The sequence below is a fragment of the Flavobacterium sp. P3_A6 genome (assembly GCF_056403035.1).
This window is the reverse complement of the sequence record NZ_JBFUGG010000022.1, coordinates 1-93,554: the sequence shown is the minus strand read 5'-3', so window position 1 is coordinate 93,554 and position 93,554 is coordinate 1. Positions and strand designations below refer to the sequence as shown.

The following is a 93,554-nucleotide window of genomic DNA, read 5'->3' as shown; positions in this document are numbered from 1 at the left end:
AACTTTGGTGGCTTTTACTGCGTATATACACTAGGCAATAAAATTAAAATCAGTGAATGAAATGAAAAAAATAATATCTGTATTGCTTGTTGTTTTGTTTTTTAGTTCTTGTGGCGAATATCAGAATGCATTAAAAAAAGAAGATGTAGCGTTTAAGTTTGAGGTTGGAACGAAATTATATGATGCGGGTAAGTATTCAAAAGCAATTCGTCTTTTCGAACAGTTAGCACCATCCTATAGAGGAAAACCGCAGGGAGAAAAGCTGTTTTACATGTATGCGCAATCATTATATAAAACAAAACAATATTATTTAGCTGGATATCAGTTTGATAATTTTAATTCGGGTTATCCAAAAAGTGAGAAAGCTGAAGAATGTTCCTATTTAGGCGCTAAGAGTTATGCTATGCTGTCTCCAGTTTACAGTATAGATCAGACAGACACTTTTAAAGCTATTGAAAAGGTTCAGGCATTTATTGACCGTTATCCTAATTCGAAATATATAGCAGAGGCTAATGCAACATCAAAAAAACTGAATGAAAAGATTGAACGTAAAGTTTATGAAAATGCATTCGAATATTATAAAATTTCAAATTACAAATCAGCATTAATCGCATTTGATAATTTTATTGCAGATTATCCAGGGACTTCTTATAAAGAAAAAGCATTGTATTATAAATTAGATTCTGCTTATTTGTTAGCAATGAACAGTATTTTGATGAAAATGGAAGAAAGATTGGTTACTGCTAAAACCTGTTATAATAATTTGGTTAAATTTAAGCCAAACACAGAATTCAAAAGTGAAGCTGACGAAAAGTTAGCCAAAATTGATGTTGAATTACAAAAGTTTAATAAATAAATAAAGTCATGGATTTAAAAAAGACAAATGCTCCAGTAAATACAATAACTTACAACAAAACTGTTATTGAAGAACCTACTGGAAATGTGTATGAGGCGATAACAATTATGGCTAAAAGAGCAAATCAGATCAATTCTGAAATTAAAAAAGAATTGACTGAGAAATTAGAAGAATTTGCTACTTACAATGATAGTTTGGAAGAAGTTTTTGAAAATAAAGAACAAATCGAAGTTTCTAAATTTTACGAAAAACTTCCAAAACCGCACGCTTTAGCTGTTCAAGAATGGTTAGACGGCAAAATTTACCACAGAGATTCAAATAAATAATCTATACTAATGTCAGTTTTAAGCGGAAAAAAGATTTTGCTGGGTATTTCTGGCGGAATTGCTGCGTATAAAACGGCCTCATTAGTTAGACTCTTCATAAAAGCAGGTGCACATGTCCAAGTGATAATGACACCTGCTTCTAAGGATTTTATAACGCCGCTTACCTTATCTACTCTGTCTAAAAATCCTGTTTTTTCTGAATTTTATAATAAAGATGAAAAAAATGAGCAGTGGAATAGCCATGTAGAATTAGGTCTTTGGGCAGATATAATGCTCATTGCGCCAGCAACAGCCAATACCTTATCTAAAATGGCAAACGGATTATGTGATAATCTGCTGATTGCTTGTTACTTATCTGCAAAATGTCCAGTATATTTTGCTCCAGCGATGGATTTAGACATGTATATACATCCTTCTACTATTGAAAGCCTTGCAATATTGAAGGCTTTTGGTAATACAATGATACCAGCTGAAAATGGTGAATTGGCCAGCGGTTTATCTGGAGAAGGCCGAATGGCAGAGCCTGAAAACATCATTACTTTTTTAGAAGCAGATCTTGAAAGTAAATTGCCTTTAAAAGGAAAAAAAATACTGATTACTGCAGGTCCTACATACGAAGCAATCGATCCTGTGCGTTTTATTGGAAATCATTCTTCAGGAAAAATGGGATTTGATATTGCTCAGAGCGCGGCAAATTTAGGCGCTGCAGTAACACTGGTTTCTGGACCAACACATTGTAAAATAAATCATCCTTTGGTTCATGTCATTCCGGTAGTTTCTGCTCAGGAAATGTATGATGCCTGCCATCAATATTATCAGGATATGGATGTTGTAATCGCCGCTGCCGCCGTTGCAGATTACAAACCTAAAATTGTTGCAAATCAGAAAATAAAAAAGGCTGCTAATGATTTTACAATTGAGCTTGAAAAAACCAAGGATATTTTAGCATCTTTTGGAGAATTCAAGCAAAATCAATTTCTAATTGGTTTTGCTTTAGAAACTGAAAATGAAATTGAGAATGCTAAAGCAAAAATTCAGAAAAAAAACTTAGATTTGATAGTTTTAAATTCACTACAGGATGAAGGGGCAGGTTTTGGCAAACCTACTAATAAAGTTACCTTTATTGATAATGCTTTTCATATTGAACCTTTGGATTTAAAATCTAAAGAAGCTGTGGCTGATGATATTTTGAATAAAGTAATAGCACATTTTTATGATTAAATTTATCTTATTTTTATTTTTAGGGTGTGGCTTTATTCAAGCCCAGCAGTTGAATTGTACTGTAACTTTAAATACTCAAAAAATAAGTAATGCAAATCAGCAGGTTTTTAAAACATTAGAAACTGCCATAAATGAATTTGTAAATAAAACCGATTGGACAGGGCAAATACTTCCGCAAAAGGAAAGGATAAACTGTTCAATGTATATTACGATATCCAGTTACGGCTCAGATCAGTTTGTTGCAAATATTCAAGTGCAGTCTTCAAGAAACATTTATAATTCGACTTATTCCTCTCCTGTTTTGAATATAAATGACAAAGATTTTACTTTTAATTATACAGAATTTGAGAATTTGATATACATTCCAACTAGCTATAATTCTAATTTGGTGTCTGTTTTGTCGTTTTATTCTTATGTAATCTTAGGAATGGATGCCGATACTTTTGTTTCATTCGTTGGTGACCGTTATTTTAAAGAAGCGCTTAATATCGCAAATTTGGCGCAGCAGGGAGGATATAAAGGATGGAATCAATCTGACGGAACATTGAGCAGGTATTTTTTAATCAATGATTTATTGTCTCCCACTTATGCAGAGATAAGACAATCAAGCCAGCAGTATTATTCTGGTCTTGATATAATGAGCCAAGACCTCAAAAAGGCTAAAGAAACTATCAAAAGTTCGCTAATGAACTTGGCTAAATTGAATGAAACCAAGCCCAATTCCTATTTATTGCGTGTTTTTATGGATTCAAAATCAGATGAAATTGTATCTGTATTTACTGGAGGGCCAAGTATTGCAATCAATGATTTGGTAGACAGTTTGAATAGAACATATCCGTCAAATTCAAATAAATGGCAATCATTAAAATATTAGTCTTTTATAATTTCTGTTCACTTAACCCAATCTATACTTATAAATTTAATTAATGATAACTTCACTAGCTATAAAAAACTATGCGTTAATTGAGAAATTAACAATCGATTTTTCGAAGGGTTTTTCGATAATTACTGGGGAAACTGGTGCAGGTAAATCGATAATATTAGGAGCTTTAGGTTTGGCTTTGGGAAAAAGAGCTGATTTAACTTCGCTTAAAAATAAAGAGGAAAAATGTGTGATTGAGGCTCATTTTGAGATATCCAAATACAATCTGAGTTCTTTTTTTGAAGCAAATGATTTGGATTATGAAGATGATACTATTATCCGCAGAGAAATTTTGCCTTCTGGAAAATCAAGAGCTTTTATAAATGACAGTCCTGTAAATTTGCAGGAACTGCAGGAGTTAGGTTTGTATTTGATTGATATTCATTCGCAACAGCAAACTCAAGAGTTGTCTGATGAATCAGTGCAATTTAAAATTATTGACGCTATTGCCAATAATATTGACATTATCAATTCATATCAATCGGAATTAAAAAAGTTCAAGGCAGATAAAAGCAAATTAAATGCTTTAATTAAAAGAAAATCAGAAGTATTCAAAGAGCAGGAATACAATACTTTTCTTTTGGAAGAACTGGTCGGGGCTAAATTAAAATCTGGAGAACAGGAAATTCTTGAAGAAAATTATGAGCAATTAAATAATGTTGAGATTATCAAAGAATCGCTTGATAAGTCGTTGGCTATCGCCAATGAAGAGCAAATAGGAGTGTTTCATAATTTGAACGAAATAAAAAATGCCATTCAAAAAATTGCTCTTTTTTCATCTGATTATAATTTGTTATTTGAAAGGATAACAAGTTTAAAAATTGAGTTTGAAGACATCGCAATTGAGCTAAACCGCTGTTCTGAAAAATTAATCAATGATCCGGAACAATTAAATCTGATTAATCAGAAATTACAATTGATTTACAATTTGCAAAAAAAACATCAAGTGAGTACAGTTGATGAGTTGATTACAATCCAGAATACTTTAGAAAATTCAGTATTAGAATTAGGAAATATTGATGAAGAGATTATTAAATTAACTGCATTAGTTGATGCTAATGCAAAACAGCTGGATCAAATTTGTGTTGCTATACATGATAATAGGCTGCAGGCAATTCCTTTATTGTCACAAAAATTAATTGCAATATTAGAAACTTTGGGAATGCCTAACGTGCGATTTAAAATGGAATTAAATGCGTCTTCCGCTTATCTTGAAAATGGAAAAGATGAATTGCAGTTTTTAATCTCGGCTAATAAAGGAACAGATTTTGGTTTGTTAAAGAAAGTGGCTTCAGGAGGTGAAATGTCTCGAATTATGCTTGCTGTGAAAGCTATTTTGGCACAGTATTCAAAATTGCCAACATTGATTTTTGATGAAATTGATACAGGAGTTTCCGGAGAAATCGCCAATAAAATGGGGGAGATTATGAAAGAAATGAGCACCCAGATGCAAATATTCGCCATAACGCATTTACCTCAAATTGCTGCTAAGGGAACAGAGCATTTCAAAGTATTCAAATCTACTGTTGGTGAAGGCACTCAATCAGAATTGAAATTACTGACTAGCGAAGACAGAGTCGTAGAAATTGCCCAAATGCTGTCGGGAACTGTCATTTCAGATTCTGCCTTAAATCATGCAAAAGCCTTGTTGAACTAAATAATTGGGCTATATTTGCTCATTCAAAATTTAAGAACATTCAATTAATTTAAAAAATTACAATATAAATTAACGTACAAAGGATTATGATTATAGAACCAAGAATGAGAGGATTTATTTGTTTGACTGCCCAGCCAAAAGGGAGCGAGCAAAGTGTCAAAAATCAAATTGAATATGTAAAATCAAAAGGAACTATAGCGGGAGCTAAGAAAGTATTGGTTATTGGAGCTTCAACTGGTTTTGGTTTGGCTTCTAGAATAACCAGCGCTTTTGGTTCTGATGCGGCAACAATAGGCGTTTTTTTTGAAAAAGAACCTTCAGAAGGAAAAACGGCTTCTCCTGGGTGGTACAATTCAGCTGCTTTTGAAAATGAAGCTCATAAAGCTGGTTTGTATGCAAAAAGTATCAACGGAGATGCCTTTTCGAATGAAGTAAAAAGACAGACATTAGATCTTATTAAAGCTGATTTAGGCCAGGTTGATTTAATCATATACAGTCTTGCTTCACCAGTACGTTTAAATCCAAATACCGGAGTTTTGCACCGTTCGGTTTTGAAACCAATCGGAAGTACATTTACTAATAAAACTGTAGATTTCCATACAGGAAAAGTTTCAGACGTTTCTATTGAGCCTTGTAACGAAGATGATATTGCCAATACAGTTGCTGTAATGGGAGGTGAAGACTGGGCTATGTGGATTGATGCCTTGAAAGCTGAAAATCTATTGGCTCCTGGTGCTACAACTGTTGCTTATTCCTATATCGGCCCATCATTAACTGAGGCGGTTTATAGAAAAGGGACAATCGGTCAAGCTAAAGATCACTTAGAAGCTACAGCATTTACTATTTCAGACAGCTTAGCGGATATTAACGGAAAGGCGTATGTTTCTGTGAATAAAGCGTTGGTAACTCAGGCTAGCTCTGCAATTCCAGTAATTCCATTGTATATTTCCTTATTGTATAAAATAATGAAAGAAAAAGGAATTCACGAAGGTTGTATTGAGCAAATTCAGCGTTTATACCAACAAAGATTATATAGTGGAGAACCAATGATTACTGACGACAAAGGCAGAATCCGTATCGATGATTGGGAAATGCGCGAAGATGTTCAATCTCAAGTGGCAGCACTTTGGGAACAGGCTACAACTGATAATCTGGCTGAGATAGGAGATTTAGAAGGATACAGAAGTGATTTCTATAACTTATTTGGTTTTGGTTTTGACGGAGTAGATTACCAAGCCGATACAAACGAGCTGGTTAAAATCCCAAGTATATCTTAATTTGATAATCAAATTTTATAATTTTTAAAAACACCTTATGGCTTGATAGTTTAAAATCAAGGAAATAAGGTGTTTTTTTATAACTTTATTTTAAAAAATATGTATAATTTATTGAAAGGAAAAAGAGGAATTATTTTTGGCGCTTTAGATGAAAATTCCATAGCATGGAAGACAGCAGAGCGCATTCACGAAGAGGGTGGGACTTTTGTTCTGACTAATGCGCCAGCGGCAATGCGGTTGGGAACTATTGATGTGCTGGCTGAAAAAATTGGATGTCAAATTATTCCTGCCGACGCTACTTCTGTAACCGATTTGGAAATACTTGTTGACAAAGCGGTTGAAATTCTTGGAGGTAAAATCGATTTTGTGCTGCATTCTATCGGTATGTCAGTTAATGTCCGAAAAGGAAATCACTATACGAATCAAAATTATGAATACACAGAAAAAGGATGGAATGTTTCTGCTGTTTCTTTTCATAAACTGATGCAGGTTTTGTACAAAAAAGATGCTATGAATGAGTGGGGCAGTATCATTGCTTTGTCTTATATGGCGGCACAGCGTGTATTTCCTGATTATAATGATATGGCAGATAATAAAGCATTTCTGGAATCAATCGCACGAAGTTTTGGATATTTCTTTGGCAGAGATAAAAAAGTGAGAGTCAATACCATTTCACAATCCCCAACTGTAACCAGAGCAGGCCAAGGTGTCAAAGGATTTGGGGGTTTTATTGCCTTTGCCGATAAAATGTCTCCGTTAGGCAACGCTACTGCCGCCGAATGTGCTGATTATATTGTTGTCATGTTCTCCGATTTGACTCGAAAAGTAACACTCCAAAATTTATTGCATGATGGAGGATTCTCTAATATGGGAGTCAGTCAAGAAGTAATGGAGATGTTTGAGCAAGAATAAAAGCCACTTTGGAAGCAGAAATGTTAGGCATTTTTGGATATATGGTTCTTGCCCTTCGCTAAATTTTTGCTTTTTTAAAGGAAAAAAGCAAAGTATATTGCTTCAAATGAAATTCACGGAACTCCATGGAAATAAAAATTAAGTGAAGTAATTAAGGCTAAAGATAAACATATCGTTATTTTGTTATTATCTGCTATTAGAATCAAACTCAGGTTAAAAGGTTTTTTTGTTAAGAAAGAGTACCTTTGCAAAAAAATAAAAAGAATAAAAAAATTCAATATTATGTTGTTTTCATTGATCATTCCTGTTTATAATCGTCCTGATGAAGTTGATGAATTATTAGAAAGTTTAGCAAAATCAACTTATAAGGAAATATTTGAAATTGTTCTGATAGAGGATGGTTCCACAATCCGATGTCAAGATGTTGCTCAAAAGTATGGTGACAGACTGGATATTTCGTATTACTATAAAGACAATTCTGGTCCTGGAGATTCCAGGAATTATGGAATGAGTAAAGCCAGAGGAGACTATTTTATAATTTTTGACTCCGATTGTATTATTCCATCTAATTATTTGAGCGAAGTTGAAAAAGCCTTACAAGAAGATTATGTAGATTGTTTTGGCGGTCCAGATAAAGCGTTAGACAGTTTTTCGGATATTCAAAAAGCTATTAATTTTACGATGACTTCTTTTTTGACTACAGGAGGAATTAGAGGAGGTTCAGAGAAAATTGGAAAGTTCCAGCCAAGAAGTTTTAATATGGGCTTATCTAATAAAGCGTTTAAAGCTTCAGGCGGATTTGGAAATATTCATCCTGGTGAAGATCCTGATCTATCCATCCGGTTATGGGAAATGGGATATGAAACCCGACTTATTAGCAGTGCATTCGTATATCACAAAAGAAGAATTGATTGGGATAAATTTACTGTACAAGTAAGTAAATTTGGCAAAGCAAGGCCAATACTCAATAGTTGGTATCCACAATACAGCAAATTAACTTTTTTCTTCCCAACTGTTTTTATAATAGGATTTTTTGTATCTTTAATATTATTGATTTTTAATCAAGATATTCTTCTTAAATTTTATTTTTGCTATTTCTTGGCATTGTTTTTGTTATCTTCTATACAGAATAAGAGTATTAAAATTGGTTATTTGTCATTAATTGCCGTTTGGAAACAGTTTTATGGTTACGGCATCGGTTTTCTTAAATCATATATTAAAGTAATTGTATTAAAGCAAGATCCGAAAAAAGCTTTCCCCGAATTGTTTTTTAAAATATAGTATGACGAAGATAATTGGTTTAACGGGAGGAATTGGAAGCGGTAAAACTACTGTTGCCAATGAATTTGCCATCCATGGTATACCGGTTTACATAACAGATCAGGAAGCAAAAAAATTAATGCAGACTGATACTGTTTTAAATCAGATTCGAGCAGAATTTGGAGATGCTATTTTTGAGAAAGGTGTGCTGAATAGAGGAAGATTATCTGAAATTGTTTTTAATGACTCTAAGAGTTTGACCAAACTTAACAATATTGTCCACCCTGCTGTGAAGCAGCATTTCAAGCAATGGCTATTAGAGCATAAAAAAAATCCCTACATTATTTATGAAAGCGCAATTTTATTTGAAAGCGGCAGTTATAAAGAGTGTGATTTTATCATAAATGTAGTTGCTCCTCTCGAAATTAGGATTAAAAGAGTTGTTGAAAGAGATAAAACAACACGTAAAAAAGTTTTGGAAAGAATAAAAAATCAGTTGAATGATGAGGAAAAATCATCAAAAAGTGATTTTATTATTGAAAATACTACTAAGGAGGCTTTAAACTTAGGAATTGTTAAAATTCTTAAATTTTTAAGAATTAAACAAATGAACTCTTAAATGTTAATCTTTGGTTAATGCATTATTTATTATATTGTTAAAATATTAATTTTGCTTGAATGAATAAACTATTTTTTAGATTGCTTGTAATGTTAATGAGTCTATCCTTGATCGGGATAATTCTTGTGCAAGTGTATTGGTTTAATACTTCATTTAGAAATAATGATGAACAATTTAAGTTTCACGTTAAGCAGGTTTTAGGAAATGTCGCTCAAAAACTGGAACAGCATGAGCTTTATAGTTTTTATAATAAAATTAACAAAAAAATAGACAGTACAGGAATAGCTCCAAAAGAAGAGGATTTAATGGAATTTTATTACGTCCAAAAAAATCCAAAAACAAATAAGACTATTGTATATTCTAACAATGTTAAATCAAAAAATTATAATATCTCTTTACCTTCATTTGATAAAAAATTTGATAATAATAAATTTAAAAGCTTTAGTTCTAACCGGATAACAGAAATTTATAATAACAGTTCGATTGATAATTCTGCTGTTAATCAAAGTTTAGTACCGGATGTTAAGATTGAGAAAGTTGGAAATTTAGGGATTTTAGATAAGTTTATTTTTGAAATTTCGAATAAAGATATTTTGTCAGCAATGCCTCTTGAAGAAAGGGTTTCAAATGAGGCGCTGGATAAATTAATCAAGAAAGAATTAGAAGAGTATGGGGTAAAGACCAGATTTGAATTTGGAATTTTAAGTAATGGAATAGTAACAAAAATAAAATCGAATAATTTTGTATACGATAAAGCTATTACTTATTCTATACCAGTATTTACGGATAATGAAGGGAATGAGAAGTATAAACTGTTTGTCGCTTTCCCGCATAAAAAGAAGTTCTTATTATCACAATTGGTAAGCATTACAATATTATCTATTATTTTTACTTTAATCATTATAATTGCTTATACATCAGCTTTAAATCAGTTAATACGTCAAAGACAGATTTCTGAAATCAAAAATGATTTTATTAATAATATGACGCATGAATTTAAAACTCCAATTGCAACAATAAATTTAGCTTTGGATGCCATTCGAAATCCTAAGATTATCGAAGACAAAGAAAAAGTGTTTAAGTACCTGGAAATGATTAGGGACGAAAATAAGCGGATGCATGCTCAAGTTGAAAACGTATTAAGGATTTCAAAATTAGAGAAGAAAGAACTGAATATTATTAAGGAATCCAGCGACATAGAAGAAGTCATCAATGATGCTATCGAACATGTAAATTTGATTCTGGAAGATAGAGAAGGAACTATTACAACCCATTTTGGAGCTATTAGAAAAATAGTTTTATTAAATGATGTTCATTTTACGAATGTAATAGTTAATGTTTTGGAAAATGCAATAAAGTATACTCCTGAGATTCCTAAAATTGATATTTATACGGAGAACATTAAAGATATGGTTCTTATTAAAATAAAAGACAATGGTGTCGGTATGAGTAAAATTGCTCAAAAGAGAATTTTTGAAAAATTTTATAGAGAACATACTGGTGATATACATAATGTAAAGGGTCACGGTTTAGGTCTGGCTTATGTAAAAAGAATTGTAGACGACCATAATGGTCAAATATATGTAGAAAGTGAAAAGGGAAAGGGAAGTACCTTCATTATAAAATTACCTTTAATAAATTAGAGTATGGAAAGCGCAAATAAAAAAATATTATTAGTAGAAGATGACCTTAATTTTGGTGCAGTTCTAAAAGACTATTTAATGCTAAATGATTTTGAAGTTGTTTTGGCTAAAAATGGTATGGAAGGATTTGAAAAATTCAAAAAGGATGCCTATGATTTATGTATCCTTGATGTAATGATGCCATACAAAGACGGTTATACTTTGGCAAAAGAAATAAGAGAAAAAAATAATGATGTGCCTATTATTTTCCTTACAGCAAAATCTATGAAAGAAGATGTTTTAAAAGGATATAAAGCTGGGGCTGATGATTATTTGAATAAGCCTTTTGATTCTGAAGTCTTATTAATGAAAATTAAAGCCATCATTCAAAGAAAAGCATCTGATGTGAAAACAGAAGTTGTTCAATTTGAATTTAATGTTGGTAAATTTCACTTAAATTCAAAACTTCGTTTCTTGACATTCAACGATGAAGAACCTATTAAGTTATCTCCAAAAGAGAATGAATTGCTTAAAATGTTAATTCTGCATGAAAATGATTTGATGCCGAGAGAGTTAGCACTGACAAAAATATGGAGAGATGATAACTATTTTACTTCTAGAAGTATGGATGTTTATATTGCAAAACTAAGAAAATATCTGAAACAAGATGAGGATGTTGAGATTTTAAACATTCATGGAGAAGGATTCAGATTAGTTGTAAAAGCAAAATAATCAATGGATTTCTCACAAAATGCAAAAAGCTTCGGAAATTAACCGAAGCTTTTTTATTTCCAATTAACTTGTAATGCAAAACAGGTTTTGTCATCTTTGGTGATACTAAATACTACATCAGTTTCATTGACGCATTCGTGGATTATTACTTTATCTTTGAGAGAGAGTTCTTTTAAAAAGTTCATTTCAAAACTTTTTATTTGTTGAGACAGTATTTTATTTTCATCAACAAGATCTAAGCACCATTCTAAGTATTTTACATTATTAGCGTGGTTAACAATATCTAAATCGGATAGAGAAACGGTTCTTTCAAAAATTTCTTCTTTTTCTTGGGGCAGGTTTATTTTTGAAAATCCCATTTCGGTGGCTTTGTCTTCTGGATACAATTCGAAATGCTCATAAGGCAGTGCCAAAGGTTCTGGTCTGCGGGCTTTGGTGTTAAAGACAGCCCAAAAGGTTTCGGATCCTATTATTTTTTTACCGTTAACATACATTTCAAGTGCCCTTACTGAGCGGGAGTTCTCTAAGGAATTGATCCAAGTTTTTACTGTTACAACATCTCTCCATTTGGGTAACTCGATAATTTCTACGCGCATTCTGCTCAACACCCAAGCTTGGCTGAATTCCTGCATATCGGTGAAGCTGATTCCTCCCGCTTCGGAATGAGCTGCTGCCGTTAACTGCAGTAAATTACACAAATCAGTGTATTTTAAATAGCCGTTGGGCGTACATTGGGTAAAATTAATTTCCCAGTCTTTGCTAAGTATTGAGGTGAAATTTTTATTTATTGGCATTTTATAAAAGATTATAGTCTTTGGAATTGAAATCTGTGATGTACTCAATTATACTTTCTGGAGGTGTTAGGTAATCAAACCATTTGGTGTTTTCTTTGCGTTTGAACCAAGTGAGCTGGCGTTTAGAAAATCGGCGGGTGTTTTTTTTGATTTCTTCAATAGCAAAAGGCAACGTAAACTCACCGCCAAAATAACTGAATAGTTCTCGATAACCAACCGTTTGCAGAGCATTTAGCTCTTTGTTTGGATATAATGATTGGGCTTCCGCCAAAAGTCCTTGATTGAGCATAATATCCACTCGCTGGTTTATCCTGTCATAAATCACGCTTCTGTCGGCTTCCAGGCCAATGATGATTGGAGTAAAATTGCGGTTATTTTTCTTTTGATTTAAAAACGATGAATATGGTTTTCCGGTTCCAAGACAAACTTCTACAAACCGCATCATACGTTGCGGATTTTGTAGGGTTTGGGGGTTTTCGGCTGTAATTTTTTGAAAATATAAAGGGTCGAGCGTTTCTAATTGTTGTTGTAAATATCCGATTCCCTGATTTTCATAATTTAGATTTACGTTTTCCCGAATGGAGGGATTTATAGCTGGAAACTCATCAAAGCCTTTTAAAATGGCATCTACATACAATCCGGAACCGCCAATAAGTATTGCGTAATCATTGTTTTGAAATAATTCTTCTATTTTTATAAGGGCATCTTTTTCAAAATCACCTACCGTATAATTATCAAAAATAGATTTGTTTTGAATGAAATGGTGCGTAGCTGATGCTAATTCTTCTGGACTGGGTACAGCAGTTCCAATAGTCATTTCCTTGAAAAATTGTCGGCTGTCGCAGGAAACAATTTCGCAATTATAGTGATTGGCTAAATCTATACTTAAGGCTGTTTTTCCTATGGCTGTTGGTCCGACTATTGTAATTAAATACTTCATGTTCTTTTTTTAGCCCAGATGGTAACGAAAACCCCGGAATTATTGCAGTTTGTTTTTCTTGGTATAAAAGAGCGACTGGAAGAAGCTCCTTTTATGCCTTAGAAAAACTGCTGGAATAATGAGGAGTTGTAGTGTACAGCTGGATTAGCTTCTAATTTCTTTACTATTGAAATTTATTTTTATTTTAGAAATTAATAATTTTCTGCACCCTGTTTTTTCTTAAATAACCTTGAATGTAAGTTCTGGTGTTTCTATTGTTTGGAATGGGAATTAAGATATTTTTTAGGATTTCGGGGTTTATGATCTGATAATTTAAATCATAAAAGGCGTATCCTTTGCATATTCCTTTTTCGATCAATATAGCGCTGTGTTCTCCTGTTTTTCTTCCTTTGTCAATGATAATCATGTTTTTGTTATCGAAAAGGTTCTTGTCGATGAAAACTTGAACTCTTGAATTGTATTCTTCAGAAGATATTTGTCCTGTGCAGGCACCATCGCATTGATTGTTTTCATGCTGCGCGCAGGGAGTTTTTGAAATAGAAATACCAGTGAGCCTAGGACACAGCTGATAATTGGCTGTAATATGATTGAGAGCGTTTTTCCCTTCCTGTTGGTTAGCAAATGCTGTTATTTCTTTTTTGCGCCCATCTGCTTTTTGAAGGTTTAAGTTCAAATATCCGTTTTGGTCTTTTTCGGCATAAATAGCCCAAGGTAAAGTGTTTTTGCGAGCCATTCGGTTGTAAATGGGGCGGTTTTTCTTTACTTCTTCGGCTTCTTTTAATAACGCGATTAATTCACTGCCTGTTTCTTCGAAGGTTACTGTGAATACTTCGGCCTGAATTTTTTTGGCACTGCTGGTTATTCCTGTAAAATGCTGATTGACCCTTTTTTTGATGTTTTTGCTTTGTCCAATAAATATGATGGTTCCGTTTTCTCTATGAATGTAATAAATTCCTGTCTTGGAAGGCAGACTTTCGATTATGTCTAATAATTTTGGAGAAACGCCTTTGATGACTTCAAATTTGATAAGCTCTTTTGTGATGGTTTTTTCTAAATCTTTGTCCAAAAGCATCTTAAAGAGTTTGACTGTTGCCATGGCATCACCACTGGCACGATGTCTGTCAGCCATTGGGATTCCAAGTGCTCTTACCAGTTTTCCCAGACTGTGTGAAGGCTGTTCTGGCATTAACCGCTGAGATAATTCGACCGTACAAAGGGTTTTTATATTAAAATCATATCCCAAACGACGAAACTCGGTGCGGAGAATTCTATAATCAAATGAAGCATTGTGCGCTACAAGTACGCAGTCGTTTGTCATTTCGATGATGCGTTTGGCAACTTCAAAAAATTTTGGAGCACCACGAAGCATTTCGTTATTTATGCCAGTGAGTTTGACAACAAACGGCTGAATAGGAATTTCAGGATTGATTAAACTGATAAATTGATCTACAATTTCATGTCCATCATATTTATAGATAGCAATCTCTGTGATTCCTTCTTCGTTGAATTGTCCCCCTGTGGTTTCTATGTCGAGTATTGCGTACATGTTCAATATCAAAAATCAATTACAATGTCAAAAATCAATTTTAAATTTTTCAATTGATTTTATATTCTTTTATTATTCATCATTTTTGAAGAAATAGCTATTAATTCTTCAACTTCAGTTAGTAAATCATTTCTTTCTTCTTCAATTCCAGCCTTTATATAATCAAGAATTTTTAAAGAATTTCTAGATTCTTTAAGTTCTTTTATACTTAATGATATTTTAAAAATAAAATCTTTGTCAGTAATTGTTCCTTGAGCTTCGCCATAATTTAAAGAAGAACTACCTGATGATCTAATGAGTTGATTTTTATAATAATCATGTTCAAATGTTTTTTCTAATTTACGACTATAAAGGATGCACTCTCCAGCAAATCTTACTAATCGATCTTCAAAATTGAATATTTTAGGAAATTTTGGTTTATTGATATTCATTTTTATTTTTGAAATTGCAATTGATTTTTGCCATTGAATAATTTTATCGTCCTCCAAAGATACTACTTCCAATCCGAACCGTTGTGCTGCCGCATGCAATAGCCAATTGATAATCGCCTGACATTCCCATTGACAATGTTTGCATAGAGACAGACTGGAGTCCGTCTCTGTCAGATAATCCATCAAAAATTGATTTCAAATGCGTGAATTCTTTTTTGATTTGGTTTTGGTTATCTGTAAAAGTAGCCATTCCCATTAATCCTGCAATTCGGATATTTTTCATTTTTTTGTAAGCAGGTGAGCTTAGCAGAGCTGAAAGTTCTTCTTCGTCAAGACCGAATTTTGATTCTTCTTCGGCTATGTATATTTGCAGTAAACAATTAATAATTCGGTTATTTTTTAAGGCTTGCTTGTTTATTTCTTCCAATAATTTCAAACTGTCCACCCCGTGAATCAAGCTCACGAAAGGAGCCATGTACTTAACCTTATTGGTTTGTACGTGACCAATCATGTGCCATTCGATATCTTTTGGCATTTGTTCCCATTTATCAACCATTTCCTGAATTTTGTTTTCGCCAAAAATGCGCTGGCCAGCATTATAAGCTTCCATCAAATCAGGAATGGGTTTGGTTTTGGAAACCGCTACCAAAGTGACATGTTCTGGAAGAGTCGATTTTATATTGAGGAGGTTTTGTTGAATGGACATGGCGCGGATTTATAAAAATATTAAACAAACTGTTTCGAAATCTTCTCTGCTTTTTTGCTTTCGCTGTAATCGTAAAAACCTTCACCAGATTTTACGCCTAATTTTCCTGCTCTCACCATATTCACCAATAATGGGCAAGGAGCATATTTTGGGTTTTTGAAACCGTCGTACATTACATTCAATATTGCAAGACAAACATCAAGACCAATAAAATCGGCTAGTTGCAAGGGGCCCATCGGGTGTCCCATTCCTAGTTTCATAACAGTGTCGATTTCGTAAACACCCGCTACTTTGTTGTATAAGGTTTCGATCGCTTCATTAATCATTGGCATCAAAATTCTATTAGCCACAAAACCTGGATAATCGTTTACTTCAACAGGAGTTTTACCCAGTTTTTCGGATAATTTCATGATAATGTTTGTCACTTCGTCGCTAGTGTTATACCCACGAATAATTTCGACCAATTTCATGATAGGCACAGGATTCATAAAGTGCATTCCTATTACACGCTCAGGATGTGCCACAACAGCTCCAATTTGAGTAATGGAAATTGACGAAGTGTTAGTTGCCAAAATCGTATTATGTGAGCAAGCTTCATTTATTTGTTTGAAAATATTTAGTTTTAATTCTACATTTTCGGTAGCGGCTTCCACAACTAAATCTGCTCCTACAACGCCATCTTTAATATCAGTATAAGTAATAATATTGGTAATTGTCTTGGCTTTGTCCTCTTCGGTTATAGTTCCTTTTGAAACCATTCGGTCTAAATTTGAAAAGATTGTCGCCATTCCTTTGTCCAATGACTTTTCGGAAACATCGATTAATTTTACGGTAAAACCACTTTGTGCAAAAGTATGGGCAATTCCGTTACCCATAGTTCCTGCGCCGATTACTGCAATAATTTTCATTTTTTTAATATTTATAAGTTAAAAAAGTTTAAAACTTAAAACCTAAATAATAGATTTTAAACCTTAAACTTTAATAGAATTTATTAATTTTTATTTTTTAAAACAATCAATAATCTGATAGGCAACTCTCAATGCATCAGTAGCTTGTTCTAATGTAACCACTGGAGTAGTATCGTTATTAATTGCATCGGCAAATGTTTCCAATTCGTCAAGAATAGCGTTGTTTTGCAGTACCTCTGGATTGGAGAAATAGATTTGTCTTTTTACCCCTTCAGCATTTTGTAAAATCATATCAAAATCACCAGGAATTTCCGGAGCATCTTTCATTTTAACCACTTCACATTTTTTTTCAAGAAAATCGACAGAGATGTAGGCATCTTTTTGAAAAAATCTTGATTTGCGCATGTTTTTCATTGAAATTCTGCTAGCGGTCAAATTGGCCACGCAGCCATTCTCGAATTCAATTCGGGCATTTGCAATATCTGGCGTATCACTTATGACAGAGACTCCGCTTGCATTTATGCTTTTTACTTTAGATTTTACAACGCTTAAAATAGCGTCAATATCATGTATCATTAAATCCAAAACTACAGGGACATCAGTTCCGCGGGGATTGAACTCGGCTAAACGATGTGTTTCTATAAACATTGGATTTTCAATCATGTTTTTGGTAGCGATAAAGGCAGGATTGAATCTTTCTACGTGTCCAACTTGACCTTTAACATTGAATTCTTTTGCTAATGCTATAATTTCTTCAGCTTCTTCAATGGTATTTGAAATGGGTTTTTCAATAAAGACATGTTTCCCGGATTTGATGGCTACTTTTGCACATTTATAGTGAGAAAGAGTAGGCGTAACGATGTCAATAACGTCAACCGCATGGATAAGTGTTGCAATTGTATTGAAATTTTTGTAACCAAATTCTTTGTTTATTTTTTCGGCGTTTTCTAGATTGGGGTCATAAAAACCAACTAATTCATACTTTTCAGATTGTTGTAATAAACGCAAATGTATTTTACCTAGATGCCCAGCACCTAATACTCCAATTTTCAGCATAATAATGATGTTTCCACAAAAATAGTAATAAAATAAGAAATTCCAATTTATAAAATTCTAAATTGTATGCTTAATTTTATTATCTGGGAGCAACAATTTGATTTTTATTTTGAATAGGAAATTGATTTAGTTTTCTATTTTTGTTCTATAATAAAAACCTTAAATTTTGAAAGACACAGCCAAGCATCAAGGACTTCGTAATCAATTAGTGAATATATTAAAGCAAAAAGGGATTACGGATAAAAATGTGCTGGAAGCCATTAAAAAGATCCCGCGTCATTTATTTTTAAATTCCAGTTTTGAAGATTATGCCTATCAGGATAAAGCTTTTCCTATTGCAGCAGGCCAGACTATTTCACAGCCTTATACAGTAGCTTTCCAATCGCAGTTATTAGAAATACAAAAAGGGCATAAAGTATTGGAAATAGGAACCGGTTCTGGGTATCAGACAGCAGTTTTGTGTTTAATGGGGGCTCAGGTTTTTTCTATAGAAAGACAAAATGAACTGTTCAAGCAAACTTCTGTCTTATTACCAAAATTAGGAATTCGTCCTAAACATCTTTCTTTTGGCGATGGCTATAAAGGACTTCCAAATCATGCTCCTTTTGATAGTATTATTGTTACTGCAGGCGCTCCTTACATCCCGCAGGCTTTAATGGCGCAGCTCAAAATAGGAGGGAGACTCGTTATTCCTTTGGGAGAGAACATCCAAATTATGACGATGCTTATTCGTGTCAATGAAACCCAGTTTGAAAAACATGAGTTTGGAGAGTTTCGTTTTGTTCCTTTGTTAGAAGATAAAAATTAAAAGCTATTTAACCAACCAAAAATCATGAAAAAAATTACTATTCTGTTTTTATTATTTTTCACCAATTTTATTTATTCCCAAGATTATACAAACGTTCTGAATTTATTGATTAATAATAAAAGAGATGAAGCCAGAGTTTTATTTGATAAGCAATTTGGAAAAAGTAAAACGGCTAATATTGATTTGTTGTTTTTGGATGCTTTTATAGATGAACAGTCCGGAAGAATAAGTTTTGACGAAACGTTGCTTAAAAACTTAGAAAAACTGCCTAATTCACAATATTATATCGCTCCTTTTATCAATAGGGATATCATACTGAGTGATATTTCGACAGATGCCTGCAATGATTTGACTTATAATAAAATAGACTATATGGCTTCATCGCCAAAGTTTAAAGATCTGCCTATTGTAAAATACAGAAAAGCAATATTTGAGCGTAAAAGAATGCAATTTGAAGCGGCTCAAAAGTCTTTTTCCGATTTAGGAGTTATAACGCAATGGCAGTTTTGCGGGGTTTTTGAAAATTTAAACGGCAGTGGTTTAGAGATTGAATATGAACCTGAAATTTATGCCAAGAATGATAAGTTTTTTGATGCCAACAGTAATGGTAAAATTGGCTGGTACAATCCTAAAGATATAGAAAATGATGCGTATCAGTTTTTTACAAATGAAGGAGAATATGGAAGCGGAATTATATATGCCCAAACTTTCATTGATTCGCCGGAAAAGAAAAGTTTTCTATTGCGTTTTGGAGCCAGTCAAGGGCTGAAAGTGTTTTTGAATGACAAGGAAATTTATTTTAACCAAGATATTAAGAGAACAAATCTTGATGCTTATACTTTAAAAATTGATTTAGAGAAAGGAGTTAACAGACTGCTTTTTAAACTGTCTTCTTCTGGTGGAGGTGACTACTTTTCGGCACAAGTAAAAAATCTGGATTATACTGTTGCTAATGATTTGAAATTCAGTAATACATATTTGCCATATACTGTTGCGAAAGCGGATACCGTAGAGGCCGAAGTTTTAAAATTGGATTATGAAGCCTATTTTGATAATCTGGTAAAAAAGTATCCAAATAATTTACTGTACAAGTTATTTCAATACACGGCTTATGAGTCAAACTGCAAATATGTTCAGGCTTATGAAGCGATTGAAGGTTTGGATGAAAAATACTCAAACAGTTCTTTTATAGCAAGTTATTTTCTACGTTACTATGATTTAGTAGGTGATGAAGAGCAAAAGAAACAGGAGATTATAAAAAATATTGAAAAAAATGACATCGATTATTATTATGTTACATTCATGAAAATATTAGATGGCAAGTGGCTTCAAAATTCTTCTATTGCTGAATTGGAGACTTATAGAGACCGTTCCAAAAAATACAAACAGCGTTTTTGTGAACTGATGTTTGATTTTTTGATTGCATCGAAAAAGGAAGACGTTGAGGAGATGTTCAGATTGTTAAAAGATATTGATAAAGATACTCATGGGAATGAAAAATTCAAAATTGCATCTGCTACTTTGTACTTAAAATTAAAAAATGATAAAACAAAGACTATTGCTATTTTAGAAGAATTGTCGAAAGATAAAATAATCAATGAAGTAGACAATTTGCTGATTACATACTATAATGAGCTGAATGATAAGGCTGCTGTCGAGAGAATTGTAAAAAGAAGGATTAAGGAATATGCTAATATAAATGTTTTCAGAAATGATTACATTACTATTTTGGCGAATGCCAATAAATATGATGAAGCATTGGCTGTCATTGATGAAAATTTGAGCAATTTTCCTTATTCGTTTACAAATATGGAAAAGAAAGCTGCAGTTTATAATCTGATGAAAAATAGTAAAGAAGCAGAGAAATACATTCGTCAGTCTTTAACTCATAATTCAGGTAATGGAAAACTGAGAAAACAGCTGTATGATATTTCCAAAATTCCAGATGAAATTGACGAAGTAGCAACTAAGGATGTCTATAAATTGGCTAAATCCAGAAGAAATTCTAATTTAAAGAGTGATTACGGAGTTGTACTATTACTGGACGAATATATTGTAAATGTTTTTCCTGAAGGCGGAAGAAAATCCAGAATATCTTATTTATACGAAGTGACATCTGAGACTGGTATCGAAAAGATGAAAGAATATTCGATAAGCTTGAATAGTAATACGGTCTTGAAATCTGAAATTATTAAAGCTGACGGAACCATAGTTCCTGCAGAGCAGGGAAATGATTTATTGGTGTTTTCTAATTTAAAAGTTGGAGATGTTATTTATATAGAATATGAGCGCATAGAAAATGGAACGGGCCGTTTCTATAAAGATTTTAATTTGTCCTGTTATTTTGACAGCGAATATCCATCTACCGAAGCTATTTTTGCATTGATAAGCCCAGAAGATTGTAAGTATTATATTGATTTTAGCAATGGAGATGTAGTTGCAGCCAATAGAAAAATAAATGGCAAGAACTGCAGTATTTGGAAAAGAAGCAATATTCCAGCTTTATCACTTAAAGAAGATTATGCACCAATTTCGAGCGATTTAACAAATGCTATTGAAGTGGGAACTATAAAAGCATGGAGTGATATTTCGAATTGGTATTCGGATTTAGTAAAGAAAAATCTAAAATTAGATAAAATTACTAAAGATGCTTTTAACAGTATTTTTCCAAAAGGAACTGCTAATCTGAGTGATAATGAAAAAGCAAAAGCAATCTATGCCTATATAGAAAAAAACATTACTTACAGTTCTTTGGATTTTAGACAAAGCGGTTATGTTCCTCAAAAACCTTCCAAAACAATTACAACAAAATTAGGTGACTGCAAAGATGTTTCTACCTTGTTTGTAGCATTATCTGAATATGCAGGACTAAAATCTAATTTGGTTTTGGTTTCAACAAATGATAATGGGTTTAATTCGATGCGATTGCCTTCAAGGGATTTCAATCATTGTATTGTGCAAACAAAAATTGACAATAAAATTGTTTTCTTGGAACTTACAGATAAATATTTGCCTTATCGAATGCTTCCAAGTTCATTATACAATGCAAATGCATTAGTAATTTCATTTGATAAAAAGGAAAATGAAACTTCCAAATTAATAAATATTCCTTTTGATGCTACAATTCAAAACAGTTTAAGGACGTCTTCTGTGGTAACTTTAGACGATAAATCCAAAACATTTGTGAATACGCATACCATTGAAGGAGCTACCAAATCATATTATAATGAACTGTTTTCGGATGCTACCACAAAAGAGATTAGAGAAAAAGAAATAGAGAAAGGATACAATAAGCAATTGCAAAAATTGGTTAGTCTGCAGTCGGTAAAGCTTTTATCTAATGAGACATTTGACAAAGCGCTTACTTATGAAACTAAATTTTCAATAAATGAAAATCTGCAAAAAGTGGGGACACTTAAGATAACTGAAATTCCTTTCATTGATAAAGTGTATACAAGAGACATTATTGCTGCAGAAAACAGAAAATTTGATATTAATTATTTCTTTTATGAGAATAATAATAAATATGAATCGGAGGTGATCTTGAATATACCGGAGGGAAAGAAATTCTCTGAAATACCAGAAAGCAAAACCTTTGCATTTAAGAATCAAAATTACACTTTACAATTTGAGCTTTTAAAAAATAATTCGCTGAAGGTAAAAAGAGAGGTGACTATTCTTTGGGATAATATTAAGTCAAGTGATTATTTGGAATACAAAAAATTTGTAGAAGAAGTTATTGCTGCCGAAGAGCAGATTGTAGGATTTAAATAATATCTTTTATATTTCTAAAAGGTATAATTCAATAAAAAATCTGTCACAAATTAGTGCTGTGATCTTTTATAATCAGCTGTAAGAACAAAGAGCAACTCAAATCGAGTTGCTCTTTGTTTAATGAGGAAATGTTTATTTTCTAAATTGGTTGTTTGTAATAACTCCATTGATTTTAGCTTTTAAATTTTCGCCAGTATCATAAACCATTTGCTCGCTGGAAGGAAAGGGTACAGATTTGTTGTAGAAATTTGGGCTGTAACCATCATCGGCGGCACGAGAATCACCTTTGTAAGAAGCAAAAATATTTTCAAAAACAAATTCGCTGGTGATTGGGAATGATCCAAATGATTGGTTGGTTTTATTGTCGAAGTAATCTACTTTGGCGGTGATTTGACACGATTTAAATTGTTTGACTTCATTAATTTTTACAGTAGCATTAATCAAGTTGTCTATCATTATTGGTTTTCCTTGCCTGTCAAAAACGATTTTTCCATTAGCATCAACTTGTTTTCTTTGTCCGTCAACGACTTGACGTTCTTTTATGAATTCTCTTTCTTTTATTTGTTCAGGTGAAATTAAAATTGATCTGAAGCTGATGAGCATGCGGTAATCATAGGTAACATCTTTTTGCTTTTCGCTATGATAAACTGTCCATTTGTCATTCAGATTATAGCTTTTGAAATCCAATAAGTCATTTTGAAGCTGAGCAGGAATAATCATGCCGGTTTCATTTTTGGTAAGTACAATCACATAATCAGTTCCTTTCAGCTGCGCTTCGTCTATCATTTTGGAGATGTCTTTATAGCCATGATTTATTTTGTCCAAATAGATTAAATCATCATGCACTCTGCGGTAATTCATTTTGTTTTTGGTCAGCATCAAGGCTTTTGCATTGGTATACAAATAATTCGATAAAGCATTTTTACTGTTTATGATTTGGTCGTCATAATCATCAAATGGAAAAATTGCATTTCGTCCTTCCTTGATTAATTTTAGCGGAAGCAGAGGTTTAATTTTTTCTTGGCGGTCATTTAATGCTAAATAGGTATTGTATATTTTTTCCAGATTAGTAGGATTGTTTTCTTTGCTTAAAAAACTAACAGTGTTTAGATCCCGTTCTTTAGCTTTGGCAAATGCCTCTTCGAGTAAATAGATATAATCCTGTTTCCCTTTTTTGTCCTTATTGGTACGCAAATTAGAAAGCGCAATATCAATTGCTGCATCATAATTCCCTGAGGCTAAATTGTTTTGGGTTTGTTTTACACCGCATGATGTAAGCAGGATAAAGAATGTAATTATAAAAGTAATTTTTTTCATTTTTTTGGGGATAATGAATTATGTGAATTGGAAGCTTTTATTTTTTTACAAACTTACTATTCCTTAGAGTATTCTGCTTGAAATATTTCAAAAAAAAACCGACAATTTTATAATTGTCGGTGTATGAAAAAAGTTTTTTAATTATTGTCTTACAAAGGGAGGAAGCAGCTTACTGGAACATTCTCCAAAACCAATACGTACCTGCCCATTTTGACTATGTCCTTTCATAATTACAGTATCGCCATCGTTTATAAATTTACGCTGGCTGCCATCATTTAGCGTTATAGGGTTTTTTCCGCCCCAGCTCAATTCCAGCATTGAACCATAACTGTCTGGTGTTGGACCAGAAATTGTTCCTGATCCCATCATGTCACCTGAATTAACACGGCATCCATTAGAGGTGTGATGTGCTAATTGCTGGCTCATACTCCAATACATGTGTTTAAAGTTGGTTCTGGAAACAACAGTTGGCTCCTTGTTTTCTGGCGCAACAGCTACTTCAAGATTAATATCGAACGTGTGCTTTCCTTTTTGCTGTAAATAAGGGAAAGGTGTTGGTTCTTGTTTTGGGCCTTTAGTTCTAAAAGGTTCCAGGGCATCTAGAGTAACTATCCAAGGAGAAATAGAAGTGGCGAAGTTTTTGGCGAGAAATGGTCCTAGTGGCACATATTCCCATTTTTGAATATCACGAGCACTCCAGTCATTCATTAAAACCATCCCGAAAATATAATCTTCTGTTTCCGCAATGGGAATAGTTTCTCCCATAATATTGCAGTCGGTAGTGATAAATGCGGTTTCCAATTCGAAATCTACTGATCGGGATGGCCCGAAAACAGGAGAGGTTTCGCCATTTGGAAGGATTTGTCCCATTGGTCTGTGAACAGGAATTCCAGACGGTATAATAGATGAGCTTCTTCCGTGGTATCCTACCGGAACGTGAAGCCAGTTTGGCAATAATGCATTTTCGGGATCACGGAACATTTTGCCTACATTGGTTGCGTGCTCTCTGCTGGAATAAAAATCAGTATAATCGCCTATTAATACAGGAAGCTGCATTTCTACATCTTCCATTTTGAAAATTACGATATCTCTATGCTTGGCATTGTCCCTTAATTCGGGATTTGTTACGTCAAAAATTTCGGCAATTCTATTTCGAACCAAACGCCATGTTTTTTGTCCGTCCGAAATGAAATCATTCAAGGTATCCTGCATGAACATATCATCTGTCAATTCGATCCCTTCGAAGTAATTTAATTGTTGTAAAGCGCCTAAATCGATTGCAAAATCACCAATTCGAGTCCCTACTGTAACGATGTTTTCCTTTGTAAGAAAAACTCCGAACGGTATGTTTTGGATAGGGAAGTCACTGTCAGATAGTACTTCTAACCATGATTTTCTTGAGGTATCGTTGGCTGTTATTGGCATGATAATGTTAATTGTTTGTTGAAAATTACTTGTCAAATATATTATAATCTTACAGTTAAACAAACGTTTTTTTGTATTTTTGCGGGAAATTAACGAAAATCAAAGAAATGCAACGCGACAAACAAATTTTTGACCTTATTTTAGAAGAACAAGACAGACAGATTCACGGGCTAGAACTTATTGCTTCAGAGAATTTTGTAAGTGATGAAGTAATAGAAGCAGCTGGCTCTATTTTAACAAACAAATATGCGGAAGGATATCCTGGCAAAAGATATTACGGAGGTTGTGAAGTAGTTGATGTTGTGGAGCAGATTGCTATCGACAGAGCAAAAGAATTGTTTGGTGCTGCTTATGCAAACGTACAGCCGCACTCTGGTTCTCAGGCTAATGCTTCTGTATACCACGCTTGTTTACAGCCAGGGGATAAAATATTAGGATTCGATTTGTCTCACGGCGGTCACTTGACTCACGGTTCTCCTGTTAACTTTTCAGGACGTGTTTACAATCCGGTTTTCTACGGTGTAGATAAAGAAACTGGAAGATTAGATTATGATAAAATTCAAGAAATAGCTACTAAAGAGCAGCCAAAATTAATCGTTGCGGGTGCTTCGGCATATTCACGCGATATGGATTTTGAGCGTTTTAGAGTAATTGCAGATAGCGTTGGAGCAATTTTGATGGCTGATATTTCTCATCCAGCCGGGCTTATCGCAAAAGGTTTAATGAACGACCCAATTCCTCATTGCCATATTGTAACAACTACCACTCACAAAACATTGCGCGGGCCAAGAGGCGGTTTGATTTTGATGGGTAAAGATTTTGAAAATCCTTGGGGATTGAAAACTCCAAAAGGTGAAATCAGAATGATGTCTTCTTTATTAGATCTTGCTGTTTTCCCTGGAAATCAAGGAGGCCCTTTAATGCATATTATTGCAGCAAAAGCAGTAGCTTTTGGAGAGGCTTTACAAGATGAGTTCTTTACTTATGCTATGCAGCTGCAAAAAAATGCAAATGCTATGGCTGATGCTTTTGTAAAAAGAGGATACAATATCATTTCTGGAGGAACAGACAACCACATGATGCTGATTGACCTTAGAAATAAAAATATTTCTGGTAAAGAAGCTGAAAATGCATTGGTTAAAGCAGAAATCACTGTAAATAAAAATATGGTTCCATTTGATGATAAATCACCATTTGTAACTTCAGGTATTCGTGTTGGAACTGCAGCAGTTACTACTCGTGGTCTTGTTGAAGAAGATATGGAAACTATCGTTGATTTAATCGACAGAGTTTTATCAGATCATACTAACGAAGATGTTATTGAAGCTGTAGCTAACGAAGTTGACGAAATGATGAGCGAAAGAGCTATTTTCGTTTTCTAGTAAATTCGTCTTAAAGTTTTAAAGTCGAAAGTCGAAAGTCTTGGATTAGAATTTAACATTCTTTCTTAGTTTTGACTTTCGACTTTTGTTTTTATGACTTTCTAACTTTTGACTTTAAAAACTTTTAGACTTAAAAAAAATGGGCGTATTACGATTACAGTTGCCAACCGATCCTAGATGGGTCAATATCGTTGAGAAAAATATAGAAGAAATCCTAACCGATCATGCTTGGTGCGAACAAAAAGCGGCTACCAATGCTATTACGATAATCACTAATAATTCGGAGCATCAGGATTTGGTAAAAGATTTATTGGCTTTGGCCAAAGAAGAAATTGATCATTTTGAGCAGGTGCATAATATTATCATCAAACGTGGACTGAAATTGGGCCGTGAACGCAAAGATGATTATGTAAATGAATTGTATCTGTATATGAAAAAAAGCGGTGACGGAAGCAGGGTTTCGGGCTTGGTAGAGCGATTGTTATTCTCAGCCATGATTGAAGCCAGAAGCTGTGAACGTTTCAAAGTTTTATCTGAGAATATTAAAGACGAAGAATTAGCTGTTTTTTATAGAGATTTGATGGAAAGCGAAGCGGGGCATTATACAACATTCATAACTTATGCCCGAAAATACGGCGTTGGAATCGATGTCGAAAAGCGCTGGAGAGAATGGCTTGAATTTGAAGAATCGATTATTGCCAATTACGGTAAAGGCGAGACAATTCACGGGTAATTTTAATCCGTTTGGAGCAATTCTTTAACACATAGAAACATAGATTTTGTAAGCTCAAAAGTAGGCGTTACACTTATTTAAAATACACATAGTGGTCTATGTGAAAGAAATATATTTCTTTTTTCAGTGTTCTTTTTTAATTAAAATCTATGTTCCTATGTGTTTAAATTTAAACATTATGAATTACACCCAACGAGGTAATTTTATTGTTTTTAGACTAAGATTGTTGATAAAAGGATAATTAGTTTTCTCTTGTTTTTAACGAGTTCGCTTTCAAAAACGTTATATTTGATAGTCACCAAAATGTAAAGCCATGAGAATAGAAGCTGATTTGAAATTAGGGTTTAAAGATGTAATGATTAGGCCAAAAAGGTCTACTTTGAAAAGCAGATCTGAAGTTTCCTTGGAACGGAATTTTAATTTTTTGCACAGTACAGGCAGTTGGACTGGCATTCCAATTATGGCAGCCAATATGGATACTGTCGGGACTTTTGAAATGGCGGCAGTTTTGGCCAAAGAAAAGCTGTTTACAGCCATTCATAAACATTATTCTCCGCAGGAATGGAATGATTTCCTGCAAAATGTTTCTCCGGATTTCTATAATTATATTGCAATAAGTACTGGGACAGGTAAAGAAGATTCTGTTAAAATTGGTGTCATTATAAAGGCAAATCCGTTGCTTAGATTTATTTGCATTGATGTTGCAAATGGTTATTCAGAACACTTTGTTCAGTTTTTAAAGCAAACCCGTAAACAATATCCGGATAAAGTTATTATTGCCGGCAATGTGGTTACTGGCGAAATGGTTGAAGAACTATTGCTTGCTGGAGCCGATATTGTAAAAGTCGGAATCGGCCCTGGTTCTGTATGTACAACCCGAGTAAAAACAGGTGTTGGATATCCCCAGCTTTCGGCAATTATAGAATGTGCCGATGCAGCGCACGGTTTAGGCGGACATATTATCAGCGATGGAGGCTGTGCTATTCCTGGTGATGTTGCAAAAGCTTTTGGAGCGGGTTCAGATTTTGTGATGTTGGGCGGTATGCTGGCTGGACATGCCGAAAGCGGAGGTGAACTAATTGAAATAAACGGACAAAAATTCAAGCAATTTTATGGCATGAGTTCTACCACTGCAATGGATAAACATGTTGGCGGTGTCGCAGAATACAGAGCGAGTGAAGGAAAAACGGTTCAAGTGCCTTTTAAAGGGATGGTTATAAATACACTGTTGGATATTTTGGGAGGTTTACGAAGCACATGTACTTATGTAGGTGCTTCAAGACTAAAAGAGCTTACCAAACGAACTACGTTTATAAGAGTAAGCGAACAGGAAAATCAGGTTTTTACCAATTAATTAAAAAAATGTTTCTCAACTAAATGATTATAATTTCAGAAGCTGTAAACAGCGATATAAAAACAATTCAGGATATTGTCCATAAAACTTGGCCAATAACGTATGGCGAAATATTATCTGAAGAACAATTACAATACATGCTGGATCTGTTTTATTCGGAAGAAGCTTTAACAGCTCAATTTGATGAAAAACAACAGCTGTTTTATTTAATTACAGAAGAAGAAGCTGTTCTGGGATTTATTGGAATTGAGCATAATTATCAGAACGAGAATAAGACGAAAATCCACAAAATTTATATTCTGCCGGAAACGCAAGGCAGAGGAATAGGAAGGATTGCTGTTGAAGCTGTTGAAAAACTGGCTTTAGAAAATAATTCTGATTCACTTTTACTGAACGTAAATCGATTCAATAAAGCATTACATTTCTATCAGAAAATTGGTTTTGAAGTTATCGATGAAGTTAATATCGAAATAGGAAATGGTTATCTGATGGAGGATTATGTTATGGAGAAAAAGCTCTAATTTAGTATTCTTTTGTCTGATTCAAGACCGATATTACCTAATTCAAGAACTCCAGATTTCTTAGCAATAGTGCATTTACATTTGCTTTATAAAAAATGTATTATTCACTAAAAAATCAAAATCATGAAGAATTTCCTTTACTTATTACTGTTTGTTTCTTCACTAAGTATAGCTCAATCAAAAGAAATAATCGAGGACCCTGCGGTTAATTCTTATTTTGTTTTGAACAAAACATCTGTTCGATTTGAAAATAATTTCATCCTTAATAAATATATCTCGCCTAATGAAGGTAGAGGACTTTATAATAATTTAGCACCTTTTACTAATTTATCACATAAAGAATTTTATTTTACGGTATTAGGAAAAAAAATTAATCTTAAGATAACTGATTTTAAGTCACATATTATAGGACATATCTACATTGATACACTCAAAGCAAATAAAGATTTATATAGAATTGAAAATCTGGAAATTCAGATTTTAAAAAATAATAAAATCGTAAAAAATTGGACTTTAGTCACACAATCAAAAAGTTTTATTGAAAGTAATGTTTTTGATGGAAAAAAATATTTTGAAAATGGCTATATTCCTTATACAGATTCATTAGTTAACGGCGATAAACTTGTAATTTTATTTAGTAAAAAAGGACAGGAAAATTTTTTAAAATTGCATCTTGAGAAGAAAGAAAGTGCTAGAAAGCCTTTTATTATAAATACAATTTCGGAAGATTTAAAAAAACCGAAAAGTTTTGAAAATTTCATTCAAGAATCTCTAGACAAAGTGCATAAAGATAGATTTTTAGATAAATCAAATTTTTATGATGATTGGCCTGAAGATTATGCCCCAAGACTTATAGGAAATACAAACAGACATTTTAAAAACGAAAAGTTTTGTTTGGTTTTTAGAAAACCTAATGCGAAAAAAAGAACTTATGATAGCTTTGAATACCGCACCAGCATAAATTCAAAAACGGGTGAGTGGATAAACTCGAATGGTATCATTTTCTTGGAATTGAAGGAATCTGCAGCCCAATACAAGCTTGAAGTCCGTTACAAAGACAATCCACAATATGTTGCTGTCTATAAATTTGATACCGAACCCGATTGGTATCAAACGTTTTGGTTTAAGATTACTGTTGGAATACTTTTTCTTTTGATTTTTTCTCTCATTTACATTTTTTGGATAAGGAAAATGGATGAGAGAAAACAATTAGAACAAAAATCAAAAATTAAAATGTTATATGCGCAGCTTAACCCGCATTTTGTATTCAATGCTTTAGGATCTATTCAGGGCTTGCTTAACGATAATCAGATAGAAAAAGCAAATCAATATTTGACTGGTTTTGGTTCACTGCTTAGAAATACATTTACTTCCAGTGAAAATGAAACACAGAGCCTTGAAGTTGAAATAAAAACCATCAAAAATTACATTGAGTTGGAACAGCTTCGAAGCCCTTTTTCGTTTCGGTCATCTATTGATGAAAAAATCAATGTTTATGAAACACAAACGCTTCCTCTTTTAATACAGCCTTTGATTGAAAACGCCATAAAACATGGTATTTCAAATAAAGAAACCGGTGAAATAACACTTACTATTTCAAAAAAAGGAGATGATTTAATTTTTGAATTAGCCGATAACGGAAAAGGATTTGATACATTAGCGGAGCAGAAAGGTTTTGGCCTAAAACTGGTAAAAGACAGAATTACTTTATTTAATCAGTCTTCAAAAAGGATGAAAATAGATATGAAAATCCAAAGTAATTCCTCAGGAACACAAATTATTATCTGTTTTAAAAACTGGCTTAAAAATGATTAAAGGAATCATTATCGACGACGAACAAAACAATATTATCAATCTTCAGCGGCTGCTGGAAAAATACTGCCCAGAAGTTACAATTGCAGGTTCGTCAACAGATGCAGATGAGGGAATCGAACTAATTAAAAGCAGTCAGCCGGATTTGGTTTTTTTGGATATCCAAATGCCGGAGAAGGATGGTTTTCAGGTTTTGCAGGAACTTAATTCGTATGATTTTGAAGTAATATTTGTGACCGCTTTCAGCCAGTATGGAATTCAGGCGATTAAATTTTCTGCAATTGATTATCTTTTGAAACCAATCGATATAGAAGAGTTAAAAAAAGCAGTTGCAAAAACAGGAAGCAGATTAAAACATAAAAATCAAAATCTGCAGCTGCAAAATTTACTGTATCATTTGAAAGAAAACAATAATAGTCCTGATCATAGAATAGCTATTTCATCACTCAAAGAAACTCGTTTTGTATATGTTAAAAATATTGTTCGCTGTGAAAGTGAAAACAGTTATACATTGTTTTATACCGATGAAGATGAAACGATAATTTCTACAGTACCTCTTTATGAATATGATGAAATGTTAAGTGTTTATGGATTCATTCGTTGTCATCAATCACATTTGGTAAATAAAAAACATGTAAAAAGCCTGCTTAAAGAAGATGGCTATACTTTGCTGCTTTATGACCAGATTAGAATTCCTGTTTCCCGTAATAAGAAAGATTGGGTCAAAAAAGCATTAATCTGATTTTAAAGAATTCCTATCTAAAATTCGATTTTATAATTATTTCACAATTGCTAATATCGATTGTATATATTTAAAAACAGCACAAAAAACCGAAGCCGATAAGCTTCGGTTTTTTGTGCTGTTTTATTTTTAAAAATTAATTTATATGTAACATTCTGTATGTCAGAAAAATGAGTAATTTTAATGTCCTGTTTATGACGGTATTTTATTAGCGAAATAAAACTTAAAAATAGAAACACATGGAAACTTCACACATTTACCCGGGAGCATATACATTGAATGCCTATATAGCAATCAAAGGCTGCGATAAAGCTATAGAATTTTACAAAAAAGCTTTTGGCGCTATAGAACGCGGCAGATTACTGATGCCCGATGGAAAAATTGGCCACGCAGAAATTGTAATTGAAGGATCTTTATTGATGATGTCTGAAGAAAACAGTGATTGGGGAAATGTAAGTCCTCAAACCATTGGTGGGAATCCTTTAACTTTTGGATTGTATGTTAAAGATGTGGATGCCGTATTTCAGAAGGCAATTGATGCAGGCGCAACAGTTTTGATGCCCCTCAAAGATGAATTTTATGGAGACCGTACGGGACAGGTGCTGGATCCTTTTGGCTATAAATGGATGATAGCTACTCACAAGGAAGATGTCAGTTTTGAAGAAATGCAAAAAAGGTTTGACAAAATGTGTGAATAAAGTGCGATTGATTATTAATTGAATTAATCTTTTGAAAATGAACTAAAAAGAAAGAATTTTTGTGTATTCATAAAGTTAATTATTACTATATATACAGCTTTAAATGGTAACTTTACTAAGAGTAATATGACATAGATTTATCGTTAAAGTAACTTAAAAATATATATCATGAAATCACAAATTGCAGTTTACGATACCCACGACAAAGCCGTTAATGCTATAAAACGATTGAATCAAGAGCATTTTGCTATGGATCATGTTTCACTGTTAGGCAAAGCAGAAGTAGTGGAAGACCACATTCAAATTAAATCACTAGATACTATAAACAAAATGCCTGCAATTGTTGGGATGAGTGCAGGAACGTTAGTAGGATTGCTTAGCGGTATAGGTGTTTTTGCAATTCCTGGTTTTGGCTTTTTGTATGGAGCAGGCGCTCTTGTAGGGATTATTGGGGGGCTTGATATAGGTTTAGTTGCGGGTGGCTTAGTTTCACTTTTAGCTTTTACCGGGTTAAGAGAAGAAGAAGTGGTAAAATGTCAAGAGCATGTAAAAGAAGGTAAATTTGTCGTAATTGTAAGAGGTGMCATTGATGAGATTGAAAGAGCTAAACACATTTTGCATAACGAAGGAAATCATTTGGAACTTATTAGTTAGGGCATTCTTGAAAGTCCTTATTTGTGATGGCTACTAGCTATCTGATATTTTTTGTGCTTTTAAAGTATTACTTCACTATAATATCGTGTTTATAAAGAAGGCCTTTTAAGCCTTCTAATGCAAAAACAGTTTTCTTCAATTTGGTGGTTTTTGGGTCAATAGTGTAATTGTAACTGGTCTTAAAGTTGGCTTTGCTGGCAATTGCTTTAGCAAATTCGGCGCGGTATAAATCACAATTTTCAAAAAGGACTTCGGTCAAATCGGAGGCCATAAAATCTACGGCTATCAAACTGCAGTTAATAAAAGGCGTTCCCTTTATTTTTAACGTATAAAATTTAGAAAAATCCAGTAGGCAATCGTAAAAACGCACTTCAAAAATGAGTTTGCTGCACATTGCAAAATTTACTTCCTTGATTTTGCAACGATTAAATACTACGGTTCTCAAACCAACATGATTGATTCTGGCTTCATTAAAAATACAGTCATTAAATACACAGTCGATAAACGTAACATCCATAAAGTTACAGGCAGAAAACGTGCAATGATTAAAAGTACAGCGTTCAAATTCTTTGAAACTGACTTCATTCACATCATAAGTGTGGCTGTTATATTCTAAATCGAAGAAATATTCCGGCATGAAAGAATTTAATTTATGTATTCATTTCGCAAAGAAACGATTTCTATTATTTAAAAACAGCACCAATATTAATATATTTATTGACTAAAATGCAAGTATTTCACTTGACATCTTAATATTTTATGTACTGTAATTTTGAAAAATTGATGGTTAAAAATAATTTTTGTAAATTTTTAACTACTAAAATAATCAAGAATAGTGTTAATAAAGTATAAAGTATTGTAAAATATGAGCCAAAGAAAACGATTTCGCTGGCTTTTTTGAATTACTGTGTTTAAAAAATAGTTTTTTTATTTTAATCTTTTATTACTTTTGGGGCATTATGAGAGGAGCCACTTTATATTTCATGTATTTGTTTTTTCTGCTGCTAGGCGGAGGACAATATTTGCATGCAGAAATAGCTCCTAAAATGATTATAGCTGAATCGCCTTCTTTTGATTTAGTAAAAAAACACCACGTAAAAGTAAAAAAAGCGGAATCAGGCAATGTTTTAATTGAGGAAGCTGATACCGATTTGGATGAAGAGCTGCATAATGGTAATTTAAATAAAGCATTAGCCGTTAATAAAAATGCATTAGCAAATTGGTATTTGACATACTCAAGTCATTTACATTACAAGGATAACTCCAAAAAGTTTAATTTTTTTGCGCCATGTTATGGCCATGACAATCCTATTTATCTTGAAATAGGGGTTCTAAGAATTTGATTCAATTTCACATCAATTACTAAAGGTGTGATTTATGAAGTCCAATGTTTGTAATCTTGTATATAATGTTGGTTTATTAAGTTTTTTTCATTCTGGACAGCTTAGTTTCACCTTGGTAACTGATGATCATTTCTTGATCTGAGGAATTTCTGTATTCCGAAAATTTCCATTCGCTTAATTACCAATTTTATACTATGAAGAGAATTATCGTTTTCACGGGCTTAATTGCCGTGTTGTCCCTTGCTAGCTGTACAAGCAAGAAAGAAGAAAAAGAAGAAGTCGAAACTTTTGCAGTTACTAATCCTGTAAAGATTGATACTTCGTTTACAAAGCAGTATGTTGCACAGATAAAGTCTTTCCGCAATATTGAGATTCGTGCTCAGGAAAAAGGATTTCTGCAAAATATTTATGTTGATGAAGGACAGTTTGTAAAAGCAGGCCAGGTATTGTTCCGAATTATGCCAAAAGTCTATGAAGCTGAATTGTTGGGAGCTCAAGCAGAAGAAAAAGCCGCTGAAATTGAGCTTAAAAATGCTAAAACATTAGCAGACAAAAATATAGTTTCAAAAAATGAACAGGCAGTTGCTCAAGCTAAATTAGATCAAGCAAAAGCCGAAGTCGCACTTGCAAAAGTTCATTTGTCATTTACCGAAATCAGAGCCCCGTTTGATGGAACTATCGACAGAATCCCAAAGAAACTTGGAAGTTTGATCGATGAAGGGGAGTTACTTACCAGCCTTTCTGATAACAGCCAGATGTTTGCTTATTTCAATGTTTCTGAACCTGAATACTTGGATTATGAAACTAATGTTAAAGGCAGAGCTCAAAGCAGAGTGGGTTTACTTTTAGCTAATGGCACCACATTTAAAGAAAAAGGAAATGTTGAAGTTATCGAAAGTGAATTTGATAACGAAACTGGAAATATTGCTTTTAGAGCAAGATTCTCCAATCCAGGTAAATTATTGAAACACGGACAAACCGGAAAAGTGCTGATGGATACTCCGCTTCATAATGTAATTGTGATTCCGCAAAAAGCTACCTATGAAATTCAGGACAAAAAATATGTTTTTGTTGTGGATAAAAATGATGTTGTAAGTTCTAAAGAAATTACAATTAAAGGAGAAATTCCAGATTTATATATGATTGACAGCGGGATAACTGTAAATGACAAAATCTTGCTGGAAGGTGTTCAGAAGGTTAAAGACAATGACAAAATTCACTATAAATACGCAGCGCCTCAAGAAGTGATTACTCATTTGCGCTTAAAAGCAGAATAGTTTTTAGTAATTAGTCTGCAGTATTTAGTAATCAGTATTCAGTTTACAGTGTGAAAATGAATTTTGGTTTAATCATAAAAAAATAGAAACAAATGTTTGATAAATTTATACAAAGACCAGTTATGTCGATAGTAATATCGCTTATAATTGTCTTTTTAGGGGTGTTGTCGGTGATGAATCTGCCGATTACCCAATTTCCGTCCATATCGCCGCCAATGGTGAATATTACTGCAGATTATCCTGGTTCTAATGGGGAACTGATGATTAAATCCGTTGTTATTCCTTTGGAAAGAGCTTTAAATGGAGTTCCGGGAATGAAATACATGACTTCGGATGCAGGAAATGACGGTGAAGCCAGTATACAGGTTGTGTTTAATTTAGGTACAGACCCAAACCAAGCCGCTATTAACGTTCAAAACCGTGTGGCTTCGGTTACGAATAAACTCCCGCCATTAGTAGTAAGAGAGGGTGTGAAAATCACCCGTGAGGTTCCTAGTATGCTTATGTATGTGAACCTTTTTAGTACAGATAAAAATACCGACCAAAAGTTCTTGTATAATTATGCTGATATCAATGTTTTATCTGAATTAAAAAGGGTAAATGGTATTGGATCCGGAGATATTTTAGGAACTCGTGAATATGCGATGCGTATTTGGCTGAAACCAGACCGTATGCTGGCTTATAAAATTTCTGCCGATGAGGTAATGGAAGCCTTATCAAGTCAAAGTTTGGAAGCTTCACCTGGAAAAACAGGAGAGGCATCAGGAAAACGTTCTCAAGCATTCGAGTATGTATTAAAATATTCGGGAAGGTTTACCACCAAAGAGCAGTATGGTAATATAATATTGAGATCCAATCCAAATGGGGAAATTCTGCGTTTGAAGGATGTTGCTAATATTGAGTTTGGAAGTTCGATGTATGATATTTATTCGAATTTGAATGGCAGGCCATCTGCAGCAATTGTGCTTAAACAGTCTTTTGGCAGTAATGCAAATCAGGTTATTGAAGATTTAAAGGCAAAATTAGAAACCATTAAGAAGAAATTCCCAAAAGGAATGGATTATGAAATTTCGTATGACGTTTCTAAATTCCTGGATGCTTCTATCGAAAAAGTAATCCACACTTTGATTGAAGCTTTTATTTTGGTAGGATTGGTTGTGTTCCTTTTCTTGGGCGATTGGCGTTCTACGGTTATTCCTGCTATTGCCGTACCGGTTTCATTAATCGGGACTTTTGCATTCATGCAGTTTTTTGATATTTCATTAAACTTAATTACGCTCTTTGCATTGGTTTTGGCAATTGGAATTGTCGTCGATGATGCGATTGTGGTTATTGAAGCGGTTCACGCCAAGATGGAGGAAGAACATCTCTCGGCATTAAAAGCGACTAAGAAAGCGATGCACGAGATTTCAGGTGCTATTATTGCGATTACATTCCTGATGGTGGCCGTATTTATTCCTGTTACATTTATGTCTGGTCCGGTTGGGATGTTTTACAGACAGTTTTCTATAACAATGGTAACTGCGATTGTGCTTTCAGGAGTTGTGGCATTGACATTAACGCCGGCACTTTGTGCAATGATGCTGACAAATAATCATGGGGTGCCTAAAAAGAAAACCCCTGTAAACAGATTTGTAGATGGTTTTAATAATTTATTTAACCTTACACAAACTAAATATCAAAATGTACTTGAAAAAATAGTAAACAGAAGAGCAGTTACTATTATTGTGCTTTTAGGATTTTGTGCGGGAACATGGTTTATCAGCAGTACAGTTCCTTCTGGATTTATTCCAAATGAGGATCAAGGGATGTTTTATGCTATTATTCAAACGCCTCCAGGGTCATCATTAGAAAGAACAAATGATATTTCGGTGAAATTGCAAAAAATTGCCGAAAAAGTTGAAGGTGTACAATCCGTTTCTTCATTAGCGGGTTATGAAATTTTGACCGAAGGTACAGGATCTAATTCAGGAACTTGTTTGATCAATCTTAAGGATTGGAAAGACAGAAAGCAATCTGTTCAGGAGATTATGACCGAATTGGAAGAAAAGTCAAAAGATATTCCAGGGGCTAATATTGAATTTTTTCAACCGCCAGCGGTACCAGGATATGGAGCTGCAGGAGGATTTGAGCTTCGTTTATTAGACAAAACGGGTTCGGGCGATTACAAAAAGATGGAAAAAATCAATAGCGATTTTGTAAAAGAACTCAATAAACGTCCGGAATTATCGAATGTATTCAGTTTTTATAGCGCCAGTTTCCCTCAGTATATGATGAAAGTGGATAATGACTTGGCACAGCAAAAAGGAGTATCCATTGAGAATGCGATGAATACCTTATCTACATTAGTGGGAAGTAACTATGAAATCAGTTTTATTAAGTACGGAATTAATTATAAAGTTATCGTTCAGGCAGCTCCGGAATATCGCGCTTTGCCAGAGGATATTTTGAAACTCTACGTAAAAAATGAACGTGATGAAATGGTACCGTTCTCTGCCTTTATGAAATTAGAAAAAGTATATGGTCTGTCAGAAATTACCAGACATAACATGTATACTTCTACAGAGATTAGCGGTGCTGCAGCTCCAGGATACAGTAGTGGAACTGCCATTGACGTCATCAAGGAGGTTGCTGCCGAAAAATTGCCTAGAGGTTATGATATTGACTGGGCCGGTATTTCTGCCGATGAGGTAGCACAAGGAAATCAGGCCATTTGGGTATTCCTTGTCTGTTTAGGATTTGTTTACTTGGTTTTAGCCGCTCAATACGAAAGTTTTATATTGCCTTTGTCAGTAATTTTATCATTGCCGGCAGGTATATTTGGTGCTTTCCTTTTATTGAAATTTACAGGTTTGGAGAACAATATCTATGCTCAGGTTGCCATGGTAATGCTTATTGGGTTACTGGGTAAAAATGCCGTTTTGATTGTGGAATTTGCCATTCAGCGCCACGCAGCAGGAAAATCGGTGTTTGAAGCTGCTATGGAGGGATCAAAAGCAAGGTTCCGTCCTATCTTAATGACTTCCTTTGCTTTTATTGCCGGTTTGCTTCCGTTGGCGTTTGCAACGGGACCAGGTAAAATTGGTAACAGAACCATTGGTACTGCCGCTGCAGGAGGAATGCTGATAGGAACAATATGCGGTGTATTTATAATCCCAGGGCTGTATTATATTTTCGGTAAAATAGCTGAAAGATTCACCTATGTAAAAAATCAAAAAGAAAATCCATTAACCGAAGAATTTGATGATAATCATGCGATATAATAAGTCATTTAAATATATTATCCCGCTAGGCATCTGCCTGGCGGCGGTAAGCTGTACTCCAGCTCTAGCGCCCTTGGCGGAAACTAAAGCTGTTCCGGAATCTTTTGGTAAGAGTACCGATACAGTCAATACTTCAGCCACGCCTTGGAGAACTTATTTTAAGGATCCAAACTTGGTGAATCTGATTGATACTGCCTTGAAAAATAATCAGGAGCTGCAAATCACTTTGCAGGAAATTGAAATTGCCAAGAATGATATCCGCGTAAAAAAAGGACTGTTGCTGCCACAGGTGGGAATAGGAGCAGGAGCGGGAATTGAAAAAGTAGGGCGTTATACCAGCCAAGGTGCTGGTGATGCCTCTACCGAAATTATGCCGGGTAAAGAAACTCCGGATCCATTGGGAGATTTTAAAATTGGCGCTTATGCAAACTGGGAAGTGGATGTTTGGAAAAAACTTCGCAATTCCAAGAAAGCAGCTGTTAGCCGTTATTTATCAACGGTTGAAGGTAAAAACTTTGTGATTACCAATCTTATTGCTGAGGTTGCCGATTCGTACTACGAATTATTAGCCTTGGATAATCAGTTAGAGATTGTAAAACAGAATATCACTTTGCAGAGCAATGCTTTGGAAATAGTTAAAATTCAGAAAGAAGCTGCCAGAGCGACTGAATTAGCCGTTCAAAAATTTCAGGCTGAGGTTATGGCTTCCAAAAGCATGGAGTTTGATATTCTTCAAAACATAAAGGAAACGGAGAATAAAATCAACTTTTTGTTAGGGCAGTATCCGCAGGAAATAAAGAGAGATAAAACTAATTTTGCTGATTTATTACCTTCCGAGGTTAAATCAGGTATTCCATCTCAATTACTGGCGAATCGTCCGGATATCAAGCAAGCCGAATTGGAACTTCAAGCAGCAAAACTGGATGTAAAAACGGCTCGTGCAGAGTTTTATCCTTCACTTGATATTTCGGCAGCAATTGGTTTTAATGCTTTCAAACCGTCTCTATTGTTTACGCTTCCTGAATCGTTGCTGTATTCATTAGCGGGAGATATCGCAGCGCCTCTGATTAACAGAAATGCACTTAAAGCTGAGTACAGTTCAGCCAATGCAAGACAAATTCAGGCTTTGTATAACTATGAGCGTACGATTCTGAATGCCTATATCGAAGTTGCTAATCAGCTTTCTAAAATTAGTAATTTAGAAAAAAGCTATGATTTAAAATCACAGCAAGTCGATGCGCTGAACCGTTCGATTGATGTTGCTGGAGATTTATTTAAGTCTGCCAGAGTCGATTATTTTGAAGTTTTAATGACGCAGCGTGATGCTTTGGAGTCTAAACTCGAATTGATTGAAACAAAAAAAGAACAGCTCAATGCTTCAGTTTATGTATATAGAGATTTAGGCGGAGGCTGGAAATAATACCGTTCATCGATATTGCAGTACAACTTTATAATACCATTTTTTTAGTTGCCAAAAGCCCTAAACATGTAAAAGTGTTTAGGGCTTTTTTTGATTATAAATTTTTAGGACAAGATATCTTGAAATGTTTAAAACAAAGAGGCTGTCAATCCTTGGCAGTCGTTTATATCCCATCTCTTGAATAAATATAAAGGGGATTGAAATTCATCTTTCCTTTTTTAATCCAATCATTTAATTATATCGAAAGGTTAGGTATTCATATACTTTACAATATATTAACATTTGTCTTTTGGGTTTCGAGTGATTTTGATTTGGACGATAATTAAATGCTATTATTTGTATAAATTTTTGCAATAAATGAAAACAAAAAACAAAATTTCTTACATTTGATATCTATTGATTATTAATATTAACATAAATTTTAAATGAAAAAAATTGTTTTTGCACTATTGCTTGTTTCTTCAATTATGACAGCCCAAGATATGGATGTTGTAAAAGGAGATTTTGGATTCTTAAAGGATCAAAAAGAGGTGAATGTTGAATTTGACTATTCTAAATTAACTTTATTAAAAGAGAAACTTACCGAAGAGAAGTATGTTGCTGATAGAGTTAAGGATCTAAATGAAAAGTCAAAAAATAATGGTGATATTTGGAAAAAGAAATGGGTTGCTAGTAAAGACCAAATCTGGAATCCAAAATTTTTGGAATTAATGAATGTTATTTTTAACAAAGAAGGTAAGGATGTTACTTTTCAAGAGGGATTAACAGCTGCAAAATATACTTTAATTGTTAATGCTGTTTGGGTATACCCAGGTTGGGATGTAGGAATAATGAAACAGCCTGCAAAAGTAACTACTAATTTGAAGTTTGTTGAAACTGCTAATAAATCTAATGTACTGTTGGAAGTATCCAGTGAAGAGGCACCTGGAGATCAATGGGGAAATAATTATAGTAATGAATCCAGAATTGGAGAAGGTTTTGCAAAAACGGCTAAATCACTAGCCAAAATGCTTGTAAAAAAAGCGTATAAATAATTAATGCATATATAAATTGAAGTTTTGCAAAGGCTTTTATTAAATAGCAAAAAAACAAAAAACCTAGTATTTAACTAGGTTTTTTTGCTTTCCATTTCGAGTATATGTGCCATGTTTTTGATTAGATTGTCGTGTTTTTTTACAAAAGGATTTTCTTCATCCCAAACATAACCTGCCAGTACAGCGCATATTTTTCTTTTTACATCGGGATTTTCTGGCTGATGAAAAAATAAAGTCTGAAGGTTTCCAGTGTACCATTCCTTTACATAAGTAGTGAACACCGCAATTCCGCGTTTCATATAGGCAGTAAATTCTTCTTCCCAATCTACTGCAATGCCTTGTGATTCTTTTAGAAATAATTTAGCGGCAAGCATACCTGACTCAGTGGCAAACGCAACACCCGATGAAAACACTGGATCCAAAAACTCCGAGCTATTTCCAGTTAGGGCAAAGCCATCGCCATACATTTTTTTGACAGAGCGTGAGTAATTTTCTAATTTGATAGGTTCGAATAAAAAGTCGACACCGGCAAAGCGTTTAATATAATAGTCAGAAAGCTGAATAGCATTTTTCAAGGCTTCGGCATTGTTTTTATCAGCGGATAGCGAATTAATAAAATCGGTTGGGCCTACAACGCCTAAACTAGTATTCCCATTCGAAAAAGGAATAACCCATAACCAAACCTGAGTTTCGAGAATGTCAAATGAAATCATTGTTCCTTCCTCACCTTCAGGACGGTTTTTGTCGACAACATGGGTGAAAATAGAGGAGTGCGGGTCTAGTTGTGAAGGAGTGTCTAAGTCTAATAATCTAGGTAAAACTCTTCCATAACCACTAGAATCGATAATGAACTTAGCATGAATTTCTTTTAAAACGCCGCTTTCATCCTTAACAACAGTTGTTGAATTTTTTCCTTCAAAAGCAACCGAAATTACTTCTGACTCAAATTCCAAATCAATGCCTTTTCGAATTACTTCTTGAGCCATGGTGTTATCGAAATCGGCTCTGGGTACTTGCCAAGTCCAATCCCAGCCTTCGGAAAATTTATTGCTAAAATCGAAAACACAAATTTCTTCCCCTCTAATGAACCGGGCTCCCAATTTTTTCTCAAAGTTCATGGCATCCAGACTTTCGAATAATTCGGCTTCGGCAAAATGATCCATTACTCTGGGAATAAGACTTTCGCCTACAACAATTCGAGGGAATTTTGTTTTTTCGACAACCTTAATTTTGATTCCTTTTTTATGAAGATAAGAAGCAGAAACGCATCCAGATGGCCCGGCTCCAATGATTAAAACATCTACGAATTCTTGTAACATTTATTATTTGGAATTAAAATTTTTAAAAAAAAGACAACTATTTTGACTAATAGCATCTGTTGGATTATGCAAATTTAAATATTTATCATTCTACGCTATTCTTTTTTTACATTTAATCAAGGTATGGCTCATTCCAATGATTTCATGTATTTCGTCTACGGCAAAACCTACTTTTTCAATTATTTTTAAAATATCTTTTGAATGAAACATTTGACTGTTTCCGTTGGCAACTGCTGTAAAATATAATGAAGTGGCGTGTAAACTGTATGTGGAAGATTGGAATCTTTGTAAATCCCAAAAGGTTTCCAAGATATAAAAACTGGTGTTATCGGTCATAGCTGCATGAGCTTTGCTGAAAATTTTTTCTATTTCCACCAAAGAAAAACAATCTATAAACTGGCTCATCCAAATAACATCAAAATCTTTTGGTAAAATACTGGAGTCGTCCAGTAAATTTATGTCTTTGGTGAATATTCTATCGTCTAGATTATTTTCAGCGATGTTTTTTTGAGCCATTTTGGTCTGCCCGGGTAAATCCAAAATAGTAATTTTTACCGTTGGATTGTATTTGGCACATAGTAATGCAAATTTCCCGGTGTTGCCCCCAACATCCATAATAGTTTTAGGGCTGGAATTAAATAGAATGGGCAAAACATCTGGAAACGTATAATCTGAATAAAAATGATCAAAATCGAACCAGCTTTTTTTAACTTTTTCTGGCAATTCAGATAATCCTATATAGACGGTATCCCAATTTCCTAATTCTTTTAATCCTTTTGGCTTGCCTTGTACTATTGACTCTTCCAGATGATTTATGGCAAAATAATTAACATCCTGAGTGAAATCCATATTAATATTGGTTGCTTTGTCTCTCAGAATAAAGTAGCCCGTTTTTGTTAATATAAATTCGTTGCCTCTTAGATAGACCAATTCTAAGCTTAGACCCGCTTCGAGTAATACTTTTACCCCATAAACAGATAAGTTTAATGACGAGGCAATGGTTTCAATATTTGCTTTTGTGTGATTAAACAGATATTCTAAAATTCCTAGATTTCGAAGCGATTTTGCAGCCTGAAACATTATTGGTGCAAAAGCAATTTTTTGAGCATCTAGGTTAGCTTGAATAACAGTTTTTTTATCAGAACCAAAATCTTTCATTTATTTTGATTTAAAATTATTTGTATGTATTTGTTTTTATTGCAGTTAGATATTGTTTTGAGTAATGATTGTAAAATAAAACATCGTTTTACAAATTTTAGCGATATTATGCTACATTTGCTCATTCAAATTAACCACATTAAATTCTAAATAAAAACAAAATTTTAATATATTTAGTTTTAAAAAACAAATACTAGTTGAATGAATACTATAAAAGAATATTTAAGTCTAAAAGAGTTTGAATCTGTAATTTTTGAGAATAATAAAATAGATATCAGTCAGGATGTTTTAAATAGAGTTAATGAAAGTTTTGATTTTTTAAAGGAATTTTCGGTCAACAAAATTATTTATGGTGTGAATACTGGTTTTGGTCCTATGGCTCAATATCGTATTAAAGATGAAGATCGCATACAACTACAGTATAATTTGATTCGCAGTCATGCTTCTGGTGCAGGAAAACCATTAAATGCCACTTGTGTAAAAGCGGCAATATTGGCACGATTAAATACACTTTCTTTAGGTAATTCTGGTGTTCATCCGTCAGTAATCCATTTGATGAAAGAACTTATAAACAAAGATATTACTCCTTTAATTTTTGAACATGGCGGAGTAGGAGCGAGTGGAGATTTAGTGCAGTTGGCTCATTTGGCTTTGGTTCTTATTGGTGAAGGAGAGGTTTTTTATAAAGGGGAAAGAAGATCTACGGCAGCCGTTTTTGCATTAGAGAATCTTGAACCTATTCAAGTAGAGATTAGAGAAGGCTTGGCGTTAATGAATGGAACTTCGGTAATGACAGGAATAGGAGTTGTAAACGTTCACCATGCCAATAAATTATTGGATTGGTCTATAAAGTTCTCGGGTGCCATTAATGAAATTGTGCAAGCGTATGATGATCATTTTTCCGAGGAGCTAAACAATACGAAACGTCATAAAGGGCAGCGTGAAGTAGCTTCCAGAATGCGTTCGAATCTTAGTGACAGCGCTTTGATTAGAAAAAGAGAAGACCATTTATATTCTGGTGAGAATACTGAGGATGTTTTTAAAGAAAAAGTGCAGGAATATTATTCTTTGCGCTGTGTGCCTCAAATATTGGGACCAGTATTGGAAACTATAAATAATGTGGCTTCTATACTCGAAGAAGAATTTAACTCTGCGAACGACAATCCTATTATAGATGTGAAAAATCAGCATGTATATCATGGAGGAAATTTTCACGGAGATTATATTTCGTTGGAAATGGATAAATTGAAAATCGTTATTACCAAATTAACCATGCTTGCCGAAAGACAGTTAAATTATTTATTGAATTCCAAAATCAATGAAATTTTGCCGCCATTTGTCAATTTGGGGACCTTAGGATTTAATTTCGGAATGCAGGGAGTACAATTTACAGCAACTTCTACTACTGCAGAGAATCAAATGTTATCAAATCCGATGTATGTTCACAGTATTCCAAATAATAATGACAATCAGGATATTGTTAGCATGGGGACAAATGCTGCTGTGATAACGTCTAAAGTTATAGAAAATGCTTTTGAAGTTTTGGCAATCGAATTGATAACAATTGTTCAGGCAATTGATTGTTTAGAGCAAAAAGATCAGATTTCATCTGTAACCAGAAAAATATATGATGATATCAGGCTAATAATCCCAAGGTTCGAAAAGGATCAGGTTATGTATCCTTTTGTACAAAAGGTAAAAGACTATTTGATTAATAATTAATTTAGAATGAAAACAGCTTTCAATCAACAATCTAAAATTTACTTATGAAATGTGCATTGGTTACAGGAGGTTCAAGAGGAATTGGCAGTGCTATTTGCGAAAAATTAGCACAGGATAGTGATTATCATATTTTAATTAATTACCATTCCAATAAAAAAGCTGCTGAAAAAACCTTAGAAGCAGTAATTGCAAACGGTAGCACTGGAGAAATTTTGCAATTCGATGTTGCTAATTTTGCCGAAGTTCAATCGGTTTTGACACAATGGCAAGAGGTAAATCCAAAAGCGGTTGTAGAGGTTATTGTAAATAATGCAGGAATTACAAAAGACGGTTTGTTTATGTGGATGAGTCAAGAGGATTGGTCAAGCGTTGTAAACACCAGTTTAAATGGTTTTTTTAATGTGACTAATTTTTTTATGCAAAAAATGCTGCGAAATAAATATGGCAGAATTGTAAATATGGTGTCTTTATCAGGAGTAAAAGGAACTGCAGGGCAAACTAATTATTCGGCGGCTAAGGGTGCTGTAATAGCGGCTACCAAAGCTTTGGCACAAGAAATAGCCAAAAGAAATATTACTGTAAATGCTGTTGCTCCGGGTTTTATAAAAACGGATATGACTAGTGAGCTTGATGAAACAGAATTAATAAAAATGATACCATTAAATCGTTTTGGTGAAGCTGATGAAGTAGCAGATTTAGTTAGTTTTCTTGTTTCTAAGAAAGCTAGTTACATTACTGGTGAAGTTATTAATATTAATGGTGGAATTTATTCATAAAAATAAAAGTGTCAATGAATAATAGAGTAGTCATAACAGGAATGGGAATTTATTCCTGTATAGGAACATCGTTAGGCGAAGTAAAAGATTCTTTATTTGAAGGGAAGTCAGGAATTGTATTTGATCCAGAACGCAAGGAGTTTGGTTTTAGATCAGCTTTGACAGGCATAGTTCCTAAAYCGGATTTAAAAAATTTACTTTCCAGAAGACAAAGAATAAGTCTTGGAGAGGAAACTGAATTTGCATATATGGCAACTATTGAAGCCTTAAAAAATGCAAATATAGATGATGCTTTTTTTGAAAAAAATGAAGTTGGTATTATGTATGGCAATGATAGTGTGTCCAAAGCTATTATTGAGGCAACAGACATTATTCGGGAGAAAAAAGATACTACTTTAATTGGTTCAGGGGCTATTTTTAAGTCTATGAATTCAACAGTTACCATGAATCTTTCCACAATATTTAAGTTAAGAGGTATTAATTTAACAATCAGTGCTGCCTGTGCCAGTGGCTCTCATTCTATTGGAATGGCATATTTTTTAATAAAAAGCGGCTTTCAAGATTTAATTATCTGTGGAGGAGCACAAGAAATTAATAAGTATGCTATGAGTAGTTTTGATGGTTTGGGCGTTTTTTCTGCCAGAGAAGATGAGCCTACTAAAGCTTCCAGGCCTTTTGATGTTAATCGCGATGGATTAATTCCAAGTGGTGGTGGTGCTACTTTGATTTTAGAGTCTTATGATTCGGCAATAAAAAGAGGCGCAACTATTTTGGCCGAAGTAATTGGATATGGATTTTCATCCAATGGAGGCCATATTTCTACCCCAAATGTTGAAGGGCCGTCTATAGCGATGCAAAGAGCTTTGGATGAAGCGGGAATAAAATCAAATGAAGTGGATTATATTAATGCTCATGCGACATCCACTCCAGTAGGAGACGATAATGAAGCAAAGGCTATTTTTGAAGTTTTTGGAGAAAGTAACCCTTATGTTAGTTCTACAAAATCAATGACAGGGCATGAATGTTGGATGGCTGGAGCTAGTGAGATTATTTATTCTATTTTGATGATGCAGAATGATTTTATAGCACCAAATATTAATTTGGAAACCCCAGATGCAGATGCTGCAAAATTAAATTTAGTTAAAACTACATTAAATAAAAAAATTGATATATTTTTGTCGAATTCCTTCGGTTTTGGAGGTACAAATTCAGCATTAGTAGTTAAAAAGTATAAGAAAAGTAATGAATAAAGAAGCAATTATTGAAAGGGTAAATGGGTTTTTAATTGATGAATTTGAGGTGGATAGTGATGATATTCAGTTTGAAGCAAATTTAAAAGATACTTTGGGACTGGATAGCTTAGACTATGTAGATCTTGTTGTTTCTATCGAATCAAACTTTGGCGTAAAATTAGTTGAAGTAGATTTTGTAGGAATAGATACATTTCAAAGTTTTTATGACCTGATAGAAAATAAAATAAAATCAAAGGCTTAATTTAATGAGTCAATGGGATGGAAAATCCAAAGGCACAGTTCTTGGTTACAAGATTTTTGTTTTCTTCATAAATAAAATTGGAGTAAAATCAGCATATTTTGTACTTTATTTTGTAGCAGCATATTATTTTATTTTCCTAAAAAAAAGCAATGCCTCAATCTTTTATTATTTTAGAAAAAGATTGGGGTATTCGTATTTAAAATCTAAAACGATGGTTTTTAGAAGTTATTATACTTTTGGACAAACTATTATTGATAAAATTGCGATTGGTGCTGGTCTAAAAGATAAGTTTACTTATGAACATGACGGCAAGGAGTTTATTATTAAGTTATTAGAAGAAAAAAAAGGAGGCGTATTAATAAGTGCGCACATAGGAAATTTTGAGATAGCCGAATATTTTTTTAGTGAAGTTGATTTTAATTTACAAATAAATTTAGTTACTACCGATTTAGAGCATTCTACAATAAAAAAATATCTTGAAAGCATTACTCAAAAACCTAAAATTAATTGCATACTAATTAGTGATGATTTGTCGCATATTTTTGAAATTAATTCTGCTTTAGCCAGAAATGAATTAGTTTGTTTTACTGGTGACCGGTATTTTGAGGGAGTAAAATCGTTGAGTGAAAATTTACTAGATCAGGAAGCACTTTTTCCTGCAGGCCCGTTTCTTATTGCATCAAGGTTAAAGGTTCCCGTTCTTTTTGTATATGTAATGAAAGAACCAAATTTACATTATCATTTGTACACAAGAGAAGCCAAAGTTAAGCATCGTGATGAGAAAGCATTGTTAAAGGAATATACCGAAAGTGTTGAAGGTATGATGAAAAAGTATCCACTGCAATGGTTTAATTATTTCGATTTTTGGAATCAGTTTGACAAATAAAATATATTACCGATTTAGATAATTTTAAGTGTTTTTTTAATCTGTTGATTATTAAATATTTGTTAAGGATTGAAAAATATAAGCTGCTTTTATTTTGAAAGAAGTAAGCGGCAATTAGTTTTAGTTAGAATTTTGATTTAAATTCGTTTTCCGTAAAAACATACTTCAATGAAAAATGTCTTAGTAATCTATTATTCCCAATCGGGACAATTAGAGACTATTGCTAGAAATATAGCGAAACCATTTTTAAATTCTGAAACCATAAATGTACTGTTTCATGAAATTAAAATGGAGCAGCCATTTCCATTTCCTTGGAATAATGATGCTTTTTTTAATGCTTTTCCAGAATCTTTTTTACAAATCCCTGCTCGTATTAAACCTGTTCCAAATGAGATAATGGAAACTAAATTTGATTTGATTCTTTTGAACTATCAAGTTTGGTATTTGACTCCTTCCATTCCCATAAATTCTTTTTTGAAAAGCCCAGAAGCTAAAACTTTATTTCAAAATACTCCAGTTATAACAATAAATGGTTCCAGAAACATGTGGTTTATGGCGCAGGAAAAAGTTAAAATTTTATTGAAGCAAAATAATGCTTTATTAAAAGGGAATGTTGCGTTAGTCGATAGGGTTGGAAATTTAATAAGCGTTATAACAATTGTTGAGTGGATGTTTTCCGGTGTGAAAAAAAGATATCTTGGATTTTTTCCATTGCCCGGTGTTTCTGATAAGGATATAAATGAATCTACAAAATTTGGTAAAGTGATGCTTTCCAGTTTTGAGGAGGATGATTTAGACAATTTGCAATCAAAATTAGTCAAGATTGATGCTGTCAAAGTCAGTTCATATTTGATTAAAGTGGATAAAACTGCCAATAAGATTTTTTCAAAATGGTCTAATTTTATTATAACAAAGGGGGAATCCAGAAAATTTTGGACAAAAATATTTAAAGCGTATTTAATAGTAGCAATATGGCTAGTTTCGCCAATAGTTTATATATTACACGTTCTTACGTATCCGTTAAAAGTAAAAAAAATAAGGCTAGAATTAGAATATTATAAAGGAGTAAATTAGATTATATGTTTGATGTATATATTACAAAAGCGGCTAAGTATTTACCAAATGAGGCTGTTTCTAATGATGAAATGGAAGATTATTTGGGTTTGATAAATGAAGCAGCATCCAAGGGCAGAAGATTAATATTAAGAAATAATAAGATTGTAAGCCGTTATTATGCTCGAGATAAAAATGGAAATAGCACTCATAATAATGCTGAATTAACTCATATAGCTATTCAAGGATTATTTGATAATCGTTTTACAGATCAAGATATGGAATTGTTATCTTGTGGAACTACTACTCCCGATGTACTTGTCCCATCTCATGCAGCAATGGTGCATGGCTTGTTGAAAAATAAAAATCTGGAGCTTAATTCATCGGCAGGCGTGTGTTGCTCGGGGATGAATGCTTTGAAATTTGGTTTTCTTTCGGTGAAATCCGGAAATACAAATAATGCAGTTTGTGTTGGTTCTGAAAAAGCTTCTTCGTGGTTATCTTCTAATAAATTTGAAAATGAAGTTGTTAATCTAAAAAAACTTAAAGAGCAGCCCATATTAGCTTTTAGAAAAGATTTTCTAAGGTGGATGTTATCCGATGGAGCAGGTGCTTTTTTATTAGAAAATAAGCCAATCGGAGATATTTCTTTAAAAATTGAATGGATGGAAGCCTACTCTTATGCACATGAAATAGAGACATGCATGTATGCTGGCGGAGATAAATTAGAGAATGGGGAAATAAAATCATGGAATGACTTTGATCCCAGCGAATGGCTCAACGAATCTATATTTGCTGTTAAGCAAGACATTAAATTGCTTGATGAACATATTTTGGTTAAGGGTGCTGAAAGCATGAGAGAAGCTTTGTCAAAAAACAATATTTCCGCTGATCAAATTGATTTCTTTTTGCCACACGTTTCTTCCCATTATTTTGTAGAAGGTTTGAGTAAAGCATTAACAGAAAAAGGAATGGTGATACCAATGGAAAAATGGTTTATGAATTTAGCATATGTTGGCAATGTAGGTTCAGCTTCAATTTATCTGGCTTTAGAAGAATTAATGAATTCTGGTAAGCTGCAAAAAGGCAATAAAATTCTTTTATCTGTTCCAGAAAGCGGTCGTTTTTCTTATGCTTATGCTTATTTAACAGTTTGTTGATGACAATGGCAGATAGTAATCCAATAGGTGATAAAGATTTTGTGGAGACTTTAATTCCTCAAAAAAAACCATTTGTAATGGTTGATACTTTGTATTGCTATTCTGAAAATGAGCTGGTTTCGGGGTTTACCATCCATAATGATGCAGTTTTTTTTAAAGATAATTCTTTTGTGGAATCAGGAATTATAGAACACATGGCGCAGTCTGTAGCATTACATACAGGATATCAGTTTTATTTAAGAAATGAACAAGCGCCTACAGGTTATATTGGTTCTATAAATAAATTGCAAATAAAAGAGCTTCCCAAACTTCATGACGAAATAAGGACAACAGTTTCTATTATACAGGAATTTGGAGGAGTTACTTTGGTAGATATTGTTAGCAAATTAAATAATGTAGAAATAGCTAAAGGCCAAATGAAAACTGTTTTGGCTAAATAATGAAAACTGTGAATAAGGAAGAAACATCTAAACCTGTAAATATAAAACATTATTTGCCTCATCGCCCTCCAATGCTGTTGGTGGATTATATTTTGGAGATTGATGATGAGAAGGTAGATACTATATTTGAAATTAAAACGGAAAATATATTTCTTGAAAATGATTTTTTCACAGAATCTGGTTTGGTAGAAAATATGGCACAAACCTGTTCTATGATTGTTGCCAAAGATTATTTTATTGATGAAAATAATAATGATAAGCCGGGAGCGAATGTGATTGGTTTTATTAGCGGGATTAAAACTTTAAAAATATATACTTTGCCTAAAGCAGGCACAACAATTGTTACTAAAGCTATCTTAGTTTCAAAATTTATTACCGCTTCATATAGTTTGTGTACTATAAAATGTAAAACTTTAAAAGCAGAAGAAATACTATTAGAAGGAGAGATTACATTATTTATTCAAAATAATAAATCCTAGAGAGAATGAAAAAAGAAGAAGTACCTCAAGACAAAGGCAATCTTTCTAAAACAAATATGAAAGAGCTGGTTTATGCTACAGATGAAAACGGCAATTATACAACTGCTTTAAGTTCAGGTTGGGAGCCAAAAAGTATTGCTCTTTCTAATTCTATTGAAGAAATTAGTGAACGAATTGCTATTGCTAAAACTCAGGTCGCAAACAATGAAGTAAGCCCTATTAGTTATTACATGGAATTGTGCAGAATGGATATCGGTGTACTTTCCAGTTATGTAGGAATGTGGCAATGGCGAGTTAAAAGGCACTTTAAACCCAAAATTTTTGCAGGATTAAGTGACGGAATTTTAAAAAAATATGCTGATTCTTTTAATATAACTGTAGAGGAATTGAAAAATTTTAAGACTAATTAATGAAAACCGATTTTACACACTATCAATCTGCTCACTGTGAAAACGGAGTTGCTTCCAATTTGTTAAAACATAATGGATTGAATATTAGCGAGCCAATGGTTTTTGGAATTGGTTCGGGACTTTTCTTTGTTTATCTTCCATTTTTAAAAGTAAATTACGCTCCTGCAATAAGTTATAGGCCTATGCCAGGACAAATTTTTAATAAACTGGCTAAACGTTTGGGCTTGAAAATTAAGAGGCAAAAATTTTCCAGCGAAGCGAATGCCATTAAAGCATTGGACGAAAATTTAAAAAATAATATTCCTTCCGGATTGCAGGTTGGGGTCTATAACCTAACGTATTTTCCTGATGAATATCGTTTTCATTTCAATGCTCATAATTTAGTAGTTTATGGGAAAACAGAAACTAATTATTTAATTAGCGATCCTGTTATGGAAAACGTAACTACATTAACACATGAGGAGTTAAATAAAGTACGTTTTGCCAAAGGAGCTTTTGCGCCAAGAGGCCAAATGTATTATCCTATTCAAGTTCCTTCAAATGTAGATTTGAAAGGGGCAATTATAAAAGGCATAAAGAATACCTGTCGGGATATGCTAGCACCAATGCCAATAATTGGTGTTCGTGGCATTCGGCTTGTAGCTAGGCTAATTAAAAAATGGCCAGTTAAAGAAGGGACAAAAAAAGCAAATCATTATTTGGCTCAAATTGTCAGAATGCAGGAAGAAATTGGGACTGGCGGTGGTGGTTTTAGATTTATATATGCTGCCTTTTTGCAAGAAGCTGCAGTTGTATTACAGAATGACGAGTTGCAAAATTTGTCACTGGAAATGACCGCTATTGGTGATTTATGGAGAGATTTTGCTGTCGAAGCTTCAAGAGTTTATAAAAATAGAAGTACCAAAGTGGATGTTTACAATCTGCTTTCTGATGAACTTTTAGCTATTGCCGATAAAGAGGAGGAATTTTTTAAGAAACTGAAGAAAGCAATAAGCTAAATAAAAATCATATTGAAATCAATTATCCAAATATCCAATTTGTCTAAATTATACAATGATGCCGAAATGTATTCATTGAATGATTTTTCTATGGATATAAACGAAGGAGATATTTTTGGACTGCTTGGGCCAAACGGGGCAGGGAAAACAACATTAATTTCGATTCTTTGCGGTTTAGTAAAAGCTAGTTCAGGTTCATTCACTATTGATGGATTAAATTATACAGCTAATGCCAATGAAATCAAAAATAGAATTGGTGTTGTTCCTCAAGAATATGCTTTATATCCAACCTTGACAGCCAGAGAGAATTTGCTGTATTTTGGAAGTATGTATGGTTTGAAAGGAAATGATCTTAAAGAAAAAGTAATAGACAGTCTGGATCTGCTGGGATTATTGAAATTTGCAGATAAACGTATCGAGACTTTTTCGGGTGGAATGAAACGTCGCGTTAATTTGATTGCCGGGATATTACATAATCCTAAAGTGCTTTTTCTTGACGAACCTACGGTAGGAGTAGATGTGCATTCAAAAAATGTTATTATTGATTATCTTAAAGAACTCAATAAAAATGGAACAACTATAGTTTATACATCACATCATTTGTCTGAAGCACAAGATTTTTGTACTCACATCGCTATAGTCGACAGAGGAATAATTTATGCACATGGAACACCTAAGGATTTAATTACAGCTACTGCCAATGCTAGAAATCTTGAAGATGTTTTTATTTCATTAACAGGAAAAGAACTGAGAGATGCTATATAAACTTTGGATGTCTGTTTACAAAGAATTCTTGTTGTTAAAGCGGGATATGGGAGGTGTTGTGACTCTTTTTTTAATGCCATTAGTGCTAATTATAACGGTTACGCTTATTCAGGATAGTTCCTATAAAAAAGGACAGGAAGTTAAGATTCCAATTCTTTTGGTTGATTATGATAAAGGGAAAGTTTCTAAATCGCTTTTTGATAATTTAAAAAAGAGTGATGTTTTTAGTGTTATTACCACTTTTGATAATAAACAAATTACTGAAGCAGAAGCTAAAGAAGCAGTTTTTAGAGGGAAATATCAAATGGCAATTATTATTCCGCCGCATTTGAGTATTGATTTGCAAGCTAAAATTGACCAAAATGTTCAACAAATTGTAAGTAGTTTAGGTTTCTCAGATTCATTGGCAATAAAACCAAATGCAAAAGTTGTCAATCAAAAAGAGGTAAAACTTTATTTTGACCCAGCCGTGCAGCTGAGTTTTAGAAGAGGCGTGATGAGTGGCATCGACAAAATGATTTCTCAAATAGAAACCAAATCGATTTATACTTCTTTTCAAGATGAATTGGGCGGAGAGGATGCCAAATTTGAACAAAAAAGTTTCATTACATTCAAAGAGATTATTCCAAAAATAAACAACAAAGAGATACTTCCAAATTCGGTTCAGCATAATGTTCCTGCCTGGACACTTTTTGCTATATTTTTTATAGTAATTCCGTTGTCAATCAACATGGTAAAAGAAAAAACACAAGGAACTTTTGTACGGTTGCGAACCAATCCTGTTTCTAATGGAATTGTATTGGCAGGTAAAACGGTGATGTATTTAATTATTTGTTTGATACAGTTTTACATGATGATTGCGGTTGCTGTATTTTTATTTCCGCATTTGGGATTGCCAGCTTTAAACGTTGAAGGAAATTTAATTTTGATGAGTATAGTGGCACTGTTTTCAGGCCTTGCAGCAATTGGTTTTGGAATGTTGTTGGGAACTATTGCCAAGACCCAAGAACAATCGGCTCCATTTGGAGCTACTGCAGTAATTATTTTGGCAGCAATTGGCGGTGTTTGGGTTCCTGTTTTTGCCATGCCAAAAGTTATGCAGGTTATTGCACAGTCCTCACCAATGAATTGGGGCTTAGAAGCCTTTTATGATGTACTTTTGCGTAACGCATCCATATTGGATTTGCTGCCAGAATTATTTTTATTGTTTTTATTTTTTATAGTTACCACAACTTTAGCATTGCTGTATGATAAGAAGAAAAGAGCTGTTTAAAGAAGCGGCCGCTTTGACCGTTTCACATGATATTCGTGTTCGATTTAACGAAACAGATTCCCTTGGAATAGTTTGGCATGGTCATTATATTACTTATTTTGAAGATGGGAGAGAAGCTTTTGGACGCAAACACGGACTTGCATACTTAGATGTTTTTGCCAATGAATTTACAACTCCGATTGTAAAAACAACTCTTGAGCATAAACTATCATTGCGTTATGGCGAAGTGGCTCGAATAGAAACAACTATTGTAGATACGCCTGCGGCAAAAATGATTTTCAGGTTTACAATTTATAATATAAAAAATGAAGTAGTTTGTACGGGAGAAACCGTTCAGGTTTTTCTAGATAAACAAGGAGAACTAATGTTGACAAATCCTCCTTTTTACACGGAATGGAAAAGAAAAGTTGGCTTAGTAAAATAGCATGATGAAAGAAGTTTATATAACCGGAACGAATTGCATTACGCCCATTGGGTTTGATGTGGATGCCAATATAAAAAATATTGGTAATGTAGTTTCCGGTATTCAGCTGCAGGATAATCCAAAGTTGTTAAATACGCCTTTTTATGCAGCAGTTATTAATGATTCGGCATTGGATCTGGCTTTTGCCAAAGTGGCTTCTGTAAATAAATATTCGAGATTAGAAAGAATGATGATTTTGGCTTTGGAACCAATCATTAAAAATGCAAAAGTTGAATTAAATGAGCGTACTGCTTTTATTCTTTCAACAACAAAAGGAAACGTAAATGCTTTAGAAAATCCCAGTAATATTGAATTCGCTTATTTGAATGCATTAGCCAAAAAGATTGCTGGTTTTTTTGGATTTAAAAGGGAACCAATTGTGGTTTCTAATGCTTGTGTTTCGGGAATATTAGCTGTTACCGTAGCCAAAAGATTGATTCAGGCTGATTTGTACGACAATATATTTGTTGTTGCGGGTGATGAAGTTTCAAAATTTGTTATATCAGGATTTAACTCCTTTCAGGCGATGAGTAATTTACCATGTAAGCCTTATTCGATTAATAGAACCGGAGTAAGTTTAGGAGAAGCAGCAGCTGCTGTTTTGGTTTCTTCAAATAAAGAAAATGCCAAAATAAAAATTATAGGTGACGGTTCTATCAATGATGCAAACCACATCTCGGGGCCTTCCAGAACTGGGGAAGGTCTTTTTAGGAGTATTCAAAGTGCATTGGCGGAAGCCAAAATAAACAGTGATCAAATCGATTATATTTCAGCTCATGGTACAGCGACTCCTTTTAATGATGAAATGGAAGCTATTGCGTTAAATAGATTAGGACTTGAAAATGTACCGGTAAATAGCCTTAAAGGTTATTATGGTCATACATTAGGCGCTTCGGGATTGCTGGAGACAGTTATTGGAATACAATCGGTTGAAGAAAATAAGCTGTATGCTTCATTAGGATTTGATGCTATTGGAGTGAGTCAGCCCATTAGAGTTATTGAAAAAAATGAAGATGCAGCCATTCGTTATTTTTTAAAAACAGCTTCAGGTTTTGGAGGATGCAATACGGCTGTTTTATTTGAAAAAGTATAATAATGACAGTAAATAAGAATTATATTCACTCTTTTTGTTCTATTCAGAAAAATACAATTTTTTTGAATGGAGAAATGGTTTTTAATACTGAAGATGATTTGTTTGCTGGTTTTTCAAAGAAAGCCTATCAGCATTTTGAAATGAATTATCCAAAGTTTTTTAAAATGGACAATTTGAGTAAGTTGGCAATTTTAGGAGCCGAATTACTTTTAGAGACAGCTGATGAAAACTCGGAGGAGAACAATACAGCATTAGTTTTTGCTAATAGATCGTCGAGTTTAGATACCGACTTAAAATATCAAAATTCTATTTCAGATTCAGAGAATTATTACCCTAGCCCAGCAGTTTTTGTTTACACATTGCCTAATATTTGCTTAGGAGAAATAAGTATTAAGCATCAATTGAAAAGCGAAAATTCTTTCTTTATATTTGCGGATTATGACCCGGTATTTATGGAAAACTACTGTAATATACTTTTGGAAACCCAAAAGGCAAATAAAGTTTTATGCGGATGGGTTGAATATTATAATGAAGAGTATAAAGCCTTTCTCTATTTGGTAGATAAACAAGGTAAAATAGAACACAATCATAAACAATTAAAAAAACTATACAATCAATAATTATGGAAGCATTAAAAGAAGAATTAAAAAGTAAAATAATAGAAGTTTTAAACCTTGAAGATATTGCAGTTGCAGATATTAATGATAATGATGCTTTATTTGGAGATGGTTTAGGACTTGATTCTATTGATGCATTAGAACTTATTGTGATGTTAGATAAAGATTACGGTATCAAATTAGTGGATCCAAAAGAGGGAAAAACTATTTTTAAATCTATCGAAGTTATGGCTGCTTATATTGCTGAGAATAGACTTAAGTAAGCTAGGCTCTTGGGATTATCTGATATTTTGATTTTTAGAAGCTAATATTTTTCTGAAAGAAGAGAATTTAGATAATCCAATAATCTATAATCCAATAATCTATAATCCAACTGTCCAATAATCTAAAATCTAAACATGAATAAAGGAGTTGCCATTACAGGAATGGGTATTATTTCTTCAATCGGAAATTCGGTTGATGAAAATTATAACGCATTGTTGAATAGCCATGCAGGGATTACAACTATCGAAAATATTGCGACGGTTCATGCTGATGTGATTAAGGTTGGCGAAATTAAAAAGACCAATCAAGAGTTAATCGATGAATTGAAATTAGCAAAAGACAATAATTTTTCCCGAACTGCCATGCTTGGAACTATTGCTGCCAAACAAGCGGTAAAAAATGCTGGAATTACTTCTATTAACGAATATAGAACTGGATTGATCTCTGCGACAAGTGTGGGCGGAATGGATATGACGGAGCGCTATTATCATGAATATTTTGAAAATCCCAATGTTGTAAAATACATCAGCAGTCATAATGCAGGGGATAATACCAATAAAATTGCCAATGAATTAGGACTGAAAGGTATGGTAACTACCATTAGTACTGCTTGTTCTTCTTCTGCCAATGCTATTATGTTAGGAGCAAGAATGATAAAATCAGGTAAACTGGATCGGGTTATTGTTGGTGGGGCTGATGCGCTGTCTAAGTTTACTGTAAACGGTTTTAAAACACTTATGATTTTATCGGATGGCTATAATAAACCATTTGATAATGATCGAAAAGGACTAAATCTAGGCGAAGCCGCAGCCTTTTTAGTTTTAGAATCAGAAGAACTGGTTAAAAAAGAAAACAAAAAAGTGTTAGCAAGAGTTTCTGGTTATGCCAATGCTAATGATGCCTTTCATCAAACTGCTTCTTCAGAAAATGGGGACGGCGCTTTTCTGGCAATGGAAAAAGCGTTTAAAATAGCCCAATTGCAACCAGACCAAATTGATTATGTCAATGTTCATGGTACTGCAACGCCTAATAATGACTTATCCGAAGGGAGAGCGATGGTGCGATTGTTTGGTGAAAATAAAGTGCCGGACTTTAGTTCCACAAAGCCTTTTACAGGACATACTTTGGCCGCTGCCGCCGCTATTGAAGCAGTGTATAGTGTGCTGGCCATTCAGAATAACGTGGTTTTCCCAAATTTGAATTTTGAATCTCCAATGGATGAATTTGATTTGATACCGCAAAGGACTTTAAAACATGCAACTATAGAACATGTGCTTTCTAATTCTTTTGGATTTGGAGGAAATTGTTCGACTCTGATATTTTCTAAAAGCGAATAATACATTAATAATGAGCAAGATTTATATAAATGGATTAGGTTGCATTTCGACCCAAAAGACTTTTGATACTCTTTTTCTTGAAGAAGTTGTGGTAAATGAGGCAGATACTGTTTTTCCAATACATCCGCCTGTTTATAAAGATTTTATATCCCCAGCAGCAAGCAGAAGAATGGCTAAAGGAGTCAAAAATGGAATAGTTGCTTCGACTCTTGCTTTGAGAGGAGCCCAGTTGGAAACCGTTGATGCTATCATCACTGGAACAGGGATGGGATGTATCGAAGATTCGGAGAAATTTTTGAAAGCGATTTTGGATAATAATGAAGAATTTTTGACACCAACTTCTTTTATTCAATCGACACATAATACCGTTGGTGGTCAAATTGCTTTAGGACTGCAATGCAAAGCGTATAATTTGACATATGTAAATGGTTCCATTTCTTTTGAATCGGCACTTTTTGATGCCAAAATGTTGATTGAGGAAGGAGAAGCCTCTTCTATATTAGTAGGCGGAATAGATGAAACAGCCAATTATACGATGTCATTATTCAAACTGGCGGGGTTTATAAAGGAAGAAAATCCTGGTGCTAATTCATTTTTGGAATCTACAACCAAAGGAGTTGTTCTGGGTGAAGGAGCTACTTTTTTTGTAGTAGAAAATGAAGAGAAAGAAACAACAATAGCCGCCGTTTTGGATATTGAAATTCTGAATAAATTAGAAATTGATGAGGTAGAAAAGAAAGTTGTTACTTTTCTTGCTTCCAATAATTTGAAATTAACCGATATTGATGCAGTAGTTTTGGGCTATAATGGCGATGTGGATTCGGATTTGTATTATGAACAACTTTCACAAGTTACTTTTAAAAATACACCACAGGTATATTATAAGCATTTAAGTGGCGAGTACGATACCGCTTCTGCATTTGGATTATGGGTTGGAACTAAAATTATCCAGACTCAAAATATACCTTCTATTGTAAAGATAAATAGAATAAATAAAGAGGCTTATAAAATGATTCTTTTGTACAATCAACGCAATGGAATAGATCATAGTTTTACTTTAATTTCAAGCTGTTGAAGCATATCCTAACAAATATTTTTTTTATTTTGATGCTGCTACTGCTCGCTTTAGCAAGCTTTTATGTAGTGATTGAAATCAAATATTTTATACTCATTGGGTGTTTATGGTTTTTGATTGTATTTATTGGTTCTTCATTTATTGGTTCAAATTACCATATAAAAGCCTTTTGCGGTAATCCGTCAATAACCGAAAAAAAAATTGCAATAACATTTGACGATGGTCCCAATGAAATGACAATTGCTGTTTTGGAAATTTTGAAAAAGCATAATGCCAAAGCTGCTTTTTTTTGTATTGGTAAAAATATTGAAACGCATCCCGAAATTTTAAAAAAAACAATAAATCATGGACATACGATAGGAAATCATTCGTATAGCCATGCTCCTTTTTTTGATTTTTACAATAAAAATCAAGTCATTGCCGAAATTGAAAAGACAGATGTTTTGATAGAAACTATCTTAGGAAAGAAAACCACTTTATTCAGACCACCTTATGGGGTTACAAATCCTTCCATTCGCAAAGCTTTATCAGTAACGAAACACAAAACAATTGGTTGGAATATTCGGTCATTAGATGGAATTATTAAAAACCGAAAATTTTTATTAGACAGAATAATTAAAAGAATTAAACCTGGAGGAATTGTACTTTTGCATGACACATCTATTGAAACGGTTAATGTGTTAGAGCAATTGCTCTCTTTTTTAGAAAAAAACAATTACAGTGTTGTTCCTTTAGAAGAACTCTTGAACATAAAAACGTATGAAGACTAAAATAGTTATAGTATTGATTTTTTTGAATGTTTATCAATTTCAATCTTGGGCGCAGGATCAGAAAATGACTGACAATGAAATTACTGCTTTTAAGCAGTCAGTGGCGGTGGTGTCTAAAAAAATAAAGACTTTAAGTACTGATTTTGTACAATACAAGCATCTTGATTTTCTATCAAAAGATATTGAAACTTCGGGGAAAATGATTTTCAAAGAACCAAATTCTTTGCTTTGGCAATATAAAAAACCATACAGCTATACAATCGTTTTTAAGAATGGAAAAATACTTATTAATGACGAGGGAAAGAAAAGTGCTGTAGACATTGGAAGCAGTAAATTGTTTGGAAAAATTAATAAACTGATTGTTGGAAGCGTGAGTGGAGATTTATTTGATGATAAAGAATTCTTGATTTCGTATTTTAAAAATAAAGATCAAAATACAGCCAAGTTTATTCCCAAAGATGCCACTTTAAAAAAGTATATTAAGCAAATAGATTTAGCTTTTGATAAAGAAGATGCGACTGTGATTCAGGTTAAATTATTAGAATCCTCTGCAGATTATACTCGGATTGTCTTAAAAAATAAAGTAATCAATGCCAAAGTCGATGAAGCTTCTTTTTCGAATTAGTAGTATTGTAATCTTTTTATTTGCATCATGTGCCAGTAATAAAGTAGTAAAGGATTACAAAACTGTCCCTTTAGAAACAAGCGTTTTTGAAGTTCCATATTTTTCAAATCAAGCAATAGATTATGTGTATAAAGCCAATATTTCGATTTATGGTAATGAATTAACCGGCATTTTTATTGCAAAAAAAATAAGCGATACCACGCATAGAGTTGTTTTTACTACTGAATTTGGCAATAAACTACTCGATTTTGAAATTTCTGAATCAGATTATAAAATCAATTTTATTCTGGAAGAATTGGATAGAAAATTATTGATAAATACTTTGGTAACTGATTTTAGATTGCTTTTGCGAAGTCATTATACCACAAGCAGTCAATTTGATAACAGCGAGGAACGAATTTATGAAGCTTTGGATAAAAATAAAATGAATTATCTTTTTGTTTCAAAAGCTACAAATAAATTAAGTAAAATTGTACATAGTACTAAAAGAAAAGCAATAATTAGCCTCTATTATACTTCTAAAAATGATATTTTTGCCGAAAGGATTATCATCGAACATCAAAATATAAAATTAAAAATTGAACTAAATTATTTTAACCAATAAGTGAAATTATGAATAAGAAAAATCAAATTAACAAAGGTATACTGGTTTTACTCTTTATTTTTTTTGGAATGTATAATGCTCAATCTCAGGTAAGTTTTCGGCCTGGATTTAGAGGAGGAGCTAATTTTTCTCACTTTACAAAGGGAGATTACTATTATTATAGTGATCCTACGGATACTAGGCGTGATGATAATTATTCTTCAATAACAAATTTTTATATTGGTTTTTATGGTGCTTTGAAATTAACGAAACATTATACTTTACAGCCTGAGATTAATTATTCAGCTCAAGGTTCTGATTACAGATCAGCAACAGTTTACAAGAACTTCAAAGTTGATTATTTGTGTTTTCAGATGATAAATAAATTCACATTTTCGGATAAATTTAATGTACATTTGGGACCAACACTTGAATTTGTTGTAGATAAAAACTTTGATGTAGATGCTGATGTCGATTTGGCGTTTGTACTTGGTACAGGGATTAATATAACTCGTAATTTAGGAATTGAATTAAGAGTCAAAAAAGGAATTGTGCCAGTAATTGATTATAATGAGAGTCATACCAATGTGGTTTTTTCGGTGGGAGGGACTTATACTTTTGATGTAAAATAAAGCTATGTTGTTAAAAGATTTTTATACAGTAAACGTGTTGGAAAACACCGTTGATTCTAAATATAATGCACAAATCACAATCAATGAGAAGCATGATGTTTTTCAAGGACATTTTCCAGGAAATCCTATTATGCCAGGTGTTTGTATGATGCAGATTATAAAAGAGTTAACGGAACAGATTACTGCATGCTCTTTATTTATGGAATCTTTGAGCAATGTTAAATTTATGGCTTTAATTAATCCATTTGCAAATCCAGACCTGCTTTTAGAATTAGATATTATTACAACAGATGATAATTTGGTTAAGGTTAAAAATGTTAGTTATTTTGACCAAACGGTTGCTTTGAAATTAAGTTGTATTTATAAGAAAGTATAATTAAAATACTGTAAATAATTTTAATTTGAATGTTATGAAAACTACCTTTCTTTTTATTTTCTTTTTTTTCGCTAATCCTTCTCTGACAGAAATCAGAAAGTTATATATGACTGCCTCTACAACTGAGAGCGTTGCAAAAGAGATGGCTGCAAAACTAATGGACATTACTAAAGAGGACAATAATAAAGTTTTAGTTGCCTATAAAGGAGCGTCAATAATTATTCTTTCCAAACTGGAAAAAAAAGTAGGAGACAAGTCTAAAAAATTCAAAGAAGGAGCAGCCTTATTGGAATATGCTGTAACTGCAGAACCCAACTCGGCGGAGATACGGATGATTCGCTTGAGCATCCAGGAAAATGTACCCAAAGTAGTGAATTATAGAGGGAATAAGAAAGAAGATAAAAAGTTTTTATTAGATCATTATAAAGAACAAACAGGAGCTTTAAAAGCTTATATAGGTGAATTTATAGCACAATCCAATAGTTTTACTGCTATTGAAAAACAATTGGTTGAATAGTTTAAGAATTTAAAAATGAATACTAGTTTTTCAGAAGCAAAACGTATGGATCAACATAAAGTTTGTGTTATTATCCCAACATATAATAATCATAAAACTTTAAAACGTGTTATAGATTCGGTTTTGCAATATACTTCTGCTATTATTATTGTAAATGATGGTTCTACAGATAGTACTATTCAAATCCTGAAAGAATATTCTAACTTGATTCAAATTCACCATTCTAAAAATTCAGGAAAAGGATTAGCCCTTCGCAATGGTTTTAAAAAAGCGTTAGCATTAAACTATAATTACGCCATTACAATTGATTCTGATGGACAGCATTTTGCCTCTGATATTCCAGCTTTTTTAACGGCTTTAGATATGAACTCAGATACGCTTTTGATAGGAAGCCGCAATATGGTTCAGGAAAATGTACCTAAAAAAAGCAGTTTTGGAAATAAGTTTTCAAATTTTTGGTTTTGGTTCGAAACTGGAAATAAATTGGATGACACACAGTCAGGTTTTAGATTATATCCTTTACGAAAAATTCCAGTTCATTATTTTACAACCAAGTTTGAGTTCGAAATTGAAGTTATTGTTCGTTCGGCTTGGAAAAATATACCAGTAAAAAACATTCCTATTCAGGTTTTGTACGATCCAAAAGAGCGGGTTTCCCATTTTAGACCCTTCAAAGATTTTACCCGAATTAGTATTCTTAATACTGTTTTGGTTATTATTGCTTTGATTTATATTAAACCGAGAGATTTTTTTAGGAAACTAAAAAAAAAAGGACTTAAACAATTTTTTCTAGAAAATGTGCTTGAAAGTAATGATTCGAATACTCGAAAAGCGGTTTCAATTGCATTAGGAGTTTTTATCGGAATTTGTCCTTTTTGGGGATTTCAAACCATTTTGGTATTGTTTTTGGCTGTTTTGCTAAAGCTTAATAAAGCCATTGCTTTCGCATTTTCTAATATAAGTTTCCCCCCTTTTATTCCGTTTATTATTTATGGTTCACTCAAAATAGGAAGCTATTTTATTACCAGTAGCAAACTATTGATATTAAACACGAACATGACATTTGCGGATATTCAAAAAAATATTGTCCAATACCTTGTTGGAAGTTTTATTTTAGCGACTTTTATGGCTGTACTTTTTGGACTTACAAGTTATTTGCTATTGACTTTGGTTGATAATTTAAAACATAAAAAATAGCTGCATGCAAAAAAAACTATTCGATTTATATACATTTATAACTTCCAGAAAACTCCTTTCGCTTGGTATAGCGGTTGCTATGGTGTTATTTTTAGGGTTCTTAGCTTTTAGAATCTCTTTTCAGGAAAATATAAATCAATTAATACCTTCTAACGACCAGTCTGGAATAACTTCAAAAGTATTAGATCAGGTTAATTTTGCTGATAAAATTACAATTATAATTTCCACTAAAGAAAATGGCTCGTCAGAGAATCTGACTGATTATGCCAATGTTTTTTTAGATAGTCTAGAATCTTGCAAACCCTTTATTTCCAAAGTGCAAGGCAAGATTGAAGAAGAAAATATTCAGGAAACTTTTGATTTTGTATATGATAACCTGCCGCTTTTTTTGGATCAAAAGGATTATGGACATATTCAGGAAAAACTGCACAAAGACAGCATTGCCAGTAGTGTTGCGACCGATTATAAATCCATAGTTTCTCCTGCTGGACTGGTATCTAAAGATTTTATTCTTAAAGATCCGCTTGGTATTTCTTTTATTGCTTTAAAAAAAATGGAGCAGCTAAGTGTAGGTGATGACTTTGCTATCGAAAACGGATTTGTTTTAACTAAAGACAAAAATAATTTATTGCTTTTTATTACTCCCAAATTAGCGACGAATGAAACAGACAAAAACACGTTTTTTATAAGTAATCTGGATAAAATCAAAGCGAATTTAAATCAACAGTTTAAAGGTAAAGCAGAGATGACTTATTTTGGAGCTACGCCTGTGGCTGTTGCCAATGCTACGCAAATTAAATCAGATGTTCAAAGCACTTCTGTATTTGCGGGAGTTACCTTGATTTTAATACTTGCTTTTTTTTACAGAAGTATTACTACTCCAATAATTATTTTTATCCCTTCTTTGCTGGGAGCTTTGTTTGCTTTGGCTGTTTTGTATATCTGTAAAGGGAGCATATCGGCTATTTCTTTAGGAATAAGTTCTATTTTATTGGGAGAAACTACTGATTATTCGATATATGTTTTAACTCATTTGAGAAATAACAAAAATGTTAAATTGCTTTTCAAAGACATTACAAGACCATTGTTGCTTTGTGGGATAACTACATCAATTACGTTTTTATGTTTGTTTTTTATCAAGTCTGAAGCGTTACAGGATTTGGGTATTTTTGCAGGATTGAGTGTAGTTTCTACTTCTGTTTTTTCTTTAATTTTAATTCCGGTTTTGTACAATTTTAACTCCAAAGTTCTTATTCAAAAACCAAATGTGATTGACAATTTGGGTGCTTATTCGTACCATAAAAGTAAATTTTTGGTAGGTTTGGCGTTGGCATTATTTATAGTCTCACTTTTTACGTATTCAAAAGTTACTTTTAATAATGATCTTTCGGATTTGAATTTCATGACTCCAGAATTGAAGCTGAATGAGAAGAAATTAGATAAAATTGCAAATAACAATGATTCTAAATCTATTTATTTAGCTGCTTACGGTAAAAGTTATAATGAGGTTGTAGCGAATAACAATACTCTTTTTAAAGTATTGGAAAAGGATAAAGCTGGTAAGAATATTTTAAATTTCAGTTCCATTGGCGGAATTGTTTTTTCTGCAGAGATTCAAAATCAAAAAATCAAGGAGTGGAATTCTTTTTGGAATTCACAGAAAAAAGCAAATTTGAATCAGACTTTAATTAGCGAAGGAAATCGCTATGGTTTTAAAGCTGATGCTTTTTCTGGTTTTTTTGATTTGCTTGATAAGAACTTTAAGCTAGTAACTATTGATGACTATTTTAAAGTGAAATCTTTTTATCTTGATGAATTTGTAGCGCAAAAAAAAGGATTTTTCACTATTTCGACTTTAGTAAAAGTTGCCAATGAAAAAAGGGATGTTTTTGTAAAACAAATAAAAAAACAGTCCCATTTGGTTGTAATTGACAGGCAAGAAACTAATGAGACTTTTTTAGGAACATTAAAAATGAATTTCGAAGACCTTGTTGATTATTCTTTTATTGCAGTCTTTTTAGTCCTAATATTAGCTTTCAGAAAAATTGAATTGGCTATTATCAGCATTATTCCAATCCTTATAAGTTGGATTTTTACAACTGGACTTATGGGACTTTTTGGACTGCAGTTTAACGTAGTTAACATCATAGTTTGTACTTTGATTTTTGGAATTGGAGTTGATTATAGCATTTTTATGACTACAGCGTTACAAAAAGAGTTTACATACGGGAAAGTTCAATTGCCAAGTTACAGAACTTCAATTATACTATCGGTAGCTACAACAATTTTAGGAATGGGGGTACTTGTTTTTGCCAAACATCCTGCACTAAAATCTATATCATTAATTGCTATTATAGGGATATTTTCGGCACTGATGATAACATTTATTATTCAGCCGTTAGTTTTTCATTTTTTTATAACTAATAGAGTGAAAAAAGGAAAAGCTCCTTATGAAATTAAGAGATTATTACATTCAGTTGTTTCGTTTACTTATTTTGGGCTAGGGTGTATAGTATTCTCGTTAGGAAGTGCAATTTTGATGGTAATTTTGCCTTTTTCAAAAAAAACAAAACTAAGAGGATTCCATTTTTTAATGTCAAAGTTTATGCATTCGGTTTTGATAAGTTATCCTTCCATAAAAAGAAAAATAAATAATATTCCACAAGAAACCTTTGATAAACCTGCCGTAATTATAGCCAATCATAGTTCATTCCTCGATATTTTGGCTATTGGAATGTTGAATCCAAAGATTATTTTCTTAGTTAGCGATTGGGTGTATAATTCTCCAGTTTTTGGAAAAGGAGTTCGTTTAGCTGGATTTTACCCGGTTTCAAGCGGTATGGATAAAGGTGTAGAACATTTGCGTTCCAAAGTGGAGGAAGGTTTTTCCATAATGGTTTTTCCAGAGGGAACACGATCTGAGGATAATGTGATTAAACGATTTCATAAAGGCGCTTTTTATTTGGCAGAGCAATTGCAATTGGATATAATTCCAGTTTTTATTCATGGATATTCTGAAGCTTTGCCCAAAGGAGATTTTGTTATCAATGGAGGAAATACGACAGTGACAATTCTAGACAGAATTTTGAATGATGATACTTCTTTTGGCAGTAACGCATCAGAAAGAACTAAAAAAATAAGTAGTTTCTTTAAACTGCAATATAAAAAGCTGCGTTTAGATTTAGAAGGTGTCGATTATTTTAAAGCTAAGCTTATGAATAGCTATGCTTTCAAGGAAATACAGATATTAAATGCAATAAAAGTTAATGTAGAGCAAAATCTGCAGCTATATTATGATTTGAATAAATGGATAGATTCTAAAGCTAGAATACTTCATTTTGGGAGCGATTATGGGCAATTGGATATATTATTGGCATTACAAGAACCACAAAGAAAAATTGATTCGGTTATTTTTTTAGAAGAAAATAGAGCGATTGCCAAAAGCAATTATTTACTAAAGAAAAGAAAGATTCATTATTTGGATCAAAATGAACTGAATACTTTAAAAAAGTATGATGTAGTATTAATTTCGGATGAAGATGGAGTAAGCAGTTTGAGTGAAGTATGTAATTTGGCAAACACTGTAATTGTATTGAAAAATAAAAAATTAAAAGAAACAATAGCGTCATTTGGTTTTCAAACTGAGCATGAAACAGAAGAAATGATTGTATTAAAGAAAGCGATATGATGAAGGAGCATTATGATGTTGTTGTAATTGGAAGCGGACTAGGCGGATTAGTTTCGTCTATAATTTTAGCCAAAGAAGGCTATAGCGTTTGTGTGCTGGAAAAGAACAATCAGTTTGGAGGCAATTTGCAAACGTTTGTTCGTGATAAAATAATTTTCGACACGGGAATTCATTACATTGGAGGATTGAGTGAAGGTCAAAATCTATATAGATATTTCAAATACATTGGGATTATGGACAGTTTGAACCTTAAGAAATTGGATGAGGATGGATTCGATATAATTTCTTTTGAAGATGTGGATACGGAATTTCCACATGCTCAAGGGTATGATAATTTTGTGAATCAACTGGTTAAATTTTTTCCTGAGGAAAGAGAAGCTATAAGCAAATATTGTGAAGTAATTATTAGCACCTGTGATACATTTCCCCTTTATAATTTAAGAGCAGAGGGACGATATGACAACGATATTCTATCTGTAAATGCAAAAGATTTTATTGCAGGATTGACTGATAATAAAATACTGCAGGCTGTTTTTGCAGGAAGCAATTTTTTATATGCAGGAAGCGGAGCTAAATCCCCTTTTTATGTACATGCGCTCACGGTTAATACTTATATGCAAAGTGCATGGCGTTGTATAAATGGTGGCAGCCAAATTACAAAACAGTTAATTAAACAGCTTAAAAAATATGGAGGAGTTGTTTTTAAGTATAAAGATGTTAATCAGTTAATTACTGAAAATAATATTGTTTCTAAGGCCAAAATGAAAGACGGCACGAGTGTTTCTGGAAAATATTTTATATCAAATATAGATCCTAAAGTTACTTTGAAATTAGTGGGAGAAAACCATTTTAGGAAAGCCTTTGTAAACAGAATTTCGAGTTTAGAGGGAAGTATTTCCGCTTTTAGTTTATATATAGTTTTCAAACCAAAAACGTTTAGGTATTTAAATAAGAATTATTACCATTGTAAAAATAGTAGTGAAGTATGGGAAGCTCAAAATTATAATGAGGAAACTTGGCCAAAAGCATTTATGGCATCCATGAATGCTTCTAAAAAAGATGATGGTTGGGCAGAAGGAATGACTTTCATTACTTATATGAAGTATTCTGATTTAGAACCATGGGAAGATACTTTCAATACTGTGGCCGATGTTAATAATAGAGGCGAAAGCTATGAGGATTTTAAAGCTCGTAAAACTAGTCGTTTTCTAGAAGCAGTAGAAAAAAAATTTCCTGGAATAAAAGACTGTATTAAATCGGTACACACTTCTACACCATTGTCGTACAGAGACTATATTGGAGGTTATAATGGAAATATGTATGGTTATGAGAAAGATTCTGATAATCCAATGAAGACATTTATTCCTTCAAAAACAAAGTTAGATAATTTATACTTAACAGGTCAAAGCGTCAATATGCATGGCGTTTTAGGCGTTACCATTGGAGCAGTTGTTACTTGTTCCGAAATTTTAGGGAAAGATTATTTAATAAACAAAATTAATCAGACAGCTTAGTGAAAATAAACGGAGCATTACTATAATGTTTATATAACAATAGAAAATTATGAATGGTTGCATATGAAAAAACAGATTTTATATATTTTTTTCTTTGTTTTATTCTTTGCCTCTTGCGGTACCTCAAAATCGATGCGTCATCAACCGGGAATAGCAGCGTATAATAATGCAATACCTGTTATTAAAAAACAATCGGATACCATCTTTTATACTGGAAATAATTTTTTACTTAAAAATAAACAGCATTTATGGGAACTATATGCCGAAGGTGATCCATTGGAAAGAGGATTAGCTATTGGCAGTTTGACAGACTCTTTACTAAAAAAACAAGAACATATTCTATTTGATAAAGTAAATGAATTGATTCCTTCGGATTTTAAGAGATTAGTACTTCGAAATTTCCTGAAATGGTTCAATAGGAAATTATATCTCAATGTTGATAATGAGTTTCAAACTGAAATTTATGGAGTTTCTCAATATGCACCAAAGGATTTAAGCTATATAGCGCCCTCTTTTTTGAGAGACTTATATTTGCATGGTGCTCATGATATAGGTCATGCAGTTCAAGATTTAGCAATTGTAGGATGTACGTCATTTGCAGTTTGGGGCAATAAATCGGATGACGGAAATTTGATTTTAGGCAGAAATTTTGATTTTTATGCAGGTGATGATTTTGCAAAAGAAAAAATAGTAGCCTTTATTAACCCAAAAGACGGCTATTCATTTATGATGGTAACCTGGCCAGGAATGATAGGTGTTTGTTCAGGGATGAATGCCGAAGGATTGACAGTAACTATAAATGCGGGTAAATCTAAAATTCCATTAATTGCCAAAACGCCAATTTCTATTGTAACTCGTGAAATTTTGCAGTATGCCAGCACTATTGATGAAGCTATTGCAATCGCAAAAAAAAGAAAAGTATTTGTTTCCGAATCGATTATGGTTGGCAGTGCCAATGATAATAAAGCTGTTTTGATTGAAATTGCACCAGACAATTTAGATGTTTTTGAAGCCCCCAACGGTAATGAATTAATTTGTTCCAATCACTTTCAAAGTGAGGCTTTAAAAGATAATAAAAGAAATTTGAATCAAATAAAGAATAGTCATTCCCAATATCGTTTTGACCGGATGTCACAATTACTTAATGAAAATCAAAAAATAACTCCGCAAATTGCTGTGGATATCCTTAGGAATAAAGATGGAATTGATAATGTGCCATTGGGGTATGGTAATGAAAAATCCATTAATCAACTATTAGCCCATCACGGAATTGTTTTTAAGCCAGCTCAGCGGCTGGTTTGGGTATCTGCAAGTCCTTATCAATTAGGGGAGTTTGTCTGTTACGATTTGAATGCAATTTTTAAAAACAAAAAAGAGAATACTGCCAGTTTTGCTTCATTAGAAAATGAAACAATGAATATTCCGCCCGATCCGTTTTTAAAATCAGCGGCTTATCAAAACTATACTCAATTTCGCATCGAAGATAAAAAGATGGATGCTGTTTTATCGAATAAAACCAATTTGCCTTTGGGAGATTATATTGGTTATTATCAATCTTTAAATCCTGATTATTGGGTTGTTTATTATAAAGCAGGATTGTACTTTTATCAAAATAAAAAATATGATTTAGCTCAAGATCAATTCGAGAAAGCATTGACTAAAGAAGTTACTTCACTTATTGAAAGAGAAAAGATTAGCAATTACTTAAAAAAAATAAAAAGAAAACGATAATGATTCCAAAAATAGAATTAGATGCTAAAGCCGAAATACAATCGTTTCAGGAACAAAAGCTGCAGGAAGTGTTACATTATGTAAATACAAATTCACCCTTTTATAGTTCCTTCTTTGCTAAAAATAATATTGATATTGCCAGTATAAAAACAATTGAGGATTTAGCTTTATTACCTGTTACATCAAAGGAAGATTTACAAAAGCATAATGATGATTTTTTATGTGTTCCAAAGAATAAAATCATTGATTATGCCACTACATCGGGCACTTTGGGAGAACCGGTTACATTTGGGCTGACAGATAATGATTTAGATCGTTTGGCTTATAATGAAGCCATTTCATTTGATTGTGCAGGAATAAAAGAAGGTGATGTTGTGCAATTAATGACTACAATAGACCGTCGTTTCATGGCGGGATTGGCCTATTTTTTGGGGCTTCGAAAAATGAAAGTAGGAGTGATTCGTGTAGGCGCAGGAATTCCCGAATTACAATGGGATTCAATTATGAAGTACAAACCAACGTATTTAATTACTGTTCCATCTTTTTTATTAAAAATGATTGAATATGCTGAACAGCACAATATTGATATTAATAATTCGGGTGTAAAAGGCGCTATTTGTATTGGAGAGCCTATTCGAAATCAAGATTTTACTAGTAATGCTTTGTGTAAAAAAATAACGGATAAATGGAAAATTAAATTGTTTTCCACTTATGCTTCGACCGAAATGAGTACTGCTTTTACCGAATGCAGCCATGGAGTAGGAGGGCATCATCATCCGGAATTAATTATTGTCGAAGTATTGGATGAAAATAATAATCCTGTTTCAAATGGCGAATCAGGAGAATTGACCTTCACTACATTGGGAATAGAAGCGATGCCCTTAATTCGCTTTAAAACTGGTGATGTTGTGCAGCTACATACTGATCCTTGTTTATGCGGGCGAAATACATTGCGTGTCGGACCAGTAATTGGAAGGAAACAGCACATGATTAAATATAAAGGAACCACATTGTATCCGCCGGCGATGAATGATGTTCTAAATGATTTTACAGCTATCGAAAACTATATTATCGAAATTACGACCAATGATTTGGGTACCGATGAGATTTTGATAAAAATTGCAACTCAAAATCCAACAGCCGTGTTTTTGCAAGAATTGAAAGATCATTTTAGAGCCAAATTGCGTGTTACTCCAAAAATTGAATTTACTGCCAATGAAGTCTTAATTCCATTAATTTTTAATCCAAACAGCAGAAAGCCAATTCGGTTTTATGATAATAGAAAAAATATACTTTAAACAGAAATTCAATTTAAATCACTATTTTATTGCAGTTGTCCGGAATGATTTTTAAGCTTTTAAATAAATTTCAATATGTTAAACATTGGATTAATCATAGATGAAAAAGTTGCTAATATAGGTAGCTTTCTTGTTGGTAGGTTGTCTTTTTGTGAAAAATGAGCAGTTGGACCTTTTGTGTTTTTAGATTATATGTACCAGTAAAACTCAAAGATTATCCAATTTAAAATCGCATTTTTTATTACAAAATATTTTTATTGTTTCATGATATCCTGCCGAATAGGGTAACAAAGACAAGTTTTTAAATAATATTTTGATTCAAATATAAAATGCAGAATTAATTCAGAATTGTATTCGTACTTTGTGTTGATTTTAAAATAGTTATAATGAAATGTTTCCGCATATTTGTTGTATTGCTGTCAACCCATTTTTTGACAGCACAAAACAGTGTTACAGCTACTCTTGTGGTAAAAGACACTGTGCAGAATTTAAAGTTCAACTATAAACAGTTAATTATTCCCAGCGTATTAATTGGTTATGGTTTTATAGGTCTAAATAGTGATCAGCTTAAGAGTTTTAATTCTGAGATTCAGGAAGAAGTGAATGAGCATATTGACGAAAAGCTTACGATTGACGATTTTGCGCAATACGCGCCAGCAGCTTCGGTTTATGTTTTGAACGCATTTGGAGATAAAGGAAAAAATAATCTCAAAGACCGATCGATTATTTTGGCCAGTTCCTATCTTATGATGAGCGTTACGGTTCTTGCTTTAAAAGACATAACAAAAGAAGAAAGACCTGATGGTTCTTCCAATAATTCATTTCCTTCGGGGCATACTGCAACTGCTTTTGCCGGAGCGGAGTTTCTTTGGCAGGAATACAAAGATAAGTCCATTTGGTACGGAATAAGCGGTTATATTGTCGCTACTGGAACAGGTGTTTTTAGAATTGTCAATAACAGGCACTGGCTTACCGATGTTGTGGCGGGAGCAGGGATTGGAATATTAAGCACTAAGATTGCGTATTGGATTTATCCCTATGTAAACAATAAAATTTTTACTCATAAAGAAAAGAAAGTTTCGTCTATGTTTCTTCCTTATTACAACGGAAAACAATTGGGTTGCGGTTTAGTGATGCAATTCTAAATTTTTAGAAACTCTATAAAATCTAAAATGACTGTATTATTTTGAGCATTGGCATTAAAAAACAGTAATGCGAAGAATAGTAGTATGATTATTTTAAATCTCATTTTGCTTTGGTACTATTTTAATTTAAAAGAACAGTACAAATTTCAAAATCGATTCTATAGGAAGTTTGAATTTTTAAAATTTAATGCTAAAGCTGTGTAATTGGTTCTGAAAAGTGTAATTGATTTCCCATTGATTGATTTCGGTTATTTTTTTTATGATGGCCAAACCAAGACCATTTCCTTGTGAGGAAGGATTTATTTTGGAAAAACGATTAAATAATTTTTCAATTGCCAATGGTGTTGATTGTCCAGTATTAGAGAATGTCAATTGGTTGTCTTGTATGCGAATGATTATTTTTCCGTTTTTTTCATTGTGGCGAATGGCATTCAAAAACAAATTATTGATTAATACTTCTGTTAAGGCTGGATTTCCTTTGATAGAAAGCATAGTCGTGAACTCGGTTATAATGCTGAGGTTTTTCGCTTCGGCTTGTTCGGTAAAAAAATCAAGATGTTTTTCGATGTAGTCATTTAAAACAACAGTGCTTTTCTCAAGGTAGCTTTCGTTATCAATTTTAGAAAGCAACAAAAGATTTTTGTTAAGTCTGTTAAGTCTGGAAACATCATTATTCAGCGAGCTGACAACAGAAAGCTGTTCTTTATTGAGTTCAAGCTGAAGTAAAGTGTCAATTTTGGTTTGGAACAAAGCCAGTGGTGTTTGTAATTCGTGAGTAGCATTTTCTACAAATTCTCTTTGGTTTTTATAGATAGCTGTATTTTTTTCGATAAGCTGTTCCAGACTTTTGTTTAGCTGGTTGAATTCATCTATATCTGTAGGGATAAAATGCGGAGGCTTATTTTTATCGATTTCAAAATCATGTATTTGATGGAGAGTGTTGTAAAAAGGCTTCCATATTTTTGCAGCAGCTATTTTTGATATCCAAATGATTCCGATAAGCAGCATAATGATAATGAATAGAAACATGGCAGCAATATTTATTACCATTCCTTCCATTTCTACAAGACTAATTTTTTCTGTGTATGTATATTTTTTTCCGTTTATGGTGACTGGAGCATAAATGACACGGAAGGGTTCTTTTTCATTAGCAATAGAATCAAATGACATTTTGCCAACAATGGAATCTTTGGTTACTCTCATATCGGCAGCAATCATTACATTACGGTTATATTTGTTCCAAACCGCAATGTCTTTTTCTGTGAAATTTTTATGGCTTTCCTTTACAAATGCGCCTTTATGAAAATGTAAAACTTCATCAGTTTCATAAATGTAAAGCCACTCACTAATGTAATAAAACACGGGAGCTGACACTAACAATATGATAATGGCAAACGTAAGAAAGCTGCTGGTGGTTTTATATAATAATTTTTTACTCATTTTCCCATTTGTATCCTAAACCGTAAATTGTTTTGATGTAATCACCGCTTCCTGCCGCGTGGAGTTTCTTTTTTAAATTTTTTATATGGGCGTAGATGAAATCGTGATTGTCGAGCATATCGGCCATATCTCCAGAGAGGTGTTCTGCAATTGCTCCCTTGGACAAGACTTTATTATTATTGCCAATTAAAAACAGCAGTAAATCTATTTCTTTTTTGGTTAAGTCCAGTTTACTGTTATTGACAGTTACTGTTTTGGATAAAATATCAATAGTGATTTCATTGAAAACAATACTGTTGTTGCCTTGAAAATTCTTGCGGCGAATGAGTGCCTGCATACGAACTAACAATTCTGAAAGATGGAATGGTTTGGTCAGAAAATCATCTGCGCCGAGATTAAATCCTTCAATACGGGTGTCTAAATTTTCTTTTGCAGATATAATGATAACGCCTTCGGATTTGTTTTTGTTTTTTAATTCTCTTAAAATGTCAAATCCATCGCCATCAGGAAGCATCAAATCCAATAATATGCAATCGTAATCATAATTGTCAATTTTGGTAAGTGCCAATGCATAATTATCAGCCGTTTCGCATTGAATGCTATTGGTCTTAAAATAATTTACAATACTTTGGGCAATTTCCTGCTCGTCTTCTATAATTAAAATTTTCATATATGTAAAATTTATCTGCCAGCGATATGGTATGCTTTGCCGATTTGTAATTGCTCAGGTTGCCTTTTAATTTATTTATGTTTGCTTGCACTCTTTAATTGGCGATTTCATAACGCAATTTACAAATCAATTTTGAAGAAAAACTGAATGCTGGCATAAATGAAATTCTTTGTTTAAGTGTTTTTTTAATACAAATTCAGAAAGAATTCAAAATTGAAATGGTACTTTTGCCGAAATTATAAAATCTTGCTAGGCATATCTCAAATATGAAAAAAATCCAGTTCTCGAAACCTCTCATTAATTTCCTTTTAATTGGTTTAATAATTCTTACAGTTAGCCGTTTCGTATTGTTTTTGCTTTTTAGGAGCCGTATTGTTGAAACCCCAGATTACGGTTGGATTTTTCCTATCGGATTACGAATGGATCTCATCGTTTTGTGCTACCTTCTTTTTTTGCCTTTAGCTTTAATTGCTTTAGTGCCTGATTCTTTTCTGAAAAAAATTCAAAGTTTTTTGACCATATATTTCATTTTATTTTTGACGCTGATTCTGTTTATGGAATTATCGACGCTTGATTTTATTAATGAGTATGATACCAGACCCAATAAACTGTTTATTGATTATCTGATTTATCCTAAGGAAGTTGTAGGGACTTTGCTGAAAAGCTATCTTTTGTCCATTTTCGTAACTGTGATTATTTTAGCAGGATTTGTATATGTCCTAATTCGTTACAGAAAACAGCTTTTTGAAATCAGAATGACCAATTATAAAACGAAGTTATTATTCTTTCCTGTAGTTGCTTTTTTTGTGTTTTTCGGTGCAAGATCAAGTGTGACTTCTAAAAGGCCTATTAATGCCAGTAATGCAATTTTTTCTACAGATCATCTTACCAATTCGCTTGGGCTTGATTCATTTTACACAGTTGCCTTTGCTTTATATTCAATGAAAAATGAAAGCAACCCAGAGAAAATGTATGGAAGCATGGATTATGCCGAAGCCATTTCGAGGGTAAAAAAATATATGGATGTAAAGCCAAATGCTTTTTTAGACGATTCTATTCCGTTACTGCATATTCAAAAAACGGACAGTGTTATCAAAAGACCTTACAATATTGTGATTATTCTGGAAGAAAGCTTGGGTGCCGAATATGTGGGGTCACTTGGAGGATTGCCATTAACCCCTGAATTTGATAAACTGACGAAAGAAGGAACATTATTTACCAATTTATATTCAACGGGAACCCGAAGCGTACGCGGAATTGAGGCTGTGGTTACTGGTTTTCTGCCGTCTCCGTCAGAAAGTGTAGTGAAACTGAATAATTCGCAAACTAATTTCTACACCATTGCATCGTTATTGAAACAAAAAGGATATGACACTAGTTTTATTTATGGCGGGATGGCCAATTTTGATAATATGGGGGCTTTTTTTAGCGGCAATGGGTTTGACAAAATTATTGATGAGGATGATTTTGATTCCAAGAAAGCTGCTTTTCACGGCACTTGGGGCTGGTCTGATGAAGATGTAATGGCAAAAGCCAATACTTATTTTAAAAGCCTTGGCAATAAACCTTTTGTTTCATTAGTATTTTCTTCTTCCAATCACGAGCCTTTTGAATTTCCCGACGGAAGAATTACCCTTTATAATAAGGAAAAGAATTCAGTGGACAATGCAATGAAATATGCTGATTATTCGATCGGTCAATTTTTTAAACAAGCCAAAAAGGAAGAATATTATAAGAACACTATTTTTCTTGTGATTGCAGATCATAATACCAGAACTTATGGAAAACACCTTGTGCCTATAAACAAATTTCATATCCCAGCTCTGATTATTGGTCCGGGTGTTGCAAAAGGGGAAAAATACAATAAATTATGCAGTCAGATTGATATTCAGCCTACTGTGTTGGGCAAAATTGGATTGGATACCGAAGTTCCAATGGCAGGAAGAAATTTATTTAATTTGCCTGATTCGTTTCAGGGCCGCGCGATGATGCAGTTTAATGATATCAATGCTTTCCGAGTAGGAAACGAAGTTGTCATTATGCAGCCCAATAAGGAACCTTTGCAGTTTCATGTTCAAAATGACACCATCTTTACTCCAGAAAAGCTTAATAAAAATTTAGCCAAAGATGCGCTGGCTCATGTAATATGCCCTTTCTATTTATACAATCAGCAAAAGTATAGGATTAAATAGCGGAGTAAATACTAGACGGAATGGAACCTAAACATGTTAAGTGTTTAGGTTTTTTTTATGTCTTAAAAAAAAAAATGTAAAAACATTTGCGAAACTGATTGGTTGCATGTATATTTGCAACCAAATGGTTTCGTAATTTTGAAAAATGAGAAGAGATATATTTCAGGCAATAGCAGATCCAACAAGAAGATCCATTATTACGCTCATTGCTTTGCAGGCTATGACGCCTAATGCCATTGCAGAACATTTTGACACCACACGACAGGCAGTTTCAAAACATTTGAAAATATTGGCAGAATGTGAGTTAGTTAAACAAGAACAGCAGGGAAGGGAAATTTATTACAGTCTTGAAATTGACAAAATGAAAGAAATTGACAAATGGCTGGAGCAGTTTAAAAAGATTTGGGAAACCCGTTTTAACCAATTGGATGATTTATTATTAACAATTAAAAATACAAAAAAATGATGAACAGCAATTTGCAATTTGACTTCCTTGTAGACAAGGAAAAGAATACCATTACAGTAAGAAGAGAATTCCTTGGCAATCAGCAATTGGTTTGGGACTGTTATACAAAAAAGGAATTATTAGACCAATGGTTTGCACCAAAACCGCTAACGACTAAGACCAAATCAATGGATTTTAGTAAAGGCGGCCATTGGCATTATGCAATGGTAGAGCCTAATGGAACTGAATATTGGGGATGGACAACATTTCTGGAAATAAAACCTATTGATTATTACACCTCTACCGATGCTTTTAGTGATGAAGACGGCAACATAAATACCGATTTGCCACAAGCAGTATGGCTGGTTAATTTTACAAGCAAAGAGGAGAATGCAGTTGTAGAAACGATTGTTACTTATAACTCCCTTGAAGATCTGGAAGCAGTAATTCAAATGGGAATGAAAGACGGATTGACTTCAACATTAGAAAGATTAGATGAATTGTTAGTAACGCTAAAATGATAGCCATGAATAATAATCTGACATTCGATTTTACTGTGAACAAAGAAACGAACACAGTACATGTAAAAAAAGAATTCGCTGCTGAATTGGCATTGGTTTGGGATGCTTACACCATGCCTGAATTACTCGATCAGTGGTGGGGACCAAAACCGTGGTTTGCCAAAACTAAATCAATGGAGTTTAAAGAGGGCGGACGAAGATTATATTCCATGTGTGGTCCAGAAGGGGAGGAACATTGGGCATTGGCAGACTTTACTTCCATTTCGCCTAAAACTAATTTTAAGTTTTTGAGTGGCTTTTGCAATATAGATGGGAATATAAATACCGAAATGCCGCGCTCTGTATGGAATATAGATTTTGTCGATAAAGGAAATACAACCCTTGTAGATATTGCTATTAAACATGAAACATTAGCCAATTTGGAAAAACTGCTGGCTATGAATTTTAAAGAAGGATTTACCATTGCCTTAAATGGTTTGGACGAACTATTTGCTAACGCTAAAATTAATTAATAATGAAAAATAAAATCATATTCGTTTTAAGTCTTTTATTTGGTTTGATGTTTATCAACGCAGGCCTGAACAAGTTTTTTTATTATATGCCAATGCCTGATAATCTGCCCGAAAAAATGCAGAAAGCCATGAACGCTTTTACCGAAATTGGCTGGATCATGCCACTTGTAGGCGCAGTCGAGGTTTTGGGAGGTGTGTTGATCATCCTGCCAAGATTTAGAGCATTAGGAGCTTTAATCATTTTGCCTGTTATGGTTGGAATTGTCCTGACAAATATTGTCCAAGATACCAGCGGATTGCTTTTTGCTTTAGTTTTAAGCGCGATTTTGATTTCGATAATGTTTCAAAACAAGGAAAAGTATTTAATGCTGTTTAAATAAATCTTAGATAGATACAGGGAAGCTCTAAATATTGAAAGATGTTTGGAGCTTTTTTTATGGAGTGATTTTAATTAATGAGAACATGAAATGTATACTATACATCCGATCTTGTAAGGGTAGAATATGATAAAGCCAAAGATTAATTCTAAAGTTATATGTCATTTATGCCTTTTGATACCCCTTCCATTAAACGGAATAAATGAAAAACGCTGTAAAACCGAGATTTTACAGCGTCATCAAATTAAATAATAAAAAAAGGGTATTTTTAGTCAGCTCCCATTAAGATGCTGAACAATTCACTTGCCTGTAAAATTTATTCTAATATCAATTCGCTCAAAGCTTCTTTACTGAATCCTATAAGCTGATCAGTTTTTCCGGATTTTATTTTTGCAGTCCAATTTGGGTCAGACAGTAAAGGTCTTCCAACGGCTACCAGATCAAAATCACCTCTGTCAAAACGTCTTGTCAGTTCATCCAAAGAGGCAGGCTGTGAACTTTCGCCTGCAAAAGCACCAAAGAAATCACTTGAAAGGCCAACAGAACCAACGGTAATGGTTGGAGCTCCGGTTACTTTTTTGGCCCATCCTGCAAAATTGAGATCCGATTTTTCAAATTCTGGTTCCCAGAAACGGCGTTGTGAACAATGCAGAATATCAACTCCAGCATCAACAAGAGGCGTAAGCCAAGCGTCTAATTCTTGAGGTGTTTTTGCTAGTTTATAATTATAATCAGAAGGTTTAAACTGAGAGAAACGCATAATCACGGCAAAGTCATTTCCCACTTGTTGTCTGATTTCTTTCACCACTTCAATGGCAAACCGATTGCGCTCCTTCAATGTTTTTCCGCCGTAAATATCAGTGCGTAAATTAGTTTCAGGATTGAAAAACTGGTCAATTAAATAACCATGCGCACCGTGAATTTCGATAGTATCATAGCCTAATCTTTTGGCATCAGCAGCTGCTTTTCCGAAAGCAAGAATGGTATCTTCAATAGCTGCTTCAGACATTGTATTGCCGTTATTGAACCCCGGACGGTTTAATCCCGAAGGACCTTCAAAAGGAACTGGAGGAACCCAGCCCGAATGATGGTTATCCATAATTCCCATGTGCCAGATTTGCGGTCCCATTTGGCCACCCGCTGCGTGAACTTCGTTGATTATTTTTTCCCATCCTTTTAGTGCCTGATCGCCATAAAAGTGAGGCACATTTCCATCATTGGATGAGGAAGGTCTGTCGATAACAGTCCCTTCAGATAATATTAAACCCACTTCACCCTCGGCTCTTTTTTGATAGTAAGCGGCAACTTCATCAGTTGGGATTCCGTTTGGAGAAAAAGAGCGCGTCATTGGCGCCATTACGATTCTGTTTTTAAGATTTAGCGATTTCAGGCTGAAAGGCGAAAATAAATTAGTTGTACTCATAACTATTTATAATTTAGATTGTTAATTTGTTTCGTTTTGTAAATTAATTTTAGATTTTAACCTGTTGTGTGTAATAATGTTTAAATAAAAATGAACCACATAGACACATAGATTTATAACTATAATTTAAGAATAAATAAGAAATAGCACTATTTTTCACATAGATTGACTATGTGTAAAGTAAAACGTCTATCAAGCTCTTTTTAAACACTATAAATTCTATGTTTCTATGTGTTTAAAAATAATTTTACTCCTAAACAGGTTTTGATTTTATCTCCAGCCTCCGCCCAATGCGCGGTACAATTCCGTATTGGCCGTAAGTTGTTCTCTTTTTATGTTGGCAAGTTCTAATTCGCTTTGCAATAAATTCGCCTGCGCAGAAAGTACTTCAAGATATTCCGCCATTCCGTTTTGGAATAACATTTTAGCATTTTTAATGGCTAGTTGCAAAGTTTTTACACGTTCCTGTAAAAACGATTCCTGTTGTTGCAGTTTCTCAACTTTCACCAAAGCATCTGATACTTCACTAACAGCGATTAATACGGATTGTCTGAAATTTAAAACCGCTTTTTCCCTTTCGGCTACGGCGATATTATATTGTGTTTTTAGCCTTTTGTTATTCAGCAGAGGCTGTGTCAAACCACCAGCAACAGTTCCGAACAATGAAGCTGGAATAGTAAACCAGTTACTGCTTTCGAATGAATTTAGTCCGCCTTGAGCAGTAATTCTAAGTGCTGGATACAAATCGGCTTTTGTGATTCCGACATTGGCATTCGCAGTTTTCAGAATCAATTCTGCGCTTTTTACATCAGGTCTTCTGCTTACTATTGAGGACGGAATTCCGATTAAAGCATTATTTTTCACTTCAACAGCACTAAGAACAATGCTTCTTTTTTTCGAATTGGGGAATGAACCCGTCAATACGCTCAGGGCATTTTCTTGAATCGCGATGTTTTGTTCCAATAAAGGAACCAATTGTGCCGCATTTAATTTTTGTGCTTCCGATTGCTGAATGGCTAATGAAGTTACTTGTCCGGCATCAAATTTCAATTTGATGAAAGTGGTGGTGCTGTCAATTAACTGTACATTTTTCTTAGCAATTTCTAATTGTGCGTCCAGCATCAAAAGATTGTAATAACCGCTTGAAACATTGGCAACAATAGTAGTCTGCAATGCTTTTTTTACTTCTTCCGATTGAAGATAACTGGCAAAAGCTCCTTTTTTCTGGCTTTTGATTTTTCCCCAAATATCTGCTTCCCACGAAAGTGAAACCCCGGCAGAATAATCCTCAATATGTTTAACACCCAATGCTTGATTCAGGTTCATTCCCGTAAAACTATTGTCTGACGGATTGCTGGTACTGGCATTCACAAATAAATTGGCCTGAGGCACATTTCCCCACTTGGATTGTGTGAATCTGTATTGCGCAATTTCAATGTTTTTAGCCGCAATTTGTAAATCGTTATTTCTGACCACGGCACTATCAATCAGCTGAATAATGTCTTTTTCTGTAAAGAAATTTTTCCACTCCAAATCACCAATGCTTGCCGTATCCTTTGAAACTGATGTATTCCTGAAATTCCCAGGGAATGCATCTTTTGGAGTTTCAATATCCTTCGAAACGGTACAGGATATTATTGTGGTGATCAAAATGACGATCATCACGGTTTTGGTTATATACTTTTTCATTTTACTTTTTCGTAATTAAATTTCTGGACAGGTGTCTTTTTTGCTTTCAAGATCTTTGGACACTTTATACGCTATGTACGTGAGGCTGATGATTATTGTCACCAGAATTGCTGTGATATAATTTTCCATTTTTATTTTCGTGGTTATGAGTTACAGCGACTGGTTTTCCAGTAACTTTTTCTTGTAAATATTGGAATACTATGAATAAAACAGGGATGATTAACAGCCCTAGAATTACTCCCGAAACCATTCCGCCCGCAGCACCAATACTGATAGAGTGGTTACCCTGAGCAGATGGCCCTTTGGCACTCATCATCGGAATTAATCCAACTACGAAAGCCAGTGACGTCATGATAATTGGACGTAAGCGCAGTTTGGCCGCATCTATAGAAGCTTTGACCAATGCCTGACCGGATTTTCTTTTTTGGGATGCAAATTCTACAATCAGAATCGCATTCTTGGCGAGCAGTCCTATAAGCATTACCAAGGCAACCTGCACGTAAATGTTATTTTCGATTCCGGTCAATCCAATGGCTACAAATACTCCAAAGATTCCGGCTGGGATCGAGAAGATTACCGCCAAAGGCAAAATGTAACTTTCGTACTGTGCTGCAAGCAGGAAGTAAATGAATATCAAACACAATAAGAAAATTGTTGTTGATTGTCCTCCCGAAGAAATCTCTTCACGGGTTTGTCCTGAGAATTCATAACTGTAACCTGCAGGCAATTGCTGCGCTGCAACTTCCTCAATTGCTTTGATGGCATCTCCAGAACTAAATCCGGGTTTCGGAATCGCATTTACCGAAATAGAATTAAACAAATTGTATCTCGAAGCTGTTTCAGAACCATAAATACGGCTTAGTTTTACCAAAGTATTGATTGGAACCATTTCGCCGTTTTTATTTTTTACAAATACACGGTCAATAGCTGACGGATCTGCTCTGTCGGCAATATCTGCCTGAACAACCACTCGGTAATATTTTCCAAATCGGTTAAAGTCGGAGGCTTGTGCGCTTCCAAAATATGCCTGCATAGTCTGCAGAATGTCTTTGACTTTTACGCCTAATTGATCGGCTTTCTCGTCATTAATATCCAATTGCAATTGAGGATAATCGGCTTTGAAACTAGTAAAAGCAACAGCTATTTCTGGGCGTTTCATTAATTCTCCAATGAAGGTTTGTGAAATACCGCTAAATTTATCCAGTTTGCCTCCCGTTTTGTCCTGTAATACTAAGTCTAAAGCTTCAACATTACTAAAACCGGGTACAGTTGGGAAACTAAATACGAAGAAACTACCGTCTGAAATCGCACCCAATTTGCCACGAACCTGATTCATTATTTCATCAATATTTTTAATGCTGCCGCGCTCTTCATTTGGTTTAAGCAATACAAAAACCACTGCCGATGACGGGCTTGTAGAATTCGTCAATAAGTTGAAACCTGAAATGGCGGTTACAAATCTTGAAGATTCCAAACCTCTTAACGTATTTTCGGCTTTAGTCATTACTTTTTGAGTTCCATCAAGAGAAGTCCCCGAAGGAGTGTTAACCGCAATAGCAATAAATCCTTGATCTTCTGTTGGAATAAATCCTGATGGTGTCGTTTTTACCATTACAATAGTCGCAATAGTAATTAAAGCCAAACCTCCCAAACTAACCCATTTGTTGCGGATTAAGAATTTTAGCCCGCCAACGTAACGGTTGGTTAAGGATTCAAAACTATTATTGAATCCGGTAAAGAATTTTTCTTTAAATCCTCGTTTAACGTATGAAGTCTGTCCGTTATGTGCAGCGTGATTATCTTTCAAAAATAAAGCGGCTAGGGCAGGACTCAACGTCAAAGCGTTCACAGCTGAAATTACGATAGCAATTGCCATAGTGAAAGCAAACTGGCGATAGAAAACCCCTGTTGAACCTTCCATGAAACCAACTGGCAAAAATACTGCTGCCATTACCAGCGTAATCGAAATAATCGCTCCGGTAATTTCGTGCATGGCTTCGTGCGTGGCTACTTTTGGAGACAGATGTTTGTGTTCCATTTTAGCATGCACGGCTTCGACGACGACAATCGCATCATCGACGACAATACCAATGGCTAAGATTAAAGCGAAAAGCGTTAAAAGGTTTATCGAAAATCCGAATAACTGCATGAAAAAGAACGTTCCTAAAATTGCTACAGGCACAGCAATAGCAGGAATTAAAGTTGATCTAAAATCCTGAAGGAAGAGAAAAACAACTATAAATACCAGTATAAAAGCTTCAAGCAAAGTATGCTCCACCTGTTCAATAGACTGATCCAGAGAAACTTTTGTGCTGTAGAAAATATTGTGTTTTATTCCGGCGGGGAAATCTTTGGATGCTTTAACCATCAATTTGTTAATCGCAATCTGAATATCATTAGAGTTAGAACCCGCCAATTGAATTACTCCGATTACAATTCCTTTTTTACCATTCAAACGTGTTAAACTGTTGTAGGAGTAGGCACCAAGTTCCACTCTTGCTACATCTTTTAATCGAAGTATAGAACCGTCAGCATTGGAACGAATGGCAATATTTTGATAATCTTCGGGTTTGGTTAATTTTCCTTTGTATTTAATTACATATTCGAAAACTTCGGTACTTCTTTCCCCAAATTTACCCGGAGCAGCTTCCAGACTTTTGTCCTGAATCGCTGCCATAACTTCATTTGGCGTTACATTATGCGTTGACATTTGTGTTGGATTCAGCCAAACACGCATAGAGTAATCTTTTATACCGCCAAAAATATTGGCAGCACCAACTCCCGGAATACGTTTGATTTCAGGGATAATATTGATCTGCGCATAATTGGCAACAAAGGTTTGATCGTATTTGGACTCATCCTCGGTATACATACCGATTGCCATGATAAAACTGTTTTGCTGTTTGGCAGTGATAACCCCTTGCTGTACTACTTCTGCAGGCAACTGACTGGTAGCTTGTGCAACTCTGTTCTGCACGTTCACTGCAGCTTGGTCAGCGTCAGTTCCTAATTTAAAGAAAACAGTAATTGCTAATGTACCGTCATTACTCGCAGTCGAGCTCATGTAAGTCATATTCTCCACACCATTTATAGATTCTTCCAGAGATGGCGCAACAGAACGCAAAACCGTTTCTGCATTGGCTCCTGGATAAACTGCCGTCACCAAAACCGAGGGAGGCGCAATATCAGGAAACTGTTGTAAAGGCAATTTCGTAAGTCCAAGTACTCCTAATATCACCAGCAAAATGGAGATAACGGTTGCCAGTACGGGCCTTTGTATAAATATTTTGAACATCTGTAAAAATTATTTTTTGTTAATGATTTGGGCAATTTTTGCTGCTGATTTTTCAGGCTGAATTACTTGTCCTTCCTGAAGTTTGTCGATACCGCTTAATACAATTTGGTCACCCGTTTTTACACCGTCTTTGATAAGGTAGTTAGCACCGCTTTTACCGACAACTGTAATAGGCATTTTGGCAACCTTGTTTTCTTTGCTTACCGTAAAGACAAAAACTTTATCCTGCATTTCTATTGTAGCCGACTGTGGTACCAAAATCGCATCGTCATGCTGCAGTGCTAAACGGATTCTTCCGGTATTTCCTGAACGTAAAGTTTTGTTTGGATTGGAGAATTTAGCTCTTACGGTAATAGCTCCGGTGGTTTTATCAAATTGCCCATCGACCATGTCTATTTTTCCCGTTTGCGGATAAGCACTGTTATCTGCTAATATCAAAGTCACAGGAGGTAGTTTTTTAATCTTGTCGCCAATGCTGTTTCCTGCATATTTTGATTTAAATTGAATGAAATCCGTTTCACTCAAGGAAAAATAAGCATATACTTCGTGAACATCTGAAAGAGTTGTCAGTGCGTCAATATCGGTTGCAGCAACTAAACTTCCTTGTTTTTTAGGCAATCTTCCTATGTAGCCATTTACCGAAGCCGTAATATTGGTATATCCTAAATTGATTTTTGCTGATGCCGCTATTGCTTTGGCCTGTTCGATATTAGCAGCAGCAATTTTCTGGGAAGCTTTAGCCGATTTCAGCTGATAATCAGAAACCACTTTGTTTTGAACCAAAGGAGTAAGTTTATCAACTTCAAGCTGTGCGTTGATATAAGATGCTTCGGCCGCATGAAGACTGGCCAAAGCATTGTTTAACTGCTCACGGTAGGGACGTTCGTTTATTTTGAACAAAGACTGCCCTTTAGTAACATAAGCGCCTTCATCGACCAAAACGCGGTCTAAATTTCCGCTTACCTGCGGACGGATTTCCACATCTACAGTTCCCTGTATAGCAGCAGGGTATTCAGCATCGGTAGTAGTGTTTTCTGTAGTTATTGCCATAACAGGCAGGAGCGGAGCGGGTGCAGTGGCAGGTGCCTGAGATTTATCTGCACAACTGATTAAAAATACAGCCATTAAGCTTAAAATTGTAAATTTTTTCATGATTGGAATTGTATTAAATTTAGTCTTAGATAGTGTCTTATTTGGAATAATCGTTTCAGAATTCATGCTGTTTTTAATTTAAAGATTAATAATTTAGTATAGCGATAATTCTGGAATAAACGTTTCAGAATCAATGCTGTAATTTAAAAAATGCGTATGCTTATTGTGTATTGTTATCTGAAATAAACGTTTCAGAATTTAGGTAAAAAAAAGGGATTATTTAAAAATATTTTTAATCAGAAATTCTGACATTTTTTTGATTTTGATCGGGTTTCCATGAAGTATATACGATTGCTTCCATCCTGTAAAAGAAGTGGCAATGTATTCAGCCATTAATGCTGCATCTTCGGTATCATCCATTTCGCCGTCATCCATTACTTTTTGAACTATGGAAGCCATATATTCAATGAAAACATCATTGTTTTTGCTCATTACGTTTCGGACAATGCAGTCATCTGGAGCAATTTCGAAAATAGTTTTCATCCCTAAGCATCCTTTGTCGCAGGATATAATCCAATCCGCTTTATCGCTAATAACTTTAATCAATGCAGCTTTGGCGGATGTTTCCTTGGCTACTTTTTCTTTTATTTCCTGCATCGCATTATCAAAATAATTGCCAATGCATTTCATAAATAATTGATGCTTGTCGCCAATGGTGTTGTATAAACTGCTTCTGTTGATCTGCATGGCATCCACTAAGTCCTGCATAGAAGTAGCATTATATCCTTTTTCCCAAAAGACATTCATTGCTTTTTCAATTTTTTCGACCTCGTTAAATTCTACACAGCGAGCCATAACATTTCATTTTCACTTTGCAAATGTAAAACTATTTTTGAAACAAGCGTTTCAGAATTGATATTTTTTTCATTTATTTTTTCAAAGTACAATAAAAAATAATTCAATGTGTTTATTTTTAGTTGCTTATGTTTTTTTTTGAATTAATAGGAGCAGGGCAGTTTCGTTAGCAATGACAGTTGTTCCGCTGTTCATTATATGCTTTTACTTAGAAAAAATTTCATAATTTTTAAGTTAAAACTATTAGTTTTTTTTAGTATACTGATACAGAGCAGAATATATCAATGTTGGTTTACCATTTACGCAGTCAACTCCAGATGGCGGTAATATCATGTCGCAGGTTGAGATAATTCCCCATTTTTTATTGTATGCTTCTTGTGCTTTGGTATAATTCTCTACTTTTTTTAGAAATTCGGTAACATTAATTTTCAAGGAGTACGCAATAAAACCAAAAGAACCTCCACATGATTTTGAGCCAATGGCTGTAAAAGACCATTCTGCGGGGTTAGTGCATGGAGTAGTATTGACCATGGAAGCTGTAATAATTTCAGTGTACATTTTGGATAGATTTTGATCTTCTGATTTTTGTGAAGAAGAATCGTCATTATTGCAACTGAAAATGAAGAGATTAAATGCAATAAATAAGAATTTTATATTTTTCATAGGAGGTGTTTAATAAATAGATGGCCTTATTAAAGAAAGGTTGCGTTTGTTAGAAAAAACTAGAGGTTTTTATTTATCCCTCTGTGTTCGTTTGCAACGAGTGCTTACTTACTTTTATGAACTAATTTAGGTAGATACTCGTCACAGAAGAACACCAAAGAACGTTGACAAACGAGTGCCATAGGGGAAAAGAGGATATAAAACTTCTTAAATACCTTCTGATATATTTTTGAATCCATGCAGTTACGGATTCTCAGCGGTTTCGTTTAACTGGAGGTTCATTGTTTGTGCTGTGCATTCAACGAAACTTTTACTGTTACCAGCAGTGTTTTTATTACTGTCTTTCGTTACTCTATTATTGTAATCCCTGTCAAATTCGCTTGATTATTTTTCAAAAAAGCAAAAGTTATACTGTCCACTTTACAGTTTACAAATTGAACTTTTTTAAATCTTTCATTATATTTGAAAAAGGTGTTTAGAATAGTTGCATTTTCAAATTTAACTCCATAAAATGCACAGTGTTCAAAATGACAGTCTTCAAAGGTTCCTGTGAAAGTAATATTACTAATGTTTGTTTTTTTCAATTTCGTAAATTTCCAAACAACATCTTCTACAATATTATTCTCTAAATTTACTTCCAGAATTTCTGCACCCGAAAAGTCCGCTTCAGTGAAATTGCATTTTTCAATATTACTTTTAAAAATTTCAGCATCAATAAAATAACATTTATTGAACTGATTTTTTAAGAGGTTTGAGAATTGGATTTTGCTGTCTCTGATGTCGGAACCTGAAAAATCGCAGAGGTCAATATTGTTTTTTCTAAGAATAACTCCTGATAAATCAGAGTTCATAAACTTACAGTTCTTCATATTTGAAGAACTAAACTTTTCCTTTAAGTTTTTTAAACCTGAAAAATCAGCATCACTCCAGTTACCTTGAGACATGTCCCAATTCCAGCCAAATTTTTTTCTTGGATTTGTTCTATCGATTTCTACTGTTTGCTGGCTGAGTTTTTCAATTAATGTTGTTGCAGCTTTTTCGTTCTGAAAATTGTCAGAGAAGTAATTAAGGTCAACTCCAAGAATTTCTGCAAGTCGGTTTAATGTGGAAATGTCAGGCATAGATTCGCCACGCTCCCATTTACCAACTGCTTGAGGACTGATTGAAACTTGTTGCGCAAGTTCGGCTTGCGAAAGATTAATTTTCTTTCTCGCTGTGGCAATTTTATTACCAATTGATTTTGAATTTAGCATCATCTTACTTGTTTTTGTGATGCCACAAAGTTATTTGATCTCATTGACGTGATGTTAATATAGTCCGCTATCATTAGTTGTTTTCATACTACTTTCTGTTGCATTTCGACAACTATTGGTTGTATTTATGTCTTTTTGCCAATTTCTGTTTCAATTTGTCCTTAACTGTCAGGTTTATGGCTGCCCCAACATTGCTGGTAACATTTTGCCGCTACAGGAAGTTGGCGGTTTCGAAGCACAAAATTGTTTGCCACCACTGAACCGCTAATTTCTTGTAGGTACTGTTATAGGCTGCATTTGTTTTTTTGTATTTTTAAGATATTCTTGAAATTTTTATTTTTCACAAAGTTCTTTCAGCTTATCGAGTGCTTTTGGGTAGGTCTGGTTCATATAATCTAAAAAATCTTCGGTGGTGTCTAAGTCAACAGTAACGGTTGTAGTTCCATTGTTTTCTTCGAAGGTATAGTTTTCAAATCCGTTTGCCCATTTTTCCACTTCTGGTCCTTCTGTAATTTCCTTGTCAGCTTTAAAAAGACCATAATGTTGAATCGAAACAAATCGGTAGGGAATGTTTTCAGCTATCTTGGAAACCATACCTCCCTTTTCTCCTTTCTCATCTACTCCGATAAATAGAATTTTATTTCCCTTGTCCCAACTTCCTTCATAGGTCGATGTCGGGTTAAACAAAGAAGTCCATTGCTCATAAGTTGATTTACTGTTGATGCCAAGCATAAAATCATAAATCTTGGTCACCGGTGCATTGATGCTTACTATGAATTGTAACTTTTTCATAATATTACTATTTGTTTAAATTAACCTTTCGAGTTGTTATTTTCCGTCATATTTAGCAGTCGCCTAAGATAGTCTATAACGTTTAGCAGCTTGGCGATGTGGCGGATTAGGAAAGCCTAAACTTTCGGTTAAACATTAATTTTCCAAGTACAAAACCATCTTTAAATTAAGCCCAATATTAGGATTTGCCAAATCATCCCAAATACAAAACCAACTTTCCGTTGAGCCTATTGCCCAAATCCGTTGTAGCTGTTGGCAGTAGCCATTTTCATTCGCTTAAATGATTTTTTCTGTAATAAAAGCAAATGCCTGTAATTGCAATTCCCATTACAAATATGAATGCTAATAATCCAATATCTTCAACTTTTGATTCATATCCTTTCTCAACGATAGCTTCCCATATACCTGGTTTGCTTTTAAATCCAAATGTCCATTGTCCAAAATTCCAAGCACTATGAAGTCCAAATGAAAGCGCAAGACCTTTAGTTTTTAATGCCGACACGCCAAATAAAATTGCTCCGATTCCAGAACCTAATATTGCCATTTTCCATGTCATTCCACCAGCAACGTGTTCAAGAATGAAAATGATTGTTATTATTGTTAACGCTAAAAGAGAACCTATTGAAATATTCAGGCTTCTCAAAGGATAAGCGCGAAAAGCCAATTCTTCTCTGCAAGCAACAAGCAAATATAAAATGAACGGTAAGAGTATATCAATTAATGAAATTTGTGAGACAAATTTTAACTGAAAATGTCCAAAAGCTATAACTATTAATGCTTGTGAGATAGCCATACAAAAACCAATTGCATAGCCACTTAAAAATCTAAAAATACTGTGTTTATCGGGAATGATTCCGATGTCATTTAGTTTCAGTTTCTCCCATTTTACAAATAACAATGTTAATATAAATGTTAGAACTGTTGCGGATAAAATAGATATATGATCCGAAATATTTGCTGAAATATTTTGAGTCATACTCGAGCATAATATTAAAATTACAGCACAACTCCCGCAAAAAAGCAAAACTCGCCAAAAGGTATAATACCATTTTAAAGTTGTTTTTGAATTATGCTGTATAGTCATGCTATTTCGTTTAATATTCTTTTATTAAGTTCTCGAGAGAAGGTTACTGCCAATGTTCTGGTACTACAGCGGGTTTGGGACTAAATTAAGCCCTATTTTCGGATTTGCCAAATCATCCCAAATACAAAACCATCTTTCCATTAAGCCAATTGCCTAAATCCGGTAGCTGTTAGCGGCTGTTTTTTTTCTCTCTATTAGTTTGTTCACTTAATTGTCCACCAATAAAAAAGTTTATTATTATTATTATTTATTTTTTGTTAAGTAGAAAAATTCCCTTTCTAATTCATATTTAAGTCTTTTTACACTACGTCTCATCATAAAATATGGCATTGAAAACATTAACGTTCCATGTAAAAGCAAAAATGGTATAGCAAAGAATTCTACATTGTTGTCTGAACTACTAAAACTAAAAATAAATATTGAATAAAAAATGATTAAGAAAACGTAGAATATAATAAAGAAATTATTGAACCCATTTATTTCTGTTTCAACGGTCAATTGACCATTGTTTTCGGATAGTGTACCATTAGCAACAGCTATATTTATATTTGTGTCAAAAAAACGTGTTCTTCTTTTTAGTTTAAACCCATCATAATTTACTTGCCCTTTAAATTCGTTTTTACTAGAAGAGAATGCATCAAATGTATCTGAAAAGATTCCTGTATTTCCTTCGTCAGTGATTGAAGATAGTCGTTGTACGAATTCAGTTTTACCGATTTGTAGGTTCGTTGTTAAATAGTCAATAAGTTTCAATTTTTTTAAAAAGTCTTCCATCGTTGTTGTTGTCTGATATAGTTACCACTAACGTCAGTCTGTGAAAAAACCTTCGTTTGAGTTGCCTCAAATATAACAAAAAAGTTGTGGCAAAACAGGAATTTTCGTATTTTTAGGAATGCAACATATCACAGGGATTTCCCGCCACCAAATGCGTATTTTTAGTTTAGAAGAGGCTATAGCTCCCAATAATCAAGTACGATTTATAGATGCTTTTGTAGCGTTTGTAGATCTTGCGAAGCTTGGTTTTTCTGTGCAGACCATCAAAAGTGAAGGC

General features: G+C 33.7%; 86 protein-coding genes. 62 read left to right on the top strand and 24 right to left on the bottom strand.

All coding sequences use genetic code 11. From position 1 onward, the window contains the following. The first annotated feature begins 61 nt into the window (after positions 1-61). The 11 genes from AC1DVP_RS17675 to AC1DVP_RS17625 all read left to right on the top strand — a co-directional run bounded on the left by AC1DVP_RS17675 (position 62) and on the right by AC1DVP_RS17625 (position 11,404). The gene (locus AC1DVP_RS17675) at positions 62-856 is read left to right on the top strand and encodes an outer membrane protein assembly factor BamD (RefSeq protein ID WP_477184800.1); all 795 of its coding nucleotides are present in this window, start codon (positions 62-64) and stop codon (positions 854-856) included. An 8-nt stretch (positions 857-864) separates the two neighbouring features. Then, on the top strand, positions 865-1,182 hold the full coding sequence (locus tag AC1DVP_RS17670) for a DNA-directed RNA polymerase subunit omega (RefSeq protein WP_026709525.1): 318 nt from the start codon (positions 865-867) through the stop codon (positions 1,180-1,182). Positions 1,183-1,191: 9 nt separating this feature from the next. Next, complete coding sequence (coaBC, locus tag AC1DVP_RS17665; protein WP_477184799.1) at positions 1,192-2,403, top strand: bifunctional phosphopantothenoylcysteine decarboxylase/phosphopantothenate--cysteine ligase CoaBC; 1,212 nt, start codon at positions 1,192-1,194, stop codon at positions 2,401-2,403. Further along, a complete protein-coding gene (gene porD / locus AC1DVP_RS17660) occupies positions 2,396-3,277 on the top strand; it encodes a type IX secretion system protein PorD (RefSeq protein WP_477184798.1) in 882 nt (293 codons plus the stop codon). The genes coaBC and porD overlap by 8 nt, the downstream gene beginning before the upstream one ends. A gap of 52 nt (positions 3,278-3,329) precedes the next feature. Continuing rightward, positions 3,330-4,982 (top strand): DNA repair protein RecN, encoded by a 1,653-nt coding sequence (gene recN, locus AC1DVP_RS17655; RefSeq protein WP_477184797.1) that lies wholly within the window; start codon positions 3,330-3,332, stop codon positions 4,980-4,982. An 86-nt stretch (positions 4,983-5,068) separates the two neighbouring features. Continuing rightward, positions 5,069-6,259: an enoyl-ACP reductase FabV gene (gene fabV / locus AC1DVP_RS17650; RefSeq protein WP_477184796.1), complete on the top strand. Its 1,191-nt coding sequence runs from the start codon at positions 5,069-5,071 to the stop codon at positions 6,257-6,259. A 99-nt stretch (positions 6,260-6,358) separates the two neighbouring features. Further along, the gene (locus AC1DVP_RS17645) at positions 6,359-7,171 is read left to right on the top strand and encodes an enoyl-ACP reductase FabI (protein ID WP_477184795.1); all 813 of its coding nucleotides are present in this window, start codon (positions 6,359-6,361) and stop codon (positions 7,169-7,171) included. A gap of 282 nt (positions 7,172-7,453) precedes the next feature. Next, positions 7,454-8,452, top strand: coding sequence for a glycosyltransferase family 2 protein (locus AC1DVP_RS17640; protein ID WP_477184794.1), 999 nt, complete (start codon positions 7,454-7,456; stop codon positions 8,450-8,452). Between the two features lies 1 nt (position 8,453). Continuing rightward, positions 8,454-9,050, top strand: a complete 597-nt coding sequence (coaE, locus tag AC1DVP_RS17635; RefSeq protein ID WP_477184793.1) for a dephospho-CoA kinase — start codon at positions 8,454-8,456, stop codon at positions 9,048-9,050. 59 nt (positions 9,051-9,109) lie between these two features. Beyond that, positions 9,110-10,693, top strand: coding sequence for a sensor histidine kinase (locus AC1DVP_RS17630; protein WP_477184792.1), 1,584 nt, complete (start codon positions 9,110-9,112; stop codon positions 10,691-10,693). Between the two features lie 3 nt (positions 10,694-10,696). Then, the gene (locus tag AC1DVP_RS17625; RefSeq protein ID WP_477184791.1) at positions 10,697-11,404 is read left to right on the top strand and encodes a response regulator transcription factor; all 708 of its coding nucleotides are present in this window, start codon (positions 10,697-10,699) and stop codon (positions 11,402-11,404) included. Positions 11,405-11,457: 53 nt separating this feature from the next. Here AC1DVP_RS17625 and AC1DVP_RS17620 read toward each other — a convergent pair whose 3' ends face one another. The 7 genes from AC1DVP_RS17620 to AC1DVP_RS17590 all read right to left on the bottom strand — a co-directional run bounded on the left by AC1DVP_RS17620 (position 11,458) and on the right by AC1DVP_RS17590 (position 17,785). Continuing rightward, positions 11,458-12,198, bottom strand: a complete 741-nt coding sequence (locus tag AC1DVP_RS17620; protein WP_477184790.1) for an acyl-[acyl-carrier-protein] thioesterase — start codon at positions 12,196-12,198, stop codon at positions 11,458-11,460. 1 nt (position 12,199) lies between these two features. Next, positions 12,200-13,138 (bottom strand): tRNA (adenosine(37)-N6)-dimethylallyltransferase MiaA, encoded by a 939-nt coding sequence (gene miaA, locus AC1DVP_RS17615; protein ID WP_477184789.1) that lies wholly within the window; start codon positions 13,136-13,138, stop codon positions 12,200-12,202. 184 nt (positions 13,139-13,322) lie between these two features. Further along, complete coding sequence (locus AC1DVP_RS17610; RefSeq protein ID WP_477184788.1) at positions 13,323-14,684, bottom strand: exonuclease domain-containing protein; 1,362 nt, start codon at positions 14,682-14,684, stop codon at positions 13,323-13,325. 59 nt (positions 14,685-14,743) lie between these two features. Beyond that, the gene (locus AC1DVP_RS17605; RefSeq protein WP_477184787.1) at positions 14,744-15,187 is read right to left on the bottom strand and encodes a four helix bundle protein; all 444 of its coding nucleotides are present in this window, start codon (positions 15,185-15,187) and stop codon (positions 14,744-14,746) included. Then, positions 15,159-15,821, bottom strand: coding sequence for a YggS family pyridoxal phosphate-dependent enzyme (locus tag AC1DVP_RS17600; protein WP_477184786.1), 663 nt, complete (start codon positions 15,819-15,821; stop codon positions 15,159-15,161). Before AC1DVP_RS17600 ends, AC1DVP_RS17605 begins: the two co-directional genes overlap by 29 nt. Positions 15,822-15,841: 20 nt before the next feature. Further along, a complete protein-coding gene (locus AC1DVP_RS17595) occupies positions 15,842-16,729 on the bottom strand; it encodes a 3-hydroxyacyl-CoA dehydrogenase family protein (protein ID WP_477184785.1) in 888 nt (295 codons plus the stop codon). A gap of 90 nt (positions 16,730-16,819) precedes the next feature. Beyond that, positions 16,820-17,785: a Gfo/Idh/MocA family protein gene (locus AC1DVP_RS17590; protein ID WP_477184784.1), complete on the bottom strand. Its 966-nt coding sequence runs from the start codon at positions 17,783-17,785 to the stop codon at positions 16,820-16,822. A 166-nt stretch (positions 17,786-17,951) separates the two neighbouring features. On the opposite strand from AC1DVP_RS17590, the gene AC1DVP_RS17585 reads away from it, so the two are divergent. Continuing rightward, positions 17,952-18,593 (top strand): protein-L-isoaspartate(D-aspartate) O-methyltransferase, encoded by a 642-nt coding sequence (locus tag AC1DVP_RS17585; protein WP_477184783.1) that lies wholly within the window; start codon positions 17,952-17,954, stop codon positions 18,591-18,593. 24 nt (positions 18,594-18,617) lie between these two features. Further along, positions 18,618-22,367, top strand: coding sequence for a transglutaminase domain-containing protein (locus tag AC1DVP_RS17580; RefSeq protein ID WP_477184782.1), 3,750 nt, complete (start codon positions 18,618-18,620; stop codon positions 22,365-22,367). A gap of 132 nt (positions 22,368-22,499) precedes the next feature. Here the strand turns inward: AC1DVP_RS17580 and AC1DVP_RS17575 are convergent, their stop codons facing one another. Together AC1DVP_RS17575 and fahA are read right to left on the bottom strand one after the other, a co-directional pair. Next, entirely contained in the window at positions 22,500-23,684 is a 1,185-nt protein-coding gene (locus tag AC1DVP_RS17575) for a hypothetical protein (RefSeq protein WP_477184781.1), read from the bottom strand. A gap of 141 nt (positions 23,685-23,825) precedes the next feature. Further along, positions 23,826-25,109 carry a fumarylacetoacetase gene (gene fahA, locus AC1DVP_RS17570; protein ID WP_477184780.1) on the bottom strand — a complete coding sequence of 428 codons (1,284 nt, stop codon included), beginning with the start codon at positions 25,107-25,109 and terminating at the stop codon, positions 23,826-23,828. Positions 25,110-25,216: 107 nt separating this feature from the next. Here fahA and glyA point away from each other — a divergent pair, with 107 nt between their 5' ends. From glyA to AC1DVP_RS17530, 8 genes are all read left to right on the top strand, one after another. Further along, positions 25,217-26,491, top strand: a complete 1,275-nt coding sequence (gene glyA / locus AC1DVP_RS17565) for a serine hydroxymethyltransferase (protein WP_477184779.1) — start codon at positions 25,217-25,219, stop codon at positions 26,489-26,491. A 139-nt stretch (positions 26,492-26,630) separates the two neighbouring features. Further along, positions 26,631-27,224, top strand: coding sequence for a MiaE family protein (locus AC1DVP_RS17560; RefSeq protein WP_477184778.1), 594 nt, complete (start codon positions 26,631-26,633; stop codon positions 27,222-27,224). A gap of 313 nt (positions 27,225-27,537) precedes the next feature. After that, entirely contained in the window at positions 27,538-28,578 is a 1,041-nt protein-coding gene (locus AC1DVP_RS17555; protein WP_477184777.1) for a GMP reductase, read from the top strand. Between the two features lie 23 nt (positions 28,579-28,601). Further along, on the top strand, positions 28,602-29,099 hold the full coding sequence (locus tag AC1DVP_RS17550; protein WP_477184776.1) for an N-acetyltransferase family protein: 498 nt from the start codon (positions 28,602-28,604) through the stop codon (positions 29,097-29,099). A 123-nt stretch (positions 29,100-29,222) separates the two neighbouring features. Next, positions 29,223-30,914 carry a sensor histidine kinase gene (locus AC1DVP_RS17545; protein ID WP_477184775.1) on the top strand — a complete coding sequence of 564 codons (1,692 nt, stop codon included), beginning with the start codon at positions 29,223-29,225 and terminating at the stop codon, positions 30,912-30,914. Then, positions 30,907-31,653, top strand: coding sequence for a LytR/AlgR family response regulator transcription factor (locus AC1DVP_RS17540; protein ID WP_477184774.1), 747 nt, complete (start codon positions 30,907-30,909; stop codon positions 31,651-31,653). Before AC1DVP_RS17545 ends, AC1DVP_RS17540 begins: the two co-directional genes overlap by 8 nt. A gap of 239 nt (positions 31,654-31,892) precedes the next feature. Then, entirely contained in the window at positions 31,893-32,351 is a 459-nt protein-coding gene (locus tag AC1DVP_RS17535) for a VOC family protein (RefSeq protein WP_477184773.1), read from the top strand. Positions 32,352-32,519: 168 nt separating this feature from the next. Continuing rightward, on the top strand, positions 32,520-33,005 hold the full coding sequence (locus AC1DVP_RS17530) for a hypothetical protein (RefSeq protein ID WP_477184772.1): 486 nt from the start codon (positions 32,520-32,522) through the stop codon (positions 33,003-33,005). A gap of 67 nt (positions 33,006-33,072) precedes the next feature. Here AC1DVP_RS17530 and AC1DVP_RS17525 read toward each other — a convergent pair whose 3' ends face one another. Further along, positions 33,073-33,642 carry a pentapeptide repeat-containing protein gene (locus AC1DVP_RS17525; protein ID WP_477184771.1) on the bottom strand — a complete coding sequence of 190 codons (570 nt, stop codon included), beginning with the start codon at positions 33,640-33,642 and terminating at the stop codon, positions 33,073-33,075. 322 nt (positions 33,643-33,964) lie between these two features. On the opposite strand from AC1DVP_RS17525, the gene AC1DVP_RS17520 reads away from it, so the two are divergent. The 5 genes from AC1DVP_RS17520 to AC1DVP_RS17500 all read left to right on the top strand — a co-directional run bounded on the left by AC1DVP_RS17520 (position 33,965) and on the right by AC1DVP_RS17500 (position 41,342). Continuing rightward, positions 33,965-34,348, top strand: coding sequence for a hypothetical protein (locus AC1DVP_RS17520; protein ID WP_477184770.1), 384 nt, complete (start codon positions 33,965-33,967; stop codon positions 34,346-34,348). Between the two features lie 194 nt (positions 34,349-34,542). Further along, positions 34,543-35,625 (top strand): efflux RND transporter periplasmic adaptor subunit, encoded by a 1,083-nt coding sequence (locus tag AC1DVP_RS17515; RefSeq protein WP_477184769.1) that lies wholly within the window; start codon positions 34,543-34,545, stop codon positions 35,623-35,625. 92 nt (positions 35,626-35,717) lie between these two features. Beyond that, on the top strand, positions 35,718-38,888 hold the full coding sequence (locus AC1DVP_RS17510; RefSeq protein ID WP_477184768.1) for an efflux RND transporter permease subunit: 3,171 nt from the start codon (positions 35,718-35,720) through the stop codon (positions 38,886-38,888). After that, positions 38,869-40,308: a TolC family protein gene (locus AC1DVP_RS17505; RefSeq protein WP_477184767.1), complete on the top strand. Its 1,440-nt coding sequence runs from the start codon at positions 38,869-38,871 to the stop codon at positions 40,306-40,308. The genes AC1DVP_RS17510 and AC1DVP_RS17505 overlap by 20 nt, the downstream gene beginning before the upstream one ends. Positions 40,309-40,733: 425 nt before the next feature. Further along, positions 40,734-41,342, top strand: a complete 609-nt coding sequence (locus AC1DVP_RS17500; protein WP_477184766.1) for a hypothetical protein — start codon at positions 40,734-40,736, stop codon at positions 41,340-41,342. A gap of 74 nt (positions 41,343-41,416) precedes the next feature. Here AC1DVP_RS17500 and AC1DVP_RS17495 read toward each other — a convergent pair whose 3' ends face one another. Beyond that, a complete protein-coding gene (locus AC1DVP_RS17495; RefSeq protein WP_477184765.1) occupies positions 41,417-42,661 on the bottom strand; it encodes an NAD(P)/FAD-dependent oxidoreductase in 1,245 nt (414 codons plus the stop codon). 90 nt (positions 42,662-42,751) lie between these two features. Beyond that, positions 42,752-43,819 carry a class I SAM-dependent methyltransferase gene (locus tag AC1DVP_RS17490; RefSeq protein WP_477184764.1) on the bottom strand — a complete coding sequence of 356 codons (1,068 nt, stop codon included), beginning with the start codon at positions 43,817-43,819 and terminating at the stop codon, positions 42,752-42,754. A gap of 201 nt (positions 43,820-44,020) precedes the next feature. Between AC1DVP_RS17490 and flxA the strand changes: the two genes are divergently transcribed. From flxA to AC1DVP_RS17335, 31 genes are all read left to right on the top strand, one after another. Further along, positions 44,021-45,541 (top strand): flexirubin biosynthesis tyrosine ammonia-lyase FlxA, encoded by a 1,521-nt coding sequence (gene flxA / locus AC1DVP_RS17485; protein ID WP_477184763.1) that lies wholly within the window; start codon positions 44,021-44,023, stop codon positions 45,539-45,541. Between the two features lie 44 nt (positions 45,542-45,585). Beyond that, the gene (gene flxB / locus AC1DVP_RS17480) at positions 45,586-46,317 is read left to right on the top strand and encodes a flexirubin biosynthesis SDR family reductase FlxB (protein ID WP_477184762.1); all 732 of its coding nucleotides are present in this window, start codon (positions 45,586-45,588) and stop codon (positions 46,315-46,317) included. Positions 46,318-46,331: 14 nt separating this feature from the next. Beyond that, positions 46,332-47,567 (top strand): beta-ketoacyl-[acyl-carrier-protein] synthase family protein, encoded by a 1,236-nt coding sequence (locus AC1DVP_RS17475; protein WP_477184761.1) that lies wholly within the window; start codon positions 46,332-46,334, stop codon positions 47,565-47,567. Next, positions 47,560-47,811 (top strand): acyl carrier protein, encoded by a 252-nt coding sequence (locus AC1DVP_RS17470; RefSeq protein WP_477184760.1) that lies wholly within the window; start codon positions 47,560-47,562, stop codon positions 47,809-47,811. The genes AC1DVP_RS17475 and AC1DVP_RS17470 overlap by 8 nt, the downstream gene beginning before the upstream one ends. Positions 47,812-47,815: 4 nt before the next feature. Continuing rightward, a complete protein-coding gene (locus AC1DVP_RS17465) occupies positions 47,816-48,697 on the top strand; it encodes an LpxL/LpxP family acyltransferase (RefSeq protein ID WP_477184759.1) in 882 nt (293 codons plus the stop codon). A gap of 168 nt (positions 48,698-48,865) precedes the next feature. Beyond that, positions 48,866-49,771, top strand: a complete 906-nt coding sequence (locus tag AC1DVP_RS17460) for an NADPH-dependent FMN reductase family protein (protein WP_477184758.1) — start codon at positions 48,866-48,868, stop codon at positions 49,769-49,771. A 5-nt stretch (positions 49,772-49,776) separates the two neighbouring features. Continuing rightward, on the top strand, positions 49,777-50,910 hold the full coding sequence (gene darB / locus AC1DVP_RS17455) for a dialkylresorcinol biosynthesis protein DarB (RefSeq protein WP_477184757.1): 1,134 nt from the start codon (positions 49,777-49,779) through the stop codon (positions 50,908-50,910). Continuing rightward, on the top strand, positions 50,910-51,350 hold the full coding sequence (locus AC1DVP_RS17450) for a hotdog family protein (protein ID WP_477184756.1): 441 nt from the start codon (positions 50,910-50,912) through the stop codon (positions 51,348-51,350). Before darB ends, AC1DVP_RS17450 begins: the two co-directional genes overlap by 1 nt. 8 nt (positions 51,351-51,358) lie before the next feature. After that, positions 51,359-51,829 (top strand): hotdog family protein, encoded by a 471-nt coding sequence (locus AC1DVP_RS17445; RefSeq protein ID WP_477184755.1) that lies wholly within the window; start codon positions 51,359-51,361, stop codon positions 51,827-51,829. A gap of 5 nt (positions 51,830-51,834) precedes the next feature. After that, positions 51,835-52,239: a flexirubin biosynthesis protein DarG gene (DarG, locus tag AC1DVP_RS17440; RefSeq protein ID WP_477184754.1), complete on the top strand. Its 405-nt coding sequence runs from the start codon at positions 51,835-51,837 to the stop codon at positions 52,237-52,239. Continuing rightward, entirely contained in the window at positions 52,239-53,237 is a 999-nt protein-coding gene (darH, locus tag AC1DVP_RS17435; RefSeq protein WP_477184753.1) for a BtrH-related acyltransferase DarH, read from the top strand. The genes DarG and darH overlap by 1 nt, the downstream gene beginning before the upstream one ends. Before the next feature lie 66 nt (positions 53,238-53,303). Continuing rightward, complete coding sequence (locus AC1DVP_RS17430) at positions 53,304-54,002, top strand: ABC transporter ATP-binding protein (RefSeq protein WP_477184802.1); 699 nt, start codon at positions 53,304-53,306, stop codon at positions 54,000-54,002. After that, positions 53,992-55,275 carry an ABC transporter permease gene (locus AC1DVP_RS17425; RefSeq protein WP_477184752.1) on the top strand — a complete coding sequence of 428 codons (1,284 nt, stop codon included), beginning with the start codon at positions 53,992-53,994 and terminating at the stop codon, positions 55,273-55,275. Before AC1DVP_RS17430 ends, AC1DVP_RS17425 begins: the two co-directional genes overlap by 11 nt. Then, on the top strand, positions 55,250-55,699 hold the full coding sequence (locus tag AC1DVP_RS17420) for an acyl-CoA thioesterase (RefSeq protein WP_477184751.1): 450 nt from the start codon (positions 55,250-55,252) through the stop codon (positions 55,697-55,699). The genes AC1DVP_RS17425 and AC1DVP_RS17420 overlap by 26 nt, the downstream gene beginning before the upstream one ends. 1 nt (position 55,700) lies before the next feature. After that, entirely contained in the window at positions 55,701-56,831 is a 1,131-nt protein-coding gene (locus tag AC1DVP_RS17415; RefSeq protein ID WP_477184750.1) for a beta-ketoacyl-[acyl-carrier-protein] synthase family protein, read from the top strand. 2 nt (positions 56,832-56,833) lie between these two features. Next, complete coding sequence (locus tag AC1DVP_RS17410) at positions 56,834-57,451, top strand: 3-oxoacyl-ACP synthase (protein ID WP_477184749.1); 618 nt, start codon at positions 56,834-56,836, stop codon at positions 57,449-57,451. 2 nt (positions 57,452-57,453) lie between these two features. Beyond that, positions 57,454-57,711: a phosphopantetheine-binding protein gene (locus AC1DVP_RS17405; protein WP_477184748.1), complete on the top strand. Its 258-nt coding sequence runs from the start codon at positions 57,454-57,456 to the stop codon at positions 57,709-57,711. A 135-nt stretch (positions 57,712-57,846) separates the two neighbouring features. Beyond that, positions 57,847-59,049 carry a beta-ketoacyl-[acyl-carrier-protein] synthase family protein gene (locus AC1DVP_RS17400; RefSeq protein ID WP_477184747.1) on the top strand — a complete coding sequence of 401 codons (1,203 nt, stop codon included), beginning with the start codon at positions 57,847-57,849 and terminating at the stop codon, positions 59,047-59,049. A gap of 10 nt (positions 59,050-59,059) precedes the next feature. After that, positions 59,060-60,124: a beta-ketoacyl synthase N-terminal-like domain-containing protein gene (locus AC1DVP_RS17395; protein ID WP_477184746.1), complete on the top strand. Its 1,065-nt coding sequence runs from the start codon at positions 59,060-59,062 to the stop codon at positions 60,122-60,124. Positions 60,125-60,156: 32 nt separating this feature from the next. Next, the gene (locus tag AC1DVP_RS17390) at positions 60,157-60,894 is read left to right on the top strand and encodes a polysaccharide deacetylase family protein (protein ID WP_477184745.1); all 738 of its coding nucleotides are present in this window, start codon (positions 60,157-60,159) and stop codon (positions 60,892-60,894) included. Further along, complete coding sequence (gene lolA2, locus AC1DVP_RS17385) at positions 60,884-61,519, top strand: flexirubin biosynthesis/transport protein LolA2 (RefSeq protein WP_477184744.1); 636 nt, start codon at positions 60,884-60,886, stop codon at positions 61,517-61,519. Before AC1DVP_RS17390 ends, lolA2 begins: the two co-directional genes overlap by 11 nt. Then, a complete protein-coding gene (lolB2, locus tag AC1DVP_RS17380) occupies positions 61,497-62,123 on the top strand; it encodes a flexirubin biosynthesis protein LolB2 (RefSeq protein ID WP_477184743.1) in 627 nt (208 codons plus the stop codon). The genes lolA2 and lolB2 overlap by 23 nt, the downstream gene beginning before the upstream one ends. 8 nt (positions 62,124-62,131) lie before the next feature. Continuing rightward, on the top strand, positions 62,132-62,734 hold the full coding sequence (locus AC1DVP_RS17375; protein ID WP_477184742.1) for an outer membrane beta-barrel protein: 603 nt from the start codon (positions 62,132-62,134) through the stop codon (positions 62,732-62,734). Positions 62,735-62,738: 4 nt separating this feature from the next. Beyond that, complete coding sequence (locus AC1DVP_RS17370) at positions 62,739-63,110, top strand: ApeI family dehydratase (RefSeq protein WP_477184741.1); 372 nt, start codon at positions 62,739-62,741, stop codon at positions 63,108-63,110. A 34-nt stretch (positions 63,111-63,144) separates the two neighbouring features. Next, on the top strand, positions 63,145-63,627 hold the full coding sequence (locus AC1DVP_RS17365) for a hypothetical protein (RefSeq protein WP_477184740.1): 483 nt from the start codon (positions 63,145-63,147) through the stop codon (positions 63,625-63,627). A gap of 15 nt (positions 63,628-63,642) precedes the next feature. Further along, positions 63,643-64,824 (top strand): DUF2062 domain-containing protein, encoded by a 1,182-nt coding sequence (locus AC1DVP_RS17360; RefSeq protein ID WP_477184739.1) that lies wholly within the window; start codon positions 63,643-63,645, stop codon positions 64,822-64,824. 4 nt (positions 64,825-64,828) lie between these two features. Beyond that, on the top strand, positions 64,829-68,512 hold the full coding sequence (locus AC1DVP_RS17355; protein WP_477184738.1) for a 1-acyl-sn-glycerol-3-phosphate acyltransferase: 3,684 nt from the start codon (positions 64,829-64,831) through the stop codon (positions 68,510-68,512). Continuing rightward, a complete protein-coding gene (locus AC1DVP_RS17350) occupies positions 68,512-70,026 on the top strand; it encodes a phytoene desaturase family protein (RefSeq protein WP_477184801.1) in 1,515 nt (504 codons plus the stop codon). The genes AC1DVP_RS17355 and AC1DVP_RS17350 overlap by 1 nt, the downstream gene beginning before the upstream one ends. 63 nt (positions 70,027-70,089) lie before the next feature. Continuing rightward, positions 70,090-71,757 (top strand): C45 family autoproteolytic acyltransferase/hydolase, encoded by a 1,668-nt coding sequence (locus AC1DVP_RS17345; protein WP_477184737.1) that lies wholly within the window; start codon positions 70,090-70,092, stop codon positions 71,755-71,757. Further along, positions 71,757-73,055 carry a flexirubin biosynthesis putative acyl-CoA ligase FlxY gene (flxY, locus tag AC1DVP_RS17340; protein WP_477184736.1) on the top strand — a complete coding sequence of 433 codons (1,299 nt, stop codon included), beginning with the start codon at positions 71,757-71,759 and terminating at the stop codon, positions 73,053-73,055. Before AC1DVP_RS17345 ends, flxY begins: the two co-directional genes overlap by 1 nt. Before the next feature lie 386 nt (positions 73,056-73,441). After that, a complete protein-coding gene (locus AC1DVP_RS17335) occupies positions 73,442-74,200 on the top strand; it encodes a phosphatase PAP2 family protein (protein WP_477184735.1) in 759 nt (252 codons plus the stop codon). Positions 74,201-74,377: 177 nt separating this feature from the next. Here the strand turns inward: AC1DVP_RS17335 and AC1DVP_RS17330 are convergent, their stop codons facing one another. Beyond that, the gene (locus AC1DVP_RS17330) at positions 74,378-75,640 is read right to left on the bottom strand and encodes a sensor histidine kinase (protein ID WP_477184734.1); all 1,263 of its coding nucleotides are present in this window, start codon (positions 75,638-75,640) and stop codon (positions 74,378-74,380) included. Continuing rightward, complete coding sequence (locus AC1DVP_RS17325; RefSeq protein WP_477184733.1) at positions 75,633-76,310, bottom strand: response regulator transcription factor; 678 nt, start codon at positions 76,308-76,310, stop codon at positions 75,633-75,635. Before AC1DVP_RS17325 ends, AC1DVP_RS17330 begins: the two co-directional genes overlap by 8 nt. A gap of 266 nt (positions 76,311-76,576) precedes the next feature. Between AC1DVP_RS17325 and AC1DVP_RS17320 the strand changes: the two genes are divergently transcribed. From AC1DVP_RS17320 to AC1DVP_RS17300, 5 genes are all read left to right on the top strand, one after another. Continuing rightward, the gene (locus AC1DVP_RS17320; protein ID WP_477184732.1) at positions 76,577-78,502 is read left to right on the top strand and encodes an LTA synthase family protein; all 1,926 of its coding nucleotides are present in this window, start codon (positions 76,577-76,579) and stop codon (positions 78,500-78,502) included. A 145-nt stretch (positions 78,503-78,647) separates the two neighbouring features. After that, complete coding sequence (locus tag AC1DVP_RS17315) at positions 78,648-78,968, top strand: ArsR/SmtB family transcription factor (protein WP_477184731.1); 321 nt, start codon at positions 78,648-78,650, stop codon at positions 78,966-78,968. After that, positions 78,965-79,468, top strand: a complete 504-nt coding sequence (locus tag AC1DVP_RS17310) for an SRPBCC family protein (protein ID WP_477184730.1) — start codon at positions 78,965-78,967, stop codon at positions 79,466-79,468. The genes AC1DVP_RS17315 and AC1DVP_RS17310 overlap by 4 nt, the downstream gene beginning before the upstream one ends. 5 nt (positions 79,469-79,473) lie before the next feature. Next, entirely contained in the window at positions 79,474-79,980 is a 507-nt protein-coding gene (locus tag AC1DVP_RS17305) for an SRPBCC family protein (protein ID WP_477184729.1), read from the top strand. Positions 79,981-79,982: 2 nt separating this feature from the next. Further along, positions 79,983-80,360, top strand: coding sequence for a DoxX family protein (locus AC1DVP_RS17300; protein WP_477184728.1), 378 nt, complete (start codon positions 79,983-79,985; stop codon positions 80,358-80,360). Between the two features lie 313 nt (positions 80,361-80,673). Here the strand turns inward: AC1DVP_RS17300 and AC1DVP_RS17295 are convergent, their stop codons facing one another. The 10 genes from AC1DVP_RS17295 to AC1DVP_RS17250 all read right to left on the bottom strand — a co-directional run bounded on the left by AC1DVP_RS17295 (position 80,674) and on the right by AC1DVP_RS17250 (position 93,277). Beyond that, complete coding sequence (locus tag AC1DVP_RS17295; RefSeq protein ID WP_477184727.1) at positions 80,674-81,780, bottom strand: NADH:flavin oxidoreductase; 1,107 nt, start codon at positions 81,778-81,780, stop codon at positions 80,674-80,676. Between the two features lie 270 nt (positions 81,781-82,050). Then, a complete protein-coding gene (locus AC1DVP_RS17290) occupies positions 82,051-83,469 on the bottom strand; it encodes a TolC family protein (RefSeq protein ID WP_477184726.1) in 1,419 nt (472 codons plus the stop codon). 64 nt (positions 83,470-83,533) lie between these two features. Further along, positions 83,534-86,764, bottom strand: a complete 3,231-nt coding sequence (locus tag AC1DVP_RS17285; protein ID WP_477184725.1) for an efflux RND transporter permease subunit — start codon at positions 86,762-86,764, stop codon at positions 83,534-83,536. Positions 86,765-86,773: 9 nt separating this feature from the next. Further along, a complete protein-coding gene (locus AC1DVP_RS17280; RefSeq protein WP_477184724.1) occupies positions 86,774-87,916 on the bottom strand; it encodes an efflux RND transporter periplasmic adaptor subunit in 1,143 nt (380 codons plus the stop codon). Positions 87,917-88,132: 216 nt separating this feature from the next. Beyond that, the gene (locus tag AC1DVP_RS17275; RefSeq protein WP_477184723.1) at positions 88,133-88,711 is read right to left on the bottom strand and encodes a TetR/AcrR family transcriptional regulator; all 579 of its coding nucleotides are present in this window, start codon (positions 88,709-88,711) and stop codon (positions 88,133-88,135) included. 243 nt (positions 88,712-88,954) lie between these two features. Further along, positions 88,955-89,374 (bottom strand): hypothetical protein, encoded by a 420-nt coding sequence (locus AC1DVP_RS17270; RefSeq protein WP_477184722.1) that lies wholly within the window; start codon positions 89,372-89,374, stop codon positions 88,955-88,957. Positions 89,375-89,721: 347 nt separating this feature from the next. Next, positions 89,722-90,630, bottom strand: a complete 909-nt coding sequence (locus AC1DVP_RS17265; protein WP_477184721.1) for a helix-turn-helix domain-containing protein — start codon at positions 90,628-90,630, stop codon at positions 89,722-89,724. Between the two features lie 330 nt (positions 90,631-90,960). Beyond that, positions 90,961-91,419 carry an SRPBCC domain-containing protein gene (locus AC1DVP_RS17260; RefSeq protein WP_477184720.1) on the bottom strand — a complete coding sequence of 153 codons (459 nt, stop codon included), beginning with the start codon at positions 91,417-91,419 and terminating at the stop codon, positions 90,961-90,963. 268 nt (positions 91,420-91,687) lie between these two features. Beyond that, on the bottom strand, positions 91,688-92,503 hold the full coding sequence (locus AC1DVP_RS17255) for a CPBP family intramembrane glutamic endopeptidase (RefSeq protein ID WP_477184719.1): 816 nt from the start codon (positions 92,501-92,503) through the stop codon (positions 91,688-91,690). 243 nt (positions 92,504-92,746) lie between these two features. Then, positions 92,747-93,277 carry a hypothetical protein gene (locus AC1DVP_RS17250; protein WP_477184718.1) on the bottom strand — a complete coding sequence of 177 codons (531 nt, stop codon included), beginning with the start codon at positions 93,275-93,277 and terminating at the stop codon, positions 92,747-92,749. Positions 93,278-93,554 lie beyond the last annotated feature (277 nt).

What these genes read in the sequence shown, in the direction of transcription:
- AC1DVP_RS17675 (WP_477184800.1), top strand. Translation starts at nt 62, where the DNA reads ATGAAAAAAATAATATCTGTATTGCTTGTTGTTTTGTTTTTTAGTTCT.
- AC1DVP_RS17670 (WP_026709525.1), top strand. Translation starts at nt 865, where the DNA reads ATGGATTTAAAAAAGACAAATGCTCCAGTAAATACAATAACTTACAAC.
- coaBC (WP_477184799.1), top strand. Translation starts at nt 1,192, where the DNA reads ATGTCAGTTTTAAGCGGAAAAAAGATTTTGCTGGGTATTTCTGGCGGA.
- porD (WP_477184798.1), top strand. Translation starts at nt 2,396, where the DNA reads ATGATTAAATTTATCTTATTTTTATTTTTAGGGTGTGGCTTTATTCAA.
- recN (WP_477184797.1), top strand. Translation starts at nt 3,330, where the DNA reads ATGATAACTTCACTAGCTATAAAAAACTATGCGTTAATTGAGAAATTA.
- fabV (WP_477184796.1), top strand. Translation starts at nt 5,069, where the DNA reads ATGATTATAGAACCAAGAATGAGAGGATTTATTTGTTTGACTGCCCAG.
- AC1DVP_RS17645 (WP_477184795.1), top strand. Translation starts at nt 6,359, where the DNA reads ATGTATAATTTATTGAAAGGAAAAAGAGGAATTATTTTTGGCGCTTTA.
- AC1DVP_RS17640 (WP_477184794.1), top strand. Translation starts at nt 7,454, where the DNA reads ATGTTGTTTTCATTGATCATTCCTGTTTATAATCGTCCTGATGAAGTT.
- coaE (WP_477184793.1), top strand. Translation starts at nt 8,454, where the DNA reads ATGACGAAGATAATTGGTTTAACGGGAGGAATTGGAAGCGGTAAAACT.
- AC1DVP_RS17630 (WP_477184792.1), top strand. Translation starts at nt 9,110, where the DNA reads ATGAATAAACTATTTTTTAGATTGCTTGTAATGTTAATGAGTCTATCC.
- AC1DVP_RS17625 (WP_477184791.1), top strand. Translation starts at nt 10,697, where the DNA reads ATGGAAAGCGCAAATAAAAAAATATTATTAGTAGAAGATGACCTTAAT.
- AC1DVP_RS17620 (WP_477184790.1), bottom strand. Translation starts at nt 12,198, where the DNA reads ATGCCAATAAATAAAAATTTCACCTCAATACTTAGCAAAGACTGGGAA.
- miaA (WP_477184789.1), bottom strand. Translation starts at nt 13,138, where the DNA reads ATGAAGTATTTAATTACAATAGTCGGACCAACAGCCATAGGAAAAACA.
- AC1DVP_RS17610 (WP_477184788.1), bottom strand. Translation starts at nt 14,684, where the DNA reads ATGTACGCAATACTCGACATAGAAACCACAGGGGGACAATTCAACGAA.
- AC1DVP_RS17600 (WP_477184786.1), bottom strand. Translation starts at nt 15,821, where the DNA reads ATGTCCATTCAACAAAACCTCCTCAATATAAAATCGACTCTTCCAGAA.
- AC1DVP_RS17595 (WP_477184785.1), bottom strand. Translation starts at nt 16,729, where the DNA reads ATGAAAATTATTGCAGTAATCGGCGCAGGAACTATGGGTAACGGAATT.
- AC1DVP_RS17590 (WP_477184784.1), bottom strand. Translation starts at nt 17,785, where the DNA reads ATGCTGAAAATTGGAGTATTAGGTGCTGGGCATCTAGGTAAAATACAT.
- AC1DVP_RS17580 (WP_477184782.1), top strand. Translation starts at nt 18,618, where the DNA reads ATGAAAAAAATTACTATTCTGTTTTTATTATTTTTCACCAATTTTATT.
- AC1DVP_RS17575 (WP_477184781.1), bottom strand. Translation starts at nt 23,684, where the DNA reads ATGAAAAAAATTACTTTTATAATTACATTCTTTATCCTGCTTACATCA.
- fahA (WP_477184780.1), bottom strand. Translation starts at nt 25,109, where the DNA reads ATGCCAATAACAGCCAACGATACCTCAAGAAAATCATGGTTAGAAGTA.
- glyA (WP_477184779.1), top strand. Translation starts at nt 25,217, where the DNA reads ATGCAACGCGACAAACAAATTTTTGACCTTATTTTAGAAGAACAAGAC.
- AC1DVP_RS17560 (WP_477184778.1), top strand. Translation starts at nt 26,631, where the DNA reads ATGGGCGTATTACGATTACAGTTGCCAACCGATCCTAGATGGGTCAAT.
- AC1DVP_RS17555 (WP_477184777.1), top strand. Translation starts at nt 27,538, where the DNA reads ATGAGAATAGAAGCTGATTTGAAATTAGGGTTTAAAGATGTAATGATT.
- AC1DVP_RS17550 (WP_477184776.1), top strand. Translation starts at nt 28,602, where the DNA reads ATGATTATAATTTCAGAAGCTGTAAACAGCGATATAAAAACAATTCAG.
- AC1DVP_RS17545 (WP_477184775.1), top strand. Translation starts at nt 29,223, where the DNA reads ATGAAGAATTTCCTTTACTTATTACTGTTTGTTTCTTCACTAAGTATA.
- AC1DVP_RS17540 (WP_477184774.1), top strand. Translation starts at nt 30,907, where the DNA reads ATGATTAAAGGAATCATTATCGACGACGAACAAAACAATATTATCAAT.
- AC1DVP_RS17535 (WP_477184773.1), top strand. Translation starts at nt 31,893, where the DNA reads ATGGAAACTTCACACATTTACCCGGGAGCATATACATTGAATGCCTAT.
- AC1DVP_RS17525 (WP_477184771.1), bottom strand. Translation starts at nt 33,642, where the DNA reads ATGCCGGAATATTTCTTCGATTTAGAATATAACAGCCACACTTATGAT.
- AC1DVP_RS17520 (WP_477184770.1), top strand. Translation starts at nt 33,965, where the DNA reads ATGAGAGGAGCCACTTTATATTTCATGTATTTGTTTTTTCTGCTGCTA.
- AC1DVP_RS17515 (WP_477184769.1), top strand. Translation starts at nt 34,543, where the DNA reads ATGAAGAGAATTATCGTTTTCACGGGCTTAATTGCCGTGTTGTCCCTT.
- AC1DVP_RS17510 (WP_477184768.1), top strand. Translation starts at nt 35,718, where the DNA reads ATGTTTGATAAATTTATACAAAGACCAGTTATGTCGATAGTAATATCG.
- AC1DVP_RS17505 (WP_477184767.1), top strand. Translation starts at nt 38,869, where the DNA reads ATGATAATCATGCGATATAATAAGTCATTTAAATATATTATCCCGCTA.
- AC1DVP_RS17500 (WP_477184766.1), top strand. Translation starts at nt 40,734, where the DNA reads ATGAAAAAAATTGTTTTTGCACTATTGCTTGTTTCTTCAATTATGACA.
- AC1DVP_RS17495 (WP_477184765.1), bottom strand. Translation starts at nt 42,661, where the DNA reads ATGTTACAAGAATTCGTAGATGTTTTAATCATTGGAGCCGGGCCATCT.
- AC1DVP_RS17490 (WP_477184764.1), bottom strand. Translation starts at nt 43,819, where the DNA reads ATGAAAGATTTTGGTTCTGATAAAAAAACTGTTATTCAAGCTAACCTA.
- flxA (WP_477184763.1), top strand. Translation starts at nt 44,021, where the DNA reads ATGAATACTATAAAAGAATATTTAAGTCTAAAAGAGTTTGAATCTGTA.
- flxB (WP_477184762.1), top strand. Translation starts at nt 45,586, where the DNA reads ATGAAATGTGCATTGGTTACAGGAGGTTCAAGAGGAATTGGCAGTGCT.
- AC1DVP_RS17470 (WP_477184760.1), top strand. Translation starts at nt 47,560, where the DNA reads ATGAATAAAGAAGCAATTATTGAAAGGGTAAATGGGTTTTTAATTGAT.
- AC1DVP_RS17465 (WP_477184759.1), top strand. Translation starts at nt 47,816, where the DNA reads ATGAGTCAATGGGATGGAAAATCCAAAGGCACAGTTCTTGGTTACAAG.
- AC1DVP_RS17460 (WP_477184758.1), top strand. Translation starts at nt 48,866, where the DNA reads ATGAAAAATGTCTTAGTAATCTATTATTCCCAATCGGGACAATTAGAG.
- darB (WP_477184757.1), top strand. Translation starts at nt 49,777, where the DNA reads ATGTTTGATGTATATATTACAAAAGCGGCTAAGTATTTACCAAATGAG.
- AC1DVP_RS17450 (WP_477184756.1), top strand. Translation starts at nt 50,910, where the DNA reads ATGACAATGGCAGATAGTAATCCAATAGGTGATAAAGATTTTGTGGAG.
- DarG (WP_477184754.1), top strand. Translation starts at nt 51,835, where the DNA reads ATGAAAAAAGAAGAAGTACCTCAAGACAAAGGCAATCTTTCTAAAACA.
- darH (WP_477184753.1), top strand. Translation starts at nt 52,239, where the DNA reads ATGAAAACCGATTTTACACACTATCAATCTGCTCACTGTGAAAACGGA.
- AC1DVP_RS17430 (WP_477184802.1), top strand. Translation starts at nt 53,304, where the DNA reads ATGTATTCATTGAATGATTTTTCTATGGATATAAACGAAGGAGATATT.
- AC1DVP_RS17425 (WP_477184752.1), top strand. Translation starts at nt 53,992, where the DNA reads ATGCTATATAAACTTTGGATGTCTGTTTACAAAGAATTCTTGTTGTTA.
- AC1DVP_RS17420 (WP_477184751.1), top strand. Translation starts at nt 55,250, where the DNA reads ATGATAAGAAGAAAAGAGCTGTTTAAAGAAGCGGCCGCTTTGACCGTT.
- AC1DVP_RS17415 (WP_477184750.1), top strand. Translation starts at nt 55,701, where the DNA reads ATGATGAAAGAAGTTTATATAACCGGAACGAATTGCATTACGCCCATT.
- AC1DVP_RS17410 (WP_477184749.1), top strand. Translation starts at nt 56,834, where the DNA reads ATGACAGTAAATAAGAATTATATTCACTCTTTTTGTTCTATTCAGAAA.
- AC1DVP_RS17405 (WP_477184748.1), top strand. Translation starts at nt 57,454, where the DNA reads ATGGAAGCATTAAAAGAAGAATTAAAAAGTAAAATAATAGAAGTTTTA.
- AC1DVP_RS17400 (WP_477184747.1), top strand. Translation starts at nt 57,847, where the DNA reads ATGAATAAAGGAGTTGCCATTACAGGAATGGGTATTATTTCTTCAATC.
- AC1DVP_RS17395 (WP_477184746.1), top strand. Translation starts at nt 59,060, where the DNA reads ATGAGCAAGATTTATATAAATGGATTAGGTTGCATTTCGACCCAAAAG.
- AC1DVP_RS17390 (WP_477184745.1), top strand. Translation starts at nt 60,157, where the DNA reads ATGCTGCTACTGCTCGCTTTAGCAAGCTTTTATGTAGTGATTGAAATC.
- lolA2 (WP_477184744.1), top strand. Translation starts at nt 60,884, where the DNA reads ATGAAGACTAAAATAGTTATAGTATTGATTTTTTTGAATGTTTATCAA.
- lolB2 (WP_477184743.1), top strand. Translation starts at nt 61,497, where the DNA reads ATGAAGCTTCTTTTTCGAATTAGTAGTATTGTAATCTTTTTATTTGCA.
- AC1DVP_RS17375 (WP_477184742.1), top strand. Translation starts at nt 62,132, where the DNA reads ATGAATAAGAAAAATCAAATTAACAAAGGTATACTGGTTTTACTCTTT.
- AC1DVP_RS17370 (WP_477184741.1), top strand. Translation starts at nt 62,739, where the DNA reads ATGTTGTTAAAAGATTTTTATACAGTAAACGTGTTGGAAAACACCGTT.
- AC1DVP_RS17365 (WP_477184740.1), top strand. Translation starts at nt 63,145, where the DNA reads ATGAAAACTACCTTTCTTTTTATTTTCTTTTTTTTCGCTAATCCTTCT.
- AC1DVP_RS17360 (WP_477184739.1), top strand. Translation starts at nt 63,643, where the DNA reads ATGAATACTAGTTTTTCAGAAGCAAAACGTATGGATCAACATAAAGTT.
- AC1DVP_RS17355 (WP_477184738.1), top strand. Translation starts at nt 64,829, where the DNA reads ATGCAAAAAAAACTATTCGATTTATATACATTTATAACTTCCAGAAAA.
- AC1DVP_RS17350 (WP_477184801.1), top strand. Translation starts at nt 68,512, where the DNA reads ATGAAGGAGCATTATGATGTTGTTGTAATTGGAAGCGGACTAGGCGGA.
- AC1DVP_RS17345 (WP_477184737.1), top strand. Translation starts at nt 70,090, where the DNA reads ATGAAAAAACAGATTTTATATATTTTTTTCTTTGTTTTATTCTTTGCC.
- flxY (WP_477184736.1), top strand. Translation starts at nt 71,757, where the DNA reads ATGATTCCAAAAATAGAATTAGATGCTAAAGCCGAAATACAATCGTTT.
- AC1DVP_RS17335 (WP_477184735.1), top strand. Translation starts at nt 73,442, where the DNA reads ATGAAATGTTTCCGCATATTTGTTGTATTGCTGTCAACCCATTTTTTG.
- AC1DVP_RS17330 (WP_477184734.1), bottom strand. Translation starts at nt 75,640, where the DNA reads ATGAGTAAAAAATTATTATATAAAACCACCAGCAGCTTTCTTACGTTT.
- AC1DVP_RS17325 (WP_477184733.1), bottom strand. Translation starts at nt 76,310, where the DNA reads ATGAAAATTTTAATTATAGAAGACGAGCAGGAAATTGCCCAAAGTATT.
- AC1DVP_RS17320 (WP_477184732.1), top strand. Translation starts at nt 76,577, where the DNA reads ATGAAAAAAATCCAGTTCTCGAAACCTCTCATTAATTTCCTTTTAATT.
- AC1DVP_RS17315 (WP_477184731.1), top strand. Translation starts at nt 78,648, where the DNA reads ATGAGAAGAGATATATTTCAGGCAATAGCAGATCCAACAAGAAGATCC.
- AC1DVP_RS17310 (WP_477184730.1), top strand. Translation starts at nt 78,965, where the DNA reads ATGATGAACAGCAATTTGCAATTTGACTTCCTTGTAGACAAGGAAAAG.
- AC1DVP_RS17305 (WP_477184729.1), top strand. Translation starts at nt 79,474, where the DNA reads ATGAATAATAATCTGACATTCGATTTTACTGTGAACAAAGAAACGAAC.
- AC1DVP_RS17300 (WP_477184728.1), top strand. Translation starts at nt 79,983, where the DNA reads ATGAAAAATAAAATCATATTCGTTTTAAGTCTTTTATTTGGTTTGATG.
- AC1DVP_RS17295 (WP_477184727.1), bottom strand. Translation starts at nt 81,780, where the DNA reads ATGAGTACAACTAATTTATTTTCGCCTTTCAGCCTGAAATCGCTAAAT.
- AC1DVP_RS17290 (WP_477184726.1), bottom strand. Translation starts at nt 83,469, where the DNA reads ATGAAAAAGTATATAACCAAAACCGTGATGATCGTCATTTTGATCACC.
- AC1DVP_RS17285 (WP_477184725.1), bottom strand. Translation starts at nt 86,764, where the DNA reads ATGTTCAAAATATTTATACAAAGGCCCGTACTGGCAACCGTTATCTCC.
- AC1DVP_RS17280 (WP_477184724.1), bottom strand. Translation starts at nt 87,916, where the DNA reads ATGAAAAAATTTACAATTTTAAGCTTAATGGCTGTATTTTTAATCAGT.
- AC1DVP_RS17275 (WP_477184723.1), bottom strand. Translation starts at nt 88,711, where the DNA reads ATGGCTCGCTGTGTAGAATTTAACGAGGTCGAAAAAATTGAAAAAGCA.
- AC1DVP_RS17270 (WP_477184722.1), bottom strand. Translation starts at nt 89,374, where the DNA reads ATGAAAAATATAAAATTCTTATTTATTGCATTTAATCTCTTCATTTTC.
- AC1DVP_RS17265 (WP_477184721.1), bottom strand. Translation starts at nt 90,630, where the DNA reads ATGATGCTAAATTCAAAATCAATTGGTAATAAAATTGCCACAGCGAGA.
- AC1DVP_RS17260 (WP_477184720.1), bottom strand. Translation starts at nt 91,419, where the DNA reads ATGAAAAAGTTACAATTCATAGTAAGCATCAATGCACCGGTGACCAAG.
- AC1DVP_RS17255 (WP_477184719.1), bottom strand. Translation starts at nt 92,503, where the DNA reads ATGACTATACAGCATAATTCAAAAACAACTTTAAAATGGTATTATACC.
- AC1DVP_RS17250 (WP_477184718.1), bottom strand. Translation starts at nt 93,277, where the DNA reads ATGGAAGACTTTTTAAAAAAATTGAAACTTATTGACTATTTAACAACG.